We start from the raw sequence: 114,506 nt of genomic DNA, 5'->3' as shown, positions 1-114,506 counted from the left end.
TCGCAAATCACCAGAAAGCCGCTGATCCTCTCCATCGGGAAAGCAAATGAGCTACTGCAGCACGAATGGCAGAGTGATACACTTGTGGATGCACCCTCCCCATTGCACCAGACGCTCAGTCGCTGTTTCTTGCATCTCGGCGGAAATGGGCCGAAATGAAGTCAACTAATGGGCAAGGCTGTGCGCGAGGGAGCGGGCGTGAATCACACTGGAGACAAGGTCAGCACGGATAAAGCCGACATCATTTTGCGCATCCGGGAGGCCATGACGCCCTTCCTGGCGCCTGGGACCGCCATCACCGAAGATATGAAGATCGGTTCGGACATCGAGATCGATTCGGTCGATGTGTTCGACGTGGTGATGGAGCTTGAGGAGTTCTACGACATCAGCCTGCCCATGGAGACAACCTCTGAGATCCAGACGATCGGCGAACTCGCCGGCGCTGTGGAGCAACAGCTTCATGTTTGATGATATGCAGGCTGCGCCTTCGATCTTCCGCAAGTTCGACACGCTTTTTTCGCGCCGCGAAGCGGTCATGTCGGCGGGCGAACAGCCTTTCGGGCTGCGCTTCGACGAGATTTTGTCGGCGACCCGAGCACGTATAGGCGACAGAAAAATCCTGCTTGCGGGCTCGAACAACTATCTCGGCCTTACCCATTCAGAGCCATGCCTCGATGCGGCCCGTGATGCACTCGAAACACATGGCACGGCAACAACGGGCAGCCGGCTCGCCAATGGCACATACGGCCTCCACGAGGCGCTCGAACGTGACCTCGCAGCCTATTTCGGCGCGGCCGCTTCACTCATCTTCACGACCGGATATCAGGCTAATCTTGCGGCAATCAGCGCGCTGGCGGGCAAGGGGGATCATCTGCTGATCGATGCCGACAGCCATGCATGCATCTACGACGCCTGCCGCCTCAGCGAGGCGACCACGATCCGGTTCCGGCACAATGATCCCGAAAACCTCGAACGCCGGCTGGCCAGACTTCCCGAAGAGGGCGCACGCATGGTTGTTGTTGAAGGGCTTTATTCGATGTTGGGCGATGTCGCCCCGCTGGACGAGTTTGTCGATGTCGCCCACCGCAACGGCGCCTATCTCTATGTCGATGAGGCCCATTCGGTCGGCTGCTATGGCGATGCAGGCCGCGGCGTGGCCTCAGCGCAGGGCGTTCTCGACAAGATCGACTTCCTGTCGGGGACATTCTCCAAGAGTTTCGCCTCGATTGGCGGGTTCTGTGTGTCGCGCCATGATGCATTCGAAGTCATACGCCTGATGAGCCGGCCCTATCTGTTCACCGCCTCCGGCTCTCCATCGAATGTCGCGGTGGCCCATGCCGCGCTGAATGAAATCAGGACACGGCAGGAGCTGCGCGAAAACCTCTGGGCGCGAGCACACCAGCTCCACGCGGGGCTGACGGCGGCGGGGTTCGAGCCTGCCTCCGCGCCTGGCCCGGTTATCGCCCTGCCCCGGCCGGACCAGGAAACCGCAATCGCGCAATGGAATGCCCTGCTGCGCGACGGCATCTATGTGAACCTCGCCGTTCCACCAGCCACACCGCACGCCATGTCGCTTCTGCGCCTCAGCGTGTCGGCCGCTCATACAGAGGCCGATATCTCGCAGATCATCGAGACATTTGCCCGTCTTGAACGCGGCTAAAGCCAGCTTGCCTAGCGTAGGGCCCGCGCACGAAAGATCTTCCAGGCCAGAACAGGCGAATGCAGCACCGGATGACGCCGCTCGCTCTCCGTCACCTTGATCCGCGCCTTTGAGTGGCCTTCGATCTTTTCAAGGATATAGTCGAGCCCGGCGTCGAAAGTGAAAGCTGCTTTCAGGACGCGCGTGGCTGCCATCACCTTGCCAAGTATCCGGCGCGCGGCCCAGCGAAGACGCGCCCTCTGACGATCAAGCCAGCCGGTCTGCGCAATTGCGGCCCTGCGTCCCTCTTGGCCGCCACCGAAAATGGCGTCGGTCAGTGCGCCATAGCGCCCGTCAAAACGGGCGACCAGTTCGCGTGAGCGGGCCATTGGCGTTTCAGGCCGCAGCTCGGTGCGATAGCTCTCGCACAGTCCGCGCGCCCAGAGCTCATCAATCTCCGACGGTGAACGCAACAGAGGCAGTGTTTCCATGGCGAGATGGAGACACGCGCCGGCAAGCGTGCCGACCAGTTTTTCGTAACGCGCTTCCGTATCAGCCTTTATCAGGACAGGCTGGGCAAACCGTCCCCAGAGCATCGACTCGAATGCGCCGCCGGATGTGCGCCGGTGAAAGGCCCGCTCGCTCATCACGGCATACTTGCAGCGCAGGATCTCACCTGTCTCCGAGCGTATCTCCAGATAGTGGACACTTGGCGGAACAAGGATGCTCGCAAGCTGTTTGAGGCCCCGCCCATGAATGTCGCGATAGGCATCCACCAACACGTAAAAATCGAGCATCTTGGTGGAGACCTGGCCCTCGCGCCGGGAGGAGCCGTAATAGAGGAACGCTCTGATACAACCGCCATGCTTTGTCTGGATGGCTTCTGCCATTTGCACGGCGGCAGGCGGCAGCGCTTCCTGCTCACGCCGTATCTGGCGTTTCAAGGCTGTCAGAATCTCGGTCTGGTTCATCGTATCCACTGAAGGTCTCCTGTCGTCTTTACACGGACAGAAGTGGGCTGGTCCAGCGCCAGCAGTTCGCCGTCCAGCATCAGGGGGCTATGCACGGTAAAATCGAAGGCATCAGAGGCAAAGCTGCGATAGCCGCGGGCCTCAAGGGACGACAGTCCATATCCTGTTGCGACCCTTAAGAGTGCGGGACGCAATCTCTTCAGAGGCCATGGGGCATAGGTCACTTGGAGCGCGCCCTCCTCGGTGTCGCCCCAGAACGGCGAAAGGCCGAGCGAGAGCCGGTCCAGGGTAGAGGCGAGCAGAAAGCCATGTGCGCCGTCTGGCAGGCATCGCCCGCCCTCCCCCGGCGAAAACCGCGATGGCCGCAGGAGAGGTTCACCGTCCTCTGCAAGGTAATGATGCGGGCGCGCAACGAGCTTTACGAGCGAGGACGCAATCGCGGCGGGGCCCCGCCGGCCCGAGCCGAACATATGGTGCTGAACATGGTCCATAGCGAGCGCCAGCGCCCCCGTAGAGAGGAGGAAACCGACAAGCGGGCGCGGCAGGCCGTCGGCTTCGACAATCAAAGCAGGTTGGCTGGTCAGGACGGGGGGCGCGCACGCCAATGCCTCCGTCGCGCTCGCAAGGCGCGCAAGCTTGTCCACTGTGGGACGGCGAAGACCCAGCCGTTCATGGGCAAGATTTGTGCTGCCACCGGCAAGAATGCCAAACCGCAAGCGAGACAGACAGGCCGGGTCAAAATTGTAGCAGGCTGTAAGGACAGCCAGCACCGTTCCGTCCCCGCCCTCGATGAGGAAGGTGTCGCACCCCTCCTGCACCAGCCTTCCGATGGCCTCATCAAACTTCGATGAGGCTTCGAAATGGACGAGAGGCAGGGAGGTGTCCTTGCCCGCCAGCGTCTCCAGCCTTGACCCCTTGCGGGAAACGAGATGGCTACGCGTGTTAACGACCAGGGCGCACCGGCCCTTCACGAGGCTTCCTCGGTCCGCAAGGTGAGCCAGAGCCCGACAAAGATCAGCGCGGTGAGCGGCACCAGCTGGCCAGCCCAGCCGCTGATCGCTCCACTTTCAGCCAGCGTCGTGAAAATGCCGTCCGCGACAAGATAGACAAAGCCAATGGCGAGCGCGATCACTGCGGAGATTTCCCCCGTTTCGCGGCGGCCTGCGCGCTGCATAAGCGGCACCGCCAGGAGAAGCAGGCCAAGCGCCACAATCGGCATACTGAGGCGGTCTATCAGCCAGACAAGATAGGCGCTTGAAGGCCGACTGCCGGAGCCGCGGAGGTCGTAGAGCTGCAGGAGGTCCGGGACCGACAGGAAACGCGGATTGGTCTGCAGTTTGAACAGGCTGTCCGGGGTCTGCCGTGTGGTCCACGAGCGGGGTGCGGCGGCCTCGCCGTCCAGCGATTGCACCACCTCTGTCCCCGAAAGCGTCCATGCCCCTGTCTCGTAGGTGGCGCTCTCGGCCCGGCTGACCGATTCCACATAGCCTGCCGGCGACAGGACAAAGAAGGTCAGGTTCTCAATCTGGTTCTCGGTGACATCCCCCAGGCGGACGAGCTGGTCGGGTTCTGACACCCATATCACCCGCTCCTCACGGGCCTGCTCCATGAGGGCTTCAGGTCCCAGCCAGTCGGTCAGGCTGCGCGCGGCCGGTGGATTGACAAGCGTGACGATCAGGGCGCTCAGAGCGCCGACAGCGAATAGGCAAGGGCCGAGCGAGCGCAGCTGCCCAAAGACCGACATGCCCGTACCGAAGAGGGCGACCACCTCATTGCGCCGGATGAGCGAAAGATAGGTCACCAGCACAGACAGGAAGATAATGATGGCGAAGGTGCTGTCGAAAATGAGGGGCAGGCGCAGAACCACGAAGCGCAGCCGGTCCGTGAAGCCGGCATCGGCTGGCAGGAGTTCACTATTGCCAAGTGAATCCAGCAGGCTCACCAGCGTCAGTACCGCGAACGCGACCGCTGCGAGTCGGCCGAGATAGAGCCGCGAGAGGTACAAGCTGACCTGTTTCATGCCTCCTCACTTACAGACGTGAAGGCGAGATCCTTATTGCGGGCACTGGGCGCACGGTCGGGCTTGAGGATGGATTCGCCTGCGACGCGGGAGAATGCATATCCCCCGGCACAAAGCGTGACGACAAGGATGGGCCATGAGCCCGCCCATGCCGGTATCGCGCCGGTGCTGGCGGTCTGAAACCCATATTCGAGCGCCTTCTGCACAATGAGGAGTGTCATGACGCCGAGCACAATCCCACCAGCGCGAGCGCGGCGGCCAAGATTGACGCCTAACGGGAAAGCGAGGACCGGCAGGATGAGAATCAGGAGGCTGCGGCTTAGCTGGTCATGGAAAGAGGCACTGGCGGCGGACTGCTCGACATTGGGAAAGGCCGATACATCGCCGAGCTCGAAGATCGTGAGCTCGCGCTCGTCATTGCCCCGGGCCCGGAAACTGGCGGTCCGCGGTTCGACAGGCCAGCGAATGCGATCAAAGGAGAGGCCGGGCGCCTCCATGTCGTCGCGCATGTCGGGTGGCAGCAAGGTCGCGCCCCGCCCGTTCTCCAGGACGAGCCCCACGGTTCCATGCTCGGATTGCAGAAGCTCACCCGAGGGCGCGGATATATATCGCTCACTGCCATCGGGCCTCGTTTCCAGAATAAATGTGGGCCCAAGCGTGCTGCCACCGAAGTCCCGATACTCGGTCCACACCGTGTAGTTGTCGATCTGGACGAAGCGGCCCTCCTGAAAGGCGGCCTCAAAAGACTGGGTCTGAATGCCGTTGATGGTTTGGCGGTAGCTGTAGCGGCCAAGCGGCTGCAGGAAGCCGGATATGATCAGGCTGGCGAGGGCAGCGGCGCCAGCCAGAAGGAAGAATGGCCGCGAGAGGTGTTTCAGCGACAGGCCCGCAGACAGCATCGTCACCAGCTCGCCAGACCGGCTCAACCGGTCGATCGAGATGATCATCGCAAGGAAGAGCGCCGCCGGGATCGCGAGCTGGAGGTAGTGCGGGATCAGGTTGACGATGATGCTGACCGCGACCAGGGCACCGTTTTCCGTATCGGCGACCACTTCGACAATACGGATGAGCCGTTCGATCAGCAGGATGGACAGCACAAGCCCGCAGAGGCTCGCAAACAGCCTCAGGCATTCGGTCAACAAGTATTTGTGAATCAGCCCGCTGATACCTTTGCCCCTATTAGAAAGACGTTCGCTTCTAGTGTCTCGGTGCGCCTCACGACAGGCTTGAGCGCAGGCCCAACTGCAACCATGCCTGTAGCATTGCCCGGAGACATACTAGACTTGAGACAGATTTGTGAAACAAGAGGTCGCAATGATAGTGTCATTTATCGCGATATCGACCCTCGCCATCGCACAACTGCCTGCGATCGGATCGCCAGCGCCAAGCCTCGACATCCGCCCCTATGAGAGCAGCGCTGAATGCGGCGCATCCGATATGCAGATCAAGGTCGAGGTCACGGGCGTCAAACCGGTCGGCATTCTGACAGTTGAGCTCTATAAGCCCAGCAAACGCGACTTCCTGCGCAAGGAATCCCGCCTGCACCGCATCCGCGTACCTGCGGGCGATGGACGCCAGACCGTCTGTTTCGATATCGCCAAGCCCGGCACCTATGCACTGGCAGCCTATCACGACAAGGATGCAGACCGCGATCTTGACCAGAAGTGGAACCGGATGCCGGCAGAGCCCTTTGCGCTCTCCAATAACAAGAAACTGTCGTTTGGCTTTCCAAAGTTTGAAGACGCCGCCTTTGATGTGGGCGCCGAGGGTACGAAGGTGACACTGGACCTTCGCGAATGAGTGTTTCGGGCACGGCCGGGCTGGCTGAACCTGCTGGGGTATCAGCGCTCAGGATAGAACCGGTCACCAGCGCGCGCGGGCGCCAGGCCTTCGTGGACCTGCCGTATGACGCCTATCGCAGCCTTGAGACCTGGCGCGCCCCGCTTCGTTTTGAGCGAAAGGCGCAGCTTGAGCCAAAATCCAATCCGGGCCTTGCCCTTCTGGACCATCAGCTCTTCGTGGCCTGGCGTGGAGACACACCCGTCGGCCGGATCGCCGCATTGGTGAACCACGCCCATCTGGAACGTCACGATCCCGCATGCGGACATTTTGGCTTCCTCGATACACTGGAGCCCGACACGGACCTGGTGAAAGCACTGATCGAGGCCGCTGCCCGGTGGCTGAGCGCGCGCGGGATGACGCGCATGGCCGGGCCGTTCAATTTCAGTGTGAATGAAGAATGCGGTCTGCTTGTCGAAGGCTTCGATACGCCCCCGATGATCATGATGGGTCACGGGCGGCCCGATTATGCCAGCACGCTGGAAGCCCTCGGCTTTGAAAAGTCGATGGACATGCACGCCTATATCTGCCGACTTGGCGAGATCTATGACCGGTTTCCGATGACCGAACGCCTGGTCCGCTTCGCTCAGCGCGACGAAGGGATCTCGATCCGGCCTATTTCCCATGCGCGCTTCAAGGAAGAAGTCGCGCTCGTCCTCGACATCTTCAATGATGCCTGGTCCGACAATTGGGGGTTCGTGCCATTTGGCGATGCCCAGATCCGGCATATGGCCAGCGAGCTTCGTCCCCTTTTGCGAGAGGACAGTGTCTGGATCGCCTCTGTCGACAATACGCCGATGGCGTTTACGCTTGTCGTGCCCAACATCAATGAGGTCGTGGATGGTCTCGACGGGCGGTTGTTGCCGTTCGGCTGGGTCCAGCTGCTAAAGGGCCTGAAGCTCAAGGGACCGGCGTCAGCACGCATACCGCTCGCAGGCGTGCGCAAGGGCCATCACAAGACAAGGCGCGGGCTGGCCGCTTTCGCCGCCGCCTCCGATGCAGCCATCGCCGCCCAGCACGCCCGCGGTGTTCGCGACATCGAGCTTTCCTGGGTACTTGAGGACAATGAGGATCTGATCGGCCTCACACGCCTCCAGAACTGTGAACGCTATAAGACCTACCGCATCTATGAACGGCGCCTGGAGGGGCTGTGAGCATTTCCGGGGGCGACATCAAGGCCCTTGTGCTTGCCGGGGAACGCGGCGGCCCAAGCGCGCTGCGCGAAGCTGAAGATGTCGCAAGCAAGGCCGAGATCAAGATCGATGGTATCGCGATGCTCGACCGTGTGCTGGGGGCACTCTCGGAAAGCCGGATTACCGCCCCTTGTCACATAGCCGGCGCCCACCCGCTTACGCGCGAACGCCTCGCCAGCTCGGCGGCATATGGCGACCTCGTCTACCTGCCGGCCGGAGACGGACCGGCCTCCACCGTTCTCTCCTGCCTGGAAAGCCTCGACCGCTATCCGGTCCTCATCACGACATGCGACCATCCGCTGCTGACGCCTGAGATGATCGACAGCTTTATCGACGCCTCCCTGGCTTCGGGCGCAGACCTGACGGTGGGTCTTGCCAGCAAGACTGTCATCGAAGCGGCCTATCCGCAGGCATCGCGCACCTATTTCCCGGTTGGCGGACGAAAGGTGTCAGGCTGCAATCTCTTTCTCGCGAGAACGCCTGCCGCCCTAAACGCGGTGCGGTTCTGGCGCGAGGCTGAGGCGGATCGCAAGCACCCGGTCCGCATTGCAAGACGATTTGGACTGATCGGCATGTTGCGAATATTGCGTCCCGGCATGAACTTTGACGGTGTTTTCCGTATACTCTCGCAGCGCTTGGACTGCACGGTCCGCCCCGTCATGATGCCGTTTGCAGAAGCCGCAATCGATGTCGACAAGCCTGAGGACCTGTCGCTTGTCCGCACAATCATCCGTGCGAGGACCCTTGAATGACGGAGAGGACAACCAGGGCAGACATACGGATGGCAAGGTCCGGCAGCCTGTCGGGCCGGATCGCGCGCAACACCGGCATGCTGTTCGGTGGCAAACTGACAGGGGCGCTGCTGGGCCTTCTCGTCCTGATCATTCTGGGGAACGTGCTCGAGCCTGCCCAGTTTGGCGGGCTTCTGCTGCTGCACGCCTATGCCGCTTCCTTCGCAGGGCTGGCGAGCTTCAATTCGTGGCAGATGGTGGTCAATTACGGCGTCGGTCCATTCGGGCGCCAGGACTGGCCAGCGCTGCAAAAGCTCATGCGTTTTGCGATGTCGCTCGATTGTCTTGGCGCTTCGCTGGCGGCCGTGCTTGCGGTGATTTTGATGCCTGTGGCCTACACAGCGATCGGCATGCCCGAGGGTTACCTGCTGCCCGCCATGGCCTATTGCGCGCTCATCTTCTTCAGGCAGACATCCGCTTCAACGGGGTTCCTGCGCCTGTCTGACCGTTTTGACCTTCTCAGTGCGCATGCCCTTGTGATGCCCGCCACCCGGCTGATTGGCGTTACCATCTGTGCGGCTCTGGGCACCGGTCTTGTCGGCTATATCATCGTCTGGTTCGCCGCCTCCTTCCTGTCCTATGTGGCGCTTCCGCTTCTCGCCGTGTGGCAGATGTCGCGCGGCGGCCTTCTCGCCGGACTGTTCAGCGGCAGGGGCTGGATGAAGCCCGGCGAGCCCGGAATGTGGCGCTTCGCCCTCCTTTCCAATCTGGACTCAACGGTCAAGACAGCGGCCGAGCACCTGCCGACCCTTCTGGCGGGCGCGCTATTCGGACCGGGTGCGGCCGCCATATACCGTGTCTCGCGCCAGATCGCCGATCTCTTCGCGCGCGGCGTCAGCCAGTTCGACAAGGTGGTTCACCCGGAAATCGCGCAGCTCCTAAATGATGGCGACCCTCAACGTGTGATGCGTCTTGTCCTGCGCTCCAGCCTGGTTCTTCTGTGCCTCGGGCTCTCCATCGTCGCCCTGCTCGCCCTCTCGCAGGCCAACATTCTGGCGAGCCTGCTGGATGAGGACTATGGCGGCTCGCCATGGCTTATCGTGCTGCTTCTGGGGAGCGCCAGCCTCATGGCAGCGGCGATGCCGTTCCATCCGATTCTTTATGCCAGCAAGCGGCCCGGCCTCGCGCTGACAGCGCGTCTCTGCGGGATAGCCCTGTTTCTCGCGCTCGTGCCGATGCTTTCGGGCGCGTTCGGCATTGAAGCGCTCGGCTGGGCATCGATTGGCGGTGAGTTCGTCGCCCTGGCGATCGTGGTGATACTGGCGTTGGGGAGCCTTCAGCGTGCTGGCCAGGCCCACCTGAGCGCGTCCCGCACCTCAGTCACCACGGCCTCTCCGCTAATGCCGGAAGACAGGTCCGGCGGACCCGGCCAGCCTTCGTCCGGAAAGCTCTCGCCTGAAAACGACCGCGGTTCGCCGTAGCGCGGCAACACATGGAAATGGACATGCGGATCGACCATCATGAGCATGAGGTAGTTGACCTTCTCAGGCGAGACGAGGCCCCCCAGCGCCTTTTCGATGTCGCTGGTGACGGTCTGAAGCTCCCTGAAGGCTGCTTCCGGAAGGTCGGGGAAATGTTCGTGCTGGCTGTTGGAGAGAAGGACCATTGCGCCAAGCGTCACCTGTTTAGGGCGCGCAAGCACGCACCAGTGCTCATAGTCGGCGACCAGTGTCTTTGGCCCGCCAAACTTTGAAAATGTGGCGTTTCTGTCATTTTGCATGCCTGCCTCCTTTCGGCCCAACCGATTGCCCGGTAAGCCCACTTCGAAATCACGCAAGAAGCATACGTAAAATCTGAATGAGTGAAACCATACCCAGAGTCGCCCTGATCGGCGACGTGCCCGCAAAACTGTGGGGCCTCGACCTGCGCGAATGGCAACGCCGCGCCTGGCAGAAGATCGGTGCGGCCGGCACAAGCCGTGAGGGCCGCCTGCTGGTGGGGACAGACTGGGTCTTTTCCCCTGCCCTGCAATCGGGCCTTCTGGCCCGCGAAGGGGCCGCGCTGATCGTGCAGGACGATACCGGCGATGCGCGCCTCGCTGCCATCCATCTGCCCGAGGGCGCAAACATGGATCGCGCCGCAGCCAGCGCGCTCGTCAGCAAGCCTGCCGATCCGGCGGCGCTCGAGGCGCTCGGCCTGACGCCGGTTTCGATGGATGACCTCGCCTCCAGCTACAACAAGGCGCTGCGCAAGACCGAAGCGCCCTATGCGCTTTCGGTCTTCACGACCGCGCCCGGGGGCATCGAGAAGCGCCAGTTTGAGGGCTCCTACAAGGGCGTGACCGACATCGTCACCAAATATGCGTGGCCATGGCCGGCCTTTCACGCGACGCGCTGGGCTGCCGCCATCGGTATGAAGCCCAACACGGTGACCACGCTCAGCCTGGTCCTTGTCTGTGTCGCCTTCCAGCTCTTCTGGGTGGGCGCCTGGATTCCCGGCATCATCGCAGGCTGGGCGATGACCTTTCTCGACACGGTCGACGGCAAACTGGCCCGCACGACGATGACCTATTCAAGGTGGGGCAATGTCTATGATCATGGCATCGACCTCATTCACCCGCCTTTCTGGTACTGGGCGATCTATGTTGGACTGATGCGCGAGGGCACGGCCTATGAGCCGGTCTGGCTGACAGGGGCGCTTGCGGTCATTCTCGTGATCTATGTGCTCAACAGGCTGGAAGAGCTCGCTTTCATGCGCCGTTTCGGATTCCATATCCATGTCTGGCGTCCTGTTGATTCCTTCATGCGGACCATTACCGCGCGGCGGAACCCGAATCTGCTCATATTCATGCTGGCCGTTCTGGCCGGCTTTCCGGAAACGGGCTTCCTGCTGGTCGCAGTATGGACGGTCATTTGCTTTGTATTTCACGGCGTGCGGCTCGTGCAGGCCTTCGCCGCCTCCGGCCGGGTCACCTCATGGATGGACAGATAGGGCGTGGCCGGTACAGCGGTCTTCGATCTTGATCGAACGCTGACGCGTCAGCCGACATGGCTGCGCTTTGTCTGGCACTTCAATCGGCACCGGCCACTTTTTTGGCTTCAGATACCCTGGCTTGCCGCCTGCGCAATCGCTCACAAGACCGGTCTTATGGATCGTACAGCCATCAAGAACCGCTTCCTTGCCACTCTTGGCTGGGCCAGCCGGGAAGAGATCGAAAAAGCCGGGCGCGCATTCGCAGAAAGGGAAATCAGGACGGGGCTGCGCGCTGGCGCGAGCGAGCTTGTCACCCGCCACCACGACGCGGGCGACCGCGTCTATCTCGCAACCGCGGCCAGCGACTTCATTGCAGAGCCCATTGCACACTTGCTCGCAGCCGACGGCGTCATCTGCACCCGGACAAGCTGGCCGGCGGAGTCATCTGCCCCTCCTGAAGTAGCTGGGCAGAACTGTTATGGCGATGAGAAGCTGCGCTGCATGGAGGCGGCGCTGGCACACGGAGAGATCGTGCGGCCCATCACCGTCTACAGCGATCATCTATCCGATCTGCAGCTGCTCATCTTGGCCGATCACGGCGTGGCCGCTAACCCATCGAAAGCTCTGCGAGACCGGGCCCTGGAACACGGTCTCGCCATCATCGATCTTAACCTGCCCCAGGCACACCTGCCCGGTGCGCAGGCGCCCCCACCGGAGAACGCGACGTGAAAGCCATCATTCTTAGCGCCGGGCGCGGCTCACGCCTGTTGCCCCTGACCGAGAGCAAGCCCAAATGCCTGCTCGAATTCATGGGCAAGAGTGTGCTGCGTCATCAGCTCACCGCGCTTGATAAGGCCGGTGTCGATCACGTGACCGTGGTGACGGGGTTCCTGCCGCAGCTCGTGGAGGAAGATGTCAGTCTTTGGGACGGACGGATGCCGGTTTCGACCCTGTTCAATCCCTTCTTCCAGGTGGCGGACAATCTGGCCAGCTGCTGGATGGCACGGGACACCATGAAGGGCGGTTTCATGCTCCTGAATGGCGATACACTGGTCAGCCAGCCCCTAGTCGACCGTGTCGTGGACACGAATGACTGGCCTATTTCGGTCACGATCGACCGCAAGCCGGCCTATGACGAAGACGACATGAAGGTGACGCTGGATGGCGGGCGTCTCAAAGCGATCGGCAAGCGACTCCGGCCGGAGGAAACCGATGCTGAATCGATTGGCTTTCTGAAATTCAGCGCAGAGGGCGCTGATCTCTTCAGAGAAACTGTCGAACAGATGATGCGAACCCAGGACGGTATTTCAGCCTGGTTTCTCAAGGCGATCGACGCCATGGCGAAGTCCGGCAAACCGGTCGGCACTTGTTCGATTGAGGGAATGGACTGGGCTGAACTTGATACTCTCGAAGACTGGGAGATCGTGAAGGAAAAGGCCAATCGTCTGATAGGCTGAGCTCTCACAGAGTCTGATTACCCCAGTTGGCTGGCTTAGCTGTCGAACCGGCTCTCATGAGCCCCGGCAACACCTCACCACACTGCGGCCCGATTACCGTACAATGCAGCGCTCACTCTGAATGCGTGTCCCAGGCCGCTTTCTTGCGGTAGATCGTCGAGGGATTGATCTGCAGCTGCCTCGCGGCCGCAACAATATTGCCGCGGCAGATCGCAATTGCACGCTCGATGGCGCGCTTCTCTGTCATCCATAAGGGCTCGAACCCGTAGTCCAGCTCTGCCGCCTCTGGCGACAACACAGACTGGGCCGTTTCGGCCGTGACCTGCGGGGCCAAAGGCGCGGCGCTCACCCGCTCGCGGCTGGGCAGCATTTCGCGGGTGATCTCTCCACCGGGCTGCAGGACGGCGACCTGCCTGACAAGGTTTTCAAGCTCACGGACATTACCCGGCCAGGCATAGGATACCAGCCACTCCTGTGCGCTCCTGGAGTATCCAGTAAACTCTTTGCCTTCCTCAGCGCCAAAGCGGCGAAGAAATGTCTCTGCAAGAAGAAGGATATCGCTGCCCCGCTCTTTCAGGGAAGGCAGCTCCACCGGAACGACGTGAAGGCGGTAATACAGGTCCTCGCGAAGTCTTCCCTCGCGAATGGCCTGCAGCGGATCGCGATTGGTCGCGGCGACAATACGGATGTCGGCCTTTCTCTGCATCGTTTCCCCAACCCGGGAGAATTCTCCCAATTGCAGGAATCGCAGCAGTTTCGGCTGCAGGTCTATAGGCATTTCCCCGAGCTCATCGAGAAACAGCGTCCCGCCATCTGCAAGCTGCGCAGCGCCAACCCTATCTGTCGTGGCGCCGGTGAAGGCCCCTTTTACGTGACCGAATATCTCGCTTTCGAGCAGATCCTTCGGAATGGCCCCGCAGTTGAGGGCGACGAAGCGAGCCTGACGTCGTGGGCTGATATCATGAACCGCCCGCGCCACAAGCTCCTTGCCGGTCCCGGTCTCGCCGGTGACAAACACGCTTGCCCTGGACGGGGCTGCCGCCTCTATCGCCTTGTAGACGCCCTGCATGACCAGCGATTTTCCGATGATGCCTGCAAAGTCGGACCGGTCGACTTCGGCCTCATATGTCGCGACCACCTTCTTGAGCTGGAATGTGTCGAGAGCGTTGCGGACGGTTACCCGCAGGCGTTCTGCCGAGGTCGGTTTGACAACGAAGTCGTGCGCGCCCCTGCGCATCGCGTCCACCGCCACGCTCATTGAGCCATGCGCGGTAATCACGATAATCGGTGCGGCAAGATGTTCAGAGGTCCAGCGGTCGAGGAGATCGAGCCCGTCCGCGTCCGGGAGCTTCAAATCGAGGAGTATGCAGGCCGGCGTCTCACGCTGAAGACTCTCAATCGCCTTGGCGCCTGTATCAGCGATTTCGATGGCGCTGAATTCATGCTTGAGGTGGGTTTCATAGGTTCGGGCCAGAGACGGCGTGTCCTCAACGATCAGAAGCTTCGGCTCACGGACCATTGGCGCCTCCTTCAATGTAGCGCGCCCGGAGCTGGTCGGTCACGCAGTCTGCCTCCCTCAATATCTTGTTGATCAGCTCATCCTGATGCGCGTCACTCGCCGTCTGGGCAATCTGCTCAAGCTGAAAGGCAAGCTGGCTGAGCTCAACGGCGCCAACATTGGACGCTGCCCCCTTGATCGCATGAGCAAGATGTTCGCGTTCCTTGCCTGGCAGCTCCTTCAGCTTCGGTAGCCGCCATTCGAGCTCTTCCAGGAACAGGCCCGCAATAATCGCAAACGAGTCCAGGTCCGAGCCCCAGAGCGATATAATCTGATCATCATCCAGTCCGATAACCGCCTCCGCTTCGTTATCGTCCACTGCCTCCGGCAGCCAGTTGGCCAACTCGGCCCGCAGGGCCTGTGGCCGGACGGGCTTCGTCAGATAGCTGTTCATACCAATACCGATAGCCGCATCCCGGTCTTCTTTCAACGCATGCGCGGTCATTGCTATGATAGGTTTATCATATCCGCGCTCACGAAGGATACGGGTGGCTTCCAGCCCATCGATGTTGGGCATCGACATATCCATCAGAATAAGGTCGAAGTCGGAAGCCAGCGCCGCGTCGATGGCGGCTGCGCCATCGACGACATGGAAATGCTGAAGGCCAAGCCGGTCCAGCATGGTCTTGGCGACCATCGCATTGGTCTGGCTGTCCTCTGCGATCAGGATCCGGCCTGCGAGCGCTGTTGGAAGACTCTCGTCCGCATACTCCTGTGACACCGTCTCACTACGCACCACAGGAATCTTGAACCGGAAGACAGAGCCCACCCCCGGAGCACTCGATACGCTGATCGACCCGTCCAGCATTTCGACAAGCTCCTTGCAGATCGCAAGCCCAAGACCTGCGCCGCCATGCGAACGTGACCTGGAGGAATCGGCCTGTTTGAAACGGTCGAAGAGCAGCGGCTGATCTGTCTTGGATATGCCGATGCCTGTGTCGCTTACGGTGAAGCAGAGCAGCCCGGCGCTGACGCCGTCCTCATACCCCGCTTCGATACGGATCGATCCTCTGTGGGTAAACTTGAAGGCATTCCCGACCAGGTTCATGAGAATCTGCCGGACTTTCCCGACATCGGTCTGAAAACGTCCGGAGGGCACGTCGATGGCGACCGATAGATCTATCGACTTAGCCTTCGCCTCGGGGGCAAACACATCGCTGACCACGCGGACAAGCGTTTCGGGCTCGAAGTCTGTATATTCAAGATCGACTTCGCCCGCCTCGATCCGCGAAAGGTCGAGAAGGTCATCAATCAGGGTCAGAAGCGTTTCCGCCGAATTCTCGGCCGTCTGGATAAAGCCCACCAGATCGGGTCCGACCGACTCGCGATCAATGAGGGAGAGAGATCCTATGACGCCGTTCAGCGGCGTACGCATCTCATGGGACATGTTCGCCAGAAAGGCCGACTTTGCGGCGCTGGCATTTTCAGCCGCCTCCATCGCCGCGCGCAAGCCGAGCTCTGCGGCGCGTCTTTCTGTGATGTCCCGGATCACACCATGATAAAGGGGGCCGCCACTGGTTTCCATACGGCGGCCGACGATTTCGGTTGGAATGCGCCTGCCATTATTGTCTGCAATGTCGATCTGGACGCGAACATGGCTGCCATTGGTTGCAGCCTCCAGGGCCCTGACGGCTTTGTCCACTTGATCTGCCGGCGGAAACAGCAGCGCATTCCTGCCGATCAGTTCATCCTTTTCGAGCGCGACAAGCTCGCAGGCCCGGCTATTCGCGTCCCTGATCACGCCGCTTTCATCCATCACCACAATTGCGTCCGGCGAAAGTTCGAAAAGGCTCTGAAAACGTTCTTCCGAAGCCTTCAGCCTTTCTTCCGCGGCCTTGGCTTCGGTAATGTCGCGCAGATATGCGGAGAAGAAGGTCTTTCCATCAAACTGTACAGGCGAAATGGCAAGCTCGACCATAAGGTCGGCGCCGGCCTTGTTTATGGCCGGAACCTCGACACGCTGGTTGAGCACCTTGTGTTCGCCAGTCGTAAGATACTTGTCGAGGCCCGCAGCGTGGGCCGCCCTCAAGGCTGGGGGAATGATAAGGTCAGACAGTTTCGCGCCAACGGCTTCGTGCCTAGGGTATCCAAACACGAATTGGGCAGCGGGATTGAACTCAACAACGATGCCCTTGTCATCCATCATGATGATGCAGTCGAGCGCGGCTTCTATGACCGCATTTCGCAGGGCCGCATCTCTCTCGATAGCGACGAGCCCACTGACGTCAGGCGTCACCAGGCCCATATCCTGCAACGCCTCGCGATTCATATACCGGTCTGACATCTTGAACTCCATTTGACCCTCAGGGACGTGCAAGACTCGGCGCCTGATCGTGAGAAAAAATATTGTGAGAAATTACAAAGCATTGAGCGAGAGACGCCTTATGACCGCAGCTGACTCTTGCAAATTGCGGGACAAGCTCTTGCAAAATGCGACTCGTTGAATTGCATTTTGCAAGAGCCTCGACATGAGTTAGTAGGCGCCCCGCGCAGTCAGAACGGCGACGGGCGTTTTCAGAAGGATCAGAAGGTCGAGCAGGACCGAGCGTCTTTTCAGATAGGCAACATCCAGCACGACCTGCCGGTCGAAGGGCAGATCGGCACGCCCCGAAATCTGCCAAAGACACGTAATCCCGGGCTTCCCCTTGAGGCGGCGGCGCTCCACGGGCGAGTACTTTTCCACCTCTGAAGGCAAGGCCGGACGTGGCCCCACCAGCGACATGTCGCCTTTGAGAACATTCCAGAGCTGCGGCAACTCATCGATGGAGTATTTCCGGATAAACCGGCCCACAGCGGTGATCCGCGGATCGCGTTTCAACTTGAATGTGACCCCGTCGTCGCGGTCATTGCTGGCCCGGCGCAACTCGTCCTGGCTTGGGCCGCCGACTTTCATCGAGCGGAACTTGACCATTTCGAAAGGCTGGCCGTCCTCTCCAATCCTGACCTGGCGAAAAAGGACGGGGCCCCTGCTGTCCAGTCGTATGGCCGCTGCCGTGGCGAGCAGAAGCGGCGAGAGAGCCAGAAGCCCTGCGCCGGAGGCGGCGATGTCGACCATCCTCGCAAGGCTTCGATCCGTCCTGCGAACGAGGCGTTTGCGAACCGGGGCGAATGCCCGTCCGGCGGCGTAGGCGACAAAAGAGAAATTGCCGACCAGGTAACGGCGCCACATGCGCTGGGGCTCGCACTTCAGCCGGTAGACCCACTCAACGCCCAGACGGCGCATCCAGAGCGGCGCTCGGGGAATTCTGCCCGAGACGAAGTCAAGCAGTCCGCCCACGCCGAGCAGCACAGGAGCGTTCAGCCTGTGGCGGACGCGGGCAATCCAGACATCCTGATCTGGAACGCCGAAGGCAACAAAGACGACGCGCGCGCCCGACTCATTGATCTGCCGGATGACAGCGTCTTCTTCGCGCGGGCTGAAATAGCCATTGCGCGTGCCTGCGACTTTGAGGCCCGGGTGTGCGGCGGCTGCGTTTGCAGCGGCATCGCGCGCGACTCCCTCCCGGCCACCAAGAAAGAAAACCGGAATCCGGCGGAAAGCCAGGCAACGGCAAAGCGGCCCGAAAAGGTCCGTGCCATTCAGATTTTCACCGAGCACCTTGCCTTCCATCCGGGCCGCCAGCTCAATGCCGGACCCGTCGGGAAGCAGCGCATCGGCACTGGTGAGCGAGTCGCGATAGCGCCAGTCCTTGCGCGCGACATTCACGCAGTGGGCATTGAGAAACGAGACCTGCGTTGAAATGCCCGCCTGCGCCCTGTTGGCGATCCAGTAGGCTGCTTTGGCGAGCGAGGCGCTCATGAGTTTGAAACCGAGAACATCGACGGTCTCGGGCGACTCGAACGGGCTGAAGGCAGGCCTTGGCGAGCGGGCCGGAGGGGCGGAATTGAGGATTGCGGTATTTGCGAGTGACATGGTCTGACTCCCTTGGGTGGATGGATGCCAGTCACTCCGCAGGAGACATTCCGGGCGGGCCGGAATAAATTTTTTCTATTATTTTCTGATACTTAGAAATCCGAACCCGCCGTTTCGGCAGGTTGCGCCTTGCAATAAGCGGCACGCCATTCTTGCAATTTGCAGCAGGTGTGGCGGCGCGCAAGACTGCCCTGCCCTCATGCCAAAACACACATTTTCAAACAAAAACAACGCATTAGGTCGCCCACCCAGTCCGCCGCCAAACTGAAGCGATTTTTGAAAGGTGAAGAGCGTCAAAATCAGGAGACGCTCTCATGAGCATTTCGAGGCAAATCGCGTTGAAACTTGGCCGCCTTCGCGGCGATCGGTTCTCGCGCAATATTGGATGGCTCACAGCAGCCGAGGGCATCAGCCGCGTCGGGCGTATCCTCGCCGCGATCATTCTCGCGCGCCAGCTGGATGTTGCAGCCTTCGGCGTCGCCGCGATTGCGCTGACCGTATTCGAACTGGTCCGTGTCTTTACCGAAAACGGCATTGGCGCTGCCGTCATCCGGGCGAGCGACGAAACCGTCGATGCGATTGCAAACGCCGCCTACCGCCTCATGTGGATCATCTGCCTGGGTCTCGCCTGCGCGCAGCTGATTGCAGGTCTTCTTGTCGAACTCGCGATGCCCGGCCGGGGCCTTGGCCTGATGATTGCCGCCCTTGCCGGCGTCTATCTCATCATGCCGTTCGGGCTGGTCCATGCCTACATCCTGCTGCGGGAGCAGCGCATGAAGCGTGTGGCGGTCGTTGGAACCTCACAGACCGTAGCCGACCACCTTCTTACGGCCTTGCTCGCCATTACGGGCTTCGGTGCATGGGCCATCGTGCTCCCCAAGCTGCTTACCGCGCCGATCTGGCTGGCCGGTATTGTCTGGGGGCGGCCATGGAAACGGCGGCGCGAAGCGGGTTATGCTGAGACCTCTGCCATACTCAGGTTTTCTCTGCCGGTTCTTGGCGCCGAACTCCTGACGGCATGCCGCGATCAGCTCGACAAGATCCTCGTCTCGGTTTTCTTCGGGCTGGAAGCCGTCGGCCTCTACTATTTTGCCTTCAATGCCGGTCTCGGCCTGTCCTCGGCCCTGAACCGGGCCTTCTCCACGGCCTTCTATCCCCACCTCTGCGCCGCGCAGAACAAGGTGGCCGGCTTTCGTTCCGCGCTTGTGGGCAGCGTACCCACACTCTCGGCCGCCTATATTGTGCAGGCTGCGGGTGCTGCCCTCTATGTGCCAATTGTCTTCGGCGCGGACTGGTCCCATGCCGCAGCCCTTGTAGCGGTGCTCTGCCTCGGCGGGCCTGCCCGTCTCCTGCTGGACGCGTGCAGAATGCTCTGCCGCGCAAACGGCTCCTCGGCGCTCGAATTCCTTATCGCGGGCGGTTTCTGCGCCGTGATCCTGACCCCTTTCATCCTGTTCAACCAAACCGGCCTGCTTCTCGCGGTCGCCGTCTCAGTGTCCCTGGCGAGTGTCTACAGCCTCGTCGCGGCGCTGATGCTCTCTCGCGCCGGCCAGACCGGTTTCACCCCCACCACCCCACACCCTCACGGAGCCTGAAACCATGGCCAGACCATTCGTCTCCATCGTCATGCCCGCCTATAATTGCGGCGAGACGATTACTGCCTCGATTGCCTCTGTACAGTCGCAGACATGTGCCGACTGGGAGCTCATCATCATTGATGATGGGTCGAGCGACCAGACCGCAGACCTCGTCCGGGCGCTTGCGCGTGAGGACAGCCGCTTACGTCTCTTCACGCAGCCAAATTCCGGCCCGTCACGCGCCCGCAATAACGGTATCAGGCTCGCCAACGGACAGTATGTCGCTTTCCTGGATGCTGACGATCTCTGGGCACCAGAACGGCTCCGGGGGATGCTTAACGCATTTGATGCCAATCCGGCTGCAGGCGTCCTCTTCAGCCGCGTCCGATTTGTCGACGAAACCGGGTCGGAATGCGGCCGGCTGAGCGATCATGTATCCCAGCTGACCGCCGGGCACCTGCTCGGCGAAAATCCTGTCTGCTCGACGTCCAACATCATCTGCAAAGCCGAGGTCCTGTCCTGGGTCGGCTATTTCAGCCCTGACCTCAACTTCGCTGAAGATCAGGAATGGCTGCTGCGCGTGGCTCTCGATGGAAAATGGACCATTTGCGGCGTCGACCGCGAATGGCTGTTCTACCGCACACGCCCGGACAGCCAGTCGGCCGACCTTAAGGCCATGCGGTCTGGCTGGATGACCATGGTTCAGAGGGCGCACCGGTTCGGTGAGCTCTCACCAGACACCATCCGTCACGCCTACGGCCCCTTCCATCGCTACCTCGCCCGCCGGGCCCTGCGCATGGGCAAACCGGTCAGCGCCGCCGGTTTTCTAGCTCAAGCGTGCCTGACCGACCCGGGGCTGATCATCCGTGAACCAAGGCGCACCCTTCTAACAGCGCTCGGCGCTGCCGCCCTTTTCATCCCCTCAACCACCATTCGGGAGCTCGTCGCAAAATGATCAACGCACCAACAGTCACCATCGTGATGCCGGTCTACAACACCAGCCAATATGTCGAGGAGGCGATCGACTCCGTTCTCGACCAGACATTCGAGGATTTCGAACTGCTCATCATTGATGATGGCGGGACCGACGAATCGATGACCCTGTGCCGGGCCTATACCGACCCGCGCATCCATATCATCTCCCAGGAAAACCGGGGCCTCTCCGGGGCACGCAACACCGGGATCCGCGAAGCGTCCGGCCAGTTCATCGCCCTGCTCGATTCAGATGATGTGTGGGAGCCGGTAAAACTCGGCCGGCATGTCCGCCATCTCAAGCAGAACCCTCGTGTCGGCATCAGTTTCGCAGCCTCCCGCACCATGGACGCCGACGGACGGGCGATGCGCGTCGTTCAGAAACCGAAACTGAAAAACATTTCAGCCAGCGACATCTATCTGCGCAATCCGGTCGGCAACGGATCGGCGCCGGTTTTCCGCCGGGAGGTCTTTCAGGACATTGCCTTCCCCCACCCCACAATGGGGTATCCATGCTATTTCGATGAGAGCTTCCGTCAGTCCGAAGACATCGAGTGCTGGATGCGGATCGCCCTGACGACCGGCTGGAAATTCGAGGGGATCAGCGGTTCCCTGACACGCTACCGCGTCAACGAGTCAGGCCTCTCGGCCAATGTCATCCGGCAGTTTGAAGCCTGGGACAGGATGAGAGCGAAGATCGATGCGCTGGACCCCGATTTCTCAGCGAAGTGGACGCCGGTCGCACAGGCCTTCCAGTTCCGCTATCTGGCGCGCCGGTGCGTCTGCCGCAATGACGGCTCCATGGCGCTTAACCTTATGCGCGATGCCCTGCGCAGCAGCCCGTCCATCCTCTGGCGTGAACCGCAGAAGACCTGCACCACGCTTGCAGCCGCAGCCTGGCTGCGGATAGCGCCGGAGCTGGCGAGCGCGTCCCTTCAGACCGCACTCAGAAAGGCTTGAAATCATGACTGACCGCCAGATTTTCCACCTTCTCGACGACATGGCCGTCGGCGGTGTAACGCGCGCCCTCTCGAATTTTGAGGACCCCTTGCTACAACAGCTGGGCCTTCATCGATATTGCGATATCCGGGAGGAGATCCCGCGCGCGCGCTCGATGAGCGATATCGCCATCGTCCATTTCACCATGAGCTGGGCCAAGCTCGCCAGACTCGCAGAGATACGCCTGCGCGGCCGGTTCAAACGTCTCTGCCTGATTGAGCACACATATACTGAAGGGTTCGAGGCTGCCTGCGTTGAACATCCCTTCCGGTTTCGCGCGATGTTGCGCCAGGCCTACCGCCAGGTGGACACGGTCATTGCCGTTTCAAGGGAGCAGGCCCACTGGCTTCAGAAGAACAAGCTCGTTCCAGCTCACAAGCTCGAAGTTATCCCTCAGGCGCGTGACGTCACCGAACTCCTCTCTGTCCCTGCACTTCCCATGCACCGTCCAGGGCCTCTGCGGATCGGCGCTTTCGGGCGCTTTGACCGGCAGAAGGGGTTTGACCTGCTGATCGAGGCGATGACTCAAATCAGCCCCGAAACCGCCACCCTGAAAATTGCAGGATATGGCGACGGTGACGCCCAGCTTCGCAGTCTCTCGCAGGGGCTCGCCAACGTATCGATTGAGCCACCCTTCAAGTCACCGCGCGCGTTTCTTCAGAGCGTCGATGCGGTCGCAATCCCATCGAGATGGGAGGCTTTCGGACTGGTCGGTTCCGAGGCACGGGCGGCCGCGCGGCCAATCATCGTATCGGCTGTCGATGGACTGAAAGACCAGGCAAGCGACCATGCTTTCGTTCATGCTGCTGGCGATGTGACAGCCATGGTGGCGGCCATTGAAGCTGCCGCGAAAGATAATGGGCTTCGTCAGCGGGGCCTGAGAGCCCGCGCAAAGGTGACCTGCGAGTATGACAGGATGATCTTCGCCTGGCGGGATCTCCTGACGGGTAAACAGCCAGCCCTCTGCGCATAAGCCAGCTACCGCCCTGAGAAAGGCTGCCGGGGTCCGCTCCGGTAGCCTTTTTAATTGAGCAGAAGAAAACAGCCTGTCAGGCAGCCGCCGCCCGGTCCCTGCCTGCCATCGTCGCCTCCCGCGCCGCAATGCCCATAACCACAAGGCCCGGCCACATCAGATAGGAGAGGATCTCGAGGTTTTCGCCGATGGAATAGAAAGCCATCAGCAAGACCATGCCGAACGCGATACGCCCGGCTGGCGACTTCGCGAAGGCAAGCAGGGCAAACTCAATCAGGCTCCAGACGAGCGGCACCGCCAGGGCGAGCGCCCCGACAATTCCCTTGACGAAAAGCAGGCCGTACCAGGTGTGATGGCTGCCAATAGGCATGAACTCAACGAAGTGCGGGCCACGTTCGACAACGCCGTGCCCCCAGATCGGCGCCTCTGTCCACCAGCGCTGGACCGCAATGTCTCCAAGCGCTTCACGCACCCGCGTGGAGTCGGCGCGCATTGATTTGACCGAGTTCAGAGTGGAATCGACTGTGTCGAGGATCATCTGGGCGAAGGGCGTCAGCATAAAGAGACCGCACGCCGCCGTCAGCCACATCAAGGGCCGGCGGCTTTCACCAACGGCAATCACGAGCGGCCAGATGAACAGCGCCGCCGCGAGGGCGAGCCGCGATTTGGAAAACAGGATGATACAGAGGGCCGATATGATGCCGATCCATTTCCAAACCTTGCGGCGATCCGCGAGCGCCAGGATGAGATACATGTTCCCGATAAGGCCCGCCGCCGGAGACCAGGGCGTAAAATAACGAAGCCGCGTCGATCCGTCTGTCGGCTCAATCGAATAGAGCTGGATCGCGAAAAATTCAGGCCCGGGTCCGCCCACAAGCTTCAGCGGTGAGACGAACAGCACTTCCGGCAGCCCGACTTTTGGGGCCATGAGAAAAATGGGCGTGAGAACAAGCGATCCGAGGGCCACGATTCCGGCAGCACGTATGATTGTCTCCAGCCTGATATTCAGACAGGCCCCGACCAGCGGAAACAGGGCCAGCAGGGCCCACCCCTTTGCCCAGCCAATCGTCGACTTGATCGTCTGACCCAGCCCCAGATTGTTGCTGGCATGTCCGACCTCGAGGGCCAGCAGCATGACGAGCATGCCCACGACCCAGACCCAGACCCCCGCCGGGACCGGAAAGACGCCCCGAACATTGAGGTCTGAATCTGCCAGATAGACCCGCGCGAGGAGCAGACCGGTCAGGCCTACGCCCAGGACAGGTCCCAGGACGTAGAGCCCGCCGACAAGATAGACCGGCCATGTCGCGGCGAGCGCCAGGGCGACTATAAAGTCTTCAGGAGCGCGCGAATGATGGGGAGACGTATCCATAGAAGGGCAAGTCCGATCGCATAGAGGAACATGGTGGCAAAGGCCCCCAGCGCGACGAACTTCTTCGACGGCGTGGCGGCCGCTTCCGGCAGTCCCGGCACCTCGATTGTCTGGACCAACGGATAGGATGAAAAAGTATCGGTCCGGTTAGCGTCGAGCCGCGCCAGCGCCGAAGCGAAGACCGTCTCGGCCACTTTGTGGTCGCGAATGAGGGCATCGAGCTCCGTGGCCGGCCCTGCGAGGTCACTGATACGCTGCTGCATATCCGCGAGCTGCTGGGCGATCACTGCTTTGCGCTGCTGCGCGCCGGCGAGCGAGGCAGAGGCGCTCACAAGCGAGGAGATGAGCGATGTGCGCTCGTCATCGCTTGTATAATAGTCCTTTCGAACCGCATGAAACCGCTCATGGCCGATCAGGGAACGTCCGCGCTGGCGGATGCCCTCATTCAGGCCAGCAACCTGCTCAACGGTGTCGCGCATCTCCGGATGGTTTTCTCCATAGATGAGGGAAAGCTCTGCCTGCTTTGAGCTGGCGTCTGCTGCAGAGGTCGCCATGTTCTGGAAGGTCGGGTCCGAGAGGAGGGACAGGATATCCGCAGCCTGATCGGGTGTGAGATCCAGCATGACCGACAGACGGGCAATCTCGCTCTGCATCACCATTTCTTCGGTTTCAGCGAGGCCAAGACTGGTCCGCAGCTGCTCGCTCTTGGCAACAATGTCCTGGAACTGTTCGATTGATGTCAGGCCATGACGCGACTGGAAGTCGATGATCTTTGCCCGCGTGTCTTCGACCGCCTGCTCAAAGCCGGCGATTGCCGCGATATAGGCGTCCTGCCGCAGCTGTTGTTCTTCGGTGCGCAGAACACCGACTTCTTCATTGAAGACAGAAAGCCAGGTGTCGGCCAGCTGCTTTGCCGTTTCAGGCGATGGCGCAGAGACAGAAACAAACATCAGCTTGGTCTGGTTGGCGAGCCGGACGCTCGGCGCCGGCGTGTCGGAAATGGTCTGGCCCATCCGCTCCGCCACGATGCCGCGCAGACGGTAGGACTGGAACAGTCTCTTATAGTTCTCCGTCGGGCTGAGCGTATGGTCCCCAAATGGCGACGAAGAGGTGCTGCTGGCCTGACCGAGAGAGTCAAGATTGACCGAGCTGGACTGGCCGGCTCCCGGCAGGATCAGGGTAAAACCACTTTGATAGGTGCGGGCTGAAAGCATGTAGAATGCCACAGCCAGCGCCAGGATGACGGCCCAGCCCATGCAGAGGACAGCCGCATAGCGCAACAGACGGCCGGCACGAGGGCCGCCACGCAGAAAGCTCCATTTCATTGTCATTTCGCCAGCCCTCCGATGAGCATCGCATTGAGGACAGGAGAGGCGGCTTCAGAGACGGTGGCGATCACATCACGCACATTGGTGACGTGCGAATCGTAGCACGCAATCGCGTCATTCGGCAGCAGAACCGGGTTGAAGTGGTCGCGGTCGGCCCGGCGAACGAGATCCTCTATGGACCGTGCGATCACCTCGCTTTCGCCCGTGACCGGATTACGCGAGATCAGGACACCCCAGCGGCGCGCATTGGTCGCCTGTATACCGCCCACGCAGTTAGCCGAGACCAGACCCTGAAGAAAACGGGTTCCGTAGGGCAGACGTGTGGCGTCCTCACCGATAGCGGACGCGGCGTTGGATGCGGCCGGCTGGGTGAGATTCGACATGAAGACACGAATGCCCGGCGGGGTGATGCGGGAGGGACGTGCCAGCGCAAGCTGAAAGCACCCGCGCGAGGGCACGTGAACCCGGTCGCCCGCCACAAGAAGCGGGTCATCCACCGGACCGCCGTCAAAGATGCCGGTCATATCGAAAACGCGGCGCTTTCCGGCGCGCACGAGGACGACATTGCGCACATCGGCATCCGGGCGCACCCCTGCCGCAGAGTAGAGCGCCGAGGAAAGCGAACGCTGGATGGCAATATCGCCGGACGCCGCGAGGCGTTCTGAAGGATCGGCGTCGGCCTGACGCTGGTTCAGGATGACGTCGCCCGACTGGAACACCGCGCCGGAGACGGAAACCTGGATGGGCGCCCACTGCAGGACGGAGATGTCGGCCTGGGCGAAACCCGCTTTGAAATAACCACCCTCAACAAGAAGCCGCGCAATAACGTTTTCAAGATGGGTGAGCGTCGAGCCTGCCGCTGGCAGTTCGCCAAGATGGGGAACCTTTACATACCCGTTCGGGCTGACGACATAGTCGCCCTCGAAGCCTTCACCATGGGGCATTTCGATACGGATGAGATCGCCCGGCGACAGGAGTTGCGGCTCTTCAAATGCCGCACCCAGACCTGCATCAAGCGGCTGACCAACCATTGCCAGGTCGAGATCGCCGCAGCGTGCGCCATTGCGCACCCGCGTATCCAGTCCGAGTTCCATTTCAGTGGTGCCTGAGAGATACTGGCGCTGGGCCTGATAGCCACTCGTATCCATATCGACGGCGTTCGACGGGCGCTCGAACGAACTGGCACAGGCCGAGACGGCGAACAGGGCAGTGACAAGTGAGAGGTTACGCATGGCGGACCTCATTCGCCAGAAGGGCGCCAAGGGCTCTTGCTGCGGAGACGCACTCCGTTTCGACCGTCTTTGTCAGACCACGAAGGTCAGCAGAGGTCGTGACTTTGATAAGTCCGCCGGCAGCCTTCAGCGCTTGCTGAAAGACGGCTTCAAAGGCTTGCTCTTGATGCGGCGTTTCAATTCTGAAGTGGTAGGCTTGCATGACACTCTCCGGGCTTGAATGAGAATGTCAGATGCAAGACGCGAAACCATCATAAAAACCTTTATTTATCAGTATACTAATTCAAAAAGGGGGAGGAATTTTCGTTATATGCGAAGACGAATGATGCAATTTGCAATAGGAAAATTCGCGTTTTGCAGCATATCTGGCAGACCATCCAATAATGCCACGCCTTCTTCTCAAATCTGAAGGAGGGCCGCCCGGCCACCCCTCTGCGAGGCTGATCGATCCGGAGAAGACGCCAGCGCCCGAACCAGAAAACGGGCGCGAACCGATTAAACTGACTTGAGGCAAACCCAAGATGATCTGGTGGAGCGCCCCCAAAAAAGAACCCGCAAAGCGCGGGCCAGGGAAATGATAGATGTTTGGTACTGTCTTCAATGCGTGTCTGGGAGGCGCACTCAGCACGCTAGCCCCGAAGTCTTGCGCAAACCCTTCCGATTTGTGCTCAATTAAACTGATCTCGTCGCTCAGGGATGGACGGATGTGCGCTAGGGCCTTGGGCTCATGTCGAGAACCCGGTTTATCCGTATGATCAGTTCTTCCGGGCTGAAGGGCTTGGAGATATAATCGGTGGCTCCAAGCTTGAGCGCGGAGACGGCATCCTCTTCCCCGCGCCTTGCGGTAAGCATCAGGACCGGCAGATCGCTCAGCGCCTCATCTGAACGAATGCGCTGCAGCGTCTCGATACCGTCCATGACCGGCATCATTCCATCAAGGATGACCAGGTCGATCTGCTCGCGCGCCAGGATGTCCAGGGCCTGTTTCCCGTCTGGGGCCTCCACGACGTCGCAAGGGATCTTTTTCAATTTGTGCGCAAGTAGCGTACGCAACATACGGTCGTCATCAGCGACGAGAATCCTGCACGAGGCCATAGGCTAGCTCCTTCTGAGACAGCTATTTCCAAACATGATTTACTTAGTGCGCACTATGCGCAGCGGCCACAATTCGAACTGTTCGCTTCAGACTTTCTTTGCTCCCTGAAAGTCATGCCGCGCCCCGGATGGCCTCAAGAAACGCCCGCAGCCTTGCCTCCAGCAGGCTTCTGTCACTCTCGCATTCCGGGTCTGCATTATTCAGCGCAGCCTCTTCAAGCTCAAACGCCTTATCTGAAATATCGGTGAAACCGAAACTGCCCGCGGTTCCAGCGACGGAGTGGGCCAGGGTCCGGATGGCCTTGGCCGTGTCATCCTCATCCAGGGTTTCAGCCATCTGGGACAGTTCCGGCCCAAGCGTCCCCAGATAGTCGAGATAGGTATCGCGAAGCGCCCGCATCTCTTCATCAGCCTCATCGGAGGGAGACTGAGAGGCATCCGTCTCCGCGCCGCATATCTCCAGTATCTTTTCCTCGAGCTTGTCGAGGTCGATGGGCTTGGAGAAGTGATCGTCCATACCGGCCGCCCGGCATTCGGCAATTTGCGAAGGCATGGCGTTGGCGGTCAGCGCCATGATCGGGATCCGTGCCATCGGCCCATCCATTGCCCGTATCTGTTTCGTTGCGCTCAACCCATCGAGATCAGGCATCTGAACATCCATCAGGATCAGATCGACCTTCTCTCCGGCCTCAAGCGCCTCGATGGCCTCGCGCGCAGAGGTAAAGGTCAGGATTTTGAACCCTGTATCCTTCAAGCCAAGTTCAATCAGGCTCAGATTGGTTTTCACGTCATCGACGACCATGATGGTGCAGTCCTGCCCATCTCTACTCACCTTGATAGACGTGTGCGGCTCGACGGTCGCATCTGGCGCTCTGCGATAAGGCAGCTTGAAGGTGACCGTCGTGCCTTTGCCCTCCTTGCTGTCCAGCCAGAGATCTCCGCCCATGAGACGCGCAAGCGAGCGGCTGATCGTCAACCCCAGCCCCGTCCCGCCAAATCTCCTGGTGATTGTCGTATCGGCTTGACGAAACCCGTCGAAGACGGAGGCCAGCTTGTCTTCCGAGATGCCGATACCGGTGTCCGAGACGGAGATATTGAGCCAGGACGCCTCCACATCGACACTCACATCAATGCGTCCCCGGGCAGTAAACTTCGCCGCGTTGCCGATGAGATTGGTGAGGATCTGTCTGATCCTCGTGTCATCGGCCAGAATCCTCATATCGGCCTCAGGGGCGATATGACTGTAGATCGGAACCGTCTTGCTCTCGCGGCCAGCATCAACGAGATCAATCGTTTCCGTGATCAGCTCATTCATGCAGAAAGAACGTTCATCAATCTCCAGCTGGCCGGCCTCGATCTTCGAGAAATCGAGGATGTCGTCCACGATCTCACGCAGCATCCGCCCTGCCCCGCGAATACGCTCAAGATAGGTTGTCTGGTCTTCATCGAGGTCAGTTCGAGCAAAGAGCTGGGCAAAGCCAAGAATGCCATTGAGCGGCGTGCGGATCTCATGGCTCATATTGGACAGGAACTCCGCTTTTGCGCGGGTGGCCGCCTCGGCCGCTTCCGTCGCAGCAGCCAGCGCAATCTCGCGCTCGCGCCGGTCGGTCACATCGCGATATGAGGAGATAACAGAGATAGGCTCGCCATTCTCATCGCGAATGACGGTCGGACTTGCCTCAAGCCAGATAAACCCGCCACCGGCCTTCGGCGCTCTGTGTTCGCTGCGGAACGGCCCGTCCGCCGGATCGTGCTTAAGCAGTCTCGCGAAGGCCTCCATCGCGCGAGGCCGGTCTTCCGGGATAACGAACTCGATCGCTGACTGGCCAATGGCCTCTTGCGGATCGATACCCAGCACGCGGCAGGAAGGGGAAACGAATGTGATTTCACCGTCCACATTGTATTTGAGGACGATGTCGGTCGCATGTTCGGCCAGGATGCGATATTTCTGCTCACTTCTGGCGAGTTCTTCGTAGACGCGGGTGTCTTCGGTTATGTCCGTGAACACGCCGATGATAAGCTCAACTTCCCCATTTCCATCTTTCAGACATTCCGCACTTGACCTGACACGTCGGCGTGTACCGTCTCGCGTCACGAGATCGGCTTCGAACTCCCAGCCCTCGCCTGTTTCGATGGCCCTCTGCACGGTGTCATTCACCCTCAACCGCTCCTCCGGCGGATAGAAAGCGACAGCGTCGTCATAGGCTGGATCGAACTCCTCAGCCGCAACGCCATGGATTTCGTAGACATGAGGAGACCAGTAAACGGCCCCGGTTTTCGGATTCAACGACCAGTGCCCCACGCCGGACATCTGCTCTGCGAGGCGCGATTTTCCGAGCATCTCATCGAGGCGCCGGGTCTTTGACTTCAAACGGTTTTGAGAACGCTCCAGATAGGCAAGGAGACGTCGTCTGTCCGTGACGCTAACGCCCACAGCAAGCGCGAGGATGGAGTTGACGACCAGGAAGCTCTGCAGAACCAGAATCTTGGCTTCCATACTGGCCTGCATAAGCGATGTCGGCCCCTGATCGGCCAGGGCGAAAGGAATCGCAATCGCCGCGATGCCAAGCAGTCCGACGGCGGCGCCCCTTATGCCGCCAACGAAAGCAAGCCACACCAAAGCGGGGGGAACGAAGAAAAGAAAAGGAAAGTCCGACTGCGCAAAGACAGCAAACGCGACGAGACAGACCCCGACAAAGGCAAAAACCTGTTTGAGATCGAAGGGGATACCCCGGCGCCTACTGCTCTTCTCGATCAATATCTTCAGGAGCGGCGTAAACAGGATGATGCCCAGCATATCCGCTGCGAACCACAAGGCAGCATCGGACAAGGCGACCTGCGCGCCGCTGAGAGCAAGACCCGCGGTGGCGAGGCTCGTTGAAACAAGGCATCCGACGAGCGCGCTGCCACACAGTTTCAGGATACCGATCTGGCTGATCAGTCTAGGCTTGCGGCCGAAGTGGAAGAGGCCGGCGACAACAAGAACCTCTATGACGCTGGAGGCGGACAGCCAGACCGCAATCAAAAGCGAGTCCCCCACCACCAGATGGGCAGCGAGTAAGGCGACCTGCAGCGCGGCCAGGAATCCTATCCAGCGCTTTTTCTCCACACCCAAAACAAGGGCCAGGACGACCGCATCGACAGGCCGAATAGCGGCAATACGCCCGCCCTCCCGCGTGAGATCAAACGCGGCTGTCGCCAAGAGAAACAGCGAAAGCGTCAGGGCAATCAATTGTATTGCCGTTCTGGCTGCCCTGCCTTTCGGCAACAGGCTGTCGATCTTTTCTCGTAAGATGCCCATCGCCTGTCTCAAAGACCCATTGCTCAACCCTGACATAAAGTGTGATCGTAGGAAGCGAGAGTTTCCAATAGCTTATGCAGGCTCGCGAAACTCCCGAGAATTTGCCGAACATTGCAGTCAGTCACGCCACCCAATACCCACGCCTTATGGTTGGAATAGCAGAAACCATTCACGCGTAGGTAAGTCCGCATAAACCTCTTTGGAGCCATTATCGCGCTCATCGAAAGGAATGCGCAAACTTGAACTGGGTAACCTTCAAGACCGTATCATCAATCGCTGCGGCTCTCTGTCTTTGCGGTCATCACGCGCTGGCACAGACGGACAATCGTCTTGCGCGCGCCACGGAGGCCCGCCTGAGCGGCGAGTTCGAGACCGCTATTGAACTTCTCCAGTCCGAAACGACGCAGGCGCCCGAAAACGCCGATGCGTGGCTTCAGCTGGGGCTGAGCCTCATGGCAGTGCAGAAATATGGAGAGGCTCGCGAAGCACTGAACAGGACGCTGCGGATCGCGCCCGACTATCGGGACGCAGAGATCGCGCTGGCACGTCTCGACTGGTTTGAAGGAAAGGACGAACAAGCCTTGCGCCGGCTTTCGGCGATGCCTTCTTCTCCAGAAGCCGACATGCTGAAGCAGCGGATAGAGGAGGCTCAGCGTGAGCCGCAGGCCCACCGGATGCGGCTCAATCTCGGTATCGGACGCAGTGAGCTCTCAAACGGGTTGCCAAGCTGGTCAGAGATTGCGGTTGGCCTCGGCTATCAAACCAGCCCCGCTTCATCCATCTCTTTTGCCGCTGACTATGCCGAGCGGTTCGATCTTTCGGATATCTATCTGGAGGCGCGGGCAGCAGGACGTCTGAACGAGAGGCTCGCTGGCTTCGTCGCGATTGGCGGCGCGCCCGATGCCATCTTCCGGCCCGAGCTTTCTCTTACGACCGGCGCCGATTTCTACCCATCGGTGAGCCGTGGTCCCCTAGCCGACACGGTGTTTTCTGGCGAGGCCCGCTATGCGGACTATCCTGCCGGGCCCGTTCAAAGCGCAAAGGCAGGCTTTTTGAAGAGGCTTGGCGATAGTGACCTATCCCTGGGGGCGACCGGCATATTTCTGAGCGACGAAAACGGGGAGAGCCGATCTGGCTATAGTCTGCGGGCAGACTACGCGTTTGATGAGACCAGGACCCTTCGCCTGGACTACACAGACGCGCCGGAAACCTCCGATGGCGTCACCCTGGATGTGAAGTCCTATGGCGTGGCATGGCGGCAGACTCTCAGTCCTGCGCTGACGCTTCAGATCAACGTCTTCCATGAAACACGCCGCGTCTATGACCGGACCGGCGTCTTTATTTCCACGGGCCTGCGGTTTTGATGCCCGATTCGTTTCTCCTCGCCCTCTGGACGATCTCCCTCGTCATGGCGGCGGTCTCGCTTCTGGTACTCGCGACCCTCGTCATCCACAGACTTTTGTCGTCACGGGTGCGGCAGAGACGCAATCAACGCCGGGACGAGATGATGACCGCCCTCTTCCTCGCCTCTGAGGATCACCCCCAGTCTGTCGGCGCGCTGAAGTCTCTCGCGAAATCCCCCAAGGCCATCTCCCAGGCCCTGCTGGAATACGCAACACTGGTCCGCGGCAGCGATCTCGATCTCGCAGTGACCGCCCTGCAGCAGGCAGGCGCCGAGAAGATCGTCCTCCGCGCGGCCCGCAAAGGAGAAAAAAAATATCGTCAGATGGCCGCCGAGGCCCTCGCCTATTTCCGCTCGGCCGATTGCCGGCAGACGCTTAAAACGCTGGTGGAAGGCAGGAAGACACCGCCGGACGTCAGGGTCTCCTGCGCCAGGTCCCTGATCTTCATTGGAGAGGACCTGGAGCTTTCAGTCCTTCTTCATCCGTTCCAGACAGATGCGTTTCAGGCCCCGCTGGAGCTGGCCGCCGTTTTCCGTTCGATCGCACAGAACAGACCCGCTCTTCTGATCGAACGCATCGAGGAAGCAAGCGACAGCGTCTACTTGCGTTGCATGATGATCGAAGCGCTGGCACGGGCCGATGTCTATGATGCACTGCCCCTTCTGGAAAACCTCACCTCGGACAGCTCGCCGCAGATAAGACAGTCAGCTTTGCAAGCGCTTGGCCTTCTGGAACTGCCGATTGCACCTGAGACTGTGACGAAAGCGCTGGCCGATCCTGAGGCACAAGTCAGGGCCGCCACCGCCGATGCGATCGGTCGGATCGGTCTGTCGGAACATGCAGATCAGCTGGTGGCGCTGCTCGACGATCCCCAGTGGAGCGTGCGGTTCAGTTCCGCCAACGCACTCGCTGCGCTTGGACCTGAATATCAGCACCGGCTGGAAGCCATCGCCCTCGAGACGGACTCAGGCACTGTCCGCCGGGCTGTCGACTTCACACTCTCCGACCAGCCCCAGCCGAACCATGTTTGACCCGGACACATTGTCGGTTGTCGCCGTCTGGGTTACGATTTTCGTGATCGGGGTCGGCCTGATGCAGAACACTCTCTATGCCTTACAGCTCCTGATCGCCTGGCGATCAATGGTGAGCCAGCCGAAGATCCGGCGGACCTCCATTCTATGGCGCAGATATGCCGACCTGGCCCCGCCAATCGCTCTGATCAGCCCCGCCTACAATGAGGAAAGAAGCATTGTGCAAAGCGTGCGCTCGCTCATGGCACTCCGATATGCTTCTTTCGAAGTGATCGTCGTAAATGACGGGTCGAAGGATGCCACTCTTGAGAGACTGATAGAGGCTTTCGACCTCAAGCCTGTGAAAAGGCCCGCTGACCGGTCGCTGGATCACCAGCCGGTGCGCGGCATCTATGGCTCCGAGCTGCACCCTGAACTGATCGTGGTCGACAAGGAAAATGGCGGCAAGGCCGATGCCCTGAATGCGGGTATCAACGTCTCCCGCGCGCCGATCTTCTGCTCGATGGATGCCGATTCCGTGCTCGAAAGCGACGCCCTGCTGCGCGCCGTAAAGCCCTTTGTGGACGATCCAGGCCGGACCATTGCCGTCGGTGGGACGGTCAGGCTCGCGAATGGGTGCGAGATAAGGGATGGCGAGGTGGTCTCGACGGGTTTGTCGCGCAATCTCCTCGCCCTCTTTCAGACGGTCGAATATGTGCGCGCCTTCCTTATGGCCCGTCTCGCCTGGAGCCGTATCGGTGCGCTGACGATCATTTCGGGGGCCTTCGGCCTGTTTCGGCGTGGCGCCGTTATCGAAGCAGGCGGTTACACCGTCGGTACCGTGGGCGAAGACATGGAACTCGTGATAAAACTGCACAAGCAGTTTCGAAAAGCCTCTACCGACTACCGCATTGCCTATATTTCAGAACCGATCTGCTGGACCGAAGCGCCCGAAGACCTGCGGACCCTCCGAAGACAGCGAGAGCGCTGGCATCGCGGCTCTCTGGAAACATTCTTCCGGCACAAGGATATGTTCCTCAATCCCCGCTATGGCCGCGTCGGCTCACTTGGTTTCCTCAACATACTGCTCATCGACGTCATAGGCCCTCTTGCGGAAGTTCTGGGTTATATTCTTGTCCCGCTCTTTTATGCTCTGGGGCTCCTCTCCGTCGATTACTTCCTGGCCTTTCTAGCCCTCAGCTTCACCTTCGGGATCACGATAAGTGTCTTTGCGCTTATCCTGGAGGAACTCAGCCTCAAACGGTTTTCAAGAGCGGGAGACCTGGTCATTCTGGGCGCCGTCGCCGTGCTCGAGAATTTCGGATACCGTCAGCTCAACAATTTCTGGCGCCTGAGAGGCACCTGGCAATATCTGCGAGGATCCCAGCAATGGGGAGAGATGAAACGTAAGGGCTTTGGCGGAACGTGACCCTTCGCTCCAGACCGTTTCGCGAAAAGGCACGCCCGGCCTGAGGGGCGTGCCTGACAACGAAATGTCTATTGCTCTGTGACCCCTGCAGGCATGGCCTGGTTCGGCGTCCGGCCATAACCGGTCTCCAGCGGGACTCCCAGCCGCCCGGCATATTTGAGGGCAGCAACCCCGACCAGGGCGGACATGACCGAACCGAGAAGGACACCGATCCGGACCTGATCCAGCTGCTCGCCGCCTTCAAAGGCAAGCATGCCGATGAAAAGGCTCATGGTGAAACCGATACCCGTCAGGCACGCCACGCCGTAGATATGCATCCAGTTCGTGCCCGTGGGACGTTTGGCCAGCCCCGTTTTCACAGCGAGATACGTGGCCCCGAACACCCCGATCTGCTTGCCAGCAAACAGACCCGCAGCAACACCCAGCGTGACCGGCGCCATGAGGTCTTCCGGAGCAAGATTGGTCAGGGAAACACCCGCATTGGCAAAGGCGAAGACCGGCAGGACACCAAAGGCAACCCAGGGATGGAGGCCATGCTCAAGCCTGTGCAGCGGCGACTGGCTGTCAGGCCTGGCGCCATGGATAGGAATGGCAAGCGCTGTCAGGACGCCTGCAAGCGTTGCGTGCACACCGGATTTGAGCACGCAGACCCAGATGAAGACGCCGATCAACGCATAGGGCGTAATCGTCTTCACACCCAGCCGGTTGAGCGCGACCAAACCGGCAAGACCAATGCTCGCCAGCCCGAGTGCCTCAATCGAGAGATCCGAGGTGTAGAAGAGCGCAATGACCGTGATCGCGCCCAGATCGTCGATGATCGCAATCGCGAGCAGGAACACCTTCAGCGACACCGGTACCGCGCGGCCCAGAAGCATGAGAACGCCAAGCGCAAACGCAATATCGGTCGCCGCCGGGATCGCCCAGCCATTCATGGTCTCAGGCGATGAGGCGTTCAGAAGAACATAGATAAGCGCGGGGCCCGCCATGCCGCCAATGGCAGCCACGAGAGGCAGGGCCGCCTTGTCGAAACTGGAAAGCTCTCCCTGCAGGATCTCGCGTTTGATCTCGAGACCGATCAGGAAGAAGAAGATCGCCATGAGGCCGTCATTCACCCAGAGCAGAAGCGGCTTGGCAATCTCCAGAGCCCCGATCTGGACCGCAACCGGCGTCCCCAGGAGCGCGCCATAAAGTCCGCTCAGCATCGAGTTGCTGGCAATCAGCGCCAGAACGGCTGCAGCCATCAGCAGAATACCGGCTGAGGCCTCCAGCTTCAGAAAGTTTTGAATTCGCGCGACAATAATCGACATAAGAAGGTCTCGTTCGAAAAGTTGCGGCAGCTGGCACGGTGTGCCTCCCCGCTGCCCGATTGGCTAAAACGGCTCTACCAGTCCCAGTCGGAGATCTCGTCTCTCCGCCGGCGTCGGGCGGCCCGATCACGACGTTTCGTTGAGGTCTTCCGATGCCGCTCCAGACCAGCTTCGTCGCCCAGGACGACGTCGGAAAACTGCGCGAATATGTTCAGCAGCCACTTCATTCTCTTTCATCCTTACTCGGCTTTGGGAGAGGATATGGACGCGCCGAATGATCCGCTCCAATCGCTTGTTTCTCTACAATGCATAGGATTTAGCTATGTATCTGCGCCAAAACGGTAGACTTCCCTGCAGCACTCACCGGGTCAACGCCCCGGTCAGCCTGGTTTTTAGATTTCACTATCAAACTAATAGGTTTTACCTATGCTCGTCCACGTCGCGCCAACTCGTCAGATTGTCGAGCGCAGACCGCACACTCAGGATAAGTGTCTCGCGTTCGCGAACAGGACCGAAATACCGGAATTTGCAAAGATACCAGTGATGCCCTGCCTCATCTGTTACGGCGGAGGGCTTTTCCAAAAGCTCAACAGGCGCCCAGCTCACAAGCGTTTCTACGTGATAGGCCAGATTTTCCGGGGATCTGGCCCAGTCGGCCAGCCGCCAGAATTCGTCGGCAGAGAGAGATGCGCGAACGGGATTATCTGTCTGTGTTCGCTCGACGACCGGTTTGAGACGTCTCGTATTGACCGGCGGAGAGCCCTCTGCTGCGTGGGCATGTACAGGTCTCATAATAGCCTCCGTGTTTACGGAGCCTAAACTAGGTAACCGGCGTCAATCGGATAAATTCAAATTATCTTGTTTTCGCATAGGACAATCCAATCATCGCCCATCATCATCGCCTGCCCAGAAGAATAGAGGCCGCGCCAGCCCGCAATTCCTCGGCAAGCTTCAACAGCCTGTCCTTTAATGGTGAGGTCCGCCGCCAGATGAGGGAGATATCGCGGCGCGCCAGCGGATCGTCGATCCGTCTTACAACCAGATCCGGGTCACGCCGCGCTTCGGTCAGGGCATAAAGACTGGGAAAGACGGCAACGCCCGCCCCCATTTCGGCCATCTGGCGGATCGCATCCAGACTGGTGCCTTCATATTCGCTGCTGACATGCGCGCCGGCCGCTTCGGCGATTGTCTGGATCCGGTGGCTCAGCCGGTCCCCATGCCCAAGAGAAATAAGCTGGCAGCCCTTGAGGTCTGCCAGTCGGACATCGCCCGCGCTCTGCGCGATTGGGTCATCGGGCGCGGCGCACACCCATAGACTTTCTTCAAAGAGATGCGTGCGCTCCTCATTTTCATGATCCTCGGCTGTCGAAATAATCGTGTCAAATTGCCCATCATGCAGATGGGTTTCGAGATCGATCGTGCGCTCCTCCCTGACGCTGAGGCGGAAGTCGGGATATTCGGCGTGTAGATGGCGTGTGACCCCTGGCAGCAGGTAAGGCCCTATGGTCGGCAGCACGCCGAGCCGGATTCGTCCCGTCAGCGCCTGGCCGTCTGCCGAAAGGACGGCCTTCAGATCCTCCACGTCGCGCAGGATCAACCGCGCCCGGCGCACCGCTTCCTCCCCGAGCGGGGTGAGCAAGGCACCATGGCGGCCCCGCTCGATCAGGACACTTCCCAGATACTCTTCCATGTCAGCGATCTGCGCCGAGAGGCTGGGCTGGCTGACATTGGTCCGCTTGGCCGCATCGCCGAATTTTCCCGTCTCGGCGATGGCAACAAGATACTGAAGCTGTCTGAGGGTCGGACGCATGGATAAGTTAAACCTATAAAAACGAGAGCAAATAACGTTTAGACCTATTTCGGGTGGGAGTCCATATTCAGCTTGTCCGCAAGGAGCGGACTTGAACATGGAGACAGAAATGAAAAACCCGCAGTCGCCCACCCCCAGCATTGGCATGGCCAAGGCCGGTACGCTGGCACTGCCACCGCTCAAGCCAAGCTTTCTGCGCCGGCTCTGGCGCGAACGCCGGGCGCGACGTTACGCAGGCGCCCGCCTGTAGCCTGAGCCCTGAACCTGATGGGCTGGTGATACCCCGCCTCTCACCCCGAACCAGCCCACACACCGCCCGGACCACCTGTCCGGGCGGTTTTTTTTGGCCGGTCACGCTGCGGCCTCTTTCTGCGGGATTTTATCGCTCTGCCCAAAAGCCTCTTCCCACTTTCCGTTGCCGCCATAGCGCCAGCGAAGTGCGCCCGCCTCGTCCATGGCGAAAAGGTGCAGCCAGTGATTGTCGAACAGGTCCTTGACCGACGGATGCGCTTCCAGCACCTCAGCAATCGCCTCGCAGGGCGCTTCCACGCAGACAGACAGACGGCTGGGCGTATGCCGGAAGCTCTGTCCATCGCTGACAGATTGCAGAGGCAGGCCTGCGCGCAGAAGCCCTCCATTGCCTTCCAGCACACCCACACCGCCCACCACATTATGCAGGAGCTTGTTGCCGGCTCCGAAAAGGCCCGGCGCCACTGTAGACCCGTAATATTGAAGGCTGATCCAGCTTGCGACAACGACCGGCGCGGTGAGAATGAGTTCAAGCACCTTGAAGTCCCTGTCCTGGCGCCAGTCATATGAGTGCAGGAAGGACCGCCCGCCAAACGACTTGCCAAGCGTGCGCGAACGCGGGGCCGCAATGAAGGCATTACACCCGGCCAGCCCCCACTCGGGCCGCGTCTGCGACCAGCTGCGCCCGATCGCCTTGAGCGCGGCCGGCTTCGGCCGGCCCGGCATGCCCAAGGCCCGCTCTGCCCGTGCCCGCTCACCTGCCTGGCTTAGGGCCGCTTTCGCATCAGCGAGGTCCTTGCCGTGCGAGCCTGGCACATCATCCTCGAAGAGGGAGACCGCGTCCGATGTCGTGTCATGCAGGGCGCCGATAAAGAACGTATCATCGGGAATGTCGATTTCACGTGGGCGCAAAGCTGCGCGGACCTCCGCGTCATTGAGCAGCCCTGCGAGCAGGCGTGCATTCACATCTCCGCTATACCCTCCGCAAGCCCCGCATTGGAGCGCGCTTTCATGTGGATTGTTGGTCACCTTCGCGCCATGCCCGGCAAGAATGACCAGTCTGGCGAAATCCGACGTGAGTGACATCGCACGCAGGATTGTTTCGGCCGCATCGGTCCTTGCATCCAGCCCCAACGCCGCATCGAACCTGGGCCGCGCGCTCTTGGTCTCGCTCTTCGGCTTGAGACCAAGGGCGCCCTGAAGGAGCTTTGGAATATAGATCGGTCCAGCCGATTCGACGAAAGCGAACGAGGAGACAGCGGCAAGCTTGAAGCGTCCCCAGGCCCGTACTGCGCGCAGCCGATAGCGCTTTGCCCGGTCTTCGGCCTGATTTTCTTGTGACGTTTCCGAGGAGTTCAATGCCGGATTGAGAAGCACCGGCAACCGGTTCTCAGCGACGTCTGAGGCGAATGAGCGATGTTCGATTCCCAGACCGAAGAACCCTGCAAACCCGACGGTTTCGATAGACGGGTCGGTGCCTTCGAGAGCGCGGCGGAAGGTTTCAGAGCGAACATCGATGCAGAAGGCCGCCTGCATCGAAGGCCTGTCCGGCGCATCAGACTGATCATCCGTTTCAGACATGATCTCACTCAGCCGGCGCTGCTCTGCGTGATCCAGCGCGAACTGGAGAATGTCAGAGAGCTGGCCGCGGCCAGTGTCTTGGTCTGCGTTCTCGCTCTCCCGGCAAAGACGCGCCCAGTCAGACTTCATCGCATCGGAAGAGGTCTCGTACGCATAGACCTCCCAGGCCAGGCGGACCGCCAGCATATCGCGCATGATGGGGTCGTGACCGCCTTTGAGCTCAGCCTGCCAGAGCTTCTGGCGCGCCAGCTGCGACCAGCCGCCAAGCTCCAGGAGGAGTTGCGCGAAGTAGCCCGCCGCGCCTCCCCCGAGTGATGCCGCTGCCCCCTCGATAAACAGGTCTGGCTCGGAAGGCAGCTCACCGACAAACTGGCAGAAGTCTTCCAGCCCAAGGATCTCCGGCGTCAGGTCGTTCAACGCAAAGTCACGCCAGGACCTCCAGGCGGGGCCCCGATCGGTAATCTGCCAGAGCGCCTGTCCTTCATCGAAATAGTTCGACGCCCATGCTGTAATCCGGTCAGCCGCGATGCCGTTTACGTCCTTGCCGGTGTGGCGGTCGGCAAGGTCGACCAGCGTTGGCCGTTTGGTCCGTGCCTTTTGCCCCGCACTGTCCCCCATCTGCTGTTTGACGTGTTCAGGGGTCAGGCCGCTATGCTCGGCGACAGCACTGATCGCCGATTGCAGGTCATCATCCGTTATCTCGCCTGTCTCTATGCGGTTCGCAAACCAGTGGCGCGGCATGACGAGCCTGTGCCCTGTCAGTGATGCCAGAAGGGCGCTCGCCTCTCCCAGAGATTGCTGCGCGCAGCCGAGAAACGGATTGACGGCAACGGTCGCCTCAAGAGGCCAGAGCGGCGGAATGAGCCTGATAGCTTCTTCGAGCTCACGCTTGATTGACGGGGTCTCGAAATGGGATTTAGCGGACATGTAGCCTATCCTTTCTGGTGATCGCTGGTGGTCTGCTGAGGGACGTCGAGGCGCCACCCGCCGAGGACCCGGTCCCAGACCGCATTGATGTAAAAGCCATTGTTCAGATGAACCCGCAGGCCCCGCACTGCCGGGTGGTTCGCCCAGTTCGGGAAGGTCGCCTGCGCGAACGCAGTCAGCCCGAAGCTGATCAAGGCAAGCGTGATCAGCGCCCATTCCAGACCATCCGGGGCGGGTGTGAGGGGAAGGCTCGCTTTGGTCAGGTGAAGACTGAGCGACTGGAGTGCGAAATAGGCGACCGTCACGGCGACGGCGTAGCCGGCGGTGTAGAGACTGAGCTGCCTTGGCGCCTTATCGGCAAAACCCTGCGCCAGCATATAGGCGACGCCGAACACCAGGATGGCGCCTAGCGCGACGGCTTGCGGGGATTTCCCCTCCAGACCGATAACGACGGCCGTCAGAGAATAGATCGCTATGGCCGTGACAAAGGATGCCGCAACTGCCTTGAGGCTGGGAACCGCAATCGGTCCCGGCCTGCGGATTGAAGCCACCTGTCTGACCGCATTGCCCGAGCTGAGAAAGGCGTGCGCCTTGTAGAGCGAATGAAGCACAATGTGCAGCAAGGCGAGCGGGAAAAGTGCCAGGCCACACTGGAAAATCATGAATCCCATCTGACTGATCGTGGACCAGGCAAGAGAGGTTTTGACCGCCGGTTGGGTCAGCATCACCAGCCCCGCAAAGAGGGCCGTGAACCCGCCCACGAGCACCAGGAGGGCCAGCACACCCGGCGCAAGAAGCATGACGTCGGCAAAGCGGATCAGCAGGAAGCCCCCGGCATTGATGATACCGGCATGAAGCAGGGCCGACACGGGCGTCGGCGTCTCCATGACTTCCGTCAGCCAGCCATGGAAAGGAAACTGAGCAGATTTCAGGATGGCAGCGCCCGCCAGCATCAGCGCCGCCAATGTTAGAGACAGGCTGTCCGCCCCTTCAAGGGCGCGCGCACCTTCGTTGATCGCGGCGATATCGCCCGTACCGAAGTGGAGCCAGAGGATGAGACCTGAAGCCACCAGGAAGACGTCCCCCATGCGGGCAAACAGGAACTTCTTCCGTGCCGCCCGCTGCGCGCCGCGCCGCTCAGGATAGAAGAGGAGGAGTTTGTGAAGGAAGAAACTGGTCGCGAACCAGAAAACCGCCAGTTGGATCACATGACCCGACTGAACCAGCATCAGGACTGAGGCCATGGCGAGCGACAGCCATGCGGTAAATTCCCCCTGCCGGGCTTCGCCTTCCAGATACCGGCCGCTGAAGGCAAGCACGATGGCACCGACAAAGCCAACAAGGGCCACAAGCGTCGCGCTGACGACGTCGAAGCGAAGGTGAAGAAGCTCGATACCCCCCAGGGACAGGATCAGACTCTGCGGTCCGGAAACGAAGTAAAGTGCAAAACTGAACGCCGACACCGTCCCCACCCCCCATGAAAGGGCTGGCAAGAGCTTCCGGAAGGGCGGGTAAGGCGCTGGCTGCAGAAGGCCGGTGACGGCAATCGCGACGAGCAGGCCAACGGGGATCAGTAACAGGATCAGAGTTAGCGACATGCCGATGTCTCCTTGTTCATCGGCGCTGGGCTAACAAAGCCATATCATTTAGTATAATACAATATAACTTGTATATCGTTCTATTTTGGAGAACGTTTGTGCTGAACTACAACCACCTTCGCTATTTCTGGATCGTGGCCCGTGAGGGCAATCTTACCCGCGCGGCGGAGGCGCTGAACCTGTCGCAATCGGCCTTGTCCACACAGATACGAAAGCTGGAAGACAGCCTTGGGCATGACCTGTTTGAACGCCGGGGGCGCTCGCTCGTCCTGACAGAGGCCGGGCAGATCGCGCTTGATCACTCTGACGCCATCTTTTCGTCCGGAGAGGAAATGATCGGCCGCCTGCGCCAGGCAGGACGCCAGCAGAAAACGATCCTGCGCGTCGGCGCACTGTCCACCCTGTCACGCAACTTCCAGATCGGCTTCCTGCGGCCCGCAGTCCAGAACCCCGACGTCGAAGTGATCATCCGTTCTGGCACAATCGCCGAACTGCTCGCCCATCTGGAAGCGCACCGGCTCGATGTCGTGCTGGTCAATCAGGTCCCCTTGAGGGATTCGGCCACAAAGTGGTCGTCGCGTCTCCTCGCTGAGCAGGAAATCAGCCTTGTCGGTACACCGGACCGCCTTGGCGGCCGGACAGACCTTGCGGGCCTGCTCTCCAGTGAGCCCGTCATTCTGCCGACGGCAGACAGCGGCTACCGAAACGGCGTGGACGTCCTGTTCGAGCAGCTGGACCTCTCACCTACAATTGCCGCCGAGGTCGATGATATGGCGATGATGCGCCTTCTCACCCGCGAGGATATCGGCCTTGCCATCCTGCCCCCCATCGTTGTCACCGATGAACTGGCCAATGGCCGCCTTGCCGAAGCCTGCCAGCTCAGCAGCGTCCGCGAGACCTTCTCCGCGATCACCATGAAGAAGCGGCTTCCCAACCCTGCCCTGGAATTGCTGTTCAGTGAGGAGGCCAGCGACGGGCCCATATAAAAAAAACGGGCGGCGCGGACTTGCCACGCCACCCGGTCTTTATGTTGCGCATTCAGCGTCCGCTCAGGCGGCGGCTTGGATGTCGACCAGCTTGAGCGCGAAGTTCAGGTCTTCGCCGGCCAGCGGGTGATTGGCGTCGGCCGTCACGGTTTCATCGCCGACAGCGGTGATGGTCAGATTGACCGTCGAACCATCCTGCTGCTGCGCCGCCAGCGTCATGCCCGGCTCCGGCGCGGTTTCAGCCGGCAGCTGCTCGCGCGGGATTTCGATCAGCATCTCTTCGCGGCGCGGTCCGAACGCATTGTCGGAGCTTACCGTGACTGTCTGCTCGCTGCCGACTTCCATACCATCGAGAGCGGCTTCGACTTCGGGAAAGATCTGCGCTTCCCCAATCTTCACAGCGACCGGCTGGTTGTCTTCGGTCTTGCCGACAATACGGCCATCGGCTGTCTGAACGGTGTAATCAATGAGGACGGTATCGCCCTTTGTTGCGGCTGCCATTAGGTAATCCTATCGTGTTTTTACAAGGTCGGGCACGTTCCAGACGTCGCCCGGGGCGCGGCGCTCGCGCCTCTGCTCACCGCCAGTGGTCGCAAGCTGGGCCCGGACTGTCAAATCGGCGCTGTTTTACCTGCCAAAGTCTTTTCGCACCGCAACAAAAGAAAAGCCTGCGCCAGAGCTGGCGCAGGCTGGAAGTAAACAGTGCAACCGCGTCGTTTAGGCGACGTTCTCAAACTGGTTCATGGTGTTGTGGGCCCCGCTCGCTTTCAGGGCGCGCTCGCCGGCAACCATTTCCTTGAACGTATCGCCAAGGTCAGAGCCGACTTCGTGCTGGTGCTTCACAGCCGACACGCCGCCCCGGATTTCGCGGCGCTGGATGGTCTGCACATAGGCCGCCATCTTGTCCTCGCCGAAATACCCTTTCGACAGCTCGTCCATGGCAAAGGCCGTCATGTGGAAGGTCGGCAGGGTGATCAGGTTATGGAACACCCCAGCCCGGTCAGAGATGTCGTACTGGAAGCGTTTCAGCCTTGCATCGGTTTCCTGGCCAAGCTCGGTCTCATCGAAACGCGCGGACATGAGTTCAGCCTCAGGATAGTCCTCGCCATTGATCCGGCCTGCCGCAATCCAGTCGGCCCGGACCTGCTTGCGCAGGTTGAGCGTCCAGTTGAAGCTCGGGCTGTTATTATAGGTCAGCTTCGCGTCCGGAACGACCTCCTTGATCCGGTTCACCATGCCCGCAATGATGTCGACATTCGGCGTATCGGTTTCGATCCAGAGAAGGTCTGCGCCGCCCAGGGTGAGGTTGGCGATACAATCCTCGACCACGCGGTCTGCGCCTGTGCCCTCGCGGAACTTGTAGAGGCCGTTGGCAAGGCGGACCGGCTTGACCAGCTTGCCATCAAGCTGGATCGCCGTGTCGCCATCCTGCAGCGGGTTTGCCGGCGTGATCTCTTCGGTTTCCAGCCATTTGATATAGTCGTGTGCAAGATCGCCAGCCGCCTTCGGAACGGGAAGCTTCTGCGTCAGGCCAGCCCCGAGGCTGTCCGTGCGCGCCACGATGACACCGTCATCGACGCCCAGCTCCTCAAAAGCCAGCCGGCACGCCTTCAGCTTCTCGATGAAATCCTCACGCGGCACCGTCACCTTGCCGTCCTGGTGCCCGCACTGCTTGGCGTCGGAGACCTGGTTCTCGATCTGGAGACAGCAAGCACCCGCCTTGATCATTTCCTTGGCCAGCAGATAGGTCGCATGCTCATTGCCGAAGCCTGCATCGATGTCCGCGATGATCGGCACGACATGGGATTCGAACGTGTCGATGCGCTGGATGATCGTTTCGATGACATCCTGGGGCTGGCCCTTTTGCCGGGCCGCCTTCAACTCGCGGAAGAGGTCGTTAAGCGCGACCTCGTCGGCCTGGCGCAGCGAGACGTAAATCTCCTCGATCAGGTCGGCCACGGCGGTTTTTTCATGCATGGACTGGTCCGGCTGGTGGCCGAAACGGTTGCGCAGGCCGGCGACCATCCAGCCGGAGAGATAGACATAGGTCCCCTTCGCCGTGCCGCGCATCCGCTTGACGGACTTGATCATCTGCTGGGCATGGAAGCCCGACCAGCAGCCGAGCGACTGGGTGAACTTCGAATGATCCTGGTCATAGGCCGCCATATCGGCGCGCATGACGCCGGCCATGCTGCGGGCAATGTCGAGATGGGTGGAATAGGTGTTCTGGATCTTGAGCTGGACGATATCGTCAACGCTGATTCCGGCCGGCGTCTGGCCATCAGGGTAACGGCGCAGCACCTCTTCGCGAAGCTGGGCATAGGTCGGGCGTGTGGACATTGTGTGTCTCCTCTTGAGTTTGGATTTTCGGGTCTGGATCAGTTGAGCGCGCGCAGCGCGTCATAGGCTGGCAGTGTCAGGAAGTCGGTGAGGTCCTCAGACGTCGCCGTCTCAGCGAAGATCTCCGCAGCCGCTTCGTAACGGCCCGTTTTGAAGCCGCTCTCGCCAACCGAGCTGCGGATCTTTTTCAGCTCTTCAGCGAAGATCTCATCGAACCAGGCGCGCGTGAATTTGCGCGTCTCGCCATTTGCCGCAACGATATCAGCGCCATGGCGAAGCCATTGCCAGATCTGGCTGCGGGAGATTTCTGCCGTCGCCGCGTCTTCCATGAGATTGTGGATCGGCACGGCACCTCTGCCGTTCAGCCAGGCCGCGATATACTCGATCCCGACCGAAACATTGGTCCGGATGCCGGCTTCGGTGATGCCGCCGCTATGCGGCTTCAGAAGCGCCCCCTGGCTGATCGGCGGAAAGCAGCGCTGGCTCAGGACCTGATTGCAGGCCGGCATATTGTCATCGAAGACCTCCATGGCCACCGGCACCAGCGCCGGATGAGCCACCCAGGTGCCGTCATGCCCGGCTTTCACTTCGCGCATCTTGTCCGCGCGCACCTTGTTGAAAGCCGCCGCATTGGCCGCTTCGTCATTCTTGACCGGGATCTGGGCGGCCATCCCGCCCATGGCATGTGCGCGCCGGCGGTGGCAGGTCTTGATGAGCAGAAGGGAATAGGCGTTGAGGAAAGCCCGGTCCATGCCGACCTCGGCACGATCCGGCAGGACATAGTCCGCGTGCGCGCGCAAGGTCTTGATATAGGAAAAGATATAGTCCCAGCGCCCGCAATTGAGGCCCGCAATATGGCGGCGCAGCTCATACAGGATCTCATCCATTTCGAAGGCTGCCGGCAGGGTCTCGATCAGCACAGTCGCCTTGATGGAGCCAATTGGAATACCAATCGCTTCCTGCGCAAAGACAAAGACCTCATCCCAGAGCCGCGCCTCGAGATGGCTTTCCATTTTCGGCAGATAATAGAAGGGGCCGACGCCCTTCTCATGAAGTTTCGCGCCATTGTGGAAGATGTGCAGACCGAAATCGAACAGGCTGGCCGAAATCGGCGCCCCATCCACGAGCAGATGCGCCTCTTCCATATGCCAGCCGCGCGGACGCACGATCATCACAGCCGGCTCGTCACCAAGCTGATAGGCCTTGCCGCTTTTTTCATCGGTGAAAGACAGGCTGCCATCGGCGAAATCCTGCATATTCACCTGACCGTCGATCATATTGGCGAAGGTCGGTGAAGACGCGTCCTCGAAATCCGCCATGAACATCTTGGCGCCGGAATTCAGCGCATTGATCATCATCTTGCGGTCCACCGGGCCGGTGATCTCGACGCGGCGGTCACGCAGGACCGGCGGGACGGGATCCACTTCCCAGCATCCATCGCGGACGCCCTTGGTCTCAGCCAGGAAATCCGGTAGCTCGCCAGCATCGAACCGGGCCTGACGCGCAGTGCGGGCGGCCAGAAGCTCAAGGCGGCGCGCTTCAAATCTGCGGTGAAGCTTTTCCAGAAAAGCGATTGCCGCTGGTGTGAGCACTCTTTCGGCACCGGCCGCTTCGCCCCGGACCGAGACCGCCTCTTCCTGGCTGGCCGGCTTGTCGAGCGTGGTTGTCAAAGACATCGCGTCAATCTCCCATTTATCATTCGAGTTGACACAACAGTATTTACAACGCGCCCTTCATTCTAGTAGCACAATGATTGTATTGGGTTTTTATGTTTTCCTTGTAAGGTGCTGAGTGTGTTTTTTGTAAATTCTGTAAAGTCCGGAAGCCGCCGATGAGCGCTCGCAAGGAAAAGCTGATGATTGGCCCGCGCCTGCGGCGGCTGCGTCGAACGCTCGGAATTACGCAGGCCCAGATGGCCGAGGACCTCGGCGTGTCAGCCAGCTACATCAATCTGATCGAAGGCAATCAGCGCCCGATCAGCGCCAATCTGCTTCTCACCCTGGCCCAGGTCTATGATTTCGATCTCAGCGATGTCGGCGGGGCAGATGACGCGCGCCTCGTCTCGGAGATGATGGAAGTTGTCCGCGATCCGACGCTTGAGGTCGGCGCCATCGGTAAGAACGACGTTGAAGAGATGGTGAATGCGAGCCCGGAGATCGCAAACGCCTTCCTTCGCCTTTATGCACGCCACCGCGATGTCACCATGCGTCTGCATTCCGATGCCAACATGCTCGCAGACCGCGAGAAGGTCGAAGTCCTCGAGGAGTCGGCGCGCAGCGTGGATGCGGTGCGCGAATTCTTTCACAAGCACCGCAACTATTTTCCTCAACTGGATGAGGCTGCCGAGATCTTTTCCGGCGAGCTCTTCCTCAGTACGGATGAGCCCCACACGGCGCTGACCGACCGGCTGAAAACCCGTCATGGCTATCAGGTGCGCATCGTTCCCGTAGATGTGATGCCCAACAAGCTGCGCTATTTCGACCGCCACCGGCGGCGGATCGACCTGTCGGAACTGCTGCGCCAGTCGGGACGCCGGTTTCAGCTCGCCGTTCAGATCGGCTTGCTGGAATACTCCGACATGATCCGGTCGCATATCGACGCGGCCGGTCTGCCGGATGAGACGTCGGAGGAACTCGCCTATGTGAGCCTTGCCAACTACTTCGCTGCTGCGCTGCTCATGCCCTATTCGCGCTTCCTGAAGGAATGTGAGGCCACGCGCTACGATATCGAATTGCTCAGCCACCGGTTCGGGGCGAGTTATGAGCAGGTCGCCCACCGCATGACGACCCTGCAGAAGCCGGAGGCGCGCGGCATCCCTTTCTTCTTTGTCCGGATGGACAGTGCCGGCAATGTCTCAAAGCGGTTTAGCGCAGGGCGCTTCCACTTTTCGAAGTTCGGCGGCGCCTGCCCGCTCTGGAACATCCATGACTGTTTCGCCACGCCGGATCAGGTGCGCACACAGATCATCCAGATGCCGGACAATACGACCTATTTCTCGATCGCGCGCACGGTCTCACGTGTTGAAGGTGCCTTTAACCGGCCTTCCAACAAATACGTGATCGGTCTTGGCTGCGACCTCGCCTATGCGCCGCGGCTTGTCTATGCGCGCGAGCTTAATCTCGATGCCATGGACACCACACCAATCGGGGTCAATTGCTATCTTTGCGACCGGCAGGACTGCCCATCACGCGCCCATGCGCCCCTCAACAGGAAGCTCGACTTCGACCCCCGCGCCAAGGGGATCTCGGTCTTCCGCTTCCACTCTGAAGACGACTAGCCAAAGCTCGCCCGGCACCGGCCCATAGCCGGACTTTCTTTCAAATTGCCGTCTGGCCCTTCCCGGTAAGTGCTTGTACAGCGCCCCGATGGATACATCTCATACCGACTTCCAGGCATCGCTCCAGCACGCCCTCGACAACAAGACCAAGCCTGTCGGCTCACTTGGACGGATTGAGGATCTTGCCGCTCGGCTGGCCACCATTCAGGGCACACTTACGCCCGTGGCCGATACTTGCCGGCTGACGATCTTCGCCGGTGACCACGGCATGGCGACGGCGGGTGTTTCCGCCTTTCCGCAGGATGTGACCCGGCAGATGGTCCTGAATTTCCTGTCCGGCGGCGCGGCCGCAAACGTGTTTGCCCGCACGCTCGGGATCGACGTCCAGGTTGTCGATTGCGGTGTGGCGGGAAGTCCCGTCGATCATCCGGACCTGATCGACGGGCGCATCGGGCCCGGAACGGCGAATGCGATTGAAGGCCCGGCCATGAGCACAGCAGAGCTCGACCTCGCCCTCTCCAATGGCCACGCCATAGGTCAGGAGGGACCGGAAGACGCGGTCTGCTTTGGCGAGATGGGGATTGGCAACACATCCTCAGCAAGCCTCCTCGCCAGTAAAATTCTCGGCCTTCCCGTCAGCGACCTTGTCGGGCGCGGCACCGGTCTTGAGGGCGACGGCCTTGATCGCAAGCGCCGCCTGCTCGAAGCAGCCGCCGGGCGGACTGCTGATGCGCTTGGCGCCCTTCAGGCCCTGCAGGAATATGGCGGCTTCGAAATCGCCACGATGGCAGGGGCCATGACAGGCGCTGCCGAGACCGGAAAGATCGTCATTGTCGATGGTTTCATCGCCACCGTCGCCGCACTCTGCGCGCGCGACATGTCTGAAAAAAGCGCGGAAAACTTCGTCTATGCCCACCAGTCGGCAGAGGCAGGTCACCAGCTTGTGCTCTCGGCGCTCGGCGCCCGCCCGCTACTCGATCTTGGCATGCGCCTCGGCGAAGGCACCGGTGCCCTTCTGGCCTGGCCGCTCATCAGGTCCGCCGCCGCCATGCTGCGTGATATGGCGAGCTTTGACAGCGCAGGGGTCAGCGGCCCCGCATGAAGGATGAAGCCGCCAAATTCCTTCTCGCCCTACAGTTCCTGACGCGGATTCCCCTCCCCCGCGCGATCGGCTTCACGCCGGAACGCATGGCTGGGACGCCAGCCTATTATCCGCTGGTCGGCATTATTATTGGCGGCGCCAGTGCCCTGATCTACTGGCTGGCTTCGCTCGCCCTGCCCCCTCTGGCCTCTGCGATACTCGCCCTCGCTGGCGGCCTTCTGCTGACCGGCGCCTTCCACGAGGACGGGCTCGCCGACACGTTTGACGGGATCGGCGGCGGCCTTAGCCGGGACAAGGCCCTCGCCATCATGAAGGACAGCCGCGTCGGCACCTATGGCTGCGCGGCGCTTACCATTGTGCTGCTTTCAAAGGCATCGAGCCTCACTGCGATGCCCCTGCAATTTGCCTGCCTCGCCCTGATCGCCGCTCACGCCCTATCGCGTCTTTCTGCCGTCCTTGTCATCGTGACCAGCCGCTATGTCCGCGACGAAGGCACGGGCAAGCCCGTCGCCTCCGGCCTTTCCACACGCGGACTCGCCATAGCGCTCGCCACCGGCCTTCTGGTCATCGCCGCATGGATCATGGTCGAGCCACCTGCCAGCATGCTTGCAGGCCTGGGCGGCCTCGTGGCCGGGCACCTCCTCATGCGCCTCTTCTTTGAGCGCAAGCTTGGCGGCTATACCGGAGATACGCTGGGCGCGGTTCAGCAGCTCAGCGAAACGGGCTTCTATCTCGGCCTGCTCGCATGGCTGTGATCCTTCTGCGGCATACGCGGCCAGATATTGAGCCCGGCATCTGCTACGGCATGAGCGACCTCCCGCTCGCCGCCACCTTCAAAACCGAAGCTGAGGCGCTTTTCGATACGCTGCCGCAAGCCAGCCTTGTCGTGGCGAGCCCCCTGTCGCGATGCAGACAGCTGGCAGACTACATCGCGGCGCGAAAGAACATCCCGCTGAGACTGGAGCCGCGCCTGCGGGAGATGGATTTCGGGCGCTGGGAAGGCCAGCCCTGGAACGACATCCCGCGCGCCGAGATCGATGCATGGGCGGAGGATTTCCTGCATGCACGCCCCCATGGCGGTGAGAGCGTCGCCATGCTGCGTGCCCGCACGCTGGAGGCGCTGGGCGAGTATCGCGGGCGGAAAGACAACACCTTGATTGTTACCCATGCCGGCGTCATCAAGGCCGCCCTTGCATCTGACGAAACGGCCGGTAGCCATGCCACGACGCTTGGTTTCGGCTGCTTCGTCACGCTGACTGACTGAAAGGACGCGCGATGAGCGAACAGGACAACCACACTGAAAAGATGAAGGCGCTCCAGGCCGAGCAGAAGAAAAAGACGTCCGAAGCGCGCGATCCGGGCCGCGGCCTGGTCCTGGTCCACACGGGCAATGGCAAGGGCAAGTCGAGTTCTGCCTTCGGCGTCATCATCCGGGCCCTTGGCTGGAAACAGAAAGTCGGCGTTGTCCAGTTCATCAAGGGCAAATGGATCACGGGCGAAAAGCAGTTCTTCATGACCCTGAAAGACCAGGTCGACTGGCACACAATGGGCGACGGCTTCACCTGGGACACACAGGACCGCGACCGCGACATCGCCGCCGCCGAAGCCGCCTTCGCCAGAGCCCGCGAGATGATGGAGAGCGGCACCTACGATCTCATCGTGCTCGACGAAATCAACATCGCCTTGCGGTATGACTATCTGGACGTGCATGCCGTCATCGACGGGCTGAAGGCCCGCTCAGACCGCACGAGCGTCATCCTGACCGGCCGCGATGCCAAGCCTGAGCTTTGCGACTATGCCGACCTGGTCAGCGAAATGACCGAGGTCAAACACCCCTTCAAGGCTGGGATAAAGGCCCAGCGCGGCATCGACTTCTGAAAAGTGCCGCTACGTCATGGGCTGCGAAGGGCATTGACAGACATTCGCACTTGCAACATCAGACCGCTCAGATGGTGCTCCCCTAACAGGGGGCTAAGAGGGAAGCCGGTGTAAATCCGGTGCTGTACCCGCAACTGTCAGCCGGGAGCTGATGGCCAACATGCCACTGGAACGCAAGTTCTGGGAAGGCGGCCAAAGGCGATGATCGGCGAGCCAGGAGACCTGCCATCGCGTCGTTCGTCCGGAGGCCGGGAAAAGTTCTCTGCGGGCGGGAAGGCTGATGCCTCTCCTTTTGTAACGACATCCAGAAAACCGGCTGGCCGCCCGCATGGGATCGCTCTCATGGGCCAGATAACGTCGTTATGAATTTCACCTGTCTTTCCGGGCGGCGGGGGTGTTGTAGAGGGGAATACCCATGTCGTACAAAACGGCACTTCTCAGCGCGGCTGCAATCGCCGTTGCCGCGCCAGCTTTTGCGCAAATCTCTGAAACAGAGGAAAACCGGCTCGGACCGGTCGTCGTCGAGGGCTCGCGCCTCGATCAGACCGCCACGGAAGTCGGCTCCAGCGTGAGCATCATTTCCGAGGAAGACCTCGAGCAGCTGAACCTCGACTTTGCTCTGGACGCCGTGGCGACCGCGCCTGGCGTCACCATCAACCAGAATGGCGCCTTTGGCGGCTCGGCAAGCGTCCGCATCCGCGGCGCCTCCTCCGGCCAGACCCTGGTGCTTATCGATGGCGTCCCGGTTGGCGACCCATCGACAACTGATGGCAGCTTCAATTTCGCCTATCTCGACACCGCAAATATTGAGCGCATCGAAATTCTCAAAGGTCCGCAATCCACGCTTTGGGGCTCGGATGCCATCGGCGGTGTCGTGTCCCTCACGACCAAGCAGCCAGAGCCCGGCTTTGGGGGCAGCGCCTTCGCCGAATACGGCTCGTTCAACACGCTCCGGGGCGGCGCCTCTGTCGAGGGCGCAAATGACACGGGCGATTTCCGGCTCTCTGCAACCGGCATCTCCACCGACGGCATTTCCAAGGCCGACGAAGACAATGGCAACACCGAAGACGATGCCTACGACTCCACCACGCTGTCTGCAAAAGGCGGCCTTAACCTGCCAAACAAAGCCCGTCTGGAAGCCACCGTCCTCTATAACGACGCCGAGTCCGAATATGACAGCTATTCTGGCGGCGCTCAGGGCAATGTCGCCGATGGCGACGAGGTCACGCAGAACGAGACGCTTTCAGGTAACGTCTCGCTTGAGCTTCCGCTCCTGGATGACCGCTTCGAGAACCTCTTCCTAGTGGGCTATTCCGACATCACGCGGGAAAACTTCACCGATGGCGCCCAGAGCTATTTCGCTGAAGGGGACCGCACCCTCTACCGCTATCAGGGCACGTTCAATATCAACGACATGAACACCCTCTCCTTCGGTGCAGAACGCGAGGAGACCACGGCGAATGACGAGGATGCCGCGCTCGATAGCCTGTTCGCCCTCTATGAGCTGAAGCCCGTCGAATCGCTGACACTGACCGCCGGGGTCCGCAACGATGACGACAATCGCTTCGGTTCGGAAACAACCGCGCGGGTGGCGGCCGCGTGGAACCCGACAGACCAGGTCACAGTCCGCTCAAGCTGGGGCCAGGGCTTCAAGGCCCCCAGCCTGTACCAGACCACTTATATCTGTACCTTCTGCGGCCTGACCGAGCCGAACCGCGACCTCAAGCCGGAAACATCCGAAGCCTTCGATATCGGCGTCGACTGGCGCTCAAGCGATGGGCGCGTAGAGGCAGGTGTCACCTATTTCGATCAGGATACAGAGAACCTCATCGATTTCTCCTACACCGCTGGCTACGACAACATCGCCCAGGTCGAAAGCAAGGGCGTCGAACTCTTCGCAGGCTATGTCCTGACCGACTGGCTGAGCGTCAACGGCAATTACACCTATATCGACGCTGAGGACGGTGACGGCAATGAACTCACCCGCCTGCCGGAACACTCCGGCAATGTCTCGCTCTCTGTCGATCCGGACGGGCCGTTTTCCGGGGCCGTTCTGGTCCGGTACAATGGCGACGAAGCCAATACGAACGGCACGACACTGGATGGCTGGACGCGCGTCGACCTGACAGGCCGCTATGCGCTCAATGAGAGCGTTGAGCTCTATGGGCGTGTCGAGAACCTGTTCGATGAGGATTACCAGCAGATCCTCGGCTATGGCACGCCCGGCCTTTCCGGCTCGGTTGGCCTGCGGCTGCGCTACTAGGAGCAGCTCATGTCGAGACTGGCGATCCTCTCTCTTCTCGGACTTGGCCTTGCCGCCTGCGGTGCCCCTCCCACACTGCAGACCGATGAAGCAAGCCGTCCGATGCGGATCGTCAGTCTCGACTATTGCGCCGACCAGTACGTCCTGAAACTTGCCGATGAGGATCAGATCCTCGCGATCTCGCCGGACGGCGTGAAGGGCTTTTCCTATATGCGCGAGGAGGCCGTTGGTGTCCCCACCGTGCGGCCCGTGGCCGAAGACGTCCTCCTCCTCAAACCGGACCTCGTCGTGCGCTCGTATGGGGGCGGCCCGAATGCGGAAGCCTTTTTTGAACGTGCAGGCGTGCCCGTTCTCACCGTGGGCTGGACCTCCAATGTCGATACTGAAGAAGTCGGCTCCATCCCTAGCCTGATCCAGCACATGGCCGATGGTCTCGGCCAGAGCGCGCGCGGCCGCCAGTTGGTAAAGGATTTCCGCGCCCGTCTCGCCGCCATCGACAAGCGGACGGATGGCGAAACCGCGCTCTATCTCACGCCGGCAGGCGTCACCACCGGCCCCGGCGCAATGGTTCATGAGATGCTGGTCGCGGCAGGCTTCACAAATTTTCAGGAGCAGCCGGGATGGCGATCCATCCCGCTTGAACGCCTCGCCTATGAGCGCCCCGATGTGATCGCGGCGGCTTTCTTTGACCAGAGAACCAATCACCCGGACTCCTGGAGCCCCATGAACCATCCTGTGGCGGAACGGAATATGGATGAGCTTCCCGTGGTCCCGCTCAAGGGCGCATGGACGGCCTGTGGGGGCTGGTTCATTCTTGACGCCATCGAAGCGCTGGCGGAAGGAGACGCATCTTGAGCGAACGTCTGCTTCTTTCCGGGCTGGTGGCGGCTTCCGTTCTTGCCATCTTTGCCGCCTGCCTTCTTGGCTCGACACCGCTTCCGCCAGAGCGGCTTCTGGCGGCATTCATGGGCGGCGCTGAGATGGGTGACCGGCTCGTCGTCTGGCAGATACGCCTGCCCCGCGCCATTGCCGCCTTCATCACGGGCGCAGCCCTCGGCATCAGCGGCGCCGCCTTGCAGGGCCTGCTACGCAACCCGCTGGCGGAACCGGGTGTCCTGGGTGTCTCAGCCTCGGCCTCCCTTTTCGCGACCTTCTCCCTCTATTACGGCCTCGCCGCGCTCTCACCCTGGGTGCTGCCCCTCGCCGCCATTGCAGGCGCCCTTGCCGCGACCGCATTGATCGCGCTCGCCGCCATTCGTACACGCTCGGTAGTGACGCTCATCCTGATCGGTGTCGGTCTTTCCAACTTCTCCGGCGCCGCGATGAGCCTGCTCATGAACCTCGCGCCCAACCCATTTTCCCTCTCCGACATGATCAACTGGATGCTTGGCTCTGTGGCCAATCGCAGCTTTCAGGAAGTAGGGCTCGCCGCCCCCTTCATTGTTGCAGGCAGCGCCATCCTGCTTATGTCGCGCCGCGGCCTGTCTGCCCTGACCCTTGGCGAAGAAGCGGCCACTGGCGTCGGCCTCAATCTGCGCAATCAACGTATCCTGACAGTTCTGGGCGCGGGGCTAGCAACCGGTGGATCGGTCGCGCTGGCAGGCGCCATCGGTTTCGTCGGCATCGTCGCGCCGCACATCATCCGGCCCTTTGTCAAACATGATCCGGCGCGATCCCTCATCCCGTCCGCGCTTCTCGCTGGCCTGTTTCTCGTTCTTGCAGACATCGGCGTGCGCCTGCTGCCCACGTCCAATGAGCTCAAGCTCGGCGTCGTGGCATCGCTGATCGGCGCGCCGGCCTTTGTCTGGATCGCGATGAGGAGGCGCGCCCTCAATGGCTGATCTCGTCACCCGCAACCTCTCTGTGAAAGCGGGCAAGGCCACGCTCGTTCACGGGGCGCATCTCAGTCTGGCGCGGGGCGAGCTTGTCGCTCTTCTGGGCCCCAATGGGGCTGGCAAGACCAGCCTGCTTCGCTCCGCTCTCGGCCTGGAAAAACGTGCCTCCGGGGAGGCTTTTCTAAGTGGCGCCGACAGCGAAAAGCTCTCGCCCATGCAGCGGGCGCGCCGCGTCGCCTATCTGCCGCAACAGCGCCCGCTCGCCTGGCCGAACACCGTCCGCGATGTCGTCGCCCTCGGCCGCTTCGCCTATGGCGCCGCCCCTGGCCGGCTCAGCCCCGACGATGCAGCCGCTGTCGAACGGGCCATGGAGTTGTGCGACCTTACCGCATTCGCCGAGCGCCAGACCGACACGCTCTCGGGTGGCGAACTTGCCCGCGTTCATTGCGCCCGGGCCTTCGCAGCCGATGCGCCGCTCCTCATCGCGGACGAGCCTGTCGCCGCCCTCGACCCGCGCCACCAGTTCCGCGTGATGGACATGATCCGCCGCTTTGTCGACGAGGGGGGCGGCGCCCTCGTCGTCCTTCACGATATTGCCCTTGCCGCGCGATACGCGACCCGGATGGTCTGGATGAAGGATGGGGATATCGTTGCCGATGGCACGCCCGAACAGACGCTGACCGAAGCCCGTATGGCAGAGATTTATGGCGTGCGCGCACATATCGATGGCCGCTCGGTGGAGATTGAAGGGGCCATATGACGGCAAAGGCATTGATGCTTCAGGGGACGGGCTCTGATGTCGGCAAGTCCGTCCTGACCGCCGCCCTGTGCCGGCTCGCAAGACGCCGCGGCATGAGCGTCGCCCCTTTCAAACCACAGAACATGTCAAATAACGCGGCCGCCTGTGCCTCTGGCGGAGAAATTGGCCGCGCGCAGGCGCTTCAGGCCATGGCCTGCGGGCTGGAACCGCACACTGATTTCAACCCCGTCCTCCTGAAGCCGGAAACCGACCGGCGCGCGCAGCTGGTCGTGCATGGAAAGGCCGTCGGCGCGATGGATGCGGCCCATTATATGACCCATCGCGGTGAGCTGCTGGACCGGGTCATGGAAAGCTTCGACCGGCTGACGGCGGCCCATGATCTTGTCATCGTGGAGGGCGCAGGCAGCCCTTCGGAAATCAACCTGCGTGCCCGAGACATTGCAAATATGGGATTTGCCAGACGCGCCGGCGTCCCGGTCTGTCTGATCGGAGACATCGACAAAGGCGGCGTGATCGCAAGTCTGGTCGGCACGAAGACGGTTCTGGACCCGAGCGATGCCGCCATGATTACGGGCTTTCTGATCAACAAGTTCCGCGGCGACCCGGCCCTGTTTGAGGAGGGAGTAAACGCCATCGAAGAACGGACAGGCTGGCCCTGTTTCGGTGTCATCCCATGGCTTACCGCCACCGCCCACCTTCCAGCCGAAGACGCGGTGACGCTGGAACGGCCCTCAAGGCCAGCAGGCGGGACGCTGAGGATTGTCGCTCCGATGCTCTCCCGCATGGCGAACTTCGACGATGCCGACCCCCTGAAACAGGAAACCGGTGTCGCCTTTGAGTGGGTGAGACCCGGACAGCCGATCCCACGCGATGCCGATGTGATTATCCTGTTCGGTACCAAATCGACGCTGGGCGACCTCGACTTCCTGCGGCAGCAGGGCTGGGACCATGACATTATCGCCCATGCCCGGGCGGGCGGGCGCGTGCTCGGGATATGTGGCGGCTACCAGATGCTCGGCAAGCGTGTCCTAGATCCGGACGGCGTTGATGGCGAGCCCGGAGAGGCCCCCGGCCTCAGCCTTCTCGATGTGGAGACCGAAATGACAGGCAATAAAATGGTTGCGCCTACACTTGGTCATTGCGTTCTTGGCCAGGCGAAGGTCTCCGGCTATGAAATCCATACCGGCAGAACCACTGGCCGCGATACACAGCGCCCCATGTTCCGCCTGGGCGGCGTCGATGATGGCGCACGAAGCGCAAGCGGCAGTATCCAGGGCACCTATCTTCATGGCGCTTTCTCAAGCGACAGCTTCCGCCGGGCCTGGCTGGAAGAGATAGGCGGCGCTGGCGATGCGGCCCTCAATTACGGACAATCGGTTGAAGACGCGCTGGACGCGCTGGCAGACGGGGTTGAAGCGGCCGTGGAGACCGACCGTCTTTTTGCCGCCGCACGCCAGCCCGGCTGGCAGCCTCAGACCTGATGACACCTGCCTCGCTCATGCTGGCCGCCTGGGCGATTGAAGCGGCGTTCGGCTGGCCGGGCTGGCTTTACCGGCTCGTCCGTCATCCGGTCGTCTGGTTCGGCGCTCTGATCGCTTTTCTTGAGACCCGGCTCAACCGGCCTGCCCTCTCTCACAGGCTGCGCTATGTGCTGGGCGCCGGGGCCAGCCTGCTCGCCATTTCGCTGGCAACCTGCCTCACCTTTCTGATCGCCAGAGCACTGGCGGGCAGCTGGGCTGGATTTGTTATTCAAGCGTTTATCGCGTCCAGTCTGCTGGCCTCCCGCAGCCTCTACCAGCATGTCGCCAACGTGACCGCGCCCCTCATCGCCGGTGACCTGCCGGGTGCGAGAAAGGCCGTCTCGCTCATTGTCGGGCGCGACCCGGCGCAACTGGATGAGGCCGGGGTGGCGAGAGCCTCCATTGAAAGCCTTGCTGAAAACGCCTCCGATGGTGTGATCGCGCCCCTCTTCTGGGGCGCGCTGCTCGGCCTGCCAGGCCTTTCCGCCTACAAGGCCATCAACACGCTCGACTCCGTCATCGGACACCGCAACAGCCGCTACGAAGCCTTTGGCGGTTTCGCCGCCCGGCTGGACGATCTCGCAAACCTCATCCCTGCCCGCCTCACAGGGCTCGTCATTGGTCTCGCCTCCAGGAGACCTGCTGCCCTGAACGTCATGCTGCGCGAGGCGCGAAAGCACAGATCCCCCAATGCCGGCTGGCCCGAAGCAGCGATGGCAGGCGCACTCGGCGTGCGCCTTTCAGGTCCGCGTATCTATGGCGACAGGACAAGCGAGGAGCCCTGGCTTAACGGGGCCGCCCGCGACCCGGATGGCAACACAGTCTCACGGGCCCTCCGTCTCTATGTCCGGGCGCTGTTCGGTGCCGGGCTTCTCCTCGCCAGCCTTGCCCTGCTACAAGCCACAATATGAGACACGACCTGGTTCATGGCGGCGCGCTCGACCGGATGAAGGCGGCTTTCCCAGAGGCGCCCCTGCCCTGGATAGACCTCTCTACCGGCATAAACCCCTGGCCCTATCCGGTTGGCGAGGTCGCGGCGGGGGCTTTCCAGCATCTGCCGACACACAACGCCTATGAGGCATGCAGGCAAGCCATGGCGGCAAACCTCTCCGCGCCCGCCGGATCTCTCACCCTGGCGCCCGGCAGTGAGCTGCTGATCCGCTTGCTGCCCAGCCTCATCTCACCGAGGCGCGTCGCAATCCTTTCCCCCAGCTATGGAGACCATGCCGCGACATGGCAGGCCGCAGGCGCTGAGACTATCCTTTCACCCCATCCCCTGCAGCTTGCCGATGAGGTTGATGCCGTCGTCGTCTGCAACCCGAACAATCCCGACGGGCAGCGCTTTGAACCATCTGCCCTGCTCACGGCCGCTGCAAAGCTCGCCCGGCGCGGCGGCTGGCTCATTGTCGACGAAGCATATGCCGACCTCGATCCCGCCCTTAGCCTCACCCCCCATGGCGGCGCCGCCGGACTGATCCTCCTCCGCTCCTTCGGGAAGTTTTTCGGCCTCGCGGGCCTGCGGCTCGGTGCGCTCTGGGCGCCGCAGGACATAAGCTCGCGATTGCGGTCGCTTTTGGGTGTCTGGCCACTGGCTGGCCCGGCTCTCGAAATCGGGGCGCGCGCCTATCAGGACGCAGAATGGCAGACCGAAACGCGCAGCCGGCTCGCAGAAGCGCGTCGCCGTCTAGACGCCATTCTTTCCGGCAACGGGCTGACCATCGCCGGGGGCACCGACCTTTTCCGCCTAGTCGAAACAAGCGACGCAACAAAACTCTGGGAAGCCCTTGCCAGACAGGGCGTGTATGTCAGGCGGTTTGGCTGGAGCGAGCGTCTCATCCGCATCGGCCTGCCACCCACTCCGACTGCCGAAGACCGCCTTGCCACAGCCCTCTCAACCCTTGAGCCGTAGAGGCAGACCCGCCGCGACAAATTCCACGACATCGCAGACCTCAGCCACTCTCTGGTTCAGACGTCCCTGCGCATCGCGGAAATCGCGCCCGAGCGGCGTCTCGGGCACCAGACCGAGTCCAATTTCATTTGAAACGAGAAAGACGGGCAGCTCCACGCTCGATAGCGCGTCGCACAGGCGGCCTGTCTCGCTTTCCAGTGTCCGCCCATGATGCATGAGGTTGGACAACCACAGCGTCAGGCAGTCGACCACCACGGCCTCGTCTTCAGCCCCGGCCTCTATGGCCGGCACAAGATCAAGCGCCGCCTCAACGGTGCGCCACCCGTCTCCACGGTCCGCCTGATGCCGCGCGATCCGGCGGCTCATCTCCTCATCCAGAGGCTCAGCCGTCGCGATATAAAGGCGCTTCGAAGCGGCCTGTTCGGCCAGTTTCTGCGCCCGGCGGCTCTTGCCCGACCGCGCCCCGCCAAGAAGAAATGTCGTTGCCATACCGCTGGATACCCCGGCGCCTTGCTGCGGTCCATCCGGGGCGCCCAACGTCTCTCACGGCTTGCCCTCAGGCTAGGTAGATTCCCGCATTTGCCGGCCTCGGCCCCAAAGGCACGCTGTCCGGTAGACATGAGATCGGACGAAAAAGACATGGACGGATCGTTTTCCACAGCGTTCGACACGCCTGCCGAAACGCAGAAGACCGCTGTCTCCCCGCAATTTTCGCGCACGGTGGACCGCTTCCTCGCAGAAGACCTTACCGAAGACCTGCGCGCGGCCGGCCGGGCGACGACAGGTCTCAAATCTCCCGCATGGGCCTGCGAAGCATGGCGCCGGAAACTGCTCGACAGGGGATGGCTCGCGCCCAGCTGGCCAAAGGCGCATGGCGGCGCGGGATGGACAACGGCCGAACGGCTCTATTTCGAACAGCGCTGCGCCGAGAACGACGCGCCCCTCATCATGTCCTCTGGTATCCGCACAATCGGCCCCCTCCTGATGCAGGAAGGCACGCCCGAACAGAAAGCCTGCTACCTCCCAGCTATCTTGTCCGGCGAACATGAGTGGTGTCAGGGTTTTTCTGAAGCTGGCGCCGGATCCGATCTTCCCGCCCTATCCATGAAGGCAGATCCTCAAGGCGATCACTTCCTTCTCAATGGCACAAAGCTCTGGACCAGCTTCGCTGAGTACGCGACCCATATGTATATGCTGGCCCGGTCCGAAGCCGGGTCTGTCGGGCGTGATGGTCTTGTCTTCCTGCTGGTCGACATGTCTCTGCCCGGGATCGAGGTCCGCCCCATACGCTGTATCGATGGCTCGGAAGAGATCTGCGAAGTTCATTTCGACAAGGTGAAAGTCCCAGCCGGCGCGTCGGTTGGGAAGGCAGGCGATGGCTGGCGCATTGCGCGGGTGCTGATGAAGATTGCCCGCTCCAACAACACCACGACAGGCACGCTCCGGCAGGCCTGGCGCGCCGCCGCACGCTATGTGAAAGCGGCCCCAGGTGAGCCCGCCCTGAAGCAAAGACTGGACCTGCTGGATGCAGAAATCACCGGCTTCGAGGCGCTTGAGGCGCGCCTTTCAAAACCCTGCGATCACTTAAACGATGCGGCCCGGTCGTCCATGATGAAGCTCCGCGCGAGCGAGCTTCACCAGGCGATTACCGAAGTCGGTCTCGACGCTGCCCCGCATGATGAGAAGGCTCTCGCAAAATACTTCTTCACTCGCGCGGCGACCATCTATTCAGGGACAAGCGAGATTCACCGCAACAGCCTCGCCCGCACGATTGGCTGCCCCTAGCGTCCCTCTTCCTGTTCGAAACCTCCGCGCCTAACCCGCAATGGCGTGGCGCTTGGCCGCCTCCACAAGACGCGGGTCGAGCGCGGCGGCCACGTTGCGGATCAGGAGACGCGCAGTGGCAGGCACGCTGACCTTCAGCCCATCGACCTTGCAAAGGTCATGCTCTTCCAGCTGGCGCAGGCGGGCCAACGCCGCATCGAATTCATGCCGGTCATACCCAAAGCGCTGCAGGACCTCGCCAAGATCGACTTTCAGCTCACACAGAAGGCGTTCGATGGCATAGGCGCGCATCTCGTCCTTGCCGGTGCGTTCGATCCCCCGCGCGATGGGCAGCTTGCCATCGAGCACCGCGTTGCGCCATTCGATGAGCCCTTTCTCCCCCTGCGCATAGCCCTTGGGGAAAGCAGAAATCGCGGTCTGGCCAATCCCGATGAGATAGCGGCTCGGATCGTCCGTATAGCCTTGAAAATTGCGATGCAGCCGCCCGTCCCGGGCCGCCACGGCAAGGCCGTCATCCGGCAGCGCGTAATGGTCGAAACCGATATCGGCATAGCCCGCCGCCTCGAAAATGCGGGCGGCCGCCTCGGCCTGGCGCATCCGCTCGGCGAGGCCCGGCAGGTCATTCTCGGAGATGGCGCGCTGGTGCTTGGCAAACCACGGCACATGCGCATAGCCGAAGACCGACACGCGGTTGATACCGGTCTCCGCGCAATAGCGCGCAGCCTCTTCAATATCCTCGACATGCTGACAGGGCAGCCCGTACATCAGATCCGCGTTCAGCGCCTTGATTCCGGCCCGGCGAAGGGACGCGATATGACGCGTAATGACAGCGCGCGGCTGGATCCGGTTTATCGCCTTTTGCACAGGCAGGCTGAGCGTCTGGATGCCCAGGCTGGCCCGCGTCACACCGCTATCGGCCATCGCCTCGACCATGCCGTCGGACAGCACGCGCGGATCGAGTTCGACAGAAAACTCCACATCGTCGGCAACCGGCAAACGCGCCCTTATGTGCGATGTCAGCCGCCGAAAATCGTCGGGCGAGAGGGCATTGGGGGTGCCCCCGCCAAAATGAAGGTTGCGAACCACGCCCTCACCGATCTCATCTGCCCAGAGGTCGACTTCCTTGAGCAGGACGTCGAAATAGGATGCAATGCGGTCATAACCGTTCGGTACGGACGTCGCGCAGCCGCAATACCAGCAGAGTTTGCGACAAAACGGGATATGGACATAGACCGACAGCGCTTCGCCCGCAGGAATGCCGGACAGCCAGTCTTTGACCGTCCCCTCATTGATGCTTTCATTGAAGTCGACCGCCGTCGGATAGCTCGTATAACGGGGCACCTGCGCGCCAGCGAACTGGATCCAGTCGTCTCTCATGCCTGCCATCTCCTGCATCAAAGGGTCTGGCAGAAACTATCGCGGGCCGGCATGCCCGGTCTTTAAGTAGACCTACTTATCCGGCTCGTCGGCCGGGCGGTCTTCATCGATCAGGATACGGGCAGCCGCTCCGTCCGGGTCATCGAACTGACCAGCCCGCACGGCCCAGATGAAACTCAAAAGCCCTGTCAGACCCAGCAAGAGCGCGACAGGAATGAGGAAGACCAGCATTTCCATCGTCTATCTCCTTTTCCAGCCGGGCCGCAGCGCATTCAGCGTCACGATGAGGGACGAGCCGGACATGGCGATCGCCGCCACCAGAGGCGTGGCAAACCCTGCCACCGCAATCGGAACCGCAATCATATTATAGACGGCCGCCAGAGAAAAGTTCTCCACCATGCGGCGGCGCGCGAGGCCAGCCGCCTCGATCATTGTCAGGATCGCTCCGAGACCTGTCCCGGTATAGACGCCGTCGCTGGCCGACTGGCTCACATCCATGGCACCGCCCGGCGCCAGCGAGGCATGTGCGAGCGACAGCGAGGCTGCATCATTGAGGCCATCGCCGATCATCAGCACCTTGCGGCCTTCGGCGCGCAATGCTTCCAGACGCGCCACCTTGTCGGCCGGGCTCGCCCCCGCCTTCCAGTCGCTGACGGACAGGGCGCTCGCGATGGACGCCACAGCGTCTTCCCGGTCGCCGGAAAGGATCTCCACCGAGATCCCCCTGGCCCGCAGCTCTTCAACCACATCGCCCGCGCCGGGGCGAAGCGCATCCTCGAACATGAAGGGATGAGCGGGATGATCGCCTTCGCTATACCAGAGCTGTAGCTGGGTCGTTCCGGCGGCGGGCGCGGCGCCTGTCCACTCGGCAGACCCCAGCCGGCAGGGCACACCGTCAATCTCGGCTTCGAGCCCAAGGCCCGGATGTTCCTTGACGTGCGGCGCGACCTGACCGGCACCGGCCGCCGACACCACGGCGCGTGACAGTGGGTGGCGCGAAGCCCGTGCAAGACGTGCTGCCCGCTGGACAAGGGCCTCATCGCCTTCAACCCGGATCAGCTCCGGCTCGCCAAGGGTCAATGTGCCAGTCTTGTCGAAAACGATATGATCGCATTCCGCAATCCGTTCGAGCGCGTCGCCCGAACGCAGGAAGACGCCCTTGCGGAACAGGCGCCCGGCGGCGACGACCTGAACGACAGGCGCAGCCAGCGCCAGCGCGCAAGGACAGGTGATGATCAGCGTGGAGACCGCGATCATCAGCGCATCGCGCACCCCTGCCCCGGCCAGAAGCCAGCCAAGCAGGGTCAGCGCAGCCGTCGTATGAACCAGCGGAATATAGAGCGAGACAGCCTTGTCCGCGATGCGGCGATACTTGGAACGGCGCTGCTCGCCCGCCTCCAGCATGCGTGCGATGTCGGCCAGCAGGGAATCGCTGGCGGCCGCGATGGCCCGCCCGCGAAGAGGCTGGGTGAGGTTGATCGAACCGGCGAAAAGCCGCGCCCCCGGCGCAATCGCGCGCGGCAGGCTCTCGCCGCTGACAAGGCTCTCATCGGCCTCACTGATGCCGTCGATGACATCGACATCCACGACGAGGCGTTCGCCCGGCGCGACGAGGACAATATCGCCGGGCACAATCTCATCGGCGCGCACAGACCGCGCGCCTGCGCCCTCAACACGGGTCACGGTGCGCGCCTGCAGGGCGGCCAGGTCATGGGCCGCAGCATGGGTCCGGCGCCGCAGACGGGCATCGAGGAACCGGCCGATCAGCAGGAAGAAAAGCAGCATCACCGCAGCGTCGAAATAGGCGTGTTCGCCGCCCCGGATCGTCTCTGCCACGCTGACACCCAGCGCGAGCAGCACCGCCAGCGAAATGGGAACATCCATATTGGCATGGCCCCGGCGCAGGACCGACCAGGCCGACTGGAAGAAGATACGGCCGGAGAAAAGGGCCGCCGGCAGGGCGATGGCCCCGGATATGGCATGCATGACCCGGCGCGTTGTCTCACCCATCTCGCCATGTCCGGACCAGACAGAGACAGACAGCAGCATCACATTTGCCGCCGCGAAGGCTGCCACAGCCATCGCAATGAGGAGCTTTCGTTCTTCACTCTTGGCAGCGCTGTCTGCCGCATCGGGCGAAAAGGGGGCAACGCCATAGCCAAGCCCCGACACGGTTTCCGCGATCCGGTTGGCGTCGAGTGTTCCGCGCCAGCGCACATCGAACCGGCCATTGGATAGGTTGAGACGCGCCTGCGTCACGCCCGGCAGGGCCTGGACAGACTTCTCGATCTTGGAGAGGCAGCCTGCGCATTTCGCGCCGCGCACCGTCAGCTGGAGCGCGTTGCCCTCAGCAGACCGGCGGACAAAGGCGCTGATATCGCCGACGCCGCTCTCCTCTGCCGGAGAAAGGCCGCTCGGGCAGCCTGGGGTGATGTCGCCAGCAGTGCTCACGGCACCCTCACATCCTTGCGGGCCTCCAGCGAGACATCGCTCGAACCGCCCGTTGCGGTCACGATAAGCTCCCACTGGCCGCTGGTGATCTCGGGCAGGTCTGCGGCGTAATAGCCAGGCTGTCCGGCAGCGGTCAGCTCGACTGTCACATCCTCTGCCCCTGTGGCGAGGCGGCGAAGCTTGGCGCTGACGGCAAGGCCCGTCACCGGCGTCTCATCGGCGTCGGTCACCTGGACGGCCACACGGTCGGCCCCGGAAAGCCCGGCACGCACGGTCCAGCCAAGCTCGGCCTGCGCGCGGCGGGCCTCGAGCGTGTCGTTATAATGCAGGCCCTGAAGATAGGACTTCTCCACATCCTCACCCGGAAAGCTGGTGATGGCCGAGTAGAGAAAGAAGCCGTTCACCGTGAACATGACGCCGAAGAAGGCGAGCATGATGAGAAGGACATGCCATCCCTTGAGCTGGCCTTCACGAGGGGCCCCGGCGTGCAGTGCAGTGCTCATGTTCTAGTCTCCCGGCGCCATGAAACTTGTGCGGTTTCCATGAAGCTCGCCTGTTGCGGTGTCCTGAAGAAGAAGGGTGAAGTGGTCGCGCCCGTCGGCGGCATCCTCTGGCACAGTTACAAAGAAGCGGTAACGGTCCACACCATTCGAGGCCACAGGAAGAGTGATGCGGCCCTGTTCATCGGCCTCAATCCCGACAACCTCCAGCTCCATCCCGTCCATGCCGTTCGCCTCAAGGGTCATCGCCCGCGTCTCACCCGACTTGTTGACGAGCTTCAGCGTATAGCCGTTGCGCACATTCCCATCGGAGAGGCGCACATAAGGCGGCGAACGGTCCTTGAGCACATTGACCTCAAAGGTGCCGCGATTGAGCAAGCCCCAGGCCATGAGGCCCGCAATCGCAACCATCAGCACCGAATAGAGCACGGTGCGCGCCCGGATCAGCCTGTATTTTGTTGGCAGGCCCGCAGCACGGCGGGCGACGGCCACGTCGGTATCATAGGCGATGAGGCCGGTCGGCCGGTCCACCTTTTTCATCATCTGGTCGCAGGCATCGATGCACAGCGCGCAATGGATGCACTCCAGCTGCGCCCCATCGCGGATATCGATCCCCATCGGGCAAACCTGCACGCACTGCTTGCAGTCGATACAGTCGCCGCGCCCTTCCCAACTTTCGCCCTTGCGGTGCGGCCCGCGCGGCTCGCCGCGGTCATAGCGATAGGTCACATTGAGCGCATGCTCATCGGTGAGCGCTGCCTGGATACGCGGCCACGGGCAGAGATAGGTGCACACCTGCTCACGCATCGTGCCGGCAAGGGCATAGGTGGTGAAGGTCAGGATACCGGCAAACCAGTAGGCCGACAGCGGCGCCTCCCCGATAAAGAAGGTCTGCGCAATCATCCGGGCGTCGTGGAAATAGAGAATGAACGCGCCCCCTGTCAGGAAGGCGATGATCAGCCAGACGATATGCTTGCCGACCTTCCGCCAGAGCTTGTTGAAGCTCATCGGCTTGGCATCGAGACGCATCCGGGCGGCCCGGTCGCCCTCAAAGGCGCGCTCCACCCAGATATAGAGATCGGTCCAGACCGTCTGAGGACAGGCATAGCCGCACCAGACCCGCCCGAAGAGCGACGTCACCAGGAAGAGGCCCAGCGCGGCAAGGATCATCAGCCCCGCCATGTAGTAGGCTTCCTGCGGCCAGATCTCGATCCCGAAGAAGAAGAACCGCTCCCCCGCAAAGTCCGCCAGCACCGCCTGGTCCGGCACACCGACTCCCCGCTCCCAGCGCAGCCATGGCACCAGGTAGTAGATACCCAGCAAGGCAGCCATGGCGATCCACTTCACCGTCCGGAACTTGCCATGGGCAAGCTTCGGATAGATCTGCTTGCGCTTGGCATAGAGATCCTGCGGCGGCGGAGCCGGTGGCGGGGATTTGGAACTTATGAGGGTTACGCGGTTCATCGGATTGGCCTATTCACCCCCACCCAGAGAGTGGACATAGACGGCCAGCGCCTTGATCGTCTGCTCGTCGAGACGCTCACTCCAGGCTGGCATATGGGCATTCCGGGCATTGTAGACGGTGTTGTACACATCATCATACTCGCCGCCGAAGACCCAGATATCGTCGGTCAGGTTCGGGGCACCGACGGTGCGGTCACCCTTGCCGTCCTGCCCGTGGCAGGTGGCGCACTGGGCCGCAAAGATTTCGGCGCCGCGTGCACGGGAGGCCTCATCTGCGACCTCGCGCCCCGACAGCGACAGGACGTGGCTGACGACGTCGTCGATCTGCTGACGCTCCAGAAGGCCGTCCCGGCCAAAGGCGGGCATCATCGAGAACCGGGTTTCCGGATCCTCTTCATGCCGGATGCCGTGCTGGATCGTCTGCTGGATCCCGTCCAGAGAGCCGGTCCAGAGCCAGGAATCGTCGGCCAGCGTCGGATAGCCCTTCGCCCCGCGGCCACCAGCGCCGTGACAGGTCGCGCAATTGTCCCCGAAGGCACTTTCGCCCGACGCCATGGCAAACTGCTGGAGCCCGCGGTCCGTCTCGATCTCCTCGAGGCTGGCTGTCAGCAGGGCTGCACCGGACTCGCTGCGCTGGGAGCGCAGGCTTTCGACCTGCTCGGCCACCGCGATACGGTCGGACTGGCCTGCGAGACCCCGGGTATTCGTGCCGAGGCCGGGCAGCGCCGGCAGGGCCGGCATGACAACCATATAGCCAACAGAGAAGGCGATGGTCGCGTACCAGATATAGAGCCACCAGCGCGGGAGCGGATTGTTCAGCTCCTTGATGCCATCCCATTCATGGCCTGTGGTCTCCACGCCGGTTGGCTGGTCGATATCCTTGTGGTGTTCACTCATCTCCCGGCTCCCGGTCTGAAAGTGGAAGGCTTGCAGCCTTGTCGAATTTTTTCTGGTTTTTGGGCCAGAGCGCGTAGGCCAGAACGGCGGCGAAAATCGCCACGAAGTAGATCAGGCCGCCGGTCTGGGCGAAGCTGGACAGTTTCTCATACATGTCTCTTTCCTCCCTAGCGCGCGTTCATGAGGTCTTCGGCTTCGTAGGTGGAGAAATCCACCAGCGTGCCGGTCATCTGAAGGTAGGCGACGAGGGCATCCATCTCGGTGATACGGTCCGGATCGCGGTCGAAGTCGCGGATCTGGACAGTCCCCTCGCGGCCGGACGCCTCGGTGTAACGGGCCACAAGCGCATCCTGCTCATCGAAATAGATGTCCGGATCGGCCTGGGCCTGAAGGTCGTTACTGGCGTTCTCGATCATCTCGTCGGTATAGGGCACGCCCACCGCACGAAGCGCCTTCAGATCGTCCTCGATATTGCGATAGTCCAGCGACTTCTCGGCGAGGAAGGCATAGGGCGGCATGATCGATTCAGGCACCAGGGCGCGCGGATCGATCAGATGGTCGACATGCCATTCGTCCGAATACTTGCCGCCGACGCGGGCCAGATCCGGCCCTGTGCGTTTGGAGCCCCACTGGAACGGGTGGTCATACATCGACTCCGCAGCCAGTGAGTAGTGGCCATAGCGCTCCACCTCGTCGCGCAGCGGACGCACCATCTGCGAGTGGCAGACATAGCAGCCTTCGCGCAGATAGATGTTACGGCCGGCCACTTCGAGCGGGGTGTAGGGGCGCATGCCTTCCACTTTCTCGATGGTGTTATCCATGTAGAAGAGCGGCGCCATCTGGATGATCCCGCCAATCGACACCGTAATCAGGATGCCGATCGTGAGGATGAGCGAGTGGCGTTCGAAGACGCCGTGTTTATTGATGAGTCCCATTGGTCCTCGACGCTCCTATTCAGCGGGCTGCAGCTCAGCGGCTGCCGGCGGTTGGCTTACGGGTTTGGCATCGGCGGGCTGGTTGATGCGCGCATCACCTCTCGCGGTACGGATCAGGTTGTAGCACATGATCCCGGCGCCGCTGAGGTAGAGCAGGCCGCCCACCATACGGATGATATAGCTGATATGCTTGGCCTCGACGGTCTCCACGAAGCTGTATTCGAGGAAGCCGAAATCGTTATAGGCGCGCCACATCAGGCCTTCCATGATACCGGCGAACCACATCGACACGATGTAGAAGACGATACCGATGGTCGCGAGCCAGAAGTGCCACTCCACAAGCGCCATCGAGTAGAGGCTCTTGCGCTTCCAGAGCCACTGCGTGAGGCAGTAAAGCGCACCGAAGGAAATGAAGCCGACCCAGCCCAGGGCACCCGAGTGCACGTGGCCGATACCCCATTCGGTATAGTGGCTGAGCGAGTTCACAGCGCGCACCGACATGAGCGGGCCTTCGAAGGTCGACATGCCATAGAAGGCGAGCGAGACGACCATCATGCGCACGACAGGGTCGGTACGAAGCTTGTCCCAGGCGCCCGACAGGGTCATGACGCCGTTGATCATGCCGCCCCAGCTTGGCATCCACAGCATGATCGAGAAGGTCATGCCAAGGGTCTGCGCCCACTGCGGAAGGGCGGTGTAGTGAAGGTGGTGCGGACCTGCCCAGATATAGATGAAGATCAGCGACCAGAAGTGAACGATGGACAGGCGGTAGGAATAGACCGGCCGGTCAACGCGCTTCGGAATGAAATAGTACATGATGGCGAGGAAGCCGGTCGTCAGGAAGAACCCGACGGCGTTGTGGCCGTACCACCACTGGGTCAACGCATCCTGCACGCCCGAAAAGAGCTGGTAGCTCTTCGACGAGCCGAGCGACACGGGCAGCGAGAGATTGTTCACGATGTGGAGCATCGCGATGGTCACGATGAAGGACAGGTAGAACCAGTTCGCCACATAGATATGCGGCTCCTTGCGCTTCCACAGCGTGCCCAGGAAGATGATCAGATAGGCGACCCAGACGATGGTCAGCCAGAGGTCGGCATACCATTCCGGCTCGGCATATTCCTTCGACTGGGTAATCCCCATGAGATAGCCGGTGGCGGCGATGACGATGAAGAGCTGATAGCCCCAGAAGACGAACCAGGGCCACATCCCGCCGAAGAGACGCGCGCGTGTGGTGCGCTGAACGACATGGAAGCTGGTGGCCAGAAGCACGTTACCGCCAAATGCAAAGATCACCGCGGAGGTGTGCAGCGGGCGCAGACGGCCGAAATTGGTCCAGCCAAGCTGATCGAGATAGAAAATGTTCGGCCAGGTCAGCTGGCAGGCGATGATGACGCCGACCAGGAGACCGGCAATCCCCCAGAACATGGAGGCCGCCACACCGAACTTGACGAGCGTGTCTTCATAACGCGTCTCATCGAACGGGTCGCGATCGCCGAGCTTGCCCGCCCAGAGGCCGATACCGATCAGCCAGAGCGCAATCGCGGAAAAGAACAGGAGCGCATGCACTCCCATCAGACGGTCTGCTGCGTTGCCAGCGATCAGGATCGCCAGAACCGCAAAGACGCACAGAAACGCAGCCACCATGCCGGTGCTGCTATCCCTTGCGCCCTTCTTAAGGATGCTGGTGCTCAATTTGCCTTCCCCTCAAACTAGGGCCCGCACCGGAAGCGGTGGCGGGTCTCTTCATGCTCGAGGGATTACGAAAGGGACACGATGTCCGGTATACGGGCTCTTACGTATGGGCCAGCCTGTCGCAGAAACAGTAGATTGCGGGCAACAGGAGGCATCCCGCATGTACCGTCTTATTATATTCTCGGCCGGATTCGCCCTGGCAGCCCTTGCCTGGCCTGAGGTTCAGTCACATCATCTGCGCAGCGAGCTGCTTCAGCTTGCCTGGTGCTCGTCTTCGGGTCTGAGCCCGTCGCAACCGACGATTCTCGGGATGCACTGCGTCTGGTGCCCTGCCCTGCTCACAGGCGTCGCCGCCATGATTGTCAGCCCGTTTCTTGGGCAACTGCGCACCCTGAAGCACGCATTCCGGCGAATCGCCCCGTGAGAAATCTGTTCGTAACCACACCCGGCTTGTTGACCGCGCTACCCTGCCTGTCGCATTGCGACTGGGCAGCAGGGAAAGGTACGCGCGCTGACGAGCCCGGATCAAATCTACGATATGGCGGAGATGGACGTTGACGCGCTCCATCAGCACTTCCGGTCCATCTTGCAGTCGGTACCGGATGCCATGGTCGTCATCAACGACGCCGGGATCATTACGGCGTTCAGCAAGGCGGCCGAAACCCTGTTCGGTTATGAGGCCGACCAGCTGCTGGGACGCAATGTCAGCATCCTCATGTCGCCGTCCGAAAGGCCGCATCATGACGGCTACATCACGCGTTACCTTCGAACCGGTGAACGGCGCATTATCGGCATTGGCCGGACCGTTACGGCGCGGCGGTCCGACGGCTCTCTTTTCCCCATCGATCTCAAGATCGGCGAGGCCAAGATCGGCGAACATTTTCTTTTCACGGCGTTCATGCGTGACCTGACCGAACAGCGGCGCAATGAAACGCGCATGAAGGCCCTGCAGGCTGAGCTTGTCCATTTCTCGAGGCTCAGCTCCGTCGGCACAATGGCCTCTGCCCTCGCGCATGAATTGAACCAGCCGCTGACCGTTGTGACCAACTACCTCGAGGCGGCGCGCGACCTTCTGGATGCGCCCGACGAAGAGACCATGAAAATGGTTCAGGAAGCGCTGAACGAAGCGGCGAAACAGTCGGTACGCGCAGGCCAGATCGTGCGAAAACTGCGCGACTATGTCTCGCGCGGCGAAGTCGAGAAACGCGCCACCGATCTGGTGCCGTTGCTCGGCGATGCTGTGGCCCTTATCCAGACCGAGATGGATAACGCCAAGGGGGCCATCACCGTCAGCGTCGCCGAAGATACCCCGCACGCCATGATCGACCCCATCCAGATCCAGCAGGTGGTGATCAACATCGTCCGCAATGCCTTCGAGGCCGTCGCCAATGAGGCTGAGCCCCGGATCGATATCCGGGCCAGCATGACCGACAATGGCATGGTCCTGGTGACGATTGAGGACAATGGACCCGGCATAGACCGGGAAGTGTCTGAACAGCTCTTCCGGCCGCTGGCAAGTTCCAAGGCGACCGGCATGGGCCTTGGCCTCTCCATATGCCGCACCATCATCGAAGCGCATGGCGGCACGATTGAAGCGATGCCTGCCGGCGAGACGGGCACCCGTTTTGCCTTCACGCTGGAATGTGTAGAAACCGACACATGACCGATACAGAAAAGCAGCTTGTCCATCTCGTCGATGACGATGAGGCGATCCGCCATTCAGCCAGCTTCATGCTGCGCCTCGCCGGCTACCGGGTGCAGACGCATCCTGACGGGGTGAGCTTTCTCGACAAGCTCGATGAGCTGGAGACAGGCTGCGTCCTGCTCGACGTGCAGATGCCCAAGATGAACGGCCTTGCGGTACAGAAGGCGCTGAACGAACGCGGCTGCGAGATGCCGGTCATCGTCCTTACCGGTCATGGTGACGTCTCCGTCGCTGTGCAGGCAATGAAGGCAGGCGCGGTGAACTTCGTTGAGAAGCCCTACGAGAAGCAGGTCCTTCTGCAGGCCATCAATGAAGGCTTCGAACACCTCGACAGCCTGCATCAAGGCGCACTTCAGAAAACCGAAGCTGAAAAGCGGCTCTCCCATCTCAGCCCCCGCGAACGCGACATTCTGAACGGGCTGGTCGAAGGCCTGACGAACAAGGGGATCGCCAACTCCCTCGATATCTCTCCGCGCACCGTGGAAATCCACCGCGCCAACATGATGGACAAGCTCGGCGTCGACAGCCTGTCGGCTGCCCTGCGCATCGCCTTCGCCGCGGGCCTCGGCGCGTCAACGTAAAAACGCCCAGTCCGCTTGCCGCCGCAATGACGCTAGCTGGGCACGGGCCCGGTCTGCGTGTCTTCAAGCGCTTTCAGCACCAACACCCGCCAGATACGCTCCGGCAGGCTGGACGGCTTTTCCAGCTGCAGGCGCTGAAGGTGCGGGCGCCATGGCTCGGCATCCGGGCCTGAAGCGACCGCCGCCGCGACATAGCCCGCCTGCTGCCAGAAGCTCGCCGTATGGTCCTGAAGATGCTCGAGCGCGAGCGCCAGATCCTGCTCAACCTCATCCATTTCCGTCCCGAAGGGATAGGTTGGCAGATAGCCAAGATGCGGGCGCAGCGCGGCGTCGATGGCGTCTGGCGTATTTTTCTTCCACGCCTCAGGCAGCTTGAAATCAGCCGCCAGTTTCTTCGCCGCAATCGCTTCGCGGACCAGCTCGTCCTGAAAGCGGCTGTCCGTGATTGCCAGCATACGTTTGACGCATTCCTCATCGGGCTGGCCGCGTAGGTCTGCCACACCGTATTCGGTGATGATGATATCGCGCAGATGGCGCGGCACGGTCACATGGCCGTAATTCCAGACAATATTGGACTCCACCTTGCCCTTGCTCTCGCGCACGGCTTTCAGAAGGATGATGGAGCGGGCCCCTTCCAGCTCATGGGCCTGCGCCACGAAATTGTACTGTCCGCCCACACCGGACACGACGCGCCCGTCTTCCAGCGCATCGGAGGTCACTGCGCCAAGGCAGGTCGCCTTCATGGCAATATTGATGAACCGCGCATCCACCCGCTCGCGGCGGCGCACCTCTTCATTGCCATAGAGCGCATTCACATCGTCGACCGAGGTCATGTTGATGAGGTTCAGGACGTCGTCCGGCGCCTCCCGGAGCGCGCGGTAGAAATTCTGCGGCCCCAGGTAAAAGCCGCCATCGATGGTGATATCGCGCCCTTCATGGGCCCGGCGGGTGAAGATACCGGCGCGCAGGATCTCGAACATGCCCTGGGTGAACATTTCGGTACAGCCATAGAGGCCCTGAATGAAGGGCGACTCGCAGCCCTCCTCCACCGGCCCGGCGGGACCAGGCAGCGCGCGCACGGCATTCTGGTATTCGGCCTTGTTGGCATGGCGCAGCCGCACCGACTGCGCGGCCCCGTCACCCAGCGAGCCGATACCGATCTGCAGCGTCCCACCATCCTTCACGAGGCGCGCCGCCCGAAGCCCGATGGCATGGCTGGTCAGATCGACGCGCGGGGCCGGCGGGCCTGCCAGGTCATAGGCGCCCGCATCCAGCAGCATGTCGAACTCATCGGCCGGCACTTCGGCATCATTCGGCATGAAAGGCAGCTTCTCATTGAGCTCCCCGACCACCAGAAACTTGTCGCGGCCAACCTTCTCGCGCATCAGCGGAATGAGATCGAGGCTGAGGTCTGAATTGCAGGCGAGGCTGTAGCGGCCATCGCGCCGCGAAATCATCTGGCCGAGAACATTCACGCCCTCGGCAATGATCCGGCGCATCGCATGGGTATAGTTCACACTGTTATAGTGGCGCTGGGCATATTCATTGCCCAGCAGTGAGCCGGTCGACAGAAAAAATTCCTCCACCTCCACATTGGGCGGCAGCTGGCCCTTCAGGCGGTCGCTGGCATAGGCAAGATCGGGATAATCGCCGAACAGCTTCTCGATCAGGGGCCCGCCAAACCGGCTGGCAAGGCCGGGCGGCGTCTTCGGCCGGATGATCGATAGCGCGGTATAGATTTTCAGCGTAACCGTCGGGTCGGCCTTCGCGATCTCATAGAGGGCATTGGCCAGAAGATTGGCCTTGCCCAGACCCAGTGGCAGGGCCAAGCGGACCTCCTTGCCGATCTGGTCGATGACCGCCTTCGCGGCTGCTTCAGCACTGGTGTGGACGGGAAGCGTGCCCGCCCTGGAAGTTTCCATCTCGTCCTGCATCTACACCTCGGTTGGCTCGGCCGGGCTCGAAGTGTCCGGCGTCTCTGCCTCCTGAGATGGGGTCTCTTTCTGACGAAGTGTAGTGCACGGCCCGCCGCGAAACGGCGCAAACCCGGAACCGAAGACCGCCCCGAGATCGAGATGGTCTTCCGAGGCCACAATGCCCTCATCCAGCACCCGGCGCACCTCTTCATACAGCGGCGCCAGCAGGCGTTCCTGTATGTCCTCAAGGTCTGAGGCGGGTGTCTCGACGTCTTCCTTCTTCGGTTTGCCGTCTTCCCAGACATAGAAACCCTTGCCGGTCTTCTTGCCGAGATCGCCGGCCTCTACCTTCCTGACCAGCCGTTCCGGCGGCTCACCGATATGGTCGAGCTCACGCGCCAGTACACGGCCGACCTCAAGACAGATATCCAGCCCCACCGTATCGGCCACTTCCACCGGGCCCTGCTGCATGCCGAAGGCTTCGGCTGCCGCATCCACTTCCTCCGGCTTGTGACCCTCATCGATGAGGTCCACTGCCTTCAGAAGATATGGCGTCAGGATACGGTTCACGAGGAAGCCGGGCGCGCTCTTCACCGGCAGCGGCAGCTTGTCGATGGCCTCGATAAAGGCGAGCGCCCGGTCGCGGGTCTCCTGGCTCGTCGTCTCTCCGGAAACGATTTCGACCAGCGGCATCTTGGTGACCGGGTTGAAGAAATGCAGACCGACAAAATGCCCGGTCCGCTCCGGCGGCAGACCCTCGGCCAGCGTCTCCAGCCTGATACTGGACGTATTGGTGGCAATGATCGCGCCGGGTTTCAGCTCACCCATCAGCCCGTCATAGATTTTCTGCTTGATCTCCGCCTTTTCCGGCCCGGCCTCGATGACGAGATCGGCCATGCGGACGCCGTCTCCTTTGGGGTCCGGGATCAGCCGGTCAAGCGGGTCGCGAATGTCATCGGAGCGGTCGGTCTTGCCGTCCATCCAGTCGTGCGCACGGCCCATCGCCTTGGCGATGACCTTGTTGTCGATGTCCTGCAGCGTGACGGTAAAGCCATTCATGGCCGACCACATGGCGATGTCGGCGCCCATCGTCCCGGCACCGATCACATGGACATGGGAAATGCCGTGGCCTTCCGGGCGGCGCGCCTCGCGTTTCAGGGCCTCGCGGCGCAGGAACAAATTGATGAGATTCTTCGACGTCTGCGTCTGGCTGAGGTCGACAAAGGATCTGGCTTCCGCTTCAAAGGCATCATCGCTGCCTGTTTCATGCTCGAACAGGTCGATCAGCGCGAAGGGCGCCGGATAATCCTCCTTGTCGAACCGTTTCCCGGCCTCCTTGCGGGCGCGGCTTGCGATCAGCCGCTTACCCGGCGATGACATCTCCAGCGTGTGCTTAACGCCATCGATGAAGCCGCGATCTTTCTTCTTCTTGCCCGTCTTCGCCGCCGCTACAGCGGCCGCGTCCAGATGCCGGTCAGGCACAGCGTCGCGCAACAGACCGATCTGCTTGGCCTTTTTCGCGTTAATCGTCTTGCCCGTCAGCATGAACTGCAGCGCGGTCGCCGGCTCGACCAGCTTGGGGAACCGCTCTGTGCCGCCAAGCCCCGGATGCAGGCCGAGCTGCACTTCGGGAAAGCCGAAACTCGCGCCCATATCGGCCACACGGTGATCGCAGGCCAGAGCCACCTCCAGCCCGCCACCAAGACATGTGCCATGAATGACGGCCACCGTCGGGCAGGGCAACGCCTCAAGCCGCTTGAGGGCCTTATGTCCCTGATCGATCAGCGCTTTCAGCTCTTCGGGGCTGGAGCCTGACAGCTCCTCGATGTCGGCCCCGGCCATGAAGCCGCTCTTCTTGCGTGAGCGGATGAAAAGGGCCTCGGGCGGCGATTTCTCAAGCTCGCTCAGATAGGCTTCGAAACCGTCCAGAACGGGCCGCCCGAGCGTATTCTGCGTCTGGCCGGGCACGTCGAGATAGAGTGTGGCCTCGCCATTCGAGTGCTTTTTCAGGTGCCAGATGTTGCCATTGCCTTCCATCAGGCTGTCTCCCCTTGAGTCTGTATTTCAGGGGCCTGCGTTTGAACCGGCCCGTTAATCGCTTCCAGAAGCATGCCACCGCCCTGGCCGCCACCGATACACTCGGTGGCAATGCCCGTCCGGTTGCCGCGCCGCTTCATGGCGTTGAGGGCGTGCAGGACGATACGCGCCCCGCTTGTGCCGACAGGATGGCCAAGACTGACCGCGCCGCCATCGACATTCAGCCTGTCGCGGTCGATGCTGCCGAGCGCACTGTCCAGGCCAAGCTCTTCGCGGCAGAACTCATCGCTCTCCCACGCCTTGAGGCAGGCGAGGACCTGATGAGCAAACGCCTCATTCAACTCCCAGAGATCGATATCGCTCATCCCGAGCCCATTACGCGTCATGATGGGCGTCACCGAATGGACGGGACCAAGCCCCATGCGCGCCGGTGAAAGCGCGGCCCACTGGCTGTCCTTGATCTCGCCAAGCGGCTCCAGGCCATGTTTTTCGACAAAGCGTTCTGACGCAACGATCAGCCAGCACGCCCCGTCGGACACCTGCGAGGAATTGCCCGCCGTGACATGCCCATAGGGCTTTTCGAAGACCGGTTTCAGCGTCGCCAGCTTCTCGACCGTGGAGTCGGGGCGCACCCCATCATCCTTGTCATAGAGCTCGCCATCCGGGCCGAAGACCGGGTCTATTTCCTTGTCCAGCCAGCCTTCCTGCTGTGCGTGGGCAAGGCGTTTATGACTTTCAACTGCGTAGGCGTCCGCCTCGCTGCGCTTGATATCCCATTCATAGCGAAGGATTTCCGCCGTCTGGCCCATGCCAAGGTCAACCACCGTGTCCGTCAGGCCCTTCTCGACCCCGATAACGGGTTCCAGCATGGAAAAACGGAATTTGCTGACCGCGCTCAGGCGTCCCAGCATGGATTTCGACATGTTGACGTCGGCGAACCAGTCCACCGCATCCTCATTCAGCAGGAGCGGCGCATGGCTGAGGCTCTCGGTCCCGCCAACCAGCAGGCAGTCATAATCGCCCGCGCGTATATAGCGGAATGCGCTGTCGATGGACTGCATGCCAGAGCCGCAATTGCGTTGCACGGTCCAGCCCGGCATGTCTTTGCCAAGCCCCATGCGAAGCGCTGCCACGCGGGCAGGATTGGTCGCTTCCGCGCCAGGCGAACCACAGCCGAGGATCACTTCCTCGATCTCGCCGGCTATCTCAGGGTGGCGCATCATCAGGACGCGTCCCGCCTGAACGGCAAGATCGACGGCGCTGAAGGGCCCAGGTTTGCCGCGTGCTTTCAGAAAGGGTGTGCGGTTTCCGTCGACGACATAGACCTTCATGCTGATTGCGCCCTCATTGGTTCATCTGGTGCTGAGTTTAGACCGGTCTTTTCAAGCCGTGACGGGTCGAAACTGTCGACCTCGATCACCTCGCGTACGGCGCGGTGCAGATCCTTGAGCTTTTCGTGCTCCTGCGCGGTGATCACACCGGCTTCGCGCGCCGCATCCGGCGTCTCGGCCTTTTCTTTCTTCATCTTGTCCTTGAGCGGCTGACACTCGATCGTCAGGGCAAGCGCGCGTTCAAGCGCTGCAAGCGGGTCGGCGCCCTTGCCGGTAAACACACCCTCTGTCAGGCGCTGACGTGAAGCCCCCGGTTTCTGGATGAGATCGGCGACCGCCTTGGTCATCCGGTCCGTCGGGCCACGGCGGCGTTTGCCGCCGGTCTGGGTCAGCATCTTCATCACGCCGCCCCAGAAGCCGCTCGGGAAATTGTCCCCGACTTCGGCGAGCTTCGCATGCATGCGGGCAACGCCATCGGCAAAAATCCAGTCGAGCAGCGGCTTGTCGGCCTCTGGCCGTCCATCGGCTTCGAACCGCTTCAACGCGCCGCTCAGCAGGAAGAGCTCTGCCAGCACGTCGCCAAGGCGCGCGGAGATGCTTTCCTTGAATTTCAGCTTGCCGCCCAGGATGCCGAGCGAAATTTCCGACGCCACGGCAAGGTTCGCGCTGTAGCGGGCAAGCTCTGTATAATAGGGTTTGAGGGCCTTCGGGGCATCCTTGGGCACGGAGGCAAAGCGCCCGCCTGTGAGCCCGTGAAACCAGCTGCGCCAGATATTGGCGACGTCATGACCGACATGGCGCCAGAGAAGATCATCGAATTTCCTCAGCGCCTCCTTGCGGTCCTCCAGACGCACGGCCTGCATCTCTTCAAGGATATAGGGATGGCAGCGGATCGAGCCCTGACCGAAGATGATCAGGCTGCGGGTCAGGATGTTGGCGCCCTCAACCGTGATGCCGATGGGGATGGCCCGGTAAGGCGTCTCAAGATAGTTTTTCGGCCCGACACAGATCGCCTTGCCGCCATGCACATCCATGGCGTGATTGATCGTTTCGCGCATCCTTTCGGTTGCGTGATATTTCATGATCCCCGACGCCACGCCCGGATGGTGGCCATTGTCGAGACCAATCGTGATGAAGCGGCGCGCCGCTTCCAGCTGGTAGGCAATCGCGCCGATGGGGGCGAGCTTTTCCTGAACGCCCTCGAACTGGCCGATGGAGATGCCGAACTGCTCGCGCACACGCGCATAGGCCCCTGTTGACTGGGCGGCGACTTGCGCCGCAGCGGTTGAAAGCGACGGCAGCGAAATGCCCCGGCCCGCGGCCAGCGCGCCCATCAGCATCTTCCAGCCCTGGCCGGTCTGTTCCTTGCCGCCGAGAATCTGGCTGACGGGCACGAACACATTGCGGCCCCAGCTCGGCCCGTTCTGGAAAGCAAGGCCGGACGGAATATGCCGGTCGCCCGTATCGACACCCGGCAGGTCCGTCGGCACCAGCGCCACCGTAATCCCGAGATCCTTCTTGTCACCCAGAAGGCCATCTGGGTCTTCCAGCTTGAAAGCAAGACCGATCAGCGAAGCGACAGGGCCAAGCGTCGTATAGCGCTTCTCCCAGTTCAGCTTGATGCCGAGCGTGCGCTCACCTTCCCATTCGCCTTCGCAGATCACGCCCGTTGCCGTCATGGCAGAGGCATCCGAGCCGGCCTCGACGCCGGTCAGCGCAAAGCAGGGTATTTCTTCACCGCGCGCCAGGCGCGGAAGGTAATAGTCCTTCTGCTCCTGGGTGCCATACAGCATGAGTAGCTCGCCCGGCCCGAGAGAATTCGGCACCATGACCGAAACCGCGGCCGACACGTTGCGCGTCGCAATCCGCTTGACGACTTCCGAATGGGCAGAGGCAGAGAAGCCAAGGCCTTCATACTCCTTCGGGATGATCATGCCGAAGAATTTGTGTTCCTTCAGGAAGGCCCATGCCGCATCCGGCATGTCCATCATTTCATGCTCGATCTCGAAATCGTCCAGCATGGCGCAGAACTCTGCGACTGGCCCGTCGAGAAAGGCCTGTTCTTCTTCGGTATAGCCCTTGGAGGAGAACTGGCTGAAGGTTTCCCAGTCGGGCTTGCCTGAGAAAAGATTGGCTTCCCACCAGGTGTCGCCGGCCTCAAGGGCCTGCGCTTCGGTACCGGACAGGCCCGGCAGGACCGACTTATACCAGCCCATAAGGGGCTTGCTCACAAGATTGCGCCGCAGCGCTTTCAGTGGATTGGACATCGTCCGGCTCACTTCCTGCTTCTGTGTTATCTATAGGGAAAGCGCACCGGAGTGGGTTGAGGTTCCTTGCAACTGCACCCACTGGGAACACGAACTCCAGAAGTTCGTTACGCGCCATAATCAAACAAGAAAGCACGCCTCCCATGTATCGTCGTTCAGCTCTCGTCGCCTCCCTTCTTGCCAGTACCGCCTTCCTGCCCGCCCATGCGGACAGTTTCGCCGTCAATGAGTATTCGGCGTCGGACCTCGGGCGCGCCAATACCGGCCGCGTGACCCAGACCGAGGATCCCGCCGCCGCCTTCGGCAATCCGGCCCTGCTTACCCACTTCGACCGCCCGGCCGTCTCGCTCGTCGCCAGCGGCATTCTCGGCAATGCGCACTATGACGATGAAGGCTCGACCGGCGTGCTCGGCAATCCGCTGGGCGGCGACACGACCGGCTTTCTTTCCGATGAGGCCATTCCGGCCGGCCACGCCGTCTACCCCCTTAGCGACCAGGTGGCCTTCGGCCTCTCCGTAACCGTGCCATTTGGCCTCTCGACAGACTATGACGCCGGCTGGGCGGGCCGCTATCAGGGCATCACCTCAGAGCTTCAGGCCATCAATATCAATCCCAGTATCGGCTATGAGATCACCGACACGCTTTCCTTCGGTGTTGGTCTCAACGCCCAGTATATCGACGCCCGCCTGACCAGCGCCATCGACTTTGGCGCCGTCTGCTTCCAGCAGGCAGGTCCTGCCACCTGCACCGCTGCGGGGGTCACCCCGACTATGGCGGACGGCCTCATCGAGGTTGAAGGCGATGACTGGAGCTATGGCTGGAATGCCGGCTTTGCCTGGGAGCCGCATCCCGACTGGCTGATCGGCCTTCACTACCGCTCCAGCGTCGATCAGGAGCTTGAGGGCGACGCCGACTTCACCGTTCCGGCCAACGCCACCTTCCTGACCGCGACCGGCGCCTTTACCGACACGCCGGGCTCTGCCGGCCTCGACCTGCCTGCCTCCACAGAGCTTGGTGTGCGCTGGCAGGCGACAGACCGCGCCACCCTCTACGCCAACGCCCAGTGGACCGAATGGTCGAGCCTCACGGAGCTGCGTGTCGAATTCGACAATCCTGTCCAGCCGGACTCGGTTGAGGAACTGAACTATGACGATGCCGGCCGCTACGGCTTCGGCGGCGACTACAAGGTCTCGGACCAATGGACGGTCCGCGCCGGTTATGCCCTCGACGAAACGCCTGCTCCGGCGGCCTTCCGCACCGTCCGCATCCCGGACAATGACCGCCACATCTTCGCAGTAGGTACCACCTGGAGCCCGACCCCCGACTGGTCGGTGGATGCAGCCTATAACCGGGTGAAGATCGAGGATGCCGACTTTGACCGCACTGGCGATTCCGGCGACCGCGTCGTCGGCGAATTCAGCGGCCATGCCGATGTCATCTCAGTGGCAGCGACGCGCCGCTTCTAGGCTCCGGCCAAGATCAGACTAGCCAAAGGCCCGGATTGCCAGAGAGGCGGTCCGGGCCTTTTTTTCTGGGCGTTTGAAACACCGTCCATGCACCGCCCATACACCATGGGTGCACCGTGAATTTCGTCGATTCTAGAGCGTTTCGGGGGACCGCTCGGCAAATCTCGGTCCGGCATCTTCCAGATCCTTGCGGTAGGACGAAATCCGTCTGTCCAGCAGGTCTTCGCCCTTCGCCGTCGCCGCCCCCCGCAGGCAAAGCGCCCAGCCAATCCCCACCGTTGGCGTCAGCGCCGCGGTTGCAAGGCTCCCCACAGCCCAGGAGAGCAGCGCGCCGCCTGTCAGATGCGCCATGGTCTGCAGCGTAATATCTACGGGCAGATCGCCCGTGAGATAGCCATCCTTCACCGCCCTATCCACCAGCGCCCGCCAGATCGCCCGCGTCTGCGCCAGCCGTTCAGGCGTTGCGAGCCCCATATCGTCCTGGCCCGTCGTGCTGAGCAGCGCGCGCCAGAGCGTCCGGTAGAACTCCGGATCGCCCGTATAATAGCTGAAAGCGAGCTCATGCGCCCCGAAGATCCGCTCAATGCTGTTGCCGCGATCCAGCTTGGCAAAACGCTCTGCGAAATCGCGCTCATCCTCAAGCACGGCCAGCACCACCGCCCGCTTGGAGCCAAAGAGATTATAGGGCGTGGACAGGCTGACTTCGGCGCGCTGGGCCAGCATCCGCATGGAAAGATCGGTATCGCCCGTCTCCCGGATCAGGTCGCGCGCCGCCCGTACGATACGGGTCCGCCTGCGGGCCTTTGCCTGCTCGCGTTTACCGAGATCCTCCACGATGCCCTGCCCCTCTGCCGGGCGGCCAGTCACGCCGCCAGCTTATCCTCTCCACCGGGAAGACGTAGATCGGCGCGATGGTCGATAGCAAGCGCGGTCATCAGCTCTTCACGGGCCGGCCCGGGGCTGGGCGGATAGGCGCGCGCATTGCGTTTCTTGCCGCGCGACCAATAGTAAAGCACACGCGCGAAATTCCCCGGCTTGCCGAGCCATTTGTTGGGATGTTCAAGCATGTGAAACCCGCGCATGGCCTGTCGCAGAAGACCAATGTCTGAACGAACCGCGATCCGCACGCCGTCGTCAAAGAAGCTCTCAATCACCCTGCCACGCCAGCTTTTGCGATAGCCTGGTGTCAGCGCCGCCTCGGCCTGCCTGATGGCTGAGCGGTCCTGAGTGCGCTGGTTGATATAATATGGCCGCAGCTCCTTGCGCAGCCGGGCATGATAGGCGCGCTGGCGCTCAAGCGGGTCAGTCGTCTCCTCAAGCGTTTCACGTAGCATTTCAGCGCTGACAGCCGCGAAGGAGCAGCCGCGTCCATAGAGCGGGTTTGTGCGCACCAGCGTGTCGCCCAATGGGAAGTAGTTGCGGGTTGCGGGCCTGTCTTCGATGACCATGTCGCGCCAGCGGCTATGCAGGTCGCCCATGCCGTGCACCTTGCCGCGGGGCTCTGAGCGCTCTGCATTGGTCCAAGGCTGTATACCCGGCAGCTGTAGCGTGATCGCATGAAACACGTCGGGATTCATGATCGCCTTGCGCAGTTCCAGCTCCACTTCCGGGACCGAGATAGTGACGGAGAAACAGCCATTGTCGCCCGGAAAAACACCGAATTTGATATAGCCAAGATCCCCGCTCGCGGGCGGGCTTTTGGTACGATCCGGCTCTTCCTGGCCCGGCAGCAGCCTGTAATGCCGGGTGAAGTAGAGGATACCGGCGGTCTCGCTCTCTTCGGTGATCCCTGCGCCCTCTTCCATGAGCTGCTGAATGAGAAAGCCGGACTTGCCGCTGGCATCGACGACCAGATCGGCCCTCAATTCCAGTGGCCTCTCATCCTGCTCACCAGCAACGCCCTGCACCGCCACGACACCATCTTCATCAGGCTCCGTGAGCAGTTTACGCACGAAAAAGCCCGGCCGGATGGTCACGTTTTCGAGCCTCTCGACATAGTTGCGAAGGGCCAGCTCCAGCGTCGTCCTCCGGCTCGTGATGATGGTCAGTTCCTCATCCTCGGGCTGGGGCTCATAGCGATCGCGCTGAATGTCTGAGAGCATCATCTCGAAGGTCAGCTCTCGGGCACCGAGCTCTTTTAATTCCTCGAGCAAAGCGGGGTGATGCTTTTTGATGATGCCGCGCAGGCGCGCAAGAAAAGCATGGCTCTGGCGCACATGGCCTGCTCCGCGGCGATGCCAGTCAAGGAAGACGACATCTGCATCCTCGGCTGGCGGCGGGCCATCGCGTTCAAGGATGGTTATCTGACGGCCGGTCGGTGCCAGCGATAGCGCCGTGCACAGGCCGCCAATGCCCGCGCCTATGACAAGTACGCTTTCCCTCATCCGTCCACCTCCTTCAGGAAATCGAGAATGATCTCGTTCACCCGGTCTGGCGCTTCCTGCTGGGTCCAGTGACCGATGCCCGGGATCAGCTCATTGATCCGAAGGTCCCGCACATAGGTCGGCATGGCCTGATAGGCCTCGGCAGCCATCATGATCACGCCATCCTTGAGACCGCCGATAAAGAAGGCCGGCTGGTCGATATGGTCTGGCGCGCCTTCGGTCAGCTTCCAGGCAAGGTCGTGATTGCGGTAATAATTGAGCGGGCCGCGCATCCCCGATGCGCTCGAACTCCCCCGTATAGAAATCAAGGTCTTCCTCGCTCAGCCAGGCTGGCAATGTCTTGGGGTTGGGCAGGCCGGTGAACATGTCATCCTCCGGCCCCTTGGCAGGCAGCGTGGTGAGGTCTGTTTCACCCCCCGCCATGACCAGGAATTTCTTGAGCGCGGTACGGATGTCGGCCTCGAATTCGGCTTCGGCGACGCCCGGTTCGAAGAAGTAAAGCTGGTAGAAGAACTGCCCCTTGAACATCTCCCGCATGGCCGGCATCGGCTGGACGGGTGAGCGCGGCATAAACGGGACCGAAAGCGCCCCCACGGCGCGGACCTTGTCCGCGTGGTGCAGCGCGCAGGCCCATGCCGTCGGTGCGCCCCAGTCATGGCCTATGACAATCGCCTTGTCATAGCCAAGCGCGCCAATGAGACCGATAATGTCCTTGCGGACCTCGACCTGATTATAGGCCTCGATCTCATGCGGCTTGTCGCTCTTGCCATAGCCCCGCATATCCGGCGCGACCACATGATACCCCGCCTTCGCGACCGGGTCGAACTGGTGGCGCCAGGAGTACCAGGACTCCGGAAAGCCATGCAGGAGCAGGACAAGCGGTCCCTCGCCTGCCTCTGCTATGTTCAGTTCGATCCCATTGGTCGCGACGCGCCGCTGCGTCACCCCCTCCCAGCTCATTCGGCTGCCACCAGTTCAGGCTGGCTCTCCCTTGCACCGGGCAGGATTTCACCGCGCGCATCCTGATAGCCATCCCTGGCGGACCAGGCGATCCCGCCGCCAACAATGACGGTATCGACGCCATGGGAGTCGCGCACATAGCGGCTGCCATCGCCCGGCACGTCCTGAACGAATTTCTCCACGCCCCGGTCGATCTTTTCCGGATCGAAGACAGTGATGTCGGCGATATAGCCTTTCTGCAGCAGGCCGCGCTCCGGAATACCCCAGATAGAGGCGGTGTCCGACGTCACCTTCTTGATCGCATCCTCCATGCGGACCGTCTTCAGGTCGCGCACAAAGCGGGCGAGCAGATAGCCGGTATCCCCATAGGTCGAGAAGGAGAGGATATGCGCGCCGCCATCGCTGGCACCAATATGGACGCGCGGATGGTTGAGCAGACGGGCGACCCGGCCATCATCATTATGCCCCATGCTGGCGGCCAGGAAATGCGCGTCCAGGTCTTCTTCCACCGAAATGTCGATCATGGCTTCAACCGGGGTCACACCGCGGTCCCTCGCAATCTCACCCAGCGTCTTGCCGACATATTTCTGATTGGCGTCTGTCTTGACCTGCCGGAGCACCAGACCCGCCCAGAGATCCTTCAGCTCCGCCACTTCAGCGGCGCGCGCCTTGCGGTTTTCAGGGTCGGCAAAGTGCGCGCGGATCTCCTCATGGGTCCCGAACCGCATGATGTTGTACCAGTTGCGGAAGCGGATGAAGAGAAGGCTCGGCACGGCGAAGCTGAAGGAAATGTCGATCGGGCGGGTCTGGACCTGCGGCCATACGCGGGCTCCGCGCGCGAACTGTTCATCGACACGCTCCATCACCTTGTCGACGGAAGCGACATTGTCGGAATTGACGAAGAGCGGCGAGAAGGTCGTCGGAATCTGGTATTTGATCGACAGCTCGGCCAGCTGGTCGAGCCGCGCAATCGTCAGGTCCGGATCGTAGAATTCCGGCACGATCTGCAGCATGCGGCCATACTCACCGAGGACTTCAGCCAGCGCCTCGACCTCGCGGGCCTCTGCGTAACGGCTCGGTACGGGCTGGAGCTTCTCGTCCATGTCGACATAGCTGGTCGAAAGGCCCGCGGCGCCCGCATCGAGGCATTCGCGCAGCACGTCCTGCATCTCGGCGATTTCCTCATCGGTCGCGGTGCGCTCGGTGGCGGCATCATTCATGACCCAGAGACGGATAACGCTGTGGCCGACGAGCGGGGCGACGTTAATCGCCAGCCCCTTGCGGATGCGTGTGATGTATTCGGAGAACGTCTCCCAGTCCCACACCACACCTTCACGGAAAGCCTTGTACGGCATCTCCTCAATCTGGTTGAACATGCCGACCAGACGCATGCGGTGATCTGCCTTGAGCGGGGCCAGCGAGAGCGAGCAATTGCCCGGAACGATTGTGGTCACACCATGCGACAGGGCTGGCTTGGCCGCGCCGTCCCAGAGGAGCTGCGCGTCGAAATGGGTGTGCGGGTCAATGAAGCCGGGCGCAACGACTTTGCCGGTCGCGTCAACTTCCTTGCCAGCCTCTTCAGTAATGCGGCCAATTTTGGCGATACGGTTGCCGGTCACGGCGACATCGGCCTGATAGCCGGGCAGGCCCGAGCCGTCGACGACGGTTCCATTGCGAATAATGAGATCATACATGGGAGGTGTCCCTTTGGTCTGAATTGTCTTCGTTCTGGTAGCGGGCAGAAGAGGCGGCGAGCGCGTCGCGCACGAGTTCCCAGCCCTTGCCCGTGAGGTCTTCCGGATCGTCCGTGCCGGCCGATTGCAGGAGGGTGCGGGTCGCATATTCGTCCAAGGTGACGAGCGACTGGCCGCCATTTGCAAATTCCAGCGTCACGATCAGCTCTGCGATGCCGTCATGCGCCGCAGCAATCTGGATGTGCTTGATCACGGCAGCGTTCATGAGGCAGCGAGCGGCGGCTCAACAAATATGACATCGCTCGGCAGGATAGGGTTGCCGGCGCGCGGGCTGCCTTCCGGTGCGGGCGCGCGCATGTAGACATGGAGATTCCAGCTCTGGAGGCTGGATACAGCTTCCTGCTCGCTCAGGCCGGGCAATTCCCGCCCGGCTATGGACGCCCAGGAATCCCCCGCCTCCGGCAGAATGGATTTTCTGACGACTGATAGATCTGACATTGTGCCCTCCAATTATTATTTTCTTTTTTAGAACATGTTCTGATTTTTTGCACAAGACTTTCTACACGATGCCTTGGGAGACGGATCATCGGTCTGACCTAGTGCACCGGGCAAAGAAAAAGCCGGCCCTGCGGGAGGCAGGCCGGCTTTCGCGGAATTGAATTGTCTCAGCTGGTGCCTGCGCGCTTTGCGCAGAGGCTTCGCATTGTGGCCTATTCAGCCGCCACCATACGCGGCTCATCCGGCCTCACGGCCCGGCGGATGACATCGAAATAGTCCTTCGAGATACACGCATACCCGTCATAATAGCCACGCTCTGCCAGAAGGCGGTGCAGGCGGCCGAGCCGGTAGGGCGGCACGCTGGCGAGGAGGTGATGCTCCAGGTGATAGTTCACATCATTCGGCGCAACGATGACCCGCTGCCAGAAGGGCGCGACGGTGGTGCCGGTATTCAGCCGCGCATCCAGGCTGGCGCGGTCGAGCGCCGTGCCGTGCTCGCCGATCTGGCGCAGGCGTACGATGGCCGGATAGACGAAAAGACGGGCCGCCCACCACATGAGGTAAGCCCATGGCGCGCCTGCAAGGGTCACCGCGGCGAGCAGGACGACATGGAAGAGAACCCACGGATAATTACGTGACAGCTTGAACTTGCGCAGGTCTCTCATCGTATCGCGAAAACCGGTCTGGCCGGTAAAGTCGCGCATGAATTTACGCTTCAGGCTGGACCGGGAGACGGGGTAGTTTTTCACGAAAACAATGTCCGGATCATCCGGCGTCCCCGCAAATTTGTGATGCTTGAGGTGATAGGCGCGGTAGGCCTTGAGCGAGGTATTCATCGGCGCGCCCGCGAACCAGTGCCCGACGAACTCGTCGACCTTCGGGTTCTTGAAGAAGGCATGATGGGCGCAATCATGATTGATCACGCCAAGGCCGAGCTGGCGCCCGCCGAGGATCACGATGCCAGCCAGAATGGTCAGCGGGTTCGGCCAGACGATGGCGATAGCAAACGCAAGGGCAATGAGGCCCCAGTTGAACAGGAAGCTGCCAAGCGCGCGAATATCGGATTTCTTCTGGAATGCCCGCAGCTCGCTCTTCGAGAGCGCTTGCGAAAGCTTCATACCCTGTTGCATGAGCGGACTCCTGATGTCTGGCCTTTCCCCTTTATTACATTTATAAGCACACTCTGTCAAATGACGTATTATTTTCAGCCTCTCGACCGGAAGGACATGACCGCACGCGCCTTGGTCCTGTCCCTGCTGAGCAGCCGACGCAGCGAACCGGAATCGATTTCGCGGCTGATACAGGCTGCGAGCCTTTTCGATATCGAAGCGTCCACCCTTCGCGTGGCGGTGACCCGGCTATTGAAGGAAGACCTGCTGGAAAGCCCGGCGCGCGGCCTCTATCAGCCGGGGGCGAAATCGCGCTCGCTGGTTCAGCGCCTGCAGGACTGGCAGAATGTCGAGCGCAAGATCGCGCCCTGGACAGGCGCCTGGCTGATCGCGCTGACCCATCATCTGGGGCGCACCGACCGGAAACAGCTCGGCGCCCGCGAACGCGCCCTCGGCCTCTCTGGCTACAGGCGCACACCCGAAGGCGTCTGGACCCGGCCCGCAAACCTCGCCTTGCCGCTCGACGAACACCGCCGGGAGCTGATCGCCATCGGCGCGGACGATGAGATCCTGCTTCTCCACGCAGATGAGATCGAGGCCCCGGCCGCCTCCGGCTGGCCAGAGCTATGGTCTGCGGAGAAACTGGCGGCCACCTATGAGGACGCAACGGCGGCTATGGAAGAAAGCCTGAGCGGGCTCAGCGACCTGCCCGTCCCCGATTCAGCGCGCGAGACGCTTCTGATCGGCCAGGCCGTTATCCGCCTCATAAACTATGACCCGCTCCTGCCGCCGGAGCTGGCCGACCAGGCAGGTTTTCTCAACATGGTCGAGACCATGCGGACCTATAATGCGGCAGGTCTCAGATGCTGGCAGGCTTTCTTTGCTGCGGGCGATTGACCCCTAGTCGCAGTGCCAGCAGGTCTCATAGGGCGCATAGCCGATGGGGCCGCCGGGCGGCAGCGTTTCGGCCTCAATGGCTGGCGGATTGACGTCGGCAGGGGCCTCAAGGAAGTCCTCGATCCGGCTTCTCAGCCAGACGGCATGATCCCCGCCCTGCCCTTGCAGCGCATCGGACATGTCACGCAGCCCCGAGGCCGCTGCCGCCTTCACCGCCGCTGTCGTGTCAGCGCCTGCAAGATCCATCAGCGAGAAGGCATAGCGGGCACGCACCGCTTCGGCGATGGGGCGGGTGCGCGCTGCATTCGGCGTTGTCATCACCGCCTGCTGGACCCGCGCCAAGACGTCCCCTGCGCCCGGATTGGCCGGATCGCGGCGATGAAACTCAACGAGCCGGGCGACACGCTGGGGCTCCAGCAGGATACCAAACGTCGTCGCCGCCGCCGTATCGGCCGCCGCTATAAGGTCGAAAGCCGGGCTGGCCGAGCTTGCAAACCTCTCCCTGTCCCAGTCTGCCAGCATGTAGTTGGGCATACCGGGCGTCAGCAGGTTGAGTGTCTCGTCGGACAGGTCCAGCCGCGCGGGCGCAACCGTCTCCAGAAGCGCGTCCAGAGCCTCCAGCTGGCGCTCTGGCGCAACGATCTCTGCCGCAGGCTGGCCATCACCGCGCTGTGCATAGTTGAAGCTCATCCCGCCAACCAGCTTGGCGGCCGCCGCCGTCTGGTAGCGATGATAGAGGTAGATGGGCACGATCACATCATTGAGGCCGGCAATGGGCTCGCCTTCGGCGACGCGGTCGGTGCCGAAATTCTCAAGCGCGATGCGGCGGATTTCGAGCGTCTCGCGAAGGGCCGCGACAGGGTCCGGGCCATTGTCCCAGATATTGCCCAGCGGATGGCCCGTGGCGGTGCCGCGCGCGTCCTGGTCGGCGACAAAGATCAGTCCGTCTGTCCGCGCGTCCAGCACAAGTTGGTCGCGCTCTTCCTCGGTAAGATCGCCGTAGAGCCAGGTGGCGGCGAACTTGTCCCAAGTGCCGATCCCGACGCCGTAGACATGGCTGAAATCCAGGTTGCCATCCTCCACGCGTACATCGGGGGCCGGGTAATCCATGACAGAGCCCTTGCCGTAGGTGCTTGCGGCAAAATTGTGCTGAAAGCCGAGCGAATGCCCGATCTCATGGGCCGAAAGCTGGCGGATACGGGCCAGCGCGAGTTCGACAGGGTCGTTCTGCGATCCGGTTCCGGTTTCGCCCGTTCCGGTCAGACCCTCGAAAATCATACGGTCCTGACGCACGCGCAGGGAGCCGAGGATCACGTGGCCCTTCAGCATTTCACCTGTGCGCGGATCGGAAATGCCGCCGCCATAGGACCAGCCCCGTGTCTGGCGGTGCACCCACTGGACGACATTGTAGCGGATATCGAGCGGATGGGCGTCTTCGGGCAGGATCTCCACCCGGTAGCCATCTGGATAACCAGCCGCTGCAAAGGCGTCCGCCCACCAGCGCGCGCCATCCAGAAGCGCGTTCTGGATCTGCGGGGGCGCACCGCTGTCGATATAGAAAACGATGGGATTGATGGTCTCGCCAGCTTCATTCTTCTGCAGGCGATAACGACGGGCGAGCCGGGTCACCACCGGCTCATCAAGCGCCGCGCTATAGTCGAAATGAACCTGATCGATCACGCCCGCGCGCGGATCGGCCTCTAGCGGCGTATAGCCTTCTTCCGGCAGGCGCACGAAGGAGTGGTGCTGGATCAGCGTCACATCATTGCCGCTAGCGGCCGTGGTTGCGACTTCGCTGCCCGGATCGCTGCTGGAGAGGGTCAGGAAGGCATCAACTTCGACATTATCGGGAAAGACAAGGACATTGTCCGGATCGACCAGCGAGCGGTCCGCCTTGAGGGCAAAACTTCCCTGCCCGGCATCTTTCAGGTGCTGGACGAGGTTCAGGCTGTCGCCGGTCAGGAAACCTGTAAGGTCAAAGGTGATCTCGCCATTGCCCTCTGACGTTACCTCTGCGCTGGCAACGAAGGAGTTGGCGAAACTCTCGGCCACCGCGCGCGCCTCAAGCGGGTTTGCCGGATTGGCGCGGTAGGTCTGATTCTCGACCTCCAGCACCACCTTGTCACCGATCTTGCGGAAGACCAGGATTTCACCGCTCGAGCCCCAGCCGCGGTCAAGACCGACCGGGTTCGAGCCCAGCCCCGCCTTGAGGCGGACCGCGTGGATCATCCGCAGCATGACGCCGTCATCGCCTGTCGGCGCGGGAAGCGTCGCCAGCACCTTGTTCTCGCCGGTCACCTCGAGATCGATGAAAACATCTCCGCCCTGCGCATGGGCGGCAGGCGCCAAGATGAGGAAGGTGGCTACGATTAATCCGGTCACGATCTGGCGCACGGGGCGGTCTCCTTTTCCTGCTGCCGGGACCCTACGGGCATTGGCAAGGGAATGTCGAGCGCCTGCCGCGCGGGAAAGCCGAGAGGCAGATTGTCTTCTGCCTGCCTTCCTGCGAATTTGCGGCGCAAAACAGAGGAGACAGGACAGATGGCAGACCTCGCAAGCAGGCTTTTCGACTTTTCGGGCAAGACGGTTCTGGTGACCGGCGGCAGCCGGGGACTCGGATATGAGATGGTGAAGGCCTTTGCCGAGCAGGGCGCCGACATCATCATCGTCAGCCGCAAGCTGGACGCCTGCGAAGAGGTGGCAGAAGAAGTCCGCAAGCTTGGCCGCAAGGCACTGGCCCTCAGCGCGCATTGCGGCAAGTGGGAAGAGATCGATCCGATGATCGAGAAGGCCTATGAGGCGTTCGGCAAGGTCGACATCCTCGTCAACAATGCCGGCATGAGCCCGCGCGTACCCAGCCACGAGGTGCCCGAAACCCTGTTCGACAGCGTTCTGAACCTCAACTTCAAGGGCCCCTTCCGCATCGGCTCCCAGATCGGCAAGCGCATGGCCGACGGCGATGGTGGCGTCATTATCAATATTTCCTCGACGGGCGCGCTGATGCCGCTTCCGGAAGTGGTGCCCTATAGCGGCGCCAAGGCGGCGCTGAATGCCATGACGGTCTCATTCGCACGCGAATACGGCCCCAAGGTTCGTGTGAACACGATCTCCGCCGGCCCCTTCCTCACCGATATCTCGAAGGCATGGCCCGAGAAAATGCGGGAGACAGCCGACAATGCGCTCGGCCGCCCGGGCAAGCCGGAAGAAATCGTGACGGCAGCGCTCTGCCTCGCCAGCGACGCCTCGAGCTTCACAACCGGCACCATCCTGCGCGTGGACGGCGGCAGCTAAGGCCCGCCCAATCGGCTCTGCCATATCGACAAACCCGGCCCAGGCGTGCAGGTTCTGCGGCGTGATGCTGCAGGGCGAGACATGAAACCATCCTTTGGACCAGGCGTGCTCGTCGCGGCGGCTTTCATCGGGCCGGGCACGGTCACGGCCTGCACGGTGGCCGGTGCAGATTTCGGTCATACGCTTGTCTGGACGCTGGTCTTTGCCACCTTCGCCACGATCATCCTGCAGGATATGGCCGCAAGGCTTGGGGCAGGCGCGCGGCGCGGTCTTGGGGAAGCCCTCATGGCGAGTGTCAGTGGCCCGATTGGAAAGGCTGGCGCGGCGATCCTTGTCCTCCTGGCGCTCGGCGTCGGCAATGCCGCCTATGAGAGCGGCAATCTCGCCGGCGGCGTGATGGGGCTGGAGGCCATTGTCGGCGACGGGGCGAGACGCTGGCTCACGGGACTTCTGGCCCTCATCGCGGCGGGCGTCCTGCTGATCGGCAACTACAAGCCGATGGAGCGCATACTTATCGCGCTCGTCCTGGTGATGAGCGCGTCCTTCATCATTTCGGCCATACTCGTACGCCCAGACCTCTCGACCTTTGCGTCCGGGCTGGTGCCCTCCATCCCGAACGGCGCACAGCTGACCGCGATCGCGCTGATCGGCACGACCATCGTGCCCTACAATCTGTTCCTCCATGCGGCAGCTGCCCGCAAACACTGGCTGGAGGGTGACAAGCTCGATGAGGCGCGCCGGGATTCAGCGCTCTCGATCGGCCTTGGCGGCCTCGTTTCCATCCTGATCCTGTCCACCGCGGCGGGCAGTCTGTTCGTGTCCGGCACCGATGTCAGCAACGCGCGCGACATGGCGATTGCGCTTGAGCCGGCCTTCGGTCCCGCCGCGCGTTACCTCGTCGGAATCGGCCTTTTCGCGGCCGGGCTGACTTCAGCGATCACCGCCCCCATGGCGACTGCCTATGCGCTGAGCGAGATGTTCCCGGCCAGCGGTGAGAAGGCGCAAACCAATCGCTTCCGCGCCATCGCACTTTCCATCGTTGCCATCGGAACCGCCATCTCACTGCTCGGCATCGATGCGGTGTCGCTGATCATTACCGCGCAGGCGGCCAACGGCCTTCTCCTGCCCATTATCGCGATTTTCCTGCTCTATGTGATGAACCGAAAGTCTCTTCTGGGCGAGAGCGCCAACGGCCCCACGGCCAATATTGCGGGCGGGCTTGTGATCCTCATAACCTTCCTCATCGGGCTTCGCGGCATCTGGCGGGCTCTCACTCTGGCGCTGGGTGGATAATGGGCTGGTCATTCTGGATCGACCGGGGCGGAACCTTTACCGACCTCGTCGCCCGCTCGCCGCAGGGCGATCTCAGCGTCCTCAAACTCCTCAGTGAGAATCCGGGCGCCTATGAAGACGCTGCGATTGAAGGCATCCGGCGCTGTCTGGGCGTGCCGGAAGGCGCGGCGCTGCCCACCCGGCAAATCGATGAAGTCCGCATGGGCACGACAGTGGCAACGAACGCCCTGCTCGAGGGCAAAGGCGCCCGCACGCTTTTTGTGGTCAATCGCGGCTTTCGTGATCTGCTGATCATCGGTCGCCAGTCCCGGCCGCGCCTGTTCGACCTTGAGATAAAGCGCCCCGCCCCACTTTATGAGGACGTCCTCGAAATCGGCGCGCGCGTGGACCTTGAGGGCAATGCTCTGGAAGCGCTCGACGAGGACGCCGCCCGGGAGGCGATGAAAAGGGCGCGGGAGTCCGGCCTTGAGACCTGCGCCATATCGCTGCTCCATGCCTGGAAGCACCCCGAGCTGGAAAAACGTCTCGGCGACATTGCGCGCGAAGCGGGGTTCGAGACTGTCACCCTCAGCCATGAAGCCGATCCGCTGGCAGGCTATGTCGCGCGCTCGGCCACCTCGGTCGCCGACGCCTATCTGACACCCGTTCTGCGCCGCTATGTCCGGCAGGTGTCGGACCGGCTTGGCGGCACATCGCTCCAGTTCATGCAATCAAATGGCGGTCTGATCGACGCGAAGAATTTCCGCGGTCGTGACGCTGTCCTGTCCGGGCCCGCAGGGGGCGTGGTCGGGGCGGCGAAGACGGCAGGAAAGCTTGGCCATAACCGCATCATCGGCTTCGACATGGGCGGTACATCGACCGACATTTCCGTGTATGAGGACGGCTTTGAGAGAGTAACCGAGACAGAGGTCGCCGGCGCCCCCCTGCGCGTGCCGATGATGGATATCCACACCGTCGCAGCGGGCGGCGGGTCCATCCTGCGTTTTGAACAGGGACGCCTCCAGGCCGGGCCCGAAAGCGCGGGCGCCGACCCCGGCCCGGCTGGTTATCGGCGCGGCGGCCCGCTTACCGTCACCGATGCAAATATCCTGCTTGGACGTATCCAGGCCGACAGCTTCCCGGCCGTGTTCGGACCGCAGCAGGATCAGAAACTGGATGTGGAAACGGTAGAAGCGAAGTTCTTAGAGCTGGCCGGAAAGGTACGCGAGGAGACCGGCCTCAATCGGAATGCTCATGAACTTGCTGGCGGCTTCCTCCAGATCGCCGTCGCCAACATGGCGCGCGCGATCAGCAAGGTGACGCTGGAAAAGGGGCGTGATCCGGCTGACTTTGCACTCCAGTCCTTTGGGGGCGCCGGCGGCCAGCATGCTTGCATGGTGGCCGATGAGCTGGGCATATCCACCGTGATTATCCACCCGATGGCCGGTGTCCTGTCCGCGCTGGGCATCGGTCTCTCCGACGAGATCGATGTGGTGCGGGCCTCGGTCGAAGCGCCGCTGGGTGAGGCGGCGATGGAACGCGGTCGCACACAGATCGCGGAGATCAAAAACCAGCAGACCGCCCGTCTCGGATCGGATAAGCTGGACTGGTCTGTGCGCGCGGCGCTTCGCTATCAGGGGACAGATACAAGTCTCGACGTGCCGTTCGGCGCCCGCGAAAATATGCGCCGTGCCTTTGAGACACTCCATGAGAAACGATTCGGTTTCACCACGGCGGACCGGGAGCTGGTGCTGGAGACAATCGGCTGTGAAGCAAGACGAGCCGGTCCCGATGTCGATGTCGGCACTGCCTCGGCAACCGGGGAAGACGCGCCTGCCGCACAGGTGCATTTCTGGAGCGGCGGGGGAGAAGTCGAGGCGCCGCTATACAAGCGCAGCGCGCTGGCACCAGGCACCCATGTCGCCGGGCCCGCTCTCATAAGCGAGGAGACCGGCACCACTGTGATCGATGCCGGCTGGAGCGCCAGCGTGGAGGCGCGTGGTGAACTCGTCCTGCGCCGTGCGGACGCCAAGGCGCGTGAGGTGATCGACGCTACAGCGACGCCGGATCCTGTCCTTCTCGCCCTGTTCAACAACATGTTCATGGCCGTGGCAGAGCGTATGGGCGCGGTCCTGCGCGACACAGCGACGAGTGTGAACATCAAGGAACGGCTGGATTTCTCCTGCGCCGTCTTTGACGATCAGGGCCGCCTTCTGGCGAATGCGCCGCACATGCCGGTGCATCTTGGCGCCATGGGCGAAAGCGTACGGACCGTTCTGAAGAGCCGGGGCGACACGTTGAAGCCCGGCGACATGATCGCACTCAACAACCCCTTCAATGGCGGCACGCACCTGCCGGATGTCACGGTGATCGCGCCGGTTTTCGATGACGCTGGCACCTCCATCCGCTTCTTTGTCGCCAATCGCGGCCATCACGCCGATATTGGCGGACTGACGCCCGGCTCCACGCCTCCGGATGCCACGCGGCTGGAAGAGGAAGGCGTCGTCATCGATGACTTCCTCGTGCTGAGCGAGGGCGAGTTCCGCGAGGCCGCGCTGCGGGAGCTTCTGTCCAGTGCGCCCTATCCCGCGCGCAATCCCGGCAACAATATTTCCGACCTGCGCGCGCAGATCGCCGCCAATCGCGCAGGGGCCCGCGATATGGCCGCGATGATCGAACGCTATGGCTGGGCAGGCGTCTCTTCCTATGCGGGCCATGTGTTGGACAATGCCGAGGAAAGCGTGCGCCGGGTCATCGACCGGCTCAGCGATGGCGAGATGACGGTGAAAATGGATGACGGCCTGCCGCTCAGCGTCACGATCAAGGTCGATCATGAGGCCCGCTCTGCCCGCATCGACTTTACCGGGACCGGGCCACAACGTCCCGGCAACCTCAATGCCCCGCCGGTCGTCTGCCGTTCGGCTGTTCTCTATGTTTTCCGCTGCCTTGTGGCGGACGAACTGCCCCTCAATGAGGGCTGCATGCGGCCGCTGGAGCTGGTGATACCGGATGGCTCCTTCCTCTCGCCCTCACATGGCGCCGCCGTGGTGGCTGGCAATACCGAGGTCAGTCAGGCGGTCTGCAACGTGCTTCTGGGCGCGCTCGGGGCGAGCGCTGCCTCCCAGGGCACGATGAACAATCTTCTCTTCGGAAATGACGCCTACCAGTATTATGAGACAATCTGCGGCGGCAGTGGCGCGGGGCCCGGCTTTGATGGTGCCTCGGGCGTGCACACGCATATGACCAATACGCGCATCACCGACCCGGAAGTGATGGAAATGACCTATCCCCTTCGCATTGAGCAATTTTCCTTGAGAGAAGGGTCGGGCGGCGAGGGACGGTATACAGGCGGTCAGGGCGTGGTCCGCACCATCCGCGTGCTCTCCGATACGGTATGCACACTTGTTTCCTCCTCGCGCAAGATCGCTCCCTTTGGCCTGAACGGTGGCGGCGACGGTGCCCCCGGCAAGCAATGGATTGAACACGCGGACGGGCGCTGCCAATCTGTCGGCGGTATCGCTTCGGTCGACATGAAAGCTGGCGAAGCCATAACCATCGAGACACCTGGCGGCGGCGGATATGATGCGTTCACCGGTAAGTGATCGGTTTTTTTGGGGCGCTTCACTGGCGAGTGAAAGACAAGCGGGTTAGGGTTGATGAATTATGGCCCGGCACAGGGGATGATGGACCACCGCAGGCAAAGACCCGGCACAGGGTGCGGCTATCCTTATCCAGACGCTTGAAGACGTTACATGCTGGCGCCCCTTGGCAATGCGAGAGAAGGACAGCGTATGGCGACCCTTAAAGTGAATGGTAAAACCGTTAGCGTCGATGCCGATGAGAACACGCCCCTTCTCTGGGTTCTGCGTGAGGATCTTGGGCTGACGGGCGCCAAATATGGCTGCGGCATCGCGCAGTGCGGCACCTGCACGATCCACATTGATGGCCAGCCCGTGCGGTCCTGCACCTATCCAGTCGGCGCGCTTTCGGGCGAAGAGGAAATCACCACCATTGAGGGCCTTTCCGAAGATGGCAGCCATCCGGTCCAGCAGGCCTGGGTTGAGCTTGATATTCCCCAGTGCGGCTATTGCCAGCCCGGTATGATCATGGCCGTGGCCGGCATGCTCAACAACACGCCCGATCCGACGGACGAAGACATCGACGCGCAGGTCACGAATATCTGCCGCTGCGGGACGCTCGCGCGCGTGCGCAAGGGCATCCATCTCGCCAAGACGAAAAAAGCCTGAAGGGAGGGCTGAGACATGGCTGACACGATCAAGCTCTCGCGCCGCAATTTCATTGTCGGCACCGGCGCCGCCGGCCTCACCATCGGCATTCTCGCTTCCTGTTCGAACAATAGCGAGGATGCGCCAGACGCTGACCAGGCGGCCAATGCGGAGCCAAACCCGGAAGTAAATGCGTGGGTGCATATCGCCCCGGATGATACGGTCACGATCCGGATCGCCCGTTCGGAGATGGGGCAAGGCACGCTGACCGGCCTCGCCCAGCTCGTCGCGGACGAGCTCGACTGCGACTGGGAAAAGGTCACCACAGAATATCCGACTCCGGGTGAAAACCTCGCCCGCGACCGGGTCTGGCGCGATTTCTCGACCGGCGGCTCGCACGGCATCCGGAGCAGTGTCGATTATGTCCGTGAGGGCGGGGCCGTCGCCCGCGCCATGCTGATTCAGGCCGCTGCAAACCAGTGGGACGTGCCTGTCGGCGAATGCACTGTTGAGAAAGGCGTCATCACGCATGGCGCCAGCGGCAAGACGCTTCGCTATGGCGAAATGGCAGAGGCCGCAAGCGCCCTGCCCCCGCCCACCGGCGTGAAGGTGAAAGATCCGTCGGAATGGAAAATTATCGGCAAGCCGGTCAAACGGCTCGACACACCAGACAAGGTCACCGGTGCCCAGAAATATGGCGCCGACCTTCAGATGGACGGCATGGTCAACGCCGCCATCAAGCAGGCGCCAAAACGCGGCGGCACGCTCGCTTCATTTGACGCAGATGCCGTGTCCTCAATGCCTGGCGTCCGCAAGGTCGTGAAGGTCGATGAGACCGCCGTCGCCGTCATTGCCGACAAATGGTGGCAGGCCAAGACTGCGCTCGACGCGCTTCCCGTCGAATGGGCGGATGGCGAAGGCGCGGACTATTCCAGCGCCGCCTTTGAGGCCGAGCTGGAAAACGGCCTCACAGCCGATGATGCCTCCGTGGGCAATATGAGCGGTGACATCGAGGCGGCATTCGCCAATGCCGCCCAAACCATTGAGGCCACCTATCGCGTGCCGCATCAGAACCATGCCTGCATGGAGCCGATGAATGCGACGGCAATCTGGACCGAGGACAAGTGCGAGGTCTGGTGTCCGACACAGAATGGGGAAGCAGCCCTCGGCGCCGCTTCCGAGGCGGCTGGCCTGCCAATTGAGCAGTGCGATGTCTACAAATTGCTGCTCGGCGGCGGCTTCGGCCGGCGCGGCATGAGTGACTACGTCAGCCAGGTCGTGAAGATCGCCAAACAGATGCCTGGCACGCCGGTAAAGCTCCTCTGGACCCGTGAAGAAGACATGCAGCATGGCTTCTATCACCCGACCACACGCGCCCGGTGCGAAGGTGCGCTGGATGAGGAAGGCAATCTCACCGCCCTCAAGATCCGCATTGCCGGACAGTCGATCCTCGCTGGCCTCATGCCACAGGCGCTTCAGGATGGCATGGACCCGTTCACCTTTCAGGGCCTTCTGCCGAGTGGAACCGATGAGCGCGTCGAAGACCAGACACTGAAATACACATTTCCGGCGCTGAAGGTCGATCACGCCATGCGGAACCCGCCGGTGCGCCCTGGCTTCTGGCGCGGCGTGAACGCGAACCAGAATGCAGTCTATCTTGAATGCTTCATGGATGAGCTCGCCCATGCCGCCGGCAAGGACCCGCTGGAATTCCGGCTGGCCTATATGGGTGACAACCCGAAACTGGCCGCCGTCCTGAAGGCCGCTGCCGAGAAGTCCGGCTGGGGCAATGAAGACGGCAAGTCGCGCGGGCTTTGCGCCTTCTACTCCTTCGGAAGCTATACGGCAGCTTGCGCAGAAGTGACGGTGGATGATGCCGGACAGCTCAAGATTCATCGCATCGTCGCGGCGACCGACCCCGGCTATGCGGTTAACCCGCAGCAGGTCGATGCCCAGGTTGCCGGTTCCTTCGTCTACGGCCTGTCCGCGGCGCTCTTTGAAGAGATCACGTTTGAGAATGGTGAGGTGCAGGAGAAGAACTTCGACACCTACAACTCCATGCGTCTGCGGGACATGCCTGAGGTGGAGACAATCGTCATGCCATCCGGCGGCTTCTGGGGCGGTGTCGGCGAGCCGACCATCGCTGTCGCCACGCCTGCGGTCCTCAACGCGATCCATGCGGCTACGGGCAAGCGGATCCGCAACCTGCCGATCAAGGACCAGAGCCTGAGGGACGCGTGAGACCGCGGCGCCGAACAGCGCTGAACGTCGCAGCCGCGCTCATGGCTGCAGGTCTATTGGCCGGGGCCTGTAGCCCCGGCGAAGAGAGCGCGGCGCAGGCCGAACCCTCACCGCAGGCTTTTGCGGGCGATGCCCTGCAGGAGACAGAACCCGGTGAGCTGCTGGCGCTGACCTGTTCGGGCTGCCATGGGGGCGGCAGCGAAGCGATCCCAGACTATAGCCAGTTCGATCAGGCTGAGCTTGAGACCAAGCTCAAAACCTACAAGGCAGAGATGGATGGCACCACGGTGATGCACCGGCTCATGCGCGGCTATTCCGACGCGGACATTACCGCTGTCGCGGCCTATCTCAGCGCGCAGCAGGGGAGCACGCCATGACCTGGAAGCCTCATCGGCGCGGTGTGCTGGCAGGCATCGGCACCGCCTCCCTGTCTCTCCTCGCGGCCCCGGCAATCGCCCAGGCGCAGCCCCGGATCATCATTGTCGGCGGGGGCTTTGGCGGCGCCGCCGCCGCGCGATTTCTGAAGGCCGGGCTGCCGGACGCCCGCATCACACTGATTGAGCCGCAGAAGCGTTATATCGCGTGTCCGTTCAGCAATCTCGTCATTGGCGGGCTAAGGGACATGGAGGCCCAGACATTCGGGTATGAAGGGCTGAAGGCGGTAGACATCGATGTCGTGCAGGACCGGGCCGAAGATGTGGATACCACCGCACGCCGTGTCACCCTCGGCTCAGGCGGCACGCTTTCCTATGACAAGCTCATCATGTCGCCCGGCATCGATATCCGATGGGGCGCGCTGGAAGGCTATGACGAGGCGGTGCAGGAAGCCATGCCGCATGCCTGGAAGGCCGGACCGCAGACCACCCTCCTGCGTGATCAGCTGGAGGCGATGCAGGATGGCGGTCTGGTGGTCATGTCCGTGCCGCCAGCCCCATTTCGCTGCCCGCCCGGGCCTTATGAGCGCGCCAGCCTCATCGCCAACTATCTGAAAACCCGGAAACCTGCCTCGAAGCTCATCATCCTTGATGCCAAGGACCAGTTCTCCAAACAGCCGCTTTTCCTCGAAGCCTGGGCCAAACACTATCCCGATCATCTGGAATGGATCGGCGCGAGCGACTTCGGGCGCGTCGCTTCGGTCGATCCGGGCGCAATGACGCTATCGACGGATTTCGACACCTATGACGCCGACGTCGCCAATGTCATCCCGCCGCAGAAGGCCGGGGAGATCGCCGAACGCGCCGGAGTGGCAGACCAGACAGGCTGGTGCCCCATCGATCCGCTGGATTTCTCCTCAACGCTTCAGCCCGATATCCATGTCCTCGGCGATGCCACCATTGCAGCGCCCATGCCGAAATCGGCCTTTTCGGCCAATCTTCAGGCCAAGCTCTGCGCCCTGCAGATTACGCGGGAGCTTCGTGGTCAGCCGCTGGCGCCGACCGTGCTCGCCAATACCTGCTATTCCTACGTCACGCCGGATGCTGCCGTCTCTATTACGGGCGTCTACAGCAATGAAGGCGGCGCCCTTTCCAGTATCGAGGGCGCAGGCGGGCTCAGCCCGCAAGGCGCGGCGCAATCGGTTCGGGCCGCAGAAGCTGCGCAGGCAGCGGCCTGGTTTGACCAGATCACCCGGCAGACCTTTGGATGAAAACGCTCGCCGCCATTCTCGCACTCACCTGTCTTGCCGGCTGCGACTCCCAGGCAGAGGCCCGGCTGGCGACTCCGGTTGAAGTAGACGGCGACATGATTCCGGCGGCTTTGCGCGGCTTGCAAGGAAATGCCGGGCGCGGTGAGACCGTCTTTACCGAACGCGAGCAAGGCCACTGCGTGCTCTGTCACGCGGTGGAAGGGCTCGACGCAGAATTTCAGGGAAATGTCGGTCCTGATCTTTCCACAGTAGGCAAACGTCTCAGCAGGGAGCAGCTGCGCCTTCGCATCGCCGACGCCCAATATCTCTGGCCGGGAACGCTTATGCCCTCCTATTACCGCACAGAGGGCCTTAACCAGGTGGCGACAGACTATCAGGGTCAGCCAGCCCTCAGTGCCCAACAGATCGAGGATCTGGTATCCTATCTTGCCCTGCTCGACGGTGACGCCACATGACCGATATGCCAGACAGACCTTCCGCGATTGCCAGGCGCACCTTTCTCCTGACCGGTGCAGCGGCAGGCCTCAGCACCGCCCTGCCCCTCGGCGCCATGGCCGATGCGGCAGACGCGGACGCCGCCATCCGCGAGATCTTTGGCGACAAGCCCATCAATGACGGCCGGGTCAGCGTGAAACTGCCCCCCATTGCGGAGAATGGAAACTCCGTCGCCATAACGGTCTCCGCCGAGAGCCCGATGAGCTTTGATGATCATGTGACCCGGATGGCGATCGTATCACCGCGCAACCCCATCGCAGACATCGCCCTATTCAAACTTGGCCCCCGCGCCGGCAAGGCTGAGATTTCCACCCGCATTCGCATGGCGGGCACACAGCGCATCCGGTGCGTCGCGGAGATGAGCGATGGCTCGCTCTGGCAAGGGTCTGCGAGCACGGTGGTCACACTGGCTGCCTGCCTGATCGGTTAGAGGACGAGAGACATGGCAACCATCCGCATCGCCGCACCGGACACCGCCAGCGCGGGCGACGTGATCGAACTGAAAGCGCTCATCCAGCACCCAATGGAAACCGGCTATCGCAGCGGGCCGGATGGCAAGCGCATCGAGCGCGACATCATTGAGCGGTTCGAGGTCACCTATGATAGCGAGACGGTCTTCGAAGCCGACCTGCATCCGGGCATTGCCGCAAATCCGATCTTCACTTTCTACACCCGCGCGACCACATCCGGGCCCATCGAGTTCAAATGGACCGACCAGAACGGCCAGAGCTGGTCCGAGACCCACGAGCTGATGGTGGAATGAAGTCCGGTATCGCAGTCGTGGCGGCCATTTGCTTAGCCGCCTGCGGGAATGACAGAGTGGCCGCGCCGGATACCCCGCCACAGCCGGCGCCTCTGAAGTCCGGTTACGCCTTCCTGCAGCCGCAAACGCAGGCCCTTCAGGACGATGACTTCGCCAATCCCAGCTTTCTCTGGGTCGACCGGGGCGAAGCGCTGTTCCAGGAGGCGGACGGGATCACAGATGCCTGTAGCGACTGTCATGCCGAGGGCGCCCGCTCGCTGGCAAGCGCGGCGGCCCATTACCCACAGATCGATCAGGAGAGCGGCAGGCTCGTCAATATTGAAGGCCGGATCAATCTTTGCCGCGAACGCTATCAGGATCGCCCGCCTCTCACCTATGAGAGCGATGACCTCCTCGCGCTGACGGCCTATGTCGCACACCTTGCACGCGGCGAGCCGGTCTCTGTCGATATCGAAGGCGCGGCGGCAGACTGGTATTCGCGGGGCGAGGATTATTTCCACACCCGGCGGGGCCAGTTCAACCTCGCCTGCACCCAATGCCATGACGAAAATTGGGGCAAGAAACTTCGCGGCGACACGATCAGTCAGGGTCACGGCACCGGCTTTCCGGCCTATCGTCTCGAATGGCAGACCCTCGGTTCCCTGCACCGCCGCCTCAGCGATTGTGACGCCGGTGTGCGCGCAGAACCACGCGCCCTCGGCTCGGACGACTATCTTGCCGTTGAGCTCTACCTTGCCAGGCGCGCTGAGGGGCTGGCCATTGAAACACCGGGAGTGCGCAGATGAGCGGCCAAGCCAGACTCAGCGTTCGCATCGACCTGCCGAATGGCGGCAGGTTCGGCCCCGGCAAGGCTGCTCTCCTGCGCGCCATTGCAAGTGAAGGCTCCATCCGCAAGGCGGCGGCAGCTCTCTCCATGTCCTATCCGCGCGCGCTGAAACTGATTGACGAAATGAATGGTGATTTCTCTACTCCGCTCATTTCATCTTCGCATGGCGGCGCAACTGGGGGCGGCTCAAGCCTCACCGCCATGGGGGAGCAGGTGCTCGCCCTTTATGCAGAGATAACCGATGCCGCCAGCACCGCTTCCACCAAGGCAGTCGGCACGCTTTGCCGCCTGCAGGATTAGGCGGGCGCTAGTATCGTTCTAAATGATGGTTTAGAACGGAAAGCATCTTGGCCATGCAACAAATCTATCCCGAACATCCAGAAGACGTGCTCAGCCAGTGGCTGGACTGGCATGCGGCCGGGCCGGTGGCGCTCGTGGTGGTAACCGCCATTGAAGGCGGCGCGGTGCGCGCGCCCGGCGCACTGATGGCCGTGAACGGCGAAGGCCTGATTGCCGGCTATATTTCCGGCGGATGCATCGATTCAGATGTGGCCCTGCAGGCGCAGAATTGCCTGCGCGAAGGGAAAGCAAAGCAGCTTCGCTACGGCGCCGGATCGCCATTCACCGATCTTCCGCTTCCCTGTGGCGGCGCCATTGAAGTCACGATCCTCCCCGAAGCCGATCACGCGCACCTGAAGCTCGTCCGCGATGCGCTTGCAGCGCGCCAGCCCGCCCAGCTTGACCTGAAGGCGCTTAGCGATTTCACCCCGCAATATGTGCCGAAGCCACGTCTTCGCATCGCTGGGCGCGGGGCCGATTGCCTCGCCCTGGCCCGTGTGGCGACGGCGACCGGGCTGGATGTGAAGCTTCAGCTGCGTGACGGCGAGGATGTTACCGCTGCGCACGCCCAGGGCTTTGCTGACATCACTGCTCTTGAGACACCGTCGGATATCCCCGCCGCCAGGGACGATGCGTGGACGGCATTCATCCTGATGTTCCACGACACGCACTGGGAAGGCCCCCTCCTGAAACAGGCGCTTGAGGGGCCGGCTTTCTATATCGGCGCGGTCGGCAGCCGGAAGACCCATGCGCGCCGCTGGGAGGCGTTAAAGGCCGATGGCGTCTCTGAGGTGGAGTTTGAACGCGTACGCGGCCCTGTCGGTCTCATCCCATCCATGCGGGATGCCTCCATGCTGGCTGTCTCGGTCTTGGCAGAGATTGTCGCCGCCTATCATGACGTCCGCCGCAAGCCTTTTGCCGATACGGCCTTGGTCCTTCTGGCCGCAGGACAGTCGCGCCGGTTCGAGGCGGGCGACAAATTGATGGCCAGATTGGGCGAAACCTCTGTGCTGGAATACGCCGCGGCGCGTCTGCACGGTGAACCCTCCGCCGCGCGCATCGCCGTCACTGGGCCGGACGATAAGGAACGCTCAGATACGCTGGCAAAAGCGGGCTGGGAGGTCATCACCAATCCGGACGCCGTCCAAGGCCAGGCAACGTCGCTCGCAGCAGGCATCCGCGCCGCAAAGGAGGCGGGTGCGAGAGGGGCGCTTATCCTGCTGGCCGACATGCCGCATATCGATGACGCCCATCTGCGCGCCCTTCAGGACAGGTTCCGGCAGGGGCGTACCGCCGTGATGAGCAAGGTAGATGGCATACTCTGCCCCCCTGCCATCTTCCACGCCACCACCTTCGATGAGCTGACACGCCTCTCCGGTGACAGCGGGGCGAAAGCCCTGTTCGGCAAGCTGACGAACACCGCAACCCTGGATCTCGCGCCCGAAAGCGCCCTCGACATCGACACCACCGCCGACCTTGATCGCGCGAAAGGACTTGCGCATGCCTGACGGACACACCGCCCTGAAGCCTGCACAGCTGACCGACAGCTTCGGCCGGGAAATCAGCTATCTGCGCATGTCTGTAACGGACCGCTGCGACCTTCGCTGCACCTATTGCATGGCAGAGCATATGAGCTTTCTGCCCAAAAAAGATCTTTTGAGCCTCGAAGAACTTCAGACCGTCGCGGACGCTTTCATCCGGCGCGGTGTGAGAAAAATCCGTGTGACGGGCGGTGAGCCGCTCGTGCGCAAGGATATCATGGACCTGTTCAATGGGCTTGGGCAGCATCTGGACGGCGGTCTTGAGGAGCTCACCCTGACCACCAATGCAACGCAGCTCGAGACCCACGCAGAGGCGTTGGTGAAGGCCGGCGTGCGGCGGGTGAATGTTTCACTGGATACGCTGGACCGCGCCATGTTCCAGCAGATCACGCGGCGGGGCGATTTTGACAAGGTCATGCGTGGCATTGAGGCGGGCGCCGCCGCAGGTCTCAGGATCAAGATCAATACGGTCGCCCTGCGCCATCAGAATGCCGGGGAGATACCCCGCATGATCGAATGGGCGCATGAGCGCGGCCACGACATGACACTGATCGAGGTCATGCCGCTCGGCCTGACGGGCGAAGACCGTTACGACCAGTATATTCCGCTCTTCGAAATCCGCGATGAGCTGGAGCGGCGCTGGACGCTGGCGGACGAGCCCAGCCGCGACACGAATGGCGGCCCCTCGCGCTATGTCCGCATCGCAGAGACAGGCGGGCGTCTTGGTTTCATCACGCCGCTCACCAATAATTTCTGCGCCGGCTGCAACCGTATCCGGGTCACCTGTACGGGCCGCATCTATATGTGTTTGGGTCAGGATGACCATGTGGACCTTCGCGCCGCGCTTCGTGAAAGCGACGACCCGCAAGCCGCGCTCGACGCGGCCCTGGACCGCGCGCTCATCGCCAAGCCTGAGCGGCATGATTTCGCCATCGACAGGCCGGATCAGGCCCCGGCGCTCGACCGCCACATGTCGGTTACCGGAGGCTGACCCATGGCTGATATTCTGTATTTTGGACGCCTCAGCGATGTCACCGGCAAGGATAGCGAAAAACTGGATATACCCGCTGCTATTACAGATACAGCCGCACTGCGCCGCTGGTTGGACGAGGAAAAGTCAGCCGATGGCGCCTTCCTGGACAAGAGCGTCCGTCTCGCCATCAATAACGAAATCGTCGTGGATCCACATCCTGTATCCAGAAGTGACGAGATCGCTTTCATGCCCCCCGTCGGCGGCGGCTGAGATTGATCATGATCACCATTACCCCCCATCCATTCAACGCGGCCGAGGCCCTGGAGGCGTTTCAGAAGGAGGCGCGCGGTGCTGGCGCGATCGTGACCTTCACGGGGCTCGTGCGCGACACGGCATCGGATGGCGACGTCACGGGGCTGCACCTTCAGGCCTATTCTCCCATGACCGAACGCGGCGTCGAAAAGGCGATAGCAGAGGCCAGGAAGAGGTGGCCTGTCACCGCCCTGCGTATCATCCACCGGACCGGCGACATGGCGCCCTTCGACCCCATCGTCTTTGTCGCCGCCGCCTCGGCCCATAGGCGTGCGGCTTTCGAAGCGGCAGACTTTCTGATGGACTACCTGAAGACCGAAGCAGTCTTCTGGAAAAAGGAACTTACCCCGACTGGCGGTCGATGGATCGAACCGCGCGCCGAGGACTATAGCGACAGTGCCCGCTGGTCGCAGACAGATACGGAGAAAGCCTGACATGCACGGCATCAATGAGAGCCTCGAATTTCACCCCGTGCGCATTGCCGTTCTGGTGATGAGCGATACCCGGACACTTGAAACAGACACGTCCGGCCTCACCCTGGCAAAACGTATCGAAGCCGCCGGCCATGTCGTTGCCGACCGCAAGATCGTGCCCGATGACAAGGCGGCGATCCGCGCGCAGGTCTCAGCCTGGATCGCGGACCCCGACGTGGACGTAGTCATCACAAGTGGCGGGACAGGCCTCACCGGACGCGACGTGACGCCAGAGGCTATTACCCCGCTTTTCGACAAGGTGATCGACGGCTTCTCGGTGATCTTTCATCAGGTAAGCTATGAGAGCGTGGGCCTCTCCACGCTCCAGTCCCGCGCCATTGCCGGGCTGGCCAGTGGAACCTTTATCTTTTGCCTGCCGGGCTCCAACGGGGCGGTCAAGGATGGCTGGGACAAGGTCATCTCGCTACAGCTCGACAGCCGCCACAAGCCCTGCAACCTCGTGGAGCTCATGCCCCGCCTGATGGAGCATATGGAGCATTCCCATTGAGCGACCTTACTCATATCGGACCGGACGGCCGCGCCCGGATGGTCGATGTCGGTGCCAAGGCGGTCACGGAGCGCGTTGCCATCGCCCATGGCCGGGTCCGCATGCAGGCAGAGACGCTGGAGCTCGCCGCCAGCCGCGACACGAAAAAGGGCGATCCCATCGCCATCGCAGAGCTTGCCGGCATTATGGCCGCCAAGCGCACCTCGGACCTCATTCCGCTCTGCCATCCTCTGCCGCTCTCTTCTGTGAAGGTCGAGATCGAGGCAGACAGGGATGCGTGCGCCCTCACCGTCACGGCTCGCGTGAAGACCAGTGGTCAGACCGGCGTCGAAATGGAGGCGCTGACAGCCGTCTCGGCTGCCTGCCTGACACTCTATGACATGCTGAAAGCCGTCGACAAGGCGATGACCATTGAGGGGGTCGAGCTTCTTGAGAAAACGGGCGGCAAGTCCGGCGACTACAGGAAAGGAGCAACATGAACGGCCTGATCAGCGTGGATGACGCCCTTGCCGCCATCGCAGGAAATGCTCTGGATTTATCCATCGAATGCCTGGCAATCGAAGACGCTCATGGCCGCCGGCTCGCCGAGGATGCTTGGGCGCGCGTCAGCCGCCCCCCAGCAGATATGTCCGCAATGGATGGGTATGCTGTGCGACTGGAGGATGTGCGCTCCCCCGGCACCCGGCTTTCGGTCATCGGCGAAGCCCCGGCAGGCGCGCCTTTTGCCGGTAAGGTGGGCCCCGGAGAGGCGGTCCGGATTTTTACCGGCGGTGAACTCCCCGCAGGCGCTGACCACATCGCGATCCAGGAAGACACCACCCGTGACGAGAGCACAATTGTCTGCGTAAACGGCTATGGGTCGCCGCAATTCGTTCGCAAGGCGGGCCGTGATTTTGACGAAGGCGACCTGCTCCTCCCTGAAGGGGCCACGCTGGGCGCTGCTGAGCTGGGCTTACTTGCCGCCGGGAATATCGGCGAGGTGAAGTTCCTGCGCCGTCCCCGGATCGGCATTCTCGCCAATGGCAATGAATTGAAGCCCCCCGGGAGCGAGCTGGACCGCGGCGAAATCGTGAATTCCAACCCGGTTGCCCTTGCTGCCCTTATCCGCGACTGGGGCGGAGAACCGGTCGATCTCGGCATTGCCGAAGATACGCTGGAGGCCATCGCGGCGCGCATCGAGACGGCGAAGGACATCGACATCTTCCTTCCTGTCGGCGGGGCTTCAGTGGGCGATCATGATCTGATGCGCCCGGCCTTCGCCGCGGCTGGCTTTGAACCGGTTTTCGAGAAGATAGCTGTACGGCCGGGCAAACCGACCTGGTTTTCCAGACGGAACGGAACGCGCGTGCTCGGCCTGCCGGGAAACCCCGCATCGGCCCTGGTCTGCGCGCAATTATTCCTGAAACCGCTGATAACGGGCACGCCGCAGAGCCTCGTCCCCGCAAGTCTGGCCTGCGACATTGAGGCGAACGGGCCGCGCGAGCACTATATGCGCGCCTTCGTATCCCTCTCTGCGGACGGCAGGCTGACCGTCGACCCGGCGCCGGATCAGGACAGCTCCCTGATCAAGCCTTTCGTGAAGAGCGCAGCCCTTCTACGCCGGCTTCCGGATGCGCCCGCAAGGAAGCGCGGCGAGCCGGTGGACATCATTCTCACCAGCCTGCCGCGCTTCTAGTCTTCCCGATTAGTCCTGCGTGTAGCCCGTCTGGCTCATCACATAAGCGATAATGGCTGTGCGCTGATCTTCGCGCGGGACGCCGGCAAAGCTCATACGGTTGCCTGGCAGGAAATTACGCGGACTGGTGAGCCACTGGTCCAGTTTCTCGGGCGTCCACTCAAAGTCTGCGTCCTGAAGGGCCTTCGAATAGTCGAACCCTTCACGTTCGCCCACATGACGGTCGAACAGGCCATAGAGATTGGGGCCCAGAAGCGTCGGACCACCCTCGACGAGCGAGTGGCAGGACGAACACTGCATGAAAAGCCGGCGGCCTGTGGCGTAATCAGCCGAGGCATAAGGCTCAGGCAGACCAGAAAATTCAGAGGCCGCCTCGGTCTCCGCAGGCGCGGCGGCTGTCTCCGCCTCCTCGGGTTCAACGTCAGCAGCCGGGGTCTCCACAGCGTCGTCTGCAGCATCAGACTGCTCGGCCGGTGGCGCGTCGGCCTCGAGCTGAGCGGGCTCTTCACTACCGCCGCCGCACGCGCCAAGTCCCGCAGCGAGCACAAGCGCGAGCGCGGTCATTCGAAATTTCATAGGGTGTCTCCAATCAACCTGTTGGTACCGTGGCGTCCAGTCTAGGCCGCGTCGAAGGCCATGCAAAAGGAAAACAGGCCCATCGGACGATTGGTCTCATGTGGTCCGGCTGATCAGACGGCAGGGTCGTTGACGCCGGCAACATCGAGGATCGGAGAGGCTTCGATCTTGTCTGCATCCAGGAGGGAGACGACGCGCAGCAGGGCAGCAGTGATGCTCGCCTGCTCCCAGTCAGCCAGCTTGCCGAACCGCGTCCGGAATGTATCCTGCAGAAGGTCGGGGGCGCCGTCGAGGGCAGCCAGACCCTCCTCTGTAATATGGACCCAGACGCGGCGGCGGTCACTCTCACCGCGCCGCCGGTCCACCAGGCCGTTCTCCTGCAATTTGTCGATCAGGATGGAAATCGTCGCCTGCTTCAGATCGACGGCCTTGGCCAGGTCGCCGGTCAGCGTGTCGCCTTGCGTGCGCAGCACCTGAAGCACCAGAAGCTGCGAGGCTGTCAGCCCCGTTTTCTGCGCAACAGCCTTCACATTGCTTGCCGTCGCCTTCAGGACGCGCCGCAGCGCGACGAGGGCCACCTCGGCCTGATCCTGCATATCCTCACTCCACATATCTGCATGCGCCGCCGAAAGGCGCAGCGAGTCGAATCCTTCCGATAATTGCGCCATTTTATCAATTGTCCTTTGGTGAAATATATATTTTTAAAACTAATCAACTCGGGGAAAATTTTTGTCTTATATCGCGCTAAAAAACCATTTTGTCTCTCAATCTAAATCTCTGGCGCGCATGGGTTGACCCCAAACTCGCGACACTTATATAGATAGTCAAACAATGTTTATTTGGCAAGGTGCAGCTACGGAACACCCGGAGGCGCCGGCCATTACTAAATTGGAAGCGGGCTAGGAATTATGACCACTGACGCTGTTACAATCGAGGCACCCAAGAGCGAGGACGGCGCTGCCGTCCACGATCTTATCGCGGCCTGTCCGCCGCTCGATACGAACTCGCTCTACATGAACCTCATCCAGACCACGCATTTCGCACAGACGTGCGCGCTCGCGCGCGAGGATGGCGAAGTCATCGGATGGGTCAGCGGGCATATCCCCCCGGAAGAGCCTGAGGTCTTTTTCCTCTGGCAGGTCGCCATCGGTGAAAAGGCGCGCGGGAAGCGTATTCCCAAACGTCTCGTCGCCGACATCTTCTCGCGCCCATCCTGCAAGAATGTGCGCTTTCTGAAGACCACGATCACGCCGGATAATGAAGCCTCATGGGGCCTCTTCAAAAGCCTTGCACGGTGGCTTGACGCTCCGCTTGAGGACACCACCTTCTTTGACAAGGACAAGCATTTCAAAGGCCGTCACGACAGCGAGATCCTCGTGACAATCGGCCCTTTCGACCGGCCGGCAAACAGCTAGCCGCCAAGTCTCGCGCTTAGATACGCTCAAAACCAGACCAGACAGGAGCAGAACGCATGCCGTTCACAGACATTCAGGAAGACATTTTCGAAAGGCGCGAATCGATCGTGCGCAGCTATTGCCGCAATTTCGATACGCTTTTCACCAGTGCCAAAGGCTCGGAAATGACCGACGCCAACGGCAAGACCTATATCGACTTTCTCGCCGGGTGCTCGACCCTCAACTATGGTCACAACGACCCGGACATGAAGAAGGCGCTGATCGCCCATATCGAGCGCGATGGGATTGCCCATGGCCTCGACATGTATACCGACGCCAAGGCCGAGTGGCTGAAGGCTTTCGAGGAATACATCCTCAAGCCGCGCGGTATGGATGACTACAAGATCATGATGACCGGCCCGACCGGCACAAATGCCGTTGAGGCAGCCGTGAAGCTTGCCCGCAAGGTTACTGGCCGAACCAATGTCATCGCTTTCACCAACGGCTTTCATGGCATGACCATGGGCGCCCTAGCGCTGACCGGTAATGCCGGCAAGCGTGGCGGTGCAGGCACTGGCAGCGTCGGCCTAACCGGCACGACGCATCTGCCTTATGCCAATGCTTTTGGCGAAGACATCGACACACTCGACCAGATCGAGATGATGCTCGACAATCCGTCTTCGGGCGTCGATGCGCCGGCAGCCTTCATTTTCGAACCCATCCAGGGCGAAGGCGGCCTCAATGCAGCTTCTGCCAAGTGGATGAAAGGCATTGCGGACCTCGCCAAGAAGCATGGCGCCCTGCTCATCGTGGATGACATCCAGGCCGGTTGCGGCCGTTCGGGCGACTATTTCGGCTTCGAAATTGCCGGCATCAAGCCGGACATCATTACCCAGGCCAAGTCGCTTTCCGGCATGGGTCTTCCCTTTGCCTGTGCACTTATCAAGAAAGAGCACGACATCTGGAAGCCAGCCGAACACAATGGCACGTTCCGTGGCAACAACCACGCCTTCGTGACCGGCAAGGTGGCGCTGGAGAAGTTCTGGAAGGATGATGCCTTCATGAAGGATGTCCGCAAGAAAGCTGACATTCTGGAAGCTGGCCTCAAGAAGATTGTTGATGTCATTCCGGGCTCGCGCCTGAAGGGCCGTGGCATGATGCAAGGCGTCGATGTGACGTCGGGCGACATCGCCTCCGAGATTTGCAGCCGTGCCTTTGAAAAGGGGCTCATCATCGAGACGTCCGGTGCAGACGACGAGGTCGTGAAAGTCCTCGCCGCCCTGACCATCCCCGAGGAAACGCTCAGCAAGGGTCTCGAAATCCTTCTCGAAGCGGCCAAGGAAACAATCGACAACTCAAAAGTCGCAGCGGAGTAAAATAAAATGATCGTACGCGATATGAATGAAATGAAAGGCACAGACCGTGCCGTGTCCGATGCGCAGTGGACGTCCTACCGGATGCTGCTCGCAGACGACAAGATGGGCTTCAGCTTCCACATCACAGTGCTGGAAGCCGGCTCAGAGCATACCTTTCATTACAAGAACCACTTTGAGAGCGTGTACTGCATGAAGGGCAAGGGCTCGATTACCGACCATGCCACCGGCGAGACCCATGAGATCAAGCCTGGCGTGGTGTACGGCCTTAACCTGCACGACAAGCACACGCTGCGCGCGGAAGAAG

Annotated in this window: 105 protein-coding genes and 1 riboswitch (2 of these 106 only partly in view); of the genes, 57 read left to right on the top strand and 48 right to left on the bottom strand. The window is 61.5% G+C overall.

Translation table 11 applies throughout. The features are described 5' to 3' along the window. The 3 genes in view from ABNU55_RS00785 to ABNU55_RS00775 are tightly spaced (at most 39 nt apart) and all read left to right on the top strand, a layout consistent with a single transcriptional unit that may run on beyond the window. Positions 1–159, top strand: partial view of an NAD-dependent epimerase/dehydratase family protein gene (locus ABNU55_RS00785; protein ID WP_348764179.1) — the final stretch only. 762 nt of this gene lie to the left of the window's left edge; 159 of the gene's 921 nt are visible here — the last part of the coding sequence; its start codon lies off the left edge, out of view; it ends in the stop codon at positions 157–159. A gap of 39 nt (positions 160–198) precedes the next feature. Then, positions 199–468, top strand: a complete 270-nt coding sequence (locus ABNU55_RS00780; RefSeq protein WP_348764178.1) for an acyl carrier protein — start codon at positions 199–201, stop codon at positions 466–468. After that, positions 461–1,660, top strand: coding sequence for an aminotransferase class I/II-fold pyridoxal phosphate-dependent enzyme (locus ABNU55_RS00775; RefSeq protein ID WP_348764177.1), 1,200 nt, complete (start codon positions 461–463; stop codon positions 1,658–1,660). Before ABNU55_RS00780 ends, ABNU55_RS00775 begins: the two co-directional genes overlap by 8 nt. Positions 1,661–1,671: 11 nt before the next feature. On the opposite strand, the gene ABNU55_RS00770 is transcribed toward ABNU55_RS00775, so the two are convergent. From ABNU55_RS00770 to ABNU55_RS00755, 4 genes are read right to left on the bottom strand one after another with little or no spacing between them, the layout of a single operon-like run. Continuing rightward, positions 1,672–2,619, bottom strand: coding sequence for a hypothetical protein (locus tag ABNU55_RS00770; RefSeq protein ID WP_290753561.1), 948 nt, complete (start codon positions 2,617–2,619; stop codon positions 1,672–1,674). Continuing rightward, positions 2,607–3,581 carry a diacylglycerol kinase family protein gene (locus ABNU55_RS00765; protein WP_290753560.1) on the bottom strand — a complete coding sequence of 325 codons (975 nt, stop codon included), beginning with the start codon at positions 3,579–3,581 and terminating at the stop codon, positions 2,607–2,609. The genes ABNU55_RS00770 and ABNU55_RS00765 overlap by 13 nt, the downstream gene beginning before the upstream one ends. Further along, on the bottom strand, positions 3,578–4,630 hold the full coding sequence (locus ABNU55_RS00760) for an LptF/LptG family permease (protein ID WP_290753558.1): 1,053 nt from the start codon (positions 4,628–4,630) through the stop codon (positions 3,578–3,580). The genes ABNU55_RS00765 and ABNU55_RS00760 overlap by 4 nt, the downstream gene beginning before the upstream one ends. Continuing rightward, positions 4,627–5,772 (bottom strand): LptF/LptG family permease, encoded by a 1,146-nt coding sequence (locus ABNU55_RS00755; protein WP_290753556.1) that lies wholly within the window; start codon positions 5,770–5,772, stop codon positions 4,627–4,629. The genes ABNU55_RS00760 and ABNU55_RS00755 overlap by 4 nt, the downstream gene beginning before the upstream one ends. 172 nt (positions 5,773–5,944) lie before the next feature. On the opposite strand from ABNU55_RS00755, the gene ABNU55_RS00750 reads away from it, so the two are divergent. Genes ABNU55_RS00750 through ABNU55_RS00740 form a run of 3 tightly spaced genes read left to right on the top strand, consistent with a single transcriptional unit; the run spans position 5,945 to position 8,414 of the window. Then, positions 5,945–6,430, top strand: coding sequence for a DUF2141 domain-containing protein (locus ABNU55_RS00750; RefSeq protein WP_290753553.1), 486 nt, complete (start codon positions 5,945–5,947; stop codon positions 6,428–6,430). Then, a complete protein-coding gene (locus ABNU55_RS00745) occupies positions 6,427–7,623 on the top strand; it encodes a hypothetical protein (RefSeq protein ID WP_290753551.1) in 1,197 nt (398 codons plus the stop codon). The genes ABNU55_RS00750 and ABNU55_RS00745 overlap by 4 nt, the downstream gene beginning before the upstream one ends. Beyond that, positions 7,620–8,414, top strand: a complete 795-nt coding sequence (locus ABNU55_RS00740) for a nucleotidyltransferase family protein (protein ID WP_290753549.1) — start codon at positions 7,620–7,622, stop codon at positions 8,412–8,414. Before ABNU55_RS00745 ends, ABNU55_RS00740 begins: the two co-directional genes overlap by 4 nt. A gap of 1,315 nt (positions 8,415–9,729) precedes the next feature. Here ABNU55_RS00740 and ABNU55_RS00735 read toward each other — a convergent pair. Continuing rightward, positions 9,730–10,173 (bottom strand): HIT family protein, encoded by a 444-nt coding sequence (locus ABNU55_RS00735; protein ID WP_348764176.1) that lies wholly within the window; start codon positions 10,171–10,173, stop codon positions 9,730–9,732. 77 nt (positions 10,174–10,250) lie between these two features. On the opposite strand from ABNU55_RS00735, the gene ABNU55_RS00730 reads away from it, so the two are divergent. Genes ABNU55_RS00730 through ABNU55_RS00720 form a run of 3 tightly spaced genes read left to right on the top strand, consistent with a single transcriptional unit; the run spans position 10,251 to position 12,823 of the window. Next, entirely contained in the window at positions 10,251–11,384 is a 1,134-nt protein-coding gene (locus tag ABNU55_RS00730; protein WP_290753542.1) for a CDP-alcohol phosphatidyltransferase family protein, read from the top strand. Between the two features lie 3 nt (positions 11,385–11,387). Continuing rightward, positions 11,388–12,095, top strand: coding sequence for an HAD-IB family phosphatase (locus ABNU55_RS00725; RefSeq protein ID WP_290753540.1), 708 nt, complete (start codon positions 11,388–11,390; stop codon positions 12,093–12,095). Continuing rightward, positions 12,092–12,823, top strand: coding sequence for a phosphocholine cytidylyltransferase family protein (locus ABNU55_RS00720; protein ID WP_290753538.1), 732 nt, complete (start codon positions 12,092–12,094; stop codon positions 12,821–12,823). Before ABNU55_RS00725 ends, ABNU55_RS00720 begins: the two co-directional genes overlap by 4 nt. A gap of 112 nt (positions 12,824–12,935) precedes the next feature. On the opposite strand, the gene ABNU55_RS00715 is transcribed toward ABNU55_RS00720, so the two are convergent. The 3 genes from ABNU55_RS00715 to ABNU55_RS00705 all read right to left on the bottom strand — a co-directional run bounded on the left by ABNU55_RS00715 (position 12,936) and on the right by ABNU55_RS00705 (position 18,294). After that, positions 12,936–14,342: a sigma-54 dependent transcriptional regulator gene (locus tag ABNU55_RS00715; protein ID WP_290753536.1), complete on the bottom strand. Its 1,407-nt coding sequence runs from the start codon at positions 14,340–14,342 to the stop codon at positions 12,936–12,938. Further along, on the bottom strand, positions 14,332–16,665 hold the full coding sequence (locus tag ABNU55_RS00710; RefSeq protein ID WP_290753534.1) for a PAS domain S-box protein: 2,334 nt from the start codon (positions 16,663–16,665) through the stop codon (positions 14,332–14,334). Before ABNU55_RS00710 ends, ABNU55_RS00715 begins: the two co-directional genes overlap by 11 nt. Before the next feature lie 189 nt (positions 16,666–16,854). Further along, positions 16,855–18,294, bottom strand: a complete 1,440-nt coding sequence (locus ABNU55_RS00705) for a WecB/TagA/CpsF family glycosyltransferase (RefSeq protein ID WP_290753532.1) — start codon at positions 18,292–18,294, stop codon at positions 16,855–16,857. 314 nt (positions 18,295–18,608) lie between these two features. Between ABNU55_RS00705 and ABNU55_RS00700 the strand changes: the two genes are divergently transcribed. Genes ABNU55_RS00700 through ABNU55_RS00685 form a run of 4 tightly spaced genes read left to right on the top strand, consistent with a single transcriptional unit; the run spans position 18,609 to position 22,815 of the window. Next, positions 18,609–19,889, top strand: coding sequence for an oligosaccharide flippase family protein (locus tag ABNU55_RS00700; protein ID WP_290753530.1), 1,281 nt, complete (start codon positions 18,609–18,611; stop codon positions 19,887–19,889). A 4-nt stretch (positions 19,890–19,893) separates the two neighbouring features. Next, positions 19,894–20,826: a glycosyltransferase gene (locus tag ABNU55_RS00695; RefSeq protein WP_290753528.1), complete on the top strand. Its 933-nt coding sequence runs from the start codon at positions 19,894–19,896 to the stop codon at positions 20,824–20,826. Beyond that, positions 20,823–21,803: a glycosyltransferase family 2 protein gene (locus tag ABNU55_RS00690; protein ID WP_290753526.1), complete on the top strand. Its 981-nt coding sequence runs from the start codon at positions 20,823–20,825 to the stop codon at positions 21,801–21,803. The genes ABNU55_RS00695 and ABNU55_RS00690 overlap by 4 nt, the downstream gene beginning before the upstream one ends. 4 nt (positions 21,804–21,807) lie before the next feature. After that, a complete protein-coding gene (locus ABNU55_RS00685; protein WP_290753524.1) occupies positions 21,808–22,815 on the top strand; it encodes a glycosyltransferase family 4 protein in 1,008 nt (335 codons plus the stop codon). A gap of 76 nt (positions 22,816–22,891) precedes the next feature. On the opposite strand, the gene ABNU55_RS00680 is transcribed toward ABNU55_RS00685, so the two are convergent. The 6 genes from ABNU55_RS00680 to ABNU55_RS00655 all read right to left on the bottom strand — a co-directional run bounded on the left by ABNU55_RS00680 (position 22,892) and on the right by ABNU55_RS00655 (position 31,143). Next, positions 22,892–24,187: a hypothetical protein gene (locus tag ABNU55_RS00680; protein ID WP_290753522.1), complete on the bottom strand. Its 1,296-nt coding sequence runs from the start codon at positions 24,185–24,187 to the stop codon at positions 22,892–22,894. Next, the gene (locus ABNU55_RS00675; RefSeq protein ID WP_290753521.1) at positions 24,142–25,512 is read right to left on the bottom strand and encodes a hypothetical protein; all 1,371 of its coding nucleotides are present in this window, start codon (positions 25,510–25,512) and stop codon (positions 24,142–24,144) included. Before ABNU55_RS00675 ends, ABNU55_RS00680 begins: the two co-directional genes overlap by 46 nt. Positions 25,513–25,514: 2 nt before the next feature. Then, positions 25,515–26,747 carry a polysaccharide biosynthesis/export family protein gene (locus ABNU55_RS00670; protein ID WP_290759046.1) on the bottom strand — a complete coding sequence of 411 codons (1,233 nt, stop codon included), beginning with the start codon at positions 26,745–26,747 and terminating at the stop codon, positions 25,515–25,517. Then, positions 26,740–26,949: a hypothetical protein gene (locus tag ABNU55_RS00665; RefSeq protein ID WP_290751845.1), complete on the bottom strand. Its 210-nt coding sequence runs from the start codon at positions 26,947–26,949 to the stop codon at positions 26,740–26,742. The genes ABNU55_RS00670 and ABNU55_RS00665 overlap by 8 nt, the downstream gene beginning before the upstream one ends. Positions 26,950–27,458: 509 nt before the next feature. Beyond that, positions 27,459–27,842 (bottom strand): response regulator, encoded by a 384-nt coding sequence (locus ABNU55_RS00660; RefSeq protein ID WP_290751843.1) that lies wholly within the window; start codon positions 27,840–27,842, stop codon positions 27,459–27,461. Positions 27,843–27,954: 112 nt separating this feature from the next. Then, positions 27,955–31,143, bottom strand: a complete 3,189-nt coding sequence (locus ABNU55_RS00655; RefSeq protein ID WP_290751840.1) for a PAS domain-containing protein — start codon at positions 31,141–31,143, stop codon at positions 27,955–27,957. Positions 31,144–31,382: 239 nt separating this feature from the next. Between ABNU55_RS00655 and ABNU55_RS00650 the strand changes: the two genes are divergently transcribed. From ABNU55_RS00650 to ABNU55_RS00640, 3 genes are read left to right on the top strand one after another with little or no spacing between them, the layout of a single operon-like run. Next, positions 31,383–32,507: a YaiO family outer membrane beta-barrel protein gene (locus tag ABNU55_RS00650; RefSeq protein WP_290751837.1), complete on the top strand. Its 1,125-nt coding sequence runs from the start codon at positions 31,383–31,385 to the stop codon at positions 32,505–32,507. Then, positions 32,507–33,577, top strand: coding sequence for a HEAT repeat domain-containing protein (locus ABNU55_RS00645; RefSeq protein ID WP_290751834.1), 1,071 nt, complete (start codon positions 32,507–32,509; stop codon positions 33,575–33,577). Before ABNU55_RS00650 ends, ABNU55_RS00645 begins: the two co-directional genes overlap by 1 nt. Continuing rightward, entirely contained in the window at positions 33,570–34,985 is a 1,416-nt protein-coding gene (locus ABNU55_RS00640) for a glycosyltransferase (protein WP_290751831.1), read from the top strand. The genes ABNU55_RS00645 and ABNU55_RS00640 overlap by 8 nt, the downstream gene beginning before the upstream one ends. Before the next feature lie 68 nt (positions 34,986–35,053). Here ABNU55_RS00640 and nhaA read toward each other — a convergent pair whose 3' ends face one another. The 4 genes from nhaA to ABNU55_RS00620 form a co-directional block, all read right to left on the bottom strand. After that, on the bottom strand, positions 35,054–36,292 hold the full coding sequence (nhaA, locus tag ABNU55_RS00635) for a Na+/H+ antiporter NhaA (RefSeq protein ID WP_290751827.1): 1,239 nt from the start codon (positions 36,290–36,292) through the stop codon (positions 35,054–35,056). 74 nt (positions 36,293–36,366) lie between these two features. Beyond that, a complete protein-coding gene (locus tag ABNU55_RS00630) occupies positions 36,367–36,519 on the bottom strand; it encodes a hypothetical protein (RefSeq protein WP_290751824.1) in 153 nt (50 codons plus the stop codon). Positions 36,520–36,712: 193 nt separating this feature from the next. Then, complete coding sequence (locus tag ABNU55_RS00625) at positions 36,713–37,084, bottom strand: hypothetical protein (protein WP_290751821.1); 372 nt, start codon at positions 37,082–37,084, stop codon at positions 36,713–36,715. A gap of 103 nt (positions 37,085–37,187) precedes the next feature. Beyond that, the gene (locus ABNU55_RS00620; RefSeq protein WP_290751817.1) at positions 37,188–38,102 is read right to left on the bottom strand and encodes a hydrogen peroxide-inducible genes activator; all 915 of its coding nucleotides are present in this window, start codon (positions 38,100–38,102) and stop codon (positions 37,188–37,190) included. 109 nt (positions 38,103–38,211) lie between these two features. Here ABNU55_RS00620 and ABNU55_RS00615 point away from each other — a divergent pair, with 109 nt between their 5' ends. After that, positions 38,212–38,352, top strand: a complete 141-nt coding sequence (locus tag ABNU55_RS00615; protein ID WP_290751814.1) for a hypothetical protein — start codon at positions 38,212–38,214, stop codon at positions 38,350–38,352. Positions 38,353–38,453: 101 nt separating this feature from the next. On the opposite strand, the gene ABNU55_RS00610 is transcribed toward ABNU55_RS00615, so the two are convergent. Beyond that, positions 38,454–40,859: a DUF2309 domain-containing protein gene (locus tag ABNU55_RS00610; RefSeq protein ID WP_290751812.1), complete on the bottom strand. Its 2,406-nt coding sequence runs from the start codon at positions 40,857–40,859 to the stop codon at positions 38,454–38,456. A gap of 5 nt (positions 40,860–40,864) precedes the next feature. Continuing rightward, positions 40,865–42,457, bottom strand: coding sequence for a proton-conducting transporter membrane subunit (locus ABNU55_RS00605; RefSeq protein ID WP_290751809.1), 1,593 nt, complete (start codon positions 42,455–42,457; stop codon positions 40,865–40,867). A gap of 98 nt (positions 42,458–42,555) precedes the next feature. Between ABNU55_RS00605 and ABNU55_RS00600 the strand changes: the two genes are divergently transcribed. Continuing rightward, positions 42,556–43,443 carry a LysR family transcriptional regulator gene (locus ABNU55_RS00600; protein ID WP_290751806.1) on the top strand — a complete coding sequence of 296 codons (888 nt, stop codon included), beginning with the start codon at positions 42,556–42,558 and terminating at the stop codon, positions 43,441–43,443. 63 nt (positions 43,444–43,506) lie between these two features. On the opposite strand, the gene ABNU55_RS00595 is transcribed toward ABNU55_RS00600, so the two are convergent. From ABNU55_RS00595 to aceB, 3 genes are all read right to left on the bottom strand, one after another. Then, complete coding sequence (locus ABNU55_RS00595; RefSeq protein WP_290751804.1) at positions 43,507–43,944, bottom strand: peptidylprolyl isomerase; 438 nt, start codon at positions 43,942–43,944, stop codon at positions 43,507–43,509. A gap of 216 nt (positions 43,945–44,160) precedes the next feature. Then, the gene (locus ABNU55_RS00590) at positions 44,161–45,783 is read right to left on the bottom strand and encodes an isocitrate lyase (protein ID WP_290751801.1); all 1,623 of its coding nucleotides are present in this window, start codon (positions 45,781–45,783) and stop codon (positions 44,161–44,163) included. A 38-nt stretch (positions 45,784–45,821) separates the two neighbouring features. Beyond that, positions 45,822–47,459 (bottom strand): malate synthase A, encoded by a 1,638-nt coding sequence (gene aceB / locus ABNU55_RS00585; RefSeq protein ID WP_290751798.1) that lies wholly within the window; start codon positions 47,457–47,459, stop codon positions 45,822–45,824. Positions 47,460–47,614: 155 nt separating this feature from the next. On the opposite strand from aceB, the gene ABNU55_RS00580 reads away from it, so the two are divergent. From ABNU55_RS00580 to cobD, 12 genes are all read left to right on the top strand, one after another. Beyond that, complete coding sequence (locus ABNU55_RS00580) at positions 47,615–49,060, top strand: helix-turn-helix transcriptional regulator (protein ID WP_290751795.1); 1,446 nt, start codon at positions 47,615–47,617, stop codon at positions 49,058–49,060. 88 nt (positions 49,061–49,148) lie between these two features. Further along, complete coding sequence (gene cobT, locus ABNU55_RS00575; RefSeq protein ID WP_290751792.1) at positions 49,149–50,162, top strand: nicotinate-nucleotide--dimethylbenzimidazole phosphoribosyltransferase; 1,014 nt, start codon at positions 49,149–49,151, stop codon at positions 50,160–50,162. Beyond that, positions 50,159–50,917, top strand: coding sequence for an adenosylcobinamide-GDP ribazoletransferase (gene cobS / locus ABNU55_RS00570; protein WP_290751789.1), 759 nt, complete (start codon positions 50,159–50,161; stop codon positions 50,915–50,917). Before cobT ends, cobS begins: the two co-directional genes overlap by 4 nt. Next, positions 50,908–51,426, top strand: coding sequence for an alpha-ribazole phosphatase (gene cobC, locus ABNU55_RS00565; RefSeq protein ID WP_290751787.1), 519 nt, complete (start codon positions 50,908–50,910; stop codon positions 51,424–51,426). The genes cobS and cobC overlap by 10 nt, the downstream gene beginning before the upstream one ends. A gap of 11 nt (positions 51,427–51,437) precedes the next feature. Next, entirely contained in the window at positions 51,438–52,040 is a 603-nt protein-coding gene (cobO, locus tag ABNU55_RS00560) for a cob(I)yrinic acid a,c-diamide adenosyltransferase (protein ID WP_290751784.1), read from the top strand. Positions 52,041–52,095: 55 nt separating this feature from the next. Continuing rightward, a riboswitch (cobalamin riboswitch) is annotated at positions 52,096–52,285 on the top strand. A 170-nt stretch (positions 52,286–52,455) separates the two neighbouring features. Further along, positions 52,456–54,303, top strand: a complete 1,848-nt coding sequence (locus ABNU55_RS00555) for a TonB-dependent receptor (RefSeq protein WP_290751782.1) — start codon at positions 52,456–52,458, stop codon at positions 54,301–54,303. Positions 54,304–54,312: 9 nt separating this feature from the next. Further along, complete coding sequence (locus ABNU55_RS00550) at positions 54,313–55,158, top strand: ABC transporter substrate-binding protein (protein ID WP_290751780.1); 846 nt, start codon at positions 54,313–54,315, stop codon at positions 55,156–55,158. Beyond that, positions 55,155–56,144, top strand: a complete 990-nt coding sequence (locus ABNU55_RS00545; protein ID WP_290751777.1) for an iron ABC transporter permease — start codon at positions 55,155–55,157, stop codon at positions 56,142–56,144. Before ABNU55_RS00550 ends, ABNU55_RS00545 begins: the two co-directional genes overlap by 4 nt. Next, the gene (locus ABNU55_RS00540) at positions 56,137–56,898 is read left to right on the top strand and encodes an ABC transporter ATP-binding protein (protein WP_290751775.1); all 762 of its coding nucleotides are present in this window, start codon (positions 56,137–56,139) and stop codon (positions 56,896–56,898) included. The genes ABNU55_RS00545 and ABNU55_RS00540 overlap by 8 nt, the downstream gene beginning before the upstream one ends. Further along, entirely contained in the window at positions 56,895–58,379 is a 1,485-nt protein-coding gene (locus ABNU55_RS00535; protein WP_290751772.1) for a cobyric acid synthase, read from the top strand. The genes ABNU55_RS00540 and ABNU55_RS00535 overlap by 4 nt, the downstream gene beginning before the upstream one ends. Then, on the top strand, positions 58,379–59,329 hold the full coding sequence (gene cbiB, locus ABNU55_RS00530; protein ID WP_290751769.1) for an adenosylcobinamide-phosphate synthase CbiB: 951 nt from the start codon (positions 58,379–58,381) through the stop codon (positions 59,327–59,329). The genes ABNU55_RS00535 and cbiB overlap by 1 nt, the downstream gene beginning before the upstream one ends. Continuing rightward, a complete protein-coding gene (gene cobD / locus ABNU55_RS00525) occupies positions 59,326–60,327 on the top strand; it encodes a threonine-phosphate decarboxylase CobD (protein WP_290751766.1) in 1,002 nt (333 codons plus the stop codon). The genes cbiB and cobD overlap by 4 nt, the downstream gene beginning before the upstream one ends. Here the strand turns inward: cobD and cobU are convergent. After that, positions 60,310–60,816: a bifunctional adenosylcobinamide kinase/adenosylcobinamide-phosphate guanylyltransferase gene (gene cobU / locus ABNU55_RS00520; RefSeq protein ID WP_290751763.1), complete on the bottom strand. Its 507-nt coding sequence runs from the start codon at positions 60,814–60,816 to the stop codon at positions 60,310–60,312. The two genes, cobD and cobU, sit on opposite strands and share 18 nt — an antisense overlap. Before the next feature lie 150 nt (positions 60,817–60,966). Here cobU and ABNU55_RS00515 point away from each other — a divergent pair, with 150 nt between their 5' ends. After that, complete coding sequence (locus tag ABNU55_RS00515; protein ID WP_290751760.1) at positions 60,967–62,112, top strand: acyl-CoA dehydrogenase family protein; 1,146 nt, start codon at positions 60,967–60,969, stop codon at positions 62,110–62,112. A gap of 30 nt (positions 62,113–62,142) precedes the next feature. On the opposite strand, the gene hemN is transcribed toward ABNU55_RS00515, so the two are convergent. The 9 genes from hemN to ccoN all read right to left on the bottom strand — a co-directional run bounded on the left by hemN (position 62,143) and on the right by ccoN (position 71,383). After that, complete coding sequence (gene hemN, locus ABNU55_RS00510) at positions 62,143–63,489, bottom strand: oxygen-independent coproporphyrinogen III oxidase (RefSeq protein WP_290751757.1); 1,347 nt, start codon at positions 63,487–63,489, stop codon at positions 62,143–62,145. A gap of 72 nt (positions 63,490–63,561) precedes the next feature. Next, on the bottom strand, positions 63,562–63,726 hold the full coding sequence (ccoS, locus tag ABNU55_RS00505; protein WP_290751754.1) for a cbb3-type cytochrome oxidase assembly protein CcoS: 165 nt from the start codon (positions 63,724–63,726) through the stop codon (positions 63,562–63,564). A gap of 3 nt (positions 63,727–63,729) precedes the next feature. Next, positions 63,730–65,940: a heavy metal translocating P-type ATPase gene (locus tag ABNU55_RS00500; protein ID WP_290751752.1), complete on the bottom strand. Its 2,211-nt coding sequence runs from the start codon at positions 65,938–65,940 to the stop codon at positions 63,730–63,732. Then, positions 65,937–66,443 carry a FixH family protein gene (locus tag ABNU55_RS00495; protein ID WP_290751750.1) on the bottom strand — a complete coding sequence of 169 codons (507 nt, stop codon included), beginning with the start codon at positions 66,441–66,443 and terminating at the stop codon, positions 65,937–65,939. The genes ABNU55_RS00500 and ABNU55_RS00495 overlap by 4 nt, the downstream gene beginning before the upstream one ends. A gap of 3 nt (positions 66,444–66,446) precedes the next feature. Then, complete coding sequence (ccoG, locus tag ABNU55_RS00490; protein ID WP_290751748.1) at positions 66,447–67,904, bottom strand: cytochrome c oxidase accessory protein CcoG; 1,458 nt, start codon at positions 67,902–67,904, stop codon at positions 66,447–66,449. A gap of 9 nt (positions 67,905–67,913) precedes the next feature. Beyond that, the gene (ccoP, locus tag ABNU55_RS00485; RefSeq protein ID WP_290751746.1) at positions 67,914–68,801 is read right to left on the bottom strand and encodes a cytochrome-c oxidase, cbb3-type subunit III; all 888 of its coding nucleotides are present in this window, start codon (positions 68,799–68,801) and stop codon (positions 67,914–67,916) included. Beyond that, on the bottom strand, positions 68,794–68,955 hold the full coding sequence (locus ABNU55_RS00480) for a cbb3-type cytochrome c oxidase subunit 3 (protein ID WP_290751745.1): 162 nt from the start codon (positions 68,953–68,955) through the stop codon (positions 68,794–68,796). Before ABNU55_RS00480 ends, ccoP begins: the two co-directional genes overlap by 8 nt. Before the next feature lie 13 nt (positions 68,956–68,968). After that, complete coding sequence (gene ccoO, locus ABNU55_RS00475; protein ID WP_290751743.1) at positions 68,969–69,736, bottom strand: cytochrome-c oxidase, cbb3-type subunit II; 768 nt, start codon at positions 69,734–69,736, stop codon at positions 68,969–68,971. Positions 69,737–69,751: 15 nt separating this feature from the next. Next, positions 69,752–71,383: a cytochrome-c oxidase, cbb3-type subunit I gene (ccoN, locus tag ABNU55_RS00470; protein ID WP_290757769.1), complete on the bottom strand. Its 1,632-nt coding sequence runs from the start codon at positions 71,381–71,383 to the stop codon at positions 69,752–69,754. A gap of 586 nt (positions 71,384–71,969) precedes the next feature. Between ccoN and ABNU55_RS00465 the strand changes: the two genes are divergently transcribed. Continuing rightward, positions 71,970–73,094 carry a PAS domain S-box protein gene (locus ABNU55_RS00465; RefSeq protein ID WP_290751739.1) on the top strand — a complete coding sequence of 375 codons (1,125 nt, stop codon included), beginning with the start codon at positions 71,970–71,972 and terminating at the stop codon, positions 73,092–73,094. After that, positions 73,091–73,717 (top strand): response regulator, encoded by a 627-nt coding sequence (locus ABNU55_RS00460; protein WP_290751737.1) that lies wholly within the window; start codon positions 73,091–73,093, stop codon positions 73,715–73,717. The genes ABNU55_RS00465 and ABNU55_RS00460 overlap by 4 nt, the downstream gene beginning before the upstream one ends. A 32-nt stretch (positions 73,718–73,749) precedes the next feature. Here ABNU55_RS00460 and ABNU55_RS00455 read toward each other — a convergent pair whose 3' ends face one another. From ABNU55_RS00455 to ABNU55_RS00440, 4 genes are read right to left on the bottom strand one after another with little or no spacing between them, the layout of a single operon-like run. Next, complete coding sequence (locus tag ABNU55_RS00455) at positions 73,750–75,639, bottom strand: acetyl-CoA hydrolase/transferase C-terminal domain-containing protein (RefSeq protein WP_348764175.1); 1,890 nt, start codon at positions 75,637–75,639, stop codon at positions 73,750–73,752. 12 nt (positions 75,640–75,651) lie between these two features. After that, on the bottom strand, positions 75,652–77,670 hold the full coding sequence (locus ABNU55_RS00450; RefSeq protein ID WP_290749533.1) for a 3-hydroxyacyl-CoA dehydrogenase NAD-binding domain-containing protein: 2,019 nt from the start codon (positions 77,668–77,670) through the stop codon (positions 75,652–75,654). Further along, entirely contained in the window at positions 77,670–79,007 is a 1,338-nt protein-coding gene (locus tag ABNU55_RS00445; RefSeq protein WP_348764218.1) for an acetyl-CoA C-acetyltransferase, read from the bottom strand. Before ABNU55_RS00445 ends, ABNU55_RS00450 begins: the two co-directional genes overlap by 1 nt. Further along, positions 78,998–81,268, bottom strand: a complete 2,271-nt coding sequence (locus ABNU55_RS00440) for an acyl-CoA dehydrogenase (protein ID WP_348764174.1) — start codon at positions 81,266–81,268, stop codon at positions 78,998–79,000. Before ABNU55_RS00440 ends, ABNU55_RS00445 begins: the two co-directional genes overlap by 10 nt. Positions 81,269–81,411: 143 nt before the next feature. Between ABNU55_RS00440 and ABNU55_RS00435 the strand changes: the two genes are divergently transcribed. Further along, entirely contained in the window at positions 81,412–82,734 is a 1,323-nt protein-coding gene (locus ABNU55_RS00435; RefSeq protein WP_290749524.1) for an outer membrane protein transport protein, read from the top strand. Between the two features lie 132 nt (positions 82,735–82,866). On the opposite strand, the gene ABNU55_RS00430 is transcribed toward ABNU55_RS00435, so the two are convergent. The 8 genes from ABNU55_RS00430 to ABNU55_RS00395 all read right to left on the bottom strand — a co-directional run bounded on the left by ABNU55_RS00430 (position 82,867) and on the right by ABNU55_RS00395 (position 89,400). Next, positions 82,867–83,601, bottom strand: coding sequence for a helix-turn-helix domain-containing protein (locus ABNU55_RS00430; protein ID WP_290754141.1), 735 nt, complete (start codon positions 83,599–83,601; stop codon positions 82,867–82,869). Beyond that, positions 83,598–85,118: an FAD-dependent oxidoreductase gene (locus ABNU55_RS00425; protein WP_290754138.1), complete on the bottom strand. Its 1,521-nt coding sequence runs from the start codon at positions 85,116–85,118 to the stop codon at positions 83,598–83,600. The genes ABNU55_RS00430 and ABNU55_RS00425 overlap by 4 nt, the downstream gene beginning before the upstream one ends. Continuing rightward, positions 85,115–85,270 (bottom strand): alpha/beta hydrolase, encoded by a 156-nt coding sequence (locus ABNU55_RS00420; RefSeq protein WP_290754135.1) that lies wholly within the window; start codon positions 85,268–85,270, stop codon positions 85,115–85,117. Before ABNU55_RS00420 ends, ABNU55_RS00425 begins: the two co-directional genes overlap by 4 nt. Next, the gene (locus ABNU55_RS00415) at positions 85,209–86,078 is read right to left on the bottom strand and encodes an alpha/beta hydrolase (protein WP_290754132.1); all 870 of its coding nucleotides are present in this window, start codon (positions 86,076–86,078) and stop codon (positions 85,209–85,211) included. The genes ABNU55_RS00420 and ABNU55_RS00415 overlap by 62 nt, the downstream gene beginning before the upstream one ends. Further along, positions 86,075–87,772 (bottom strand): amidohydrolase family protein, encoded by a 1,698-nt coding sequence (locus tag ABNU55_RS00410; protein ID WP_290754130.1) that lies wholly within the window; start codon positions 87,770–87,772, stop codon positions 86,075–86,077. The genes ABNU55_RS00415 and ABNU55_RS00410 overlap by 4 nt, the downstream gene beginning before the upstream one ends. Continuing rightward, complete coding sequence (locus ABNU55_RS00405) at positions 87,765–88,025, bottom strand: hypothetical protein (protein ID WP_290754128.1); 261 nt, start codon at positions 88,023–88,025, stop codon at positions 87,765–87,767. Before ABNU55_RS00405 ends, ABNU55_RS00410 begins: the two co-directional genes overlap by 8 nt. An 8-nt stretch (positions 88,026–88,033) precedes the next feature. Beyond that, positions 88,034–88,270, bottom strand: a complete 237-nt coding sequence (locus tag ABNU55_RS00400; protein ID WP_290754126.1) for a hypothetical protein — start codon at positions 88,268–88,270, stop codon at positions 88,034–88,036. Positions 88,271–88,482: 212 nt separating this feature from the next. Beyond that, positions 88,483–89,400, bottom strand: a complete 918-nt coding sequence (locus ABNU55_RS00395) for a fatty acid desaturase family protein (RefSeq protein WP_290754123.1) — start codon at positions 89,398–89,400, stop codon at positions 88,483–88,485. A 60-nt stretch (positions 89,401–89,460) separates the two neighbouring features. Between ABNU55_RS00395 and ABNU55_RS00390 the strand changes: the two genes are divergently transcribed. After that, positions 89,461–90,276, top strand: coding sequence for a hypothetical protein (locus ABNU55_RS00390; RefSeq protein ID WP_290754120.1), 816 nt, complete (start codon positions 89,461–89,463; stop codon positions 90,274–90,276). A gap of 3 nt (positions 90,277–90,279) precedes the next feature. Here the strand turns inward: ABNU55_RS00390 and ABNU55_RS00385 are convergent, their stop codons facing one another. Continuing rightward, positions 90,280–92,670 (bottom strand): zinc-dependent metalloprotease, encoded by a 2,391-nt coding sequence (locus ABNU55_RS00385; RefSeq protein WP_290754116.1) that lies wholly within the window; start codon positions 92,668–92,670, stop codon positions 90,280–90,282. A gap of 147 nt (positions 92,671–92,817) precedes the next feature. Here ABNU55_RS00385 and ABNU55_RS00380 point away from each other — a divergent pair, with 147 nt between their 5' ends. The 19 genes from ABNU55_RS00380 (at position 92,818) to ABNU55_RS00290 (ending at position 110,856) form a co-directional block, all read left to right on the top strand. Next, the gene (locus tag ABNU55_RS00380; RefSeq protein ID WP_290754113.1) at positions 92,818–93,567 is read left to right on the top strand and encodes a glucose 1-dehydrogenase; all 750 of its coding nucleotides are present in this window, start codon (positions 92,818–92,820) and stop codon (positions 93,565–93,567) included. An 81-nt stretch (positions 93,568–93,648) separates the two neighbouring features. Then, the gene (locus ABNU55_RS00375) at positions 93,649–94,860 is read left to right on the top strand and encodes an Nramp family divalent metal transporter (RefSeq protein WP_290754110.1); all 1,212 of its coding nucleotides are present in this window, start codon (positions 93,649–93,651) and stop codon (positions 94,858–94,860) included. Further along, complete coding sequence (locus ABNU55_RS00370; RefSeq protein WP_290754107.1) at positions 94,860–98,441, top strand: hydantoinase B/oxoprolinase family protein; 3,582 nt, start codon at positions 94,860–94,862, stop codon at positions 98,439–98,441. Before ABNU55_RS00375 ends, ABNU55_RS00370 begins: the two co-directional genes overlap by 1 nt. A 189-nt stretch (positions 98,442–98,630) precedes the next feature. Beyond that, a complete protein-coding gene (locus ABNU55_RS00365) occupies positions 98,631–99,086 on the top strand; it encodes a (2Fe-2S)-binding protein (RefSeq protein ID WP_290754103.1) in 456 nt (151 codons plus the stop codon). 15 nt (positions 99,087–99,101) lie between these two features. Continuing rightward, positions 99,102–101,306, top strand: a complete 2,205-nt coding sequence (locus ABNU55_RS00360) for a molybdopterin cofactor-binding domain-containing protein (protein ID WP_290754100.1) — start codon at positions 99,102–99,104, stop codon at positions 101,304–101,306. Then, positions 101,303–101,683 (top strand): c-type cytochrome, encoded by a 381-nt coding sequence (locus tag ABNU55_RS00355; protein WP_290754097.1) that lies wholly within the window; start codon positions 101,303–101,305, stop codon positions 101,681–101,683. Before ABNU55_RS00360 ends, ABNU55_RS00355 begins: the two co-directional genes overlap by 4 nt. Next, a complete protein-coding gene (locus ABNU55_RS00350; protein WP_290757805.1) occupies positions 101,680–102,951 on the top strand; it encodes an NAD(P)/FAD-dependent oxidoreductase in 1,272 nt (423 codons plus the stop codon). Before ABNU55_RS00355 ends, ABNU55_RS00350 begins: the two co-directional genes overlap by 4 nt. Further along, the gene (gene soxX / locus ABNU55_RS00345; RefSeq protein WP_290754492.1) at positions 102,948–103,406 is read left to right on the top strand and encodes a sulfur oxidation c-type cytochrome SoxX; all 459 of its coding nucleotides are present in this window, start codon (positions 102,948–102,950) and stop codon (positions 103,404–103,406) included. Before ABNU55_RS00350 ends, soxX begins: the two co-directional genes overlap by 4 nt. Next, entirely contained in the window at positions 103,403–103,876 is a 474-nt protein-coding gene (locus ABNU55_RS00340) for a thiosulfate oxidation carrier protein SoxY (RefSeq protein WP_290754491.1), read from the top strand. Before soxX ends, ABNU55_RS00340 begins: the two co-directional genes overlap by 4 nt. Before the next feature lie 12 nt (positions 103,877–103,888). Beyond that, positions 103,889–104,209, top strand: a complete 321-nt coding sequence (gene soxZ, locus ABNU55_RS00335) for a thiosulfate oxidation carrier complex protein SoxZ (protein ID WP_290754490.1) — start codon at positions 103,889–103,891, stop codon at positions 104,207–104,209. Between the two features lie 56 nt (positions 104,210–104,265). Further along, positions 104,266–104,994, top strand: coding sequence for a sulfur oxidation c-type cytochrome SoxA (soxA, locus tag ABNU55_RS00330; protein WP_290754489.1), 729 nt, complete (start codon positions 104,266–104,268; stop codon positions 104,992–104,994). Beyond that, a complete protein-coding gene (locus ABNU55_RS00325; protein ID WP_290754488.1) occupies positions 104,991–105,335 on the top strand; it encodes a LysR family transcriptional regulator in 345 nt (114 codons plus the stop codon). Before soxA ends, ABNU55_RS00325 begins: the two co-directional genes overlap by 4 nt. A gap of 53 nt (positions 105,336–105,388) precedes the next feature. Next, positions 105,389–106,882, top strand: a complete 1,494-nt coding sequence (locus ABNU55_RS00320) for an NTP transferase domain-containing protein (protein WP_290754494.1) — start codon at positions 105,389–105,391, stop codon at positions 106,880–106,882. Continuing rightward, positions 106,875–107,906, top strand: coding sequence for a GTP 3',8-cyclase MoaA (moaA, locus tag ABNU55_RS00315; protein WP_290754487.1), 1,032 nt, complete (start codon positions 106,875–106,877; stop codon positions 107,904–107,906). Before ABNU55_RS00320 ends, moaA begins: the two co-directional genes overlap by 8 nt. Before the next feature lie 3 nt (positions 107,907–107,909). After that, on the top strand, positions 107,910–108,158 hold the full coding sequence (moaD, locus tag ABNU55_RS00310; RefSeq protein WP_290754486.1) for a molybdopterin converting factor subunit 1: 249 nt from the start codon (positions 107,910–107,912) through the stop codon (positions 108,156–108,158). Positions 108,159–108,166: 8 nt separating this feature from the next. Further along, positions 108,167–108,634 carry a molybdenum cofactor biosynthesis protein MoaE gene (locus ABNU55_RS00305; protein WP_290754485.1) on the top strand — a complete coding sequence of 156 codons (468 nt, stop codon included), beginning with the start codon at positions 108,167–108,169 and terminating at the stop codon, positions 108,632–108,634. A 1-nt stretch (position 108,635) separates the two neighbouring features. Beyond that, positions 108,636–109,181 (top strand): molybdenum cofactor biosynthesis protein B, encoded by a 546-nt coding sequence (gene moaB / locus ABNU55_RS00300; RefSeq protein ID WP_290754484.1) that lies wholly within the window; start codon positions 108,636–108,638, stop codon positions 109,179–109,181. Continuing rightward, positions 109,178–109,660 carry a cyclic pyranopterin monophosphate synthase MoaC gene (gene moaC, locus ABNU55_RS00295; protein ID WP_290754483.1) on the top strand — a complete coding sequence of 161 codons (483 nt, stop codon included), beginning with the start codon at positions 109,178–109,180 and terminating at the stop codon, positions 109,658–109,660. Before moaB ends, moaC begins: the two co-directional genes overlap by 4 nt. Further along, positions 109,657–110,856 carry a molybdopterin molybdotransferase MoeA gene (locus ABNU55_RS00290; RefSeq protein ID WP_290754482.1) on the top strand — a complete coding sequence of 400 codons (1,200 nt, stop codon included), beginning with the start codon at positions 109,657–109,659 and terminating at the stop codon, positions 110,854–110,856. Before moaC ends, ABNU55_RS00290 begins: the two co-directional genes overlap by 4 nt. Positions 110,857–110,865: 9 nt before the next feature. Here ABNU55_RS00290 and ABNU55_RS00285 read toward each other — a convergent pair whose 3' ends face one another. Next, on the bottom strand, positions 110,866–111,432 hold the full coding sequence (locus ABNU55_RS00285; protein WP_290754481.1) for a cytochrome c family protein: 567 nt from the start codon (positions 111,430–111,432) through the stop codon (positions 110,866–110,868). Positions 111,433–111,545: 113 nt separating this feature from the next. Beyond that, positions 111,546–112,100 (bottom strand): MarR family winged helix-turn-helix transcriptional regulator, encoded by a 555-nt coding sequence (locus ABNU55_RS00280; RefSeq protein ID WP_290754480.1) that lies wholly within the window; start codon positions 112,098–112,100, stop codon positions 111,546–111,548. A gap of 240 nt (positions 112,101–112,340) precedes the next feature. Here ABNU55_RS00280 and ectA point away from each other — a divergent pair, with 240 nt between their 5' ends. The 3 genes in view from ectA to ABNU55_RS00265 are tightly spaced (at most 56 nt apart) and all read left to right on the top strand, a layout consistent with a single transcriptional unit that may run on beyond the window. Continuing rightward, positions 112,341–112,847: a diaminobutyrate acetyltransferase gene (gene ectA, locus ABNU55_RS00275; protein WP_290754479.1), complete on the top strand. Its 507-nt coding sequence runs from the start codon at positions 112,341–112,343 to the stop codon at positions 112,845–112,847. A gap of 56 nt (positions 112,848–112,903) precedes the next feature. Then, on the top strand, positions 112,904–114,202 hold the full coding sequence (ectB, locus tag ABNU55_RS00270) for a diaminobutyrate--2-oxoglutarate transaminase (protein WP_290754478.1): 1,299 nt from the start codon (positions 112,904–112,906) through the stop codon (positions 114,200–114,202). A gap of 6 nt (positions 114,203–114,208) precedes the next feature. Continuing rightward, positions 114,209–114,506: the 5' portion of an ectoine synthase gene (locus tag ABNU55_RS00265; protein ID WP_290754477.1), read on the top strand. It continues 104 nt past the right edge of the window; only the first 298 of its 402 coding nucleotides appear in the window; its start codon is at positions 114,209–114,211; its stop codon lies off the right edge, out of view.

This window comes from uncultured Henriciella sp. (assembly GCF_964005855.1).
In the GTDB taxonomy this organism is placed as follows: domain Bacteria; phylum Pseudomonadota; class Alphaproteobacteria; order Caulobacterales; family Hyphomonadaceae; genus Henriciella.
Note: the sequence above shows the minus strand (reverse complement) of the source record. Positions and strands in the feature narration are given on the sequence as shown.

Excerpts from the sequence above, each read along its gene's own strand:
- ABNU55_RS00775 (WP_348764177.1), top strand. The coding sequence starts at position 461 with ATGTTTGATGATATGCAGGCTGCGCCTTCGATCTTCCGCAAGTTCGAC.
- ABNU55_RS00760 (WP_290753558.1), bottom strand. The coding sequence starts at position 4,630 with ATGAAACAGGTCAGCTTGTACCTCTCGCGGCTCTATCTCGGCCGACTC.
- ABNU55_RS00750 (WP_290753553.1), top strand. The coding sequence starts at position 5,945 with ATGATAGTGTCATTTATCGCGATATCGACCCTCGCCATCGCACAACTG.
- ABNU55_RS00745 (WP_290753551.1), top strand. The coding sequence starts at position 6,427 with ATGAGTGTTTCGGGCACGGCCGGGCTGGCTGAACCTGCTGGGGTATCA.
- ABNU55_RS00735 (WP_348764176.1), bottom strand. The coding sequence starts at position 10,173 with ATGCAAAATGACAGAAACGCCACATTTTCAAAGTTTGGCGGGCCAAAG.
- ABNU55_RS00730 (WP_290753542.1), top strand. The coding sequence starts at position 10,251 with ATGAGTGAAACCATACCCAGAGTCGCCCTGATCGGCGACGTGCCCGCA.
- ABNU55_RS00715 (WP_290753536.1), bottom strand. The coding sequence starts at position 14,342 with ATGGTCCGTGAGCCGAAGCTTCTGATCGTTGAGGACACGCCGTCTCTG.
- ABNU55_RS00710 (WP_290753534.1), bottom strand. The coding sequence starts at position 16,665 with ATGTCAGACCGGTATATGAATCGCGAGGCGTTGCAGGATATGGGCCTG.
- ABNU55_RS00705 (WP_290753532.1), bottom strand. The coding sequence starts at position 18,294 with ATGTCACTCGCAAATACCGCAATCCTCAATTCCGCCCCTCCGGCCCGC.
- ABNU55_RS00700 (WP_290753530.1), top strand. The coding sequence starts at position 18,609 with ATGAGCATTTCGAGGCAAATCGCGTTGAAACTTGGCCGCCTTCGCGGC.
- ABNU55_RS00695 (WP_290753528.1), top strand. The coding sequence starts at position 19,894 with ATGGCCAGACCATTCGTCTCCATCGTCATGCCCGCCTATAATTGCGGC.
- ABNU55_RS00690 (WP_290753526.1), top strand. The coding sequence starts at position 20,823 with ATGATCAACGCACCAACAGTCACCATCGTGATGCCGGTCTACAACACC.
- ABNU55_RS00685 (WP_290753524.1), top strand. The coding sequence starts at position 21,808 with ATGACTGACCGCCAGATTTTCCACCTTCTCGACGACATGGCCGTCGGC.
- ABNU55_RS00680 (WP_290753522.1), bottom strand. The coding sequence starts at position 24,187 with ATGGATACGTCTCCCCATCATTCGCGCGCTCCTGAAGACTTTATAGTC.
- ABNU55_RS00675 (WP_290753521.1), bottom strand. The coding sequence starts at position 25,512 with ATGAAATGGAGCTTTCTGCGTGGCGGCCCTCGTGCCGGCCGTCTGTTG.
- ABNU55_RS00670 (WP_290759046.1), bottom strand. The coding sequence starts at position 26,747 with ATGCGTAACCTCTCACTTGTCACTGCCCTGTTCGCCGTCTCGGCCTGT.
- ABNU55_RS00665 (WP_290751845.1), bottom strand. The coding sequence starts at position 26,949 with ATGCAAGCCTACCACTTCAGAATTGAAACGCCGCATCAAGAGCAAGCC.
- ABNU55_RS00660 (WP_290751843.1), bottom strand. The coding sequence starts at position 27,842 with ATGGCCTCGTGCAGGATTCTCGTCGCTGATGACGACCGTATGTTGCGT.
- ABNU55_RS00655 (WP_290751840.1), bottom strand. The coding sequence starts at position 31,143 with ATGGGCATCTTACGAGAAAAGATCGACAGCCTGTTGCCGAAAGGCAGG.
- ABNU55_RS00645 (WP_290751834.1), top strand. The coding sequence starts at position 32,507 with ATGCCCGATTCGTTTCTCCTCGCCCTCTGGACGATCTCCCTCGTCATG.
- ABNU55_RS00640 (WP_290751831.1), top strand. The coding sequence starts at position 33,570 with ATGTTTGACCCGGACACATTGTCGGTTGTCGCCGTCTGGGTTACGATT.
- nhaA (WP_290751827.1), bottom strand. The coding sequence starts at position 36,292 with ATGTCGATTATTGTCGCGCGAATTCAAAACTTTCTGAAGCTGGAGGCC.
- ABNU55_RS00630 (WP_290751824.1), bottom strand. The coding sequence starts at position 36,519 with ATGAAGTGGCTGCTGAACATATTCGCGCAGTTTTCCGACGTCGTCCTG.
- ABNU55_RS00625 (WP_290751821.1), bottom strand. The coding sequence starts at position 37,084 with ATGAGACCTGTACATGCCCACGCAGCAGAGGGCTCTCCGCCGGTCAAT.
- ABNU55_RS00620 (WP_290751817.1), bottom strand. The coding sequence starts at position 38,102 with ATGCGTCCGACCCTCAGACAGCTTCAGTATCTTGTTGCCATCGCCGAG.
- ABNU55_RS00615 (WP_290751814.1), top strand. The coding sequence starts at position 38,212 with ATGAAAAACCCGCAGTCGCCCACCCCCAGCATTGGCATGGCCAAGGCC.
- ABNU55_RS00610 (WP_290751812.1), bottom strand. The coding sequence starts at position 40,859 with ATGTCCGCTAAATCCCATTTCGAGACCCCGTCAATCAAGCGTGAGCTC.
- ABNU55_RS00605 (WP_290751809.1), bottom strand. The coding sequence starts at position 42,457 with ATGTCGCTAACTCTGATCCTGTTACTGATCCCCGTTGGCCTGCTCGTC.
- ABNU55_RS00595 (WP_290751804.1), bottom strand. The coding sequence starts at position 43,944 with ATGGCAGCCGCAACAAAGGGCGATACCGTCCTCATTGATTACACCGTT.
- ABNU55_RS00590 (WP_290751801.1), bottom strand. The coding sequence starts at position 45,783 with ATGTCCACACGCCCGACCTATGCCCAGCTTCGCGAAGAGGTGCTGCGC.
- aceB (WP_290751798.1), bottom strand. The coding sequence starts at position 47,459 with ATGTCTTTGACAACCACGCTCGACAAGCCGGCCAGCCAGGAAGAGGCG.
- ABNU55_RS00580 (WP_290751795.1), top strand. The coding sequence starts at position 47,615 with ATGAGCGCTCGCAAGGAAAAGCTGATGATTGGCCCGCGCCTGCGGCGG.
- cobT (WP_290751792.1), top strand. The coding sequence starts at position 49,149 with ATGGATACATCTCATACCGACTTCCAGGCATCGCTCCAGCACGCCCTC.
- cobS (WP_290751789.1), top strand. The coding sequence starts at position 50,159 with ATGAAGGATGAAGCCGCCAAATTCCTTCTCGCCCTACAGTTCCTGACG.
- cobC (WP_290751787.1), top strand. The coding sequence starts at position 50,908 with ATGGCTGTGATCCTTCTGCGGCATACGCGGCCAGATATTGAGCCCGGC.
- cobO (WP_290751784.1), top strand. The coding sequence starts at position 51,438 with ATGAGCGAACAGGACAACCACACTGAAAAGATGAAGGCGCTCCAGGCC.
- ABNU55_RS00555 (WP_290751782.1), top strand. The coding sequence starts at position 52,456 with ATGTCGTACAAAACGGCACTTCTCAGCGCGGCTGCAATCGCCGTTGCC.
- ABNU55_RS00550 (WP_290751780.1), top strand. The coding sequence starts at position 54,313 with ATGTCGAGACTGGCGATCCTCTCTCTTCTCGGACTTGGCCTTGCCGCC.
- ABNU55_RS00540 (WP_290751775.1), top strand. The coding sequence starts at position 56,137 with ATGGCTGATCTCGTCACCCGCAACCTCTCTGTGAAAGCGGGCAAGGCC.
- ABNU55_RS00535 (WP_290751772.1), top strand. The coding sequence starts at position 56,895 with ATGACGGCAAAGGCATTGATGCTTCAGGGGACGGGCTCTGATGTCGGC.
- cbiB (WP_290751769.1), top strand. The coding sequence starts at position 58,379 with ATGACACCTGCCTCGCTCATGCTGGCCGCCTGGGCGATTGAAGCGGCG.
- cobD (WP_290751766.1), top strand. The coding sequence starts at position 59,326 with ATGAGACACGACCTGGTTCATGGCGGCGCGCTCGACCGGATGAAGGCG.
- cobU (WP_290751763.1), bottom strand. The coding sequence starts at position 60,816 with ATGGCAACGACATTTCTTCTTGGCGGGGCGCGGTCGGGCAAGAGCCGC.
- ABNU55_RS00515 (WP_290751760.1), top strand. The coding sequence starts at position 60,967 with ATGGACGGATCGTTTTCCACAGCGTTCGACACGCCTGCCGAAACGCAG.
- hemN (WP_290751757.1), bottom strand. The coding sequence starts at position 63,489 with ATGAGAGACGACTGGATCCAGTTCGCTGGCGCGCAGGTGCCCCGTTAT.
- ccoS (WP_290751754.1), bottom strand. The coding sequence starts at position 63,726 with ATGGAAATGCTGGTCTTCCTCATTCCTGTCGCGCTCTTGCTGGGTCTG.
- ABNU55_RS00495 (WP_290751750.1), bottom strand. The coding sequence starts at position 66,443 with ATGAGCACTGCACTGCACGCCGGGGCCCCTCGTGAAGGCCAGCTCAAG.
- ccoG (WP_290751748.1), bottom strand. The coding sequence starts at position 67,904 with ATGAACCGCGTAACCCTCATAAGTTCCAAATCCCCGCCACCGGCTCCG.
- ccoP (WP_290751746.1), bottom strand. The coding sequence starts at position 68,801 with ATGAGTGAACACCACAAGGATATCGACCAGCCAACCGGCGTGGAGACC.
- ABNU55_RS00480 (WP_290751745.1), bottom strand. The coding sequence starts at position 68,955 with ATGTATGAGAAACTGTCCAGCTTCGCCCAGACCGGCGGCCTGATCTAC.
- ccoO (WP_290751743.1), bottom strand. The coding sequence starts at position 69,736 with ATGGGACTCATCAATAAACACGGCGTCTTCGAACGCCACTCGCTCATC.
- ccoN (WP_290757769.1), bottom strand. The coding sequence starts at position 71,383 with ATGGTGGCTGCGTTTCTGTGCGTCTTTGCGGTTCTGGCGATCCTGATC.
- ABNU55_RS00465 (WP_290751739.1), top strand. The coding sequence starts at position 71,970 with ATGGCGGAGATGGACGTTGACGCGCTCCATCAGCACTTCCGGTCCATC.
- ABNU55_RS00460 (WP_290751737.1), top strand. The coding sequence starts at position 73,091 with ATGACCGATACAGAAAAGCAGCTTGTCCATCTCGTCGATGACGATGAG.
- ABNU55_RS00455 (WP_348764175.1), bottom strand. The coding sequence starts at position 75,639 with ATGGAAACTTCCAGGGCGGGCACGCTTCCCGTCCACACCAGTGCTGAA.
- ABNU55_RS00450 (WP_290749533.1), bottom strand. The coding sequence starts at position 77,670 with ATGGAAGGCAATGGCAACATCTGGCACCTGAAAAAGCACTCGAATGGC.
- ABNU55_RS00440 (WP_348764174.1), bottom strand. The coding sequence starts at position 81,268 with ATGTCCAATCCACTGAAAGCGCTGCGGCGCAATCTTGTGAGCAAGCCC.
- ABNU55_RS00435 (WP_290749524.1), top strand. The coding sequence starts at position 81,412 with ATGTATCGTCGTTCAGCTCTCGTCGCCTCCCTTCTTGCCAGTACCGCC.
- ABNU55_RS00425 (WP_290754138.1), bottom strand. The coding sequence starts at position 85,118 with ATGAGGGAAAGCGTACTTGTCATAGGCGCGGGCATTGGCGGCCTGTGC.
- ABNU55_RS00420 (WP_290754135.1), bottom strand. The coding sequence starts at position 85,270 with ATGATGGCTGCCGAGGCCTATCAGGCCATGCCGACCTATGTGCGGGAC.
- ABNU55_RS00415 (WP_290754132.1), bottom strand. The coding sequence starts at position 86,078 with ATGAGCTGGGAGGGGGTGACGCAGCGGCGCGTCGCGACCAATGGGATC.
- ABNU55_RS00410 (WP_290754130.1), bottom strand. The coding sequence starts at position 87,772 with ATGTATGATCTCATTATTCGCAATGGAACCGTCGTCGACGGCTCGGGC.
- ABNU55_RS00400 (WP_290754126.1), bottom strand. The coding sequence starts at position 88,270 with ATGTCAGATCTATCAGTCGTCAGAAAATCCATTCTGCCGGAGGCGGGG.
- ABNU55_RS00395 (WP_290754123.1), bottom strand. The coding sequence starts at position 89,400 with ATGCAACAGGGTATGAAGCTTTCGCAAGCGCTCTCGAAGAGCGAGCTG.
- ABNU55_RS00390 (WP_290754120.1), top strand. The coding sequence starts at position 89,461 with ATGACGTATTATTTTCAGCCTCTCGACCGGAAGGACATGACCGCACGC.
- ABNU55_RS00380 (WP_290754113.1), top strand. The coding sequence starts at position 92,818 with ATGGCAGACCTCGCAAGCAGGCTTTTCGACTTTTCGGGCAAGACGGTT.
- ABNU55_RS00375 (WP_290754110.1), top strand. The coding sequence starts at position 93,649 with ATGAAACCATCCTTTGGACCAGGCGTGCTCGTCGCGGCGGCTTTCATC.
- ABNU55_RS00370 (WP_290754107.1), top strand. The coding sequence starts at position 94,860 with ATGGGCTGGTCATTCTGGATCGACCGGGGCGGAACCTTTACCGACCTC.
- ABNU55_RS00365 (WP_290754103.1), top strand. The coding sequence starts at position 98,631 with ATGGCGACCCTTAAAGTGAATGGTAAAACCGTTAGCGTCGATGCCGAT.
- ABNU55_RS00360 (WP_290754100.1), top strand. The coding sequence starts at position 99,102 with ATGGCTGACACGATCAAGCTCTCGCGCCGCAATTTCATTGTCGGCACC.
- ABNU55_RS00350 (WP_290757805.1), top strand. The coding sequence starts at position 101,680 with ATGACCTGGAAGCCTCATCGGCGCGGTGTGCTGGCAGGCATCGGCACC.
- soxX (WP_290754492.1), top strand. The coding sequence starts at position 102,948 with ATGAAAACGCTCGCCGCCATTCTCGCACTCACCTGTCTTGCCGGCTGC.
- ABNU55_RS00340 (WP_290754491.1), top strand. The coding sequence starts at position 103,403 with ATGACCGATATGCCAGACAGACCTTCCGCGATTGCCAGGCGCACCTTT.
- soxZ (WP_290754490.1), top strand. The coding sequence starts at position 103,889 with ATGGCAACCATCCGCATCGCCGCACCGGACACCGCCAGCGCGGGCGAC.
- ABNU55_RS00325 (WP_290754488.1), top strand. The coding sequence starts at position 104,991 with ATGAGCGGCCAAGCCAGACTCAGCGTTCGCATCGACCTGCCGAATGGC.
- ABNU55_RS00320 (WP_290754494.1), top strand. The coding sequence starts at position 105,389 with ATGCAACAAATCTATCCCGAACATCCAGAAGACGTGCTCAGCCAGTGG.
- moaA (WP_290754487.1), top strand. The coding sequence starts at position 106,875 with ATGCCTGACGGACACACCGCCCTGAAGCCTGCACAGCTGACCGACAGC.
- moaD (WP_290754486.1), top strand. The coding sequence starts at position 107,910 with ATGGCTGATATTCTGTATTTTGGACGCCTCAGCGATGTCACCGGCAAG.
- ABNU55_RS00305 (WP_290754485.1), top strand. The coding sequence starts at position 108,167 with ATGATCACCATTACCCCCCATCCATTCAACGCGGCCGAGGCCCTGGAG.
- moaB (WP_290754484.1), top strand. The coding sequence starts at position 108,636 with ATGCACGGCATCAATGAGAGCCTCGAATTTCACCCCGTGCGCATTGCC.
- ABNU55_RS00290 (WP_290754482.1), top strand. The coding sequence starts at position 109,657 with ATGAACGGCCTGATCAGCGTGGATGACGCCCTTGCCGCCATCGCAGGA.
- ABNU55_RS00285 (WP_290754481.1), bottom strand. The coding sequence starts at position 111,432 with ATGAAATTTCGAATGACCGCGCTCGCGCTTGTGCTCGCTGCGGGACTT.
- ABNU55_RS00280 (WP_290754480.1), bottom strand. The coding sequence starts at position 112,100 with ATGGCGCAATTATCGGAAGGATTCGACTCGCTGCGCCTTTCGGCGGCG.
- ectA (WP_290754479.1), top strand. The coding sequence starts at position 112,341 with ATGACCACTGACGCTGTTACAATCGAGGCACCCAAGAGCGAGGACGGC.
- ectB (WP_290754478.1), top strand. The coding sequence starts at position 112,904 with ATGCCGTTCACAGACATTCAGGAAGACATTTTCGAAAGGCGCGAATCG.